Here is a 110,974-nt window from a genome sequence, read left to right on the forward strand (position 1 = left end):
AGCGTCGTCTTGCCGTGGTCAACGTGACCAATCGTGCCAATGTTGACGTGCGGTTTCGTCCGTTCAAACTTTGCCTTTGCCATGATGGCCTCCTGATCGCGGGGCATGGCGAAGACGGCCCCGAATTGACGTGCGCCGCGATGTATAAGCCGGCTTGGGAAAAATCAAGGGCGCCCGCGCGTGCTGGGCCTGGGCTGCCGGGACCGCCCTGTCCGTTGTGTGAAGGAACCATTCCGGGCACAGTTCTGTTCGAGGGCGACCGGGGTGGCCCTTGTGTCTTCACCCACCCCGCAGTGGAGGATGTATTCGATGAGCCTGATGAAAACCCTGGGCCGTGTCGCGGCCGGAGTCATTCTTGCCAAGGGCCTTGGCACCGCCATGCAGCAGCGCCAGCAGGGCCGCCCCGGCGGACAGATCCCGCAACGCCGCAGCGGCCAGGGCGGGCTTCTGGGCGATCTTTTCGGCAACAACACCGGGCCCGGCCAGGGCGGCAACCTGGGTGACATGCTGGGCCAGGTGCTGGGCGGCGGCCGGCCGGGCAGCGGGTCGCGCTATGGCGGGCCTCAGTCGCGCGGCGCGCAGGGCGGGCTTGGCGGCATTCTGGACAACCTGACCAACAAGGCCCGCACCGGCGGCAGTGCCGGCGGTTCGGGCGGCCTGGGCGACCTGCTGAACCAGCTTGGCGGCGGAAGCAAGACCCGCAGCGCCGGCGCCGGCGGGGGCTTGGGCGACCTGCTGGGCGGGCTTTTGGGGGGCGCTGCCGCGGGCGGTGTCGCAGGCAGCCTGGCGCGCAAGGATTCCCAGCCCACCAACGACGCCAGCTTCGGCGAATTGTTCAACGACGCCGTCATCAACAAAGGCGAGCCCGAGGTCGCCCCGACCCCCGAACAGAACGCGGTCGCGGGCCTGATGCTGCGCGCGATGATCCAGGCCGCCAAATCCGACGGAACCATCGACGAGGAGGAAAAGCAGCGCCTTCTGGGCAAGCTGGGCGACGAACTGGACGAGGAAGAGCGCGCGTTCATCCGCGAACAGATGGCCGCCCCCGTGGACCCCGAGGCCCTGGCCCGCGAGGTGCCCAAGGGGCTTGAATCCCAGGTCTACCTGATGTCGCTTCTGGCCATCGACCTGGATCACGAGGACGAGGCCCGCTATCTGGACCGGCTGGCCCGCGCGATGAACCTCGACCGCCCCACGGTCAACGAGATCCATGCCGAGGTCGGTGCGACCAAGCTTTACAACTGATCCGCCAAAATGGCCCCCGCGGGGGCCGTTTTCGCAAATGCGTGATCGCCCAATGGCCCGATTGATCCAGCGGATTGATTCTGCCAGTCTTTTCCTGAAGCCTTTTCACCCAAGCCAGTGCCTTTTCAGGAGCCAGCCGATGCCTGCAATCAAAGCCCTTGCCCTTGCCGCCGCCCTGTCCCTTCCAGCCCTTGCCCTTGCGCAATCCGCCGAGGAGGCAGCCGAGGACGCCGTCGAGGCCCGGCACGGCTACATGACCATGCTGGGGATCAACATGGGCCAGCTGGCCGGCATGGCCAAGGGCGAGATCGCCTATGACGAGGCCGGGGCCAGCCGCGCCGCCGCCAACATCGTGGCGCTGACCCAATATGACGGGCCGGCGCTGTTCGTCGAGGGAACGTCCTCGGCGGACATGGACGATTCCGACGCGCTGCCCGCGATCTGGGAAAACCCCGACGACTTCGGCGCCAAGTTCGCCGCCCTGACCGAAGCGGCGGCAGGCAGCCCCGAGGCCGTGGCCGGCGGGCAGGAAAGCATCGGCCCCGTGCTGCAAAAGCTGGGCGGCGCCTGCAAGGCCTGCCACGACGACTATCGCCAGGCAGACTGATGCAGGACGGCGCGGCGCGGCGCGAAAGGGTCTGGGACCCGGCGCTGCGCATCTTCCACTGGTCGCTGGCGATCCTTGTGATCGCCAACTGGCTTTTGGGCAAGCTCGGCCCCGCCGACATGACGCTGCATTTCTGGCTGGGCTACGCGGTGATCGCGCTGCTGGCCTTCCGGCTGGTCTGGGGCTTTGTCGGCCCCCCCTCGGCCCGGTTCAGCCGCTTCCTGCGCGGACCGCGCGCCGTGGCCGCCTATGTCCCCGAGATGATGCGCCGCCGTCCCAGCCGTTGGCCCGGCCACAGCCCCGTCGGCGCTTTGGCGGTGGTGGCGATGCTGGCGGTGCTGATCCTGCAGGTGACGACCGGGCTTTTCGCCGATCCCGACGATTACATCAATGTCGGCCCCCTGGCTTCGCAGGTCAGTTCCGACACCTCGCGCATGGCACTGCGGTGGCATCACCGGGGCGCCGACCTGATCCTGATCCTGGTCCTGCTGCACTGGGCCGTGATCCTGTTCTATCGCCTGTGGAAGCGCGAGGATCTGGTCCGGCCGATGATCACGGGCTGGAAGCTGGTGCGCCGCCGCTAAGGGGGAACCCTTGCCGCCGGGGCTGGTTGGACAGGGCAACCGAAAGGAACCCCATGTCCACCGACCAGCCCTTCCGCAGCGGCGCGATCGCCGATCCCAGCCTTGCCAAACCCGACTTCCCCAAGCAGGAACAGGCCTTTCCCGGCCTTGCCAGCCGGATGGATCCCCTGCCCGACCATGGCGAGACCAGCTATCGCGGCAGCGGCCGCTTGTCGGGCAAGCGCGCCCTGATCACCGGCGGCGACAGCGGCATCGGCGCCGCCGCGGCCATTGCCTTCGCCCGCGAAGGGGCCGATGTCGCGATCAACTACCTGCCGCAGGAACAGGAGGACGCCGACAAGGTCCTGGCCCTCATAAAGGCCGAGGGGCGCAAGGCCATTTCCATTCCCGGTGATCTGAGGGACGAGGATTTCTGTAAGTCCCTGGTCGGTCAGGCGGTCGAGGGTCTTGGCGGGCTGGACATCCTGGTCAACAACGCCGGCCACCAGCAGTTCTGCGAAAAGCTGGAGGATCTGACCACCGAAGCTTTCGACGCGACGATGAAGACGAATGTCTATGCGCCCTTCTGGGTCACCCGCGCGGCCCTGCCGCACCTGGAGCCGGGGGCCTCGATCATCATCACCTCGTCGGTGCAGGCCTTCTCTCCGTCGGATATTCTGTTCGACTATGCCCAGAGCAAGGCCGCCAATGTCGCCTTCGCGCAGTCCCTGGCCAAGCAGCTTGCACCGCGCGGCATCCGCGTGAACGCCGTCTGCCCCGGCCCTTATTGGACCGCCCTGCAGGTCTCGGGTGGGCAACCCACCCAGAAGGCGGCAGAGCACGGCAAAAACCAGCCCCTCTGCCGCCCCGGCCAGCCCGTCGAGATAGCGCCGATCTATGTCCTGCTGGCCTCGGACGAGGCAAGCTACATCACCGGCGAATACTTCGGGTCGGTCGGCGGCAGCGGCCTTTAAGAAAAAATTCTTGCCTCCGGCAGGGATATTTTAACCAGAACGAAAGAATTTCCGGGGCATAACCGGATCACGGTACAGGCGGGGACGCCGATGACCGTCCAGAGTGAAAGCCCCCTGCCGGGCCGCATCATGCCGGCGCAGCAGGGGGCCGCCCCATCATTCTGGTTCCAAATATCCTGGGGAGCCCTTCGCATGCGAAGGACGGGGCGAAGCCCCCGGGAAAAAAATTGCGTCGAAGGGCGGCAGCCCTTCGTCAGTTGAACTTGTTGTCCCGCGGGAAACCACGCGGAGCCATGCTTCCGGCGCTTGCGCGCTTGCCCAGCCAGGCGGTCAGGTCAGGCTCGGTGCGGGTGCGACCGCCGCTTTCCTGCCAGCGAAGCCCGTCCGCCAAGGCGATGAAGGCCGCGTCCGACAGCGTGTCATCGGCCACCAGCCCGCCGCCGCTGCGGTATTTCTGCAGCTTGACGCCCTTGCCGCGCGACATTTCGGGCAGGTCGGACAGCGGGAAGACCAGCATCTTGCGGTTCGTGCCGACCACGGCGACATGATCGCCGCTGACCGGGCGGCACAACAAGGCGTCGCCGTTCAGGACCTGCTTGCCGGTCTTGGTCTGCGCCAGGATGTCGCCCGCCCCGACGACGAACCCGTCCCCCGACCTCGATGCGACCAGGTATCGCTGGTCCTCGCGCCAGGGGAACATGGCGATCACCTCGGCCTCGTTGGGCAGGTCGATCATCAGGCGCAGCGGCTCTCCCATCCCGCGGCCGCCGGGCAGGCTGTTGGCGGGCAGCGTATAGAAGCGACCGTTCGAGGCGAAGATCATCAGCTTGTCGGTCGTCTCGGCATGGATGGCGAAACCGGGGCCGTCGCCGTCCTTGAACTTGACCTCGGCGTCCAGCGGCTGGTGGCCCTTCATGGCGCGGATCCAGCCCATCCTGGACAGGATCACCGTCAGTGGCTCGCGCTCGATCATGGACTCCATGTCCAGGGGCGCGATCTCGTGAGCCTCGGCGATCTGGGTGCGGCGCTGACCCTGGGGCTTGGACTTGCCGAACAGGTTGCGCACCTCCTTCAACTCGGCCGCGATCCGCGCCCATTGCACGCCCTCGTCGGCCAGCATGGCCTGAAGGCCCTGCCGTTCCTCTTGCAGGGCATCGCGTTCGGCGCGCAGCTCGATTTCTTCCAGCTTGCGCAAGGCGCGCAGGCGCATGTTCAGGATTGCCTCGACCTGCACCTCGGTCAGGGCGAATTCGGCAATCATCACGGCCTTGGGATCGTCCTCGTTGCGGATGATCTCGATCACGCGGTCCAGGTTCAGATAGGCGACCAGATAGCCTTCCAGCACCTCGAGCCGTGAGGCGATCTTGTCCAGCCGGAAGGTCGCGCGCCGCACCAGAACGTCGCGGCGATGGTCCAGGAACGCACGCAGCACCTCCTTGAGCGAGCAGACCTTGGGCACGCGGCCGTCGATCAGCACGTTCATGTTCATGTTGAAGCGGATTTCCAGGTCGCTCACGCGGAACAGCGCGCCCATCAGCTGTTCGGGATCGACCGTGCGGGCCTTGGGCTCCAACACGATGCGGATGTCCTCGGCGGATTCGTCGCGCACGTCGGCCAGGATCGGGATCTTGCGGGTCTGGATCAGTTCGGCAAGCCGCTCGATCAGCTTGGACTTCTGGACCTGGTAGGGGATCTCGGTCACGACGACCTGCCATTGGCCGCGGCCCAGATCCTCGACCGCCCAGCGGGCGCGGACCCGGAAGGCGCCGCGGCCGGTGCGATAGATTTCCGAAATGGTGTCGCGGTTTTCCACGATGACGCCGCCCGTCGGGAAATCTGGCCCTTGCAGGATGCCCGCCAGCGTGTCGTCGCGGGCGTCCGGCGTCTTGATCAGATGCAGGCAGGCGTCCACCACCTCGTGCAGGTTGTGGGGCGGGATGTTCGTGGCCATGCCGACGGCGATGCCCGATGCGCCATTGGCCAGCAGGTTCGGGAAGGCCGCGGGCAGCACCACCGGTTCGGTCAGGGTGCCGTCGTAGTTCGGACGGAAATCGACCGCATTCTCGGCCAGCCCGTCCATCAGGCTTTCCGATGTCGCAGCCAGCCGCGCCTCGGTATAGCGGGCGGCGGCGGGGTTGTCGCCGTCGATATTGCCGAAGTTGCCCTGCCCGTTCACCAGCGGATAGCGCATGGCGAAATCCTGGGCCAGCCGCGCCATCGCGTCATAGATCGCGGCATCCCCATGCGGGTGATAGTTGCCCATCACGTCGCCGGTGATCTTGGCCGACTTGCGGAACGCCCCGCTGGACGCCAGCCGCAATTCGCGCATCGCGTAAAGGATGCGGCGGTGCACCGGCTTCAGCCCGTCGCGCGCATCGGGCAGCGCCCGGTGCATGATGGTGGACAAGGCATAGGTCAGATACCGCTCGCCGATGGCACGGCTGAGGGGTTCGGACTGGGTGTTGTCTTCGGGGTCGACGGGGGGTTCGGGGGGCAGGCTGGACATGCCGCATCAGATAGGACGCGGCAGCCGCGCGGTCCAGCGGGAATCGCGGAACGCCTTTGCGCGGTTGGCGTTGCGCTGCATCATAGGTTAACAAGATCCGAAGGGTCGCAGGGGGGCACCGATGATCAGACTGGGCGCGCTGATTCTGGCGACCTTGGCCGCGCTGTTCGTGATCCTGTCCGCCTTGGGTGACGGAAACCTGCGCGCCGACCGCCAGCCCGCGCCGGACGAACGCATGGCCCCGCTAGGCCCGGTCCCCGAACCCGTCGCGCCCGCCGAGATCACCCCCGTCGTGGTCGAGGCCGAAAGCCAGACCCCCCAGCAGGTGCAGCGCTTCCCAGGCCCCGCCCTGCGCCCCTCGCCCGAATATGCGGGCGAAACCCCCGTGGCGACGGCGCTTCCGGACGGGCCGGTGCTTTACGTGACTGGCGACCGGGTCAACATGCGGGCCGGGCCTTCGACAGGCGACCGGGTCGTATCCTCTCTGGTGCGGGGAACGGCGGTGCAGCCACTGGGACCGACCGATGCGGAATGGGTCAATATCCGCGACGCCGATGGCCGTGTCGGCTATGTCGCCGGCCGGTTCCTGTCCCAGACGGCCCCATGAGCCGACGCGTCCTGATCACCGGCTGCTCGTCCGGCATCGGGCTGGATGCCGCGCGGCGGATGCAGTCGCTGGGCTGGCAGGTCGTCGCCACCTGCCGCAAGCCGGAAGACATCGCCGCCCGCCGCGCCGAAGGGATCGAGTGCCACCACCTCGAACTGGCCGACGAGAACAGCGTCGCGCGACTGGTCGACCAGGTGCTGGCGGGCGGTCCGCTGGACGCGCTTGTCAACAATGCGGCCTTTGCCCTGCCCGGCGCGGTCGAGGACATGCCCCGCGGCGCGCTCCGCGCGATCTTCGAGACGAACCTGTTCGGCACCCATGACCTGACCGTCCGGCTGATCCCGCATTTCCGCCAGAACGGCGGGCGGATCGTCAACATCAGCTCGGTCCTGGGGCTGATCGGCATCCGCTGGCGCGGCCCCTATGTCGCGACCAAGTTCGCGATGGAGGGCCTGACCGACGTGCTGCGCCTGGAAATGGTGGGCACGCCCATTAAGGTCATCCTGGTCGAGCCCGGCCCCATCGCCAGCCGCATCCGTGCGAATGCCATCCCGCATTTCGAACGCTGGGTGGACTGGCGGAACAGCGCCCGCGCCGACGAATACCGCGCCAGCCTGCTGAAGCGGCTTTACGAACCTGCCGCGAAGAAGGACCGCTTCGAACTCCATCCATCCGCCGTCAGCGACCGGATCGTCCATGCCCTGACATCGTCCCGCCCCCGGCCCCGCTATTACGTCACGACGCCGACCTGGATTTCGGGCACGGCCCGGCGGGTTCTGCCGACGCGCGCTCTGGACTGGTTCGCGCGCCACGGCTAGGGTCCGGGCCAATGAAAGGCGGTGGACATGACTGACGACCCCCTCTTCTACGTGATCGTGGCGGCGATGCTGGCGGTGCTGGCGATCCTGGCCACGGGCATCGGCGGCTTCGCCAAGGGCGGCGAATTCAACCGCAAGAACGGCAACCGGATGATGCGGTGGCGTCTGATCGCCCAGGCGGTGGCAGTGGCGCTGATCATGCTGTTCGTCTGGCTGGGCGGCCGCTGATGGTCGTCCTGAACCGCATCTATACCCGCACCGGCGACAAGGGCGACACCGCCCTGTCGGACGGCACGCGCGTCGCCAAGCACGACCCGCGCGTCGAGGCCTATGGCACGGTGGACGAACTGAACGCGACGCTGGGCCTTTGCCGCCTTCACGCGACCGGAGACTTGGCCGGACGCATCGGCGTGATCCAGAACGACCTGTTCGACCTGGGCGCGGATCTGGCGCGGCCGAACATGGCTGCGGACGACCAGGCCGGGTATCCGGTCCTGCGGATCATCGACGCCCAGGTGACCCGCCTTGAGGCCGAGATCGACGCGATGAACGCCCACCTGAACCCGCTGCGCAGCTTCATCCTGCCGGGGGGATCGGTCCTGTCCGCGCATCTGCACCTGTCGCGCACGGTGGCCCGCCGGGCCGAACGCCGCGCGACCGATCTTGCCACCGGCGGCGACGTGAATGCTGCGGCCGTGCGCTATCTGAACCGCCTGTCGGACTGGCTGTTCGTCGCGGCCCGCATTGCCAACAATGGCGGGGCGGACGACATCCTGTGGGTGCCGGGGGCCAGCCGCTAGGCTTGACCCGCCGCGCCGGATGCTGGCGCAAACGCTGCGTCGGGGGACGCTTTTGTGTTGTGCATCGCGGCGATCCGCCGGTAACACTGCCCCCGACAATCATGCCCAAGGGGGAGCGCAACCCATGAAGATCCTTGTGCCCGTGAAGCGGGTGATTGACTACAACGTGAAGGCCCGGGTGAAGGCCGACGGGTCGGGCGTCGACCTGGCCAATGTGAAGATGTCGATGAACCCCTTCGACGAGATCGCGGTCGAGGAAGCCATCCGGCTGAAGGAAAAGGGCGCGGCCGAGGAGGTCGTGGTTGTCTCGATCGGCGTCAAGCAGGCGGGCGAGACGCTGCGCACGGCGCTTGCGATGGGCGCGGACCGGGCGATCCTGGTCGTGGCAGCCGATGACGTGCACCAGGACATCGAACCCCTGGCAGTGGCCAAGATCCTCAAGGCCGTGGTCGATGCCGAACAGCCCCGCCTGGTGATCGCGGGCAAGCAGGCGATCGACAACGACATGAACGCGACCGGGCAGATGCTGGCGGCGCTTCTGGGCTGGGGCCAGGCCACCTTCGCCAGCAAGGTCGAGATCGAGGGCGATGCGGCCACGGTCACGCGCGAGGTGGACGGCGGCCTGCAGACGATCAGCGTGGCGCTGCCCGCGATCGTGACCGCCGACCTGCGCCTGAACGAGCCGCGCTATGCCAGCCTTCCCAACATCATGAAGGCCAAGAAAAAGCCGCTCGAGGAAAAATCCGCGGCCGATTACGGCGTTGACGTGACGCCGCGCCTCGAGGTGGTCTCGACGCGCGAACCCGAAGGCCGCAGCGCCGGCATCAAGGTCGGTTCCGTCGATGAACTGGTGGGCAAGCTGAAAGAAGCGGGGGTGATCTGATGGCTGTTCTTCTTCTGGGCGAAGTGACAAGTGGCGTGCTGAACCGTGATGCCACCGCCAAGGCCGTGAACGCGGTCGCCTCGCTGGGCGACGTGACGGTGCTTTGTGCCGGCGCAAGCGCGCGCGACGCCGCTGCCGAGGCCGCGACCATCGCTGGCGTGGCCCGCGTGCTGGTGGCCGAGGATGCCCGCTATGGCCACCGCCTTGCCGAACCGACCGCGGCGCTGCTGGCGAACTTGGCCTCCGACTATGACCACATCGCGGCACCTGCCACAACCGATGCCAAGAACGTCATGCCGCGCGTGGCCGCGCTTCTGGACGTGATGGTGATCCCCGAAGTGTCCAAGGTCGTGGATGCAGACACGTTCGAGCGCCCGGTTTATGCCGGCAACGCCATCCAGACCGTCCGGTCGCGCGACACAAAGAAGGTCATGACCATCCGCACTGCCAGCTTCGACGCGGCGGGTTCGGGCGGCAATGCCCCCGTCAGCGATGCGACCCTGGCCGATGACCCGGCGCTGTCCTCGTGGATCGGCGACGAGGTTGCGGCATCGGACCGTCCCGAACTGACTTCGGCGGGCCGTGTCGTCTCGGGCGGGCGTGGCGTGGGTTCCAAGGACAGCTTCGCCATTATCGAAGCCCTGGCCGACAAGCTGGGCGCCGCGGTGGGTGCATCGCGCGCGGCCGTCGACTCTGGCTATGCGCCGAACGATTGGCAGGTCGGCCAGACCGGCAAGGTCGTCGCCCCGGAACTCTACGTGGCCGTCGGCATCTCGGGCGCCATCCAGCATCTGGCGGGCATGAAGGACAGCAAGGTCATCGTCGCCATCAACAAGGACGAGGAAGCCCCCATCTTCCAGATCGCCGACTATGGCCTGGTGGGGGATCTGTTCACGACCGTGCCGGAACTGACCGAGAAGCTGTAAGGCTTCTTCGTTGACGAAAGCCCCCGCAGGGGGTCCGGGGGACGCCAGATCCCCCGGCGTCCAACCGCCCCCGCCCGGGGCGGTTTTGCGTTGCAGCACCGCCGCCCCCGCCCTATCGTCCCGCCAACACAAAATGCGAGGCGGCAATGACGGTTCAATCGGTTGGGATCATCGGGGCGGGTCAAATGGGCAACGGGATCGCCCATGTCTTTGCGCTTGCCGGATTCGATGTCCTGATGACCGATATCGGCCAGGAAGCCCTGGACAAGGCTCTTGCGCTGATCGACCGCAACCTTGAACGCCAGGTCAGCCGCGACAAGATCAGCGCCGAGGCCAAGAAGGCCGCCATCGGCCGGATCGGCACCACCCTGCGGCTGGCTGATCTGGGCCAGTGCGACCTGGTGATCGAGGCCGCGACCGAGCGCGAGACCGTCAAGCAGGCAATCTTCGAGGATCTGGTCCCGCATCTGAAGCCTTCGACGATCCTGACATCGAACACCTCCTCGATCTCGATCACCCGGCTGGCCTCGCGCACGGACCGGCCCGAAAAGTTCATGGGCTTCCACTTCATGAACCCGGTCCCGGTCATGCAACTGGTCGAGCTGATCCGGGGCATCGCCACCGACCAGCCGACCTATGACACCCTGCACGAGGTGGTGGAAAAGCTGGGCAAGACCGCGGCGAGCGCCGAGGATTTCCCGGCCTTCATCGTCAACCGCATCCTGATGCCGATGATCAACGAGGCGGTCTACACGCTGTACGAAGGCGTGGGCAACGTGAAGTCGATCGACGAATCCATGAAGCTGGGCGCGAACCACCCGATGGGACCGCTGGAGCTTGCCGACTTCATCGGGCTGGACACCTGCCTGGCGATCATGAACGTCCTCCACGACGGATTGGCCGACACCAAGTACCGTCCCTGCCCCCTGCTGACCAAGTATGTCGAGGCAGGCTGGCTGGGCCGCAAGACCGGGCGCGGCTTTTATGACTATCGCGGAGAGACGCCGGTTCCGACACGCTGACGCGCGACCCATGTCGCATTCAGGCGCGACGGCGGCCGGAATCCGTTCTTGATTGAACGGATAACCAAGAACCACAGCCAAGAACCACAGGAGGTAAACCATGAAGGCCCTGACCATGACGGCCGCGCTGATGCTGGCCACCACGCTGCCCGCCTTTGCGGATGATGCAGGCACCTGCGGCACGGTGCGCTATTCCGATCCGGGTTGGACCGACATCACCGCGACGAACGGCGTCGCTGCCCTCCTGCTCGAGGCGCTTGGCTATACGCCCGATATCGCCACCCTGTCGGTGCCCGTCGGATACGAAGCGCTCAAGAACGGCCAGACCGACGTGTTCCTAGGCAACTGGATGCCCGCGCAGCAGAAGTTCCGCGACGACCTGGATGCGGCCGGCACGATCCAGGAACTGGTGCAGAACCTGGAAGGCGCGAAATTCACGCTGGCCGTGAACAAGGCGGGCGCGGATGCGGGCGTGGCCGATTTCGCCGATCTGGACGCGCAGAAGGACGCTTTCGGCGGCAAGATCTATGGGATCGAGCCGGGGGCGCCCGCGAACCAGTCGATCCAGGCGATGATCGAAAACGACGACTTCGGCTTGGGCGATTGGGAACTGGTCGAATCCGGAGAACAGGCGATGCTGGCCCAGGTTACCCGCAGCGGCGATACGCCGGTCGTATTCCTGGCATGGGCGCCCCATCCCATGAACGAGGCGATCGAGATCACCTATCTGTCCGGAGGCGATGCGCAGTTCGGCCCGAATTACGGCGGCGCGACGGTTCATACGCTGGCGCGCACGGAATGGGTCGAAGCCTGCCCGAATGCGGCCAAGCTGTTCAGCCAGCTGGTCTTCGACGTGCCGATGGAAAACGTCCTGATGGGCAAGATCCTGGATGACGGCATGGACGCCAAGGAAGCCGCCCGCGAATGGCTGGCCGAAAATCCCACGGCGGCGGACAAGTGGCTGGACGGCGTGACCACGCTGGATGGCCAGCCGGGTGCGGATGCCGTCAAGGCAGCTATCGCCGGGTAAGATCTTGAAGCCGAATATCCTGATCCTGATGGTGGACCAGCTGTCGGGGGTTCTTTTCCCCGACGGCCCGGCCCCTTTCCTGCACACGCCGAACCTGCGTCGTTTGGCCGAACGGTCGACGCGCTTTGCCAACACCTATACCGGCAGCCCGCTGTGCGCGCCGGCACGGGCCAGCTTCATGTCGGGACAATTGCCGCGCCGGACTCGGGTTTATGACAATGCGGCGGAATTCGCGTCCGATATCCCCACCTATGCCCACCACCTGCGCCGGGGGGGATACCAGACCAGCCTGTCGGGCAAGATGCATTTCGTCGGCCCCGACCAGTTGCACGGGTTCGAGGAACGGCTGACCACTGACATCTATCCCGCCGATTTCGGCTGGACCCCGGATTACCGCAAACCGGGCGAGCGGATCGACTGGTGGTATCACAACCTGGGTTCCGTCACCGGCGCAGGCGTGGCCGAGATCACCAACCAGTACGAATATGACGACGAGGTCGCCTATCACGCCTGCCGCAAGCTTTACGACCTGTCGCGGGGCAAGGACGACCGGCCCTGGTGCCTGACGGTCAGCTTTACCCATCCGCACGACCCCTTCGTGGCGCGGCGAAAATACTGGGACCTTTACGATGGCGTCCCGGAACTGGAGCCGCCCTCAGCCATCCCCTATGACGACATGGACCCGCATTCGCAGCGTCTGATGGACGCCTGCGACTGGCGCGCGCTCGAGATCACGCCCGACCATGTCCGGCGTGCCAGGCAGGGATATTTCGCCAACATCACCTATGTAGACGAGAAGATCGGCGAGATCCTGGACGTGCTGGACCGCACCCGCCAGGACGCGATCGTCCTGTTTTTGTCCGATCACGGCGAAATGCTGGGCGAACGGGGCATGTGGTTCAAGATGAACTTCTTCGAAGGCTCAAGCCGCGTGCCGCTGATGATCGCGGCCCCCGGCATGGCGCCGGGGCGGGTCGACCAGCCGGTCAGCACCATCGACGTGCTGCCGACGCTCTGCGACCTGGCAGGGCTGCCGATGGACGAGATCGCGCCATGGACCGACGGGCGGTCGCTGGTGCAGGGCGCAGCGCGTGGTCCGGTGCCAATGGAGTACGCGGCCGAGGGCAGCCTGTCGCCCATGGTCGCGATCCGCGACGGACGGTGGAAATACATCGCCTGCAACACCGACCCCGAGCTGCTGTTCGACCTGGAAACCGACCCGCAGGAACGGATCAACGTCGCGGGTGATCCCGGTCATTCAGGGCCTCTGGCCCATCTTCGCGCTTTGGCGATGCAGCGATGGGATCTGGACGCCTATGATGCCGAGGTTCGGCAATCGCAGGCACGCCGCTGGATCGTCTATGAAGCGCTGCGCAACGGGGCCTATTACCCCTGGGACCACCAGCCGCTGCAGCTTGCCTCGGAACGCTACATGCGCAACCACATGGACCTGAACGTGCTGGAGGAAAGCCAGCGGTTCCCGCGCGGGCAATAAGGAAAGGGCCGGTCATCCCGGCCCTTCTTCGTCATGCGCTCTGGGAAGCCTCGGGCTTGTCGCCGCGGTTCTGCATGAACTGGTCGAACTCGGCCTTGTCCTTCGCCTCGCGCAGCTTTTGCAGGAAGTCCACGAATTCGCGGTGCTCATCCTCCAGCCGCTTCAGCGTTTCCTCGCGATAGGCGTCGAAGGCGCTGTTGCCGGTGCTGGGTGCGTAATAGCGGACGTCCGAGGCGCGGTTCTTGCAGCTGAACATGCGTTTGCTCCAGATCATATAGCCAAGAAGGGCCAGGCCCAGCGGCCAGAAGAAGACAAAGCCCAGCACCATCGCGATGATCCAGGCAGGGCGGCCGCGTGCATCCAGCCAGTCGCGGGCGCGGGTCAGCGGTCCCGCCACGCGAGAGGGCATCGGATAGGCGGGCATTCGATAGGACGCGGTCTGCATTCTGAGGGAACCTCCCATGTTAATGTTAATCACATTTACATAGATGGGCGGCGCGAAGTCCGCGTCAAGCGGTCCAGGGGAAATTATTCGCCGATCAGGCCAAGCCCGCGCAGATAGATGATCGCGCCGCTTTCCAGCATCTCGGACGGGCCGACAGGGCTGCGCCCGCCGGGCTTGCCGCGCAGGAACAGTTCCACCACGCCATGGCTGAGCGCCCAGATATGGTTTGCGACCATCCGCGCGGGCGGACGCCGTTCGGGGGGCAGGCGCTTGGCCATGATCTCGGCCGCGTCGATCAGCACCCGCTGCGCCCCTTCCGATGCGGCCAGCAGATCGGCGTTGCCCGCGATCGATAGGCCGGATTCGAACATCGCCATGTAATAGCCCGGCCGCTCGACCGCAAAATCCAGATAGGCTTGGCCCATGCGCATGAAGGCGGTCAGTGGGCGGGGCGTGCCGTTGTCGAAGGCGCGCTCCAGCCGCTCACCGAAATCGACGAATCCTTGCCGCGCCACTTCTTCCAGCAAGTCGTCGCGCCCCTTGAAGTGGCGATAGGGGGCGGCGGGGGATACGCCTGCCCGGCGCGCGGCCTCGGACAGGGTGAAGGCCAGGGGGCCGGTTTCCTGGATCAGCACGGCAGTCGCCTCGACCAGGGCCTGGCGCAGATTACCGTGGTGATAAGTCTTGCGGTCGGGCACCTACATGCCTTCGCCGAAGTAATCCGACACAAGGGCTTCAAGCGCATCGGCCAGGGCGGCGGCTTCCGGGCCGGATGTGGTCACGGTGATGCGGCTGCCCCGCGGCGCGGTCAGCATCAGCAACCCCATGATCGAGTCCCCCGACACGGACATGCCGTCCTTTTCCACCTGCGCCTGTGCGTCAAAGCGCTCGACCAGATCGACGAACTTGGCGCTGGCCCGGGCATGAAGGCCCTTTTCGTTGATGATCGCCAGGTGGCGCGTGATCTGCTCCGTCATCCGAAGCGAGAGCCCGTATCGAAGGCCGCCTCGACCGGGACGTTATACGAGTTGATGTATTTGCGCCCGGCCTCCTTGGCGAAGGCCACGGCGTCCGGCACGGGGAGGTGCCTCGATTTCGCCAGCTTGACCAGCATCGGCAGGTTGGCGCCGTAAAGGATGGTCCGGTCGCGCATGGCGCAGGCCGGCAAGGACAGGTTCGAGGGCGAGCCACCGAACAGATCCGTCACGACCACGACGCCATCGCCGTTGTCCACCGAATTGGCGGCAGCCTGGATTTCAGCCGTCTTGGCAGCCCGGTCGTGATCGTCCTCGATCGCGACGGCTGCAATGCCGCTTTGCGGACCCACCACATGTTCAACGGCCAGCAGGTATTCCCTGGCCAAGCCGCCATGCGCCACGATCACGATTCCAATCAACGCGTTCCACCACGTTCAACAGCGCGCAGCCGGCCCGTCTCCTGGAAGATGCTTTCGGCATCCCCCAGGGAAGACGGCGCCGGAATGCGACGTTCAAGTTCCCTGTGCCTTATTGACACCGGCCAGCCCGCCTTCGCAAGCGTGGCGGCCACCTTTTCAGCCAAAGTGACGGAACGATGTTGTCCGCCAGTGCATCCAAAACCGACCGCGAGATGGGATTTTCCTTCCTCGAGATGGGCGGGAAGCAGAAACAGGATCATCTCGGAGACGCGATCCAGGAACTCTGCAAAGCGCGGATCGTCCGCGACATAGTCCTGCACCGCCTGGTCCCGGCCCGTCAAAGGGCGCAGCGAGGCTTCCCAGTGCGGGTTCGCCAGGAAGCGGCAGTCGAACATCATGTCGATGCCCCGCGGCACGCCGCGCTTGTAACTGAAGGAATGCAGCGACACGCTGAGCCTGCCGTCGGGTCGGATGTCGAACCACCGCGTCAGTTCTGCCTTCAGGTCGTGGGGCGACAGTTCCGACGTGTCCACCAGCACGTCGGCCCGCACCCGGATGGGCTGCAGCAGGTCGATCTCGGCCATCACGCCCGCTGCGGGGGCAGCATCCGGCGACAAGGGGTGGCGGCGCCGGGTTTCGTTGAACCGGCGCTCCAGCACCTCGGGGGCGCAGTCGAGGAACAGAACCTCGGGGGCGTAGCGCGGATCCCGGGTCAGCTTATCGATCAGCTCGATCACGTTGCTAGCGGAAAAGTCGCGATTGCGCACGTCAAGGCCAAGCGCCAAGGGCTGCGGCCGGGCCGGGCCGTCCAGCAGGCGCGGGATCAGCGACAGGGGCAGGTTGTCGATCGCCTCGAACCCCAGATCCTCCAGCACGTTGATCGCGGTGGACCGCCCCGCGCCGGATGGCCCGGTGACCAGGACCAGCCGCTGCGCCCCTTCGGAAGGGGCGGCGTCAAGGTTGGTTGGGGTGGGATCGTCGGCCAAGGCGACCATCTTTCCTGCCTGAATGGGATGCGGATCATCCGTCATGCGACGCGGCCACCGATCAGAAGCTGCCGCAGCGCAGCATAAAGATGCGGGCGATAAGGTCCTGTGACAAGGGGCAAGGCCACGCCCAGAACATCATAGCTTCGCGACTGTGGCAGGCGTTCATCAGCCCCCGCCCCCAGGTCGACCACCTGAACGACCCGGGCGGGACCGGCGGGCTTGGCGCCAAGGATGCCGATGCCGCGCGCCTCGATCCGGGCCAGAAGCGGGGGCGGGCAACTGGCGATGATGCGGTCGCCGTCGCGCCGCAACTCTGTGCGGTCATCCGCGACAAGATCCGCCCCCACTGCCATCAACTGCAGCGCGAGGCTGGACTTCCCCGCCCCCGACGGACCCAGGATCATCAACCCGGCTTTTCCGAACGCGATCGTGGTGGCGTGAAGCTGCATTTCGAATCACCTCCTTGATCCGATCATCCGCGGATTTCGCTAACATCCGGTTGCCCTTCATGGCCCAGTCATCATGTTGGCGATAACATTACCTGTTTACGCTAACTGTTCGCGCCAACTTCTTTTTCGCCTCTTTTAGCGTGTTATAGCCCCTTCATACTGCGTCACGATCGTGTCGCAAGCCAATGACCAAGGAGCGTCGATACCATGGCCACCCGCGTAAACCCCAATTGCAAACTTGAGGATCAGGGAATCGAGGGCCTCGGCCGGGTTTACTACAACCTCCTCGAGCCGGCGCTGATGACCGAGGCGGTTGCCCGCGGCGAAGGCAAGCTGGGCCTGGGCGGGACGTTCCTGGTTTCCACCGGCGCACATACGGGGCGGTCGCCCAAGGACAAGTTCGTGGTCCGCACGCTCGAGGTCGAAGACACGATCTGGTGGGAAAACAACAAGCCCATGTCGCCGGAGGCCTTTGATCGCCTGCACGCCGACATGCTGGCCCATATGAAGGGCCGCGACTATTTCGTGCAGGATCTGTTCGGCGGCGCGGATGCCGACAACCGCCTGGACGTGCGCGTCGTGACGGAACTGGCCTGGCACGGGCTGTTTATCCGCCACCTGCTGCGCCGGCCCGATGCCAGCGAACTGGCAAGCTTCGCGCCCGAATTCACCATCATCAACTGCCCCAGCTTCAAGGCCGATCCCGAACGCCACGGCTGCCGCAGCGAAACGGTGATCGCGCTGAACTTCGCCAAGAAGCTGATCCTGATCGGCAACACCGCCTATGCGGGCGAGAACAAGAAATCGGTGTTCACGCTGCTGAACTATCTGCTGCCGGAAAAGGGCATCATGCCGATGCATTGTTCGGCCAACCACGCCATCGGCAATCCCGACGACAGCGCCGTCTTCTTCGGCCTGTCGGGCACCGGCAAGACCACGCTCTCGGCCGATCCCTCGCGCGTGCTGATCGGCGATGACGAACATGGCTGGTCGGACAAGGGCATCTTCAACTTCGAAGGCGGCTGCTACGCCAAGACCATCAACCTGTCGCCCAAGGCCGAGCCCGAGATCTATGCCACCTGCTCTCGCTTCGGCACGGTGATCGAGAACATGGTCTTCGACGCCGACACGCTGGAGCTGGATTTCGAAGACAACTCGATCACCGACAACATGCGCTGCGCCTATCCGCTGGAGGCCATCGGCAACGCGTCCCCCACCAGCCTGGGCGGACATCCGAAAAACGTGATCATGCTGACCTGCGACGCTTATGGCGTGCTGCCGCCCATCGCGCGGCTGACGCCTGCGCAGGCCATGTATCACTTCCTGTCGGGCTTCACGTCCAAGACGCCGGGAACCGAGGTCGGCGTGGTCGAGCCGGTGCCGACCTTCTCGACCTGCTTTGGCGCGCCCTTCATGCCCCGCCGTCCCGAGGTTTATGGCAAGCTCTTGCAGGACAAGATCGCCCAGCACGGCGCAAGCTGCTGGCTGGTCAATACCGGCTGGACGGGCGGTGCCTTCGGCACAGGCAAGCGGATGCCCATCGCGGCGACCCGCGCCCTGCTGGCGGCCGCGCTGGACGGCAGCCTGAACGACGTGCAGTTCCGCAAGGATCCGAACTTCGGCTTCGAGGTTCCCGTGTCGGTGCCGGGCGTCGAGGACAAGCTGCTGGATCCGCGCCAGACTTGGGCCGACCCGGCTGCCTATGACAAGCAGGCGGCCAAGCTGGTGCAGATGTTCAGCGACAACTTCGCGCAGTACCTGGGTGCCATCGACGACGAGGTTCGGGCGGCAGCCATCGGCTGAGATTGCTCATCCGAAATCCAAAGGCCGCGCAGATAGCGCGGCCTTTTTCTTTCTGGGGCGTAGGGTGCGTGCTTGCACGCACCGACTGCGCAAGGACCGTGGTGCGTTCAAGCACGCACCCTTCGGGATCACCCGATCCGGCCGCCACCCTGCTTGGTGATGGCCACGACCGACGGGCGCACCGGCATAGCATCGTCGAAATCAGGCCAGCGGGTCGACAGGTCCTCATAATAGGACGGGCGGCCGTGACCTTCCCAATCATCGCCGCCATCGGCAGGATGCTGGACGGCCACGAAGAAGGTGGTCATGTCGGCGGTGATGCAGGGACCGCAAAGCTCTCCACCGACCGGGACGCGATAGAACAGGCGCGAGGTGCCGCGGGCAGTGCCCTCGGTGTCCACCGCCCACAGCCCGTCCGTCCGGCCCGTGTCGGACATCGAGTTGCCGTCGGTCGACACCCACAGCCGCCCGTCCGTGTCGATGGCCGCGTTGTCCGGCATCCCGAACCAGCCATTCGCGGTGGTCTCGGTCGAGAAGGTGGCGCCCACTTCGGCAATGCTGGGATCGCCGCATTTCACCAGGATCTCCCAGGTGCCTTCCGTCGCGGTGAAGTCGCCGTCCTGTTCGATGATCTCGATGATGTGGCCGAAGGCGTTGTCCACGCGCGGGTTGGCGGCGTTGGCTTCCTCGCGCCGGGTGTTGTTGGTCAGCATGACATAGGCACGGCCCGTGACGGGGTTCGGCTGGATGTCCTCGGGGCGGTCCATCGGCGTCGCTTCCAGCAGGTCGGCGGCGCGGCGGGTCTCGATCAGCACGTCGGCCTGGCTGGCAAAACCGTTCTCGGCCGTCAGCGGGCCTTCGCCATGCACCAGCGGCAGCCATTCGACCCGGCCATCGTCGTGGAAGCGCGCGACATACAGCGTGCCCTCGTCCAGCAGGTCCATGTTGGCGGCGCGGTCGTCGGGGTTGTAGGTGCCCGCGGTCACGAACTTGTAGACGTAATCGAAGCGTTCATCGTCGCCCAGGTAGAAGACGACGCGGCCGTCCTTGGCCACGACGCTTTCCGCGCCTTCGTGCTTGAAGCGGCCGAGCGCCGTGCGTTTCTTGGGCGTCGAGGCCGGGTCCATCACGTCCACCTCGACGATCCAGCCAAAGCGGTTTGCCTCGTTGGGGTCTTTCGAGACATCGAAGCGGTTGTGGAAATTGCCCCAGGCATAGGTCGATTCCGGGATGCCCAGACGGTCGTAATTCGCGGCCTCGGCATGGCCTTCGGGAAGCGTGCCGGTGAAATAGCCGTGGATGTTCTCCTCGGCCATGATGTAGGTGCCCCAGGGGGTCACGCCGCCCGCGCAGTTGTTGATCGTGCCCAGGACCTGGCGCCCCGTCGGGTCGGCCACGGTCTGCAGGCGCACATGGCCCGCCGCCGGGCCGGTCAGTTCCATCGGGGTCTTGGCGGTGATGCGGCGGTTCAGCGCCCCGTCCAGCACCGGCTGCCACTTGCCGTCAACCTTGCGGATCTCGATGATCGTGCCACCATGGGCCGCCATCTCGATGTTGACGCGGGCCTCGTCGGCCTCGGACACCTCGATCTCGCCGTCCTTGATGGTGACGATGCCGGGGAACATCAGGTGTTCGTTGGTGTATTCGTGGTTCACGACCAGCAGGCCGCGATCATCGGCGCCGTCCAGCGGGATGAAGCCCACGAAGTCGTTGTTATAACCGAACTGGCGTTCCTGCGCGGCCTCGGACTGGTTCAGGGGATCGAAGTCCGGCGCGTCGGCGAAGACCTTGTCGCCCCACCGCAGCAGCACGTCCGCGTCATAGCCTTGGGCGACGTGGTGGTCGGCGTCCACGCCTGCGCTGACTTCCGGGAAGTCGAAGGCCGAGGCAGAGGTCTGCGCCTGCGCATCGGTCGCCGACAGCAGCGCGATCGGGCTGACCGTGGCCGAGATCGCCGTCACCGCCATCGAGCCCTTCAGGAAACCCCGGCGCGAGAAGCGGGCCGCGATGATCTCGCCCATGGTGCGGTTGGCAGTGGGATTAAGGCCGGGGCCGTCGGCCTCTTCCAGCTTGCTGGTGCGAAAGATGTTGCGGGTCTGCTGGTCACGCATCGCGCTCTCCTGGCTGGTCGTTGGGGCCGTTGATGGCCTGTCGGGGAGCGATTAGGGGTGCGGTGCGACAGTGATGCGTCAGCCGTGTGAAGGTTTTTCAAAACCGGCTGGAAAGGCGAAACGCCCGCCGGGGGGCGGGCGTTGGGGCCATTGGCCTAGACGCCCAGGCACCACCGCATCACGGCCTTCTGGGCATGGAGCCGGTTCTCGGCCTCGTCCCAGATGACGGAATGAGGGCCGTCCATCACCGCGCTTGTCACCTCGTCCTCGCGGTGGGCGGGCAGGCAATGCATGAACAGGCTGTCGGGCTTGGCACGCGCCATCAGCGCCTCGTTCACCTGATAGCCACGCAACTGGTTGTGGCGGCGTTCCTTGGCCGATTGCGGGTCGTGCATCGACACCCAGGTATCGGCCATGACCAGGTCCGCGCCCTCGACCGCCTGGGCGGGGTCGCGCACGATCTCGGCCCGGACGCCCTGGGCGCGGGCGAATTCCAGGGCATCGCGTTCGGGGTCGAGCGGCGGGGGGCCGCTGAAGGTGAAGTCATAGCCGAACTGGCCCGCGCCATGGATCACGCTGGCGCAGACATTGTTGCCGTCGCCGACCCAGACCACCTTGCGGCCCGCAATGGGACCGCGATGTTCCTCGAAGGTCATCACGTCGGCCATGATCTGGCAGGGATGGGTGCGGTTGGTCAGGCCGTTGATGACCGGGACGGTGGCATGTTCGGCCATTTCCAGAAGGGTCGCTTCCTCGAAGGTGCGGATCATGATGAGATCCACATAGCGCGACAGCACGCGGGCCGTGTCGGCGATGGTCTCGCCATGACCCAGTTGCATTTCGCTGCCCGACAGGACCATCGTCTGCCCGCCCATCTGGCGCACGCCCACGTCGAAGCTGACGCGCGTGCGGGTCGAGGGTTTTTCGAAGATCAGCGCGACCATGCGGCCGGCCAGCGGCTGTTCGTCGTCGGGCGTTCCCTTGGGGCGGTTGTTGCGGGCGGTCTTCATGGCGAGGGCCTGGTCGATGATCGACCGCAGGTCGGCCTTGTCGGTGGTGTGGATGTCCAGAAAATGCTTCATCTTTGTGGCTTTCGCGATTTGGGCAAGGAAGCCCGCTTGGCGTGACCGGGTCAAGAGGGGGCGCTGCCCCCACGCGCGTGCCGCGCGTTCCCCCGGGATATTTGAGCAACGAAGAAGCGGTTATCGTCGACGCGTCAGCAGGCGGCAGGGATGGTCCCCGCCGCCGGTGCCGTCTCTGGAGGTGTGGTTACGCAAGGCTCGCTGCCGCGCGGTCGAGCCGGGACACAGCCTCGGCGATCTCGTCATCGGTGATGTTCAGGGGCGGCAGCAGGCGCAGGGTGTTGTCGGCGGCGGGCACGGTCAGCAGGTGCTGGGCGTATCCCGCCTTGACCACATCCGTGGGCGCGACCTTGCATTTCAGGCCCAGCATCAGGCCCTGGCCACGCACGGCTTCGAAAACGTTCGGGTGGGCGGCGACAAGGCCTTCCAGCTTCTGGCGGAACAGGGCGGCCTTGCGGTTCACTTCGGCCAGGAAGGCGTCGGTCGCGACAATCTCCATCACCCGCGCGCCTACGGCGCAGGCCAAGGGGTTGCCGCCGTAGGTCGAGCCATGGGTGCCCGCAACCATGCCTGCGGCGGCCTTTTCGGTGGCAAGGACGGCACCCAGCGGGAAGCCGCCGCCGATGCCCTTGGCGACCATCATGATGTCGGGCGCGATCCCTGCATATTCGTGGGCGAACAGGCGGCCGGTGCGACCCATGCCGCATTGCACCTCGTCCAGAACCAGCAGCGCACCGTGCTGGTCACACAGCGCCCGGATCTCACGCAGGTCGGCGTCCGGCAGCGGGCGGATGCCGCCTTCGCCTTGCACGGGCTCCAGCATCACCGCCGCCGTCCTGTCGCTGATGGTGGCCTTCAGCGCGTCCAGATCGCCCCAGGGCAGCGTGCGGAAGCCGGGCATCAGCGGGCCGAAGCCCTTGACCATCTTCTCGGCCCCCGAGGCAGCGATGGCGCCGGTGGACCGTCCGTGGAAGGCGCCCTCGAAGGTCAGGATCTCGATCCGGTCCTGGCCTTGGTCGTGCCAGTACTTGCGGACCATCTTGATCGCCAGTTCGGCGGCCTCGGTTCCGGAATTGGTGATGAAGGCGGTGTCGGCGAAGGTATGTTCGACCAGCAGGTCGGCCAGCCGTTCCTGCTGGGGGATCTGGTACAGGTTCGAGACATGCCAGATCCTGCCTGCCTGTTCGGTCAGCGCGGCCACCAGATCCGGATTCGCGTGGCCCAGCACGTTCACCGCGATCCCTGATCCAAGGTCAAGATATCGGCTGCCGTCCGTGGCGATGGCCCAGGCCCCTTCGCCCTTTTCAAAGGCGATGGGCGCGCGGTTATAGGTCGGCAGGACGTGCGAAATCATTGGGGACTCCCCGATTGGCAGGACGGATTGTGAAGGCAGGCGGGATCGGACGGTGACTTGGCGTCAACGTCGGGGACGGGCGAAGATGGCGGTCCGCGTGATCATGGCTTCGGCCATAGCGCCGATCAGGCTCGCGCGCAATCACGCTTTCATCCGATAGCCGGATTTCAGCCAGCGCCAGGCCAGCCACAGGATCAGGCCGACGACGACGGTGCAGATCACCAGACCGCGCCAGACCGACGCGTCGCTGACGCCGGTCACGCCATAACGCGCGCCGTCGATCAGGTAGAAGACCGGGTTCCAGTGGGACAGCGTGCGGAAGGGTTCGGGCAGGGCCTGAACGGAATAGAAGGTGCCCGACAGGAAGGACAGGGGCGTGATGACGAAATTGCTGATCGCAGCCATCTGGTCGAACTTCTGCGCGAGGATCCCCGCCAGGATGCCCAGGCCGCCCAGCATCAACGCGGCCAGCAGGATGAAGGCCAGCGCCCAAAGCGGATGCGCCACCCCCTGCCCCGTGACCAGCACCATGCCGGTGCCGATCACCAGGCCCACCAATCCGGCGCGCGCGACGGAACCGGCCAGGTAACCGGTCAGCAGTTCCCCCGCCGACAAGGGCGGCATCAGCGTGTCCACGATGTTGCCCTGCACCTTGGCCGAGGTGATCGAGCTGGACGTATTGGCGAAGGCGTTCTGGATCACCGTCATCATCAGGATCCCCGGCCCCAGGAAGACCAGATAGGGCAGGCCCATCACCTGCCCCCGCCCCTGCCCCATCGCAAGGGCGAAGATCAGCACGAACAGCGCCGCCGTCATCAGCGGCGCAAAGATCGTCTGCTGCCAGACGGCCATGAAGCGCATCACTTCGCGCGTGGCAAGGGTACGCAGGCCCAGCCAGTTGACGCGGCCGAAGCGGCGGACCCCCATGGCGGGCTGTTCACCGGCAGGGCGGTGGGTGAAGATCGGCTGGCTCATCCGGCGGTCCTTGAATTTCTGCGCATCGGCGGCTAAATCTCGGCATCCCGTTTCTGACGGGGCCAATCGCAGGTTTCAAGATGGGGCGGCGCGGATCGCGCGCCCGGAAAGGCAGCCATGTCCTGGACGGATGAACGCGTCGAGACGCTGAAGCGCATGTGGGCCGAAGGCCAGTCCGCCAGTGCCATCGCCAAGGAACTGGGCGGCGTGACGCGCAATGCGGTCATCGGCAAGGTCCACCGCCTTGGCCTGTCCAATCGCAGCGACGAACCCGAGCCCGCACCGGCGCCCGCACCGGAACCCGTGGCCGAGAAGAAGGCGGATCGCAAACCCGCCCCCACCGCCCAAGCCCCGCGCCCCGAGCCGCAGCCTGAACCGGCCGCCCCCGCGCGCGAGGAGACTGCCGAGGAAGAACCCGTGTCCCAACCCGTCTTCACCCCCGTCCCGCGCCGCCCGATCGTGCCGGCGGGCCAGCCCCTGCCGCCGCAGCCCTCGGCCAACGAGATCAGCCCGGAAACCCTGGCCTCGGTCCGCGAGGTCGAAAAGCGTGCCCGCAAGCTGACCCTGATGGAGCTGACCGAGCGCACCTGCAAATGGCCGATCGGCGATCCGGCGACGGACAAGTTCTGGTTCTGCGGCCTGCCCAGCCAGCCCGGCAAGCCTTACTGCGAGGCCCATGTCAGCGTGGCCTTCCAGCCGATGAGCTCGCGCCGCGACCGGCGGCGTTAAGCGGCACGAGACAGGGTAGCGGATGATGCGCCTGGCCTGCCTGATCCTTGCCTGCGCTGCCTTGGCTGGTCCGGGGCAGGCGCAGACGACACTGACCTTGCCCCTTGGCGGCGCCACGCTGGCCGAAGTGACCTATCTCTGCGACCGGGGCGCCCTGATCGAAGTCGACTACCTGAACGCCGGGGACAACAGGCTGGCCCTGCTGCCCATCGAAGGCGAGCAGCGCATCTTCGTCAATGTCCTGGCGGCATCGGGCGCGCGCTACGTCTCGGGCGAATACGAATGGTGGTCCAAGGGCCGCAGCGCCACCCTGACGAACGCCATGGATCCCGCGGCCTCGCAATCCTGCATCCAGACCGACTAGACGCTTCCGGTCCGGCCTTCCACCCAGGCCCGCAAGATCGCCTGGGCAACGGCGCCCTTGCGCGCGGGGCGGAGGCGCGGGTGCTGCCCGGCCAGGGCCTGCCAGATTTCGGCCTTGCTGGCCCAGAGCGCGTCTTCCAGTTCCCGCGGGTCGAGCGTGATTGCAGTTGATTCGGCCCGCGCCACGCAGCCGATCATCAGCGAGGCCGGGAACGGCCAGGGCTGAGAGGTCAGGTAGCGCACTGCCCCCACCTGCACCGAGGTTTCCTCGGCCACTTCGCGGCGGACTGCTTCCTCGATCGTTTCGCCCGGCTCGACAAAGCCCGCCAGCAGCGAATACATTCCTTCGTCCCAGCCGGGTTGGCGCCCCAGCAGCACGCGGTCGCCGTCAAGGACCAGCATGATGACCACGGGATCGGTGCGCGGAAAATGGGGCCGCTTGCAGGCGGGGCAGTCGAATCGCCAGCCGGCATGGGCCATGACGTTCCTGGCCCCGCAGTTGGAACAGAAGCCGTGGCTGCGGCGCCATTCGAAGATGCCCTTGGCTGGGGCGGCAATGGCCGCGTCACGGTGATCCAGTTCGCCCAGCACCGCGCGCAGGTCGGCAAAGCCCTGCGTTGCGGGAAGGTTCAGGACCGCCGACGGATCGCCGTCGGGGGGCGCGACGGCTGAAACATCGACCGCGAAATGCGCGGCACCCGCATCGTCCAGCCCCAGGAACAGCGCGCTGTCCGTATGGCTAGCGACCATCGGATCATCCGCCTTTAGCCAGACCAGCCTGGGGCCGGCAGCCGTCCTGTCGAACAGTGGCTTGCCTTGCCAGAACGGCAGGATGCGGCTGGCAGGATCGGCCAGGAGGCGGGCCATCGCATCGGCATCGCCGCGCAGGCGATCGGCCCTGTCCAGATAGCTGCCGCCAAAGGTGATTTCGGATTCGTCGATCATGGCCGCGACGCTGCACCGCCCGGCGCGAAGGGGCAAGACCCTGCGGCCCAAGATGTCTGGGCACGGCGAAATGCTGGCCTTCCCGCGCGTGCCTAGATAGATACGGGGCCGATCAGATTCACAGGAACCGGAATGGCCCGCCACCTCATCACCTCCGCCCTGCCCTATATCAACGGCATCAAGCACCTGGGCAATCTTGTCGGGTCGCAACTGCCCGCCGATCTTTACGCCCGCTTCCTGCGCGCGCGGGGGCACGAGGTGATGTTCATCTGCGCCACCGACGAACATGGCACGCCCGCCGAACTGGCCGCCGCCAAGACGGGTGAACCCGTGGCCGAATACTGCGCGCGGATGCATGGGGTGCAGGCGGAACTGGCGCGGGGCTTCGGTCTGTCCTTCGACCATTACGGCCGGTCCTCCAGCCCGCAGAACCACGCGCTGACCCAGCATTTCGCGGGCAAGCTGGCCGAGAACGGCTATATTGCCGAAGTCAGCGAAAAGCAGGTCTATTCCGTCGATGACGGCCGCTTCCTGCCCGACCGCTATATCGAGGGCACCTGCCCCAATTGCGGTTACGACAAGGCCCGCGGCGACCAGTGCGAGAATTGCACCAAGCAGCTTGATCCGACCGACCTGATCGACCCACGCAGCGCGATCAGCGGCAGCACCAACCTTGAGGTGCGGGAAACCAAGCACCTGTATCTGCGCCAGTCGGCGTTGAAGGGGCAGATCAGCGACTGGATCGACAGCAAGACCGACTGGCCGATCCTGACGACCTCGATCGCGCGCAAATGGCTGGACGATGGCGAGGGGTTGCAGGACCGCGGCATCACCCGCGACCTGCACTGGGGCGTGCCCGTGCGACGCGGCGACCAGCCTTGGCCGGGGATGGAGGGCAAGGTCTTCTATGTCTGGTTCGACGCCCCCATCGAATACATCGCCGCCACCGCCGAATGGGCCGACGCGCATGGCATGACGGATGCCGACTGGCGCCGCTGGTGGCGCCGCGACGAAGGGGCGGATGACGTGACCTATACCCAGTTCATGGGCAAGGATAACGTCCCCTTCCATACCCTGTCCTTTCCAGCCACCCTGATCGGATCGGGCGAGCCTTGGCGGATGGTCGATTACATCAAGTCCTTCAACTACCTGACCTATGACGGCGGGCAGTTCAGCACCTCGCAGGGGCGCGGCGTCTTCATGGACCATGCGCTGGAAATCCTGCCCGCCGACTACTGGCGGTGGTGGCTTCTGTCCCATGCGCCGGAATCCGGCGACAGCGAGTTCACCTGGGAAAACTTTCAGCAATCCGTGAACAAGGATCTGGCCGACGTTCTGGGCAATTTCGTCAGCCGCATCACCAAGTTCTGCCGGTCAAAGTTCGGCGAGACGATCCCCGAGGGCGGCGAATACGGTGCCGAGGAAAACGCGCTTATCGACGCAGTGACGACCCGCGTCCGCGCCTATGAAGGGTTCATGGCCGCGATGGAGGTGCGCAAGTCCGCGTCCGAGCTGCGCGCGATCTGGGTTCTGGGCAACGAATACCTGCAAGGGGCCGCGCCCTGGACCACGCACAAGACCGATCCGGAAAAGGCCGCGATGCAGGTACGCCTTGGCCTGAACCTGATCCGGCTTTATGCCGTCCTGTCCGCGCCCTTCATTCCCTTCGCGTCCCGCGCGATGCTGGAGGCGATGGGAACCGGCGACGATACCTGGCCCGAGGACGTGGCAGCCGCGCTGTCCGCCCTGCCTGCGGGCCATGCCTTCACCGTGCCAGAGGTGCTGTTCGCCAAGATCACCGACGACCAGCGGGCCGAATGGGCCGATCGCTTCAAGGGCGTGCGGACCTGATCTGCGAGCCTGTGGCCCCAGGGTCACAGGCCGCCGCCCCGGGCGTCCGCTGGGTTGAGCATGCCCTTCTGCACGATTAACCCGACTGAATTACCCAGGAATGCAAGACGGCAAGCCCAGGCGACATCTATCCAAAGCCTGGGGTTCCCACATGACCGCTTTCCGCCTGCGCCTTCCGGCGCTGCTTTTGTCCGCCGCTGCCCTTGCCGCCCCCGCCGCCGCCCAAGACAGCACCCCCTTCGCCCTTGACGAAATCGTCGTTACCGCCTCGGGGTTCGAGCAGAACATCGCCGAGGCCCCTGCAAGCATCTCGGTCATCTCGGGCGCGGAACTGGGGCGGCGCAATGTCACCAGCTTGTCGGACGCCCTGCGTGGGGTGCAGGGCGTGGCCACCACCGGCATTGCCAACGAACAGGATATTACCATCCGCGGGTTGGGCGGCCAGTACACGCTGATCCTGGTGGACGGCAAACGCCAAGGCACGCGCGAATCGCGGACCAATGGCAGCGCCGGGATCGAGCAAAGCTGGATCCCGCCCGTCGCCGCCATCGACCGGATCGAGATCGTGCGCGGGCCGATGTCGTCGCTTTACGGGTCCGACGCGATGGGCGGCGTCATCAACGTCATCACCAAACCCGTGGCGGACCGCTGGACCGGCTCGGTCACGGCCGAGGCGACGGTGCCGCAGGACGGCGACGATGCAGGGTCGCGGCAGTTGTCCTTCTATGCCAGCGGCCCTGTCATTGCCGACCGGCTTGGCCTCCAGATCTGGGGTCGTCGCTTCGACCGGTCCGAGGCGCGCGTGGTGGACGGCCTGCGGGATCGCGATCTGGCCGACCTGTCCGCGCGGCTCAGCTGGACGCCGCACCCGGATCATGTCCTTCACCTGGAAGGCGGGCGGACCCGCATCGAGGACCTGGGCCGCGTCGGACGCAGCATCGCGCCTGTCGATTTCCGCGGCACGCCGCAGAACGACAGCCTGCAGGAAAACACCCGCGACCGGACGGCCCTGTCCTATGCCGGGCAATGGGGCAATATCGCGGCCGACCTGTCCGTCCTGCGCGAGGTCGGGCAGCGCACCACGTCGTCCGGCAATGGCGCGCTTGTGGCAGGCGACCGTGCGCCCGAGGTCACGAACACCGTTTATGACGCCAAGTTCACCGCGCCCCTGGAATGGCAGGGCAGCCATACCCTGGTCTTCGGCGGCCAGTTGAACCGCACCGGCTTGCGCGACCAGAACCCCGGCCTTGGCGACGGGCGCAGCTATTCCTTCTCGACGGCGCAGCGGGCCGTTTTCCTCGAGGATGAATGGCGCATCCGCGACGACTTTGCACTGACCCTGGGGACGCGCCTGAACGACCATGACGAATACGGCAGCAATGCCACGCCGCGCGTTTATGCCGTCTGGAACGCGACGCCGGTCCTGACGATCAAGGGCGGCCTGTCCACCGGCTTCCGCGCGCCTGACCTGCGGTCGGTCGTGCCGGGATATTTCTATACCACCGAACGCGGCGCCGGGGTCGTCGTCTCCAATCCAGGGCTGGAGCCCGAGGAAAGCACCAATTATGAACTGGCCGCGCTTTACACGGCGCCCGAATGGAAACTGGGCGCGACACTGTTCCGCACCGATTTCCGCGACAAGATCGAAAACGCCAAGACCGACCGGCAGGTGTCGGTAGGGGGCGCGACCTATAACCGGTGGGAATGGTACAATGTCGGCGAGGCGCGGTTGCAGGGCGTCGAACTGACCGGCGAATGGGATCCCATCTCCAGCCTGACGCTGCGCGCCAGCTACAGCTTCATCGACAGCGAACAGCAGACTGGCGATTTTGCGGGCCTGCCCCTGACCCGGACGCCCCGCCACCAAGCCAGCCTGACCGCAGACTGGGCGACCCCGGTCGAGGGGTTGGGCGCCTGGGGCACGGTGAGCTATCACGGCAAGGAAATCGCCGCCGGCGCGCGCATCGGCACGAATGGCCGGCCCATTGCCTTTGATGACGCAGGCACCGCTATTGCCTATGAATACGGATCCCACCTGACCGTCGATCTGGGCATGGACTACCAGGTCAACGACCGCGTCACTCTGAACGGAGCGATCTACAACATCCTGGACCGCGACATCACCATGGCCGCCAACAACACCGAAGGCGAAGGCCGCCGCCTGTGGCTGGGCCTGACCTCGGCGTTCTGACGGCAAGGCAGCCGGCGGTGGACTTTTCCCCGCCGGCTGCGTTTACCTCGGGCCTGACACTGAGTTCGAGGATTTCATGACCCATTGCATCCTGATCGGCGCGCCCGTCGACCAAGGCCAACGCCGCCCCGGCTGCCTGATGGGACCGGCCGCCTATCGCGTGGCCGGGCTGCCCGGCACCCTGATGGCCCTGGGCCACACTGTCGAGGATATCGGCGACGTCCTGCCCGGCCCCGCGCCTGACGCCACCTGCGCCAACCCCGCCGTTCACCACCTGCCCGAGATGATCGCCTGGACCCATGCGCTGCGCGAGGCCATGGCCGAAGCCCTGCCCCGCGGCCTGCCGGTCGTGATGGGCGGCGATCATGCACTGGCGCTTGGCAGCGTGGCAGGCGCCGCGATCCATGCCATGCGAGAAGGCAGGCCGCTGTTCGTGCTGTGGCTGGATGCCCATAGCGACATCCATACGGTACAGACCACCACCTCGGGGAACCTGCATGGCACGCCCATCGCCTATGCCCTGGGCCTGCCGGGCTTCGATCCCTTTCCGCCCTTCCCCCATCCTGTGCCGGGCCAGAACATCTGCATGTTCGGCATCCGCAGCGTCGATCCGGCGGAACATGCCGCGATGCTGGCCATCGACATCACCGTGAACGACATGCGCGTGCTGGACGAACAGGGCATCGTGGCCCCTCTTCGCGCCTTCCTGGATCGGGTGGCTGCGGCGGGCGGACTGCTGCATGTCTCGCTTGACGTGGATTTCCTGGACCCGTCCATCGCGCCCGCCGTCGGCACAACCGTCCCCGGCGGCACCACCTTCCGAGAGGCGCATCTGGTCATGGAACTGCTGCACGAATCGGGGCTGGTCACCTCGCTCGACCTGGTCGAGCTGAACCCGTTCCTGGACAATCGCGGCCGCACCGCCAAGCTGATGGTGGACCTGGTGGGCAGCCTGATGGGCCGCAAGGTCTTCGACCGCCCGACCCGCAGCTTCTAGGGCGCGGTCGCCGGAACCCTTGCCAACCGCCGCCCCGCCCGTTAGCCAATCACGGCGCGGGCGTGGCGGAATGGTAGACGCATGGGACTTAAACTCCCTGGGGCGCAAGCCTGTGCGGGTTCAAGTCCCGCCGCCCGCACCATCTTTCCAGACCGGGAAATGCGAACGGCCAGCCCCAAGGGACTGGCCGTTTCTGATCCAACCTGGTGCCGGTGAAGGGACTCGAACCCCCGACCCCATCATTACGAATGACGTGCTCTACCAGCTGAGCTACACCGGCATCTGGTTGTGCCGCGCCGGATAGCAGCTTCCGCGCGGGGGGAAAAGGGGGCGCGGCATTTTTTCTGCGCGCGCCCGCATCAGGGGCTTCAGGGCCTGGTCTTGCCCTCGGTCCAGTCGGCATCCTCGGGCGGCAGCACGTCGGGGCGAACCAGCACGGGCTCGGGCGTCTCGGCCCTGTCGAAGGGCCGTTCCGGGGCGGGTTTGGCCGGGGCGGGACGTTCCGACGCAGGCTTGACCGGTTCCGGTTCCTCGATCGCCATGTGCTTTACCTCGACCTTGACCGGCGCGGGGCTGGCCTCGGGCGTGGTGATGGTGCTGACCGGCTCGATCGTCACATAGTCGCTTTCGCGCGGCACCATGCCCGGCGCCACATGCGCGACCTCGCGCAGGCGCGTCTTTGGCGTGGTCGGCTTGGGCTGCGCGGCAGGGGGCGGCGTCACGTCGGAAGCCGGTGCGGGATCGGCCATCTCGGGCTGGGCCGCGGGGGCTTGCTGCTTGGGCGCACCGACCAGAAGCGGCAGCATTTCCGCACCAGGGGTGGCGGATGCGGCGGTAGACCGGGTTTCCGGTTCCCGCCAGGTCAGCGTGTCGAAACCGCCGCAACTGTCGCAGGTGGGCGACCAGGCGGCCATCACGTTGTGGCACTTGTCGCAAACCCATTGCGGCCCGCGCGACGCCGTCAGTGCCCGCGTCAGATATCCGCGCACGACGCTGTCGTCGGCCCCCTCGCCCCGCTCGATCGCGGCCATGATCGACAGGGTCCGCACGGTCGGATGCTTTTCCGCCAGATCGCCAAGGGCGCGGCGGGCGCCGGGAAAATCCTCGGCCGTCAGCAGCAGTTCGGCCCGCAGCAGGCGCGATTCCTCGTGGTCGGGGTTCTTGCCGATCAGCCTTTCGAACCGCGTCAGGCGGGCCGAGGACGATTCGTCCGGCACGATTTCGGCATAGGTTGCCGCCACATCGGGATGGGGCCGCACCGACCAGGTCTTTTCCAAGACGCGCGAAGCGTTGCGATAATCCTTTTGCGCGATATAGCTGCGCGCCGCCAGCACCGCCGCCGGGATCAGGTCGGGCGAGGCCTTGTTGGCCGAGATCGCCGCCTCGCGGGCGCTGATGGAATTGCCGTGGGCCAGAACCTCGCTGGCTTCCTGCAGGGCCAGGACGGCGTCGCGGCGCAGATGCACGTCCTTGGGCAGGTCGCCTTGCCGGCGCTTGTCCTTCAGCAACTGCCGCGCGCCCTTCCAGTCATGCTCGCGCATTTCCAGATCCAGCAGCGTGTCCTGCAACTCGCGATGCTTGGGCTTCAGCGCATAGGCCTTTTGCGCCAGCAGAAGCGCGGTCGCGGTGTCGCCCTCGTCGATCTTCTGGCGCATCAGCCCGCGGATGCCGACAAAGCGGGTGCGGTCGTCCTCTAGCAGGGTGCGATACACCGCACCCGCCCGCGCCCTGTCGCCCGCCACCTCGGCGGCCTGCGCGGACAGGAGGTTGGTGATATGCGGCATGTTCAAGTATTTCTCGGCCTTGGCGGCCTTGTCCTGCGCCAGCTTGCCTTCGCCCGACGCGACGGCCAGCATTCCCTCGCCCAGGGCGGCATAGCCCTTGCGTTCGCGGGACCGGGCGAAATAGCGGTCGATGGCGGTCTCGTCACCGGCGATGAAGCGGATGAAGGCCAGGAACAGGCCCAGGGCCTTGAAGACCAGCCAGGCCAGGACCATCAGGATCAGCAGGGCGACCACGGCCTTGACGGGCGTCAGCGCGTATTCGGTTCCGGCGTATTCGATGCGCAGCATCTGGCCGGTTTCCGAAAGCTGCACCGCGCCAAGGGCAATGACCAGGACGACCGCGAAAAAGAACAGGATTTTCAACAAGGACAGCAGCATTGCCCGGACCTCAGTTTGAAGGGGCGGACAGGTCGGACAAGGCCGCCTGAGCATCGCGATAGGCCGTGGCCCCGGCCAGCCAGTCGGCCATGGCGGGGGCGGCTTTGGCTTCTTCCGGCAGGGCCTCGATTTCCGTCAGGGCGTCGGCGATCCGGCCTTCCTCGACCGCGCCGTCCGCCCGCGACAGGATCGCATCGGGATCGGACCCTTCGCGCGCCTCGACCGAACGCGCGCCGGTCTGGGCGCGCAGGAAGTTCGTCAAAAGGTTGCCATTGCCTGCCGCGCTGTCCTGGCGCAGCGACGTGCGCAGGGCTGCCCGCGCGGCTTCGGGGAAATCGGCCTGGAGGCTGTCAAGGCTGGGAACCTCGCGCGTCAGTGCCTCGGGCGCCTGAAGCCCGGCGCCTTCCAGCGTCTGGCGGGCCTCGTCGGGGTTAACGCCCTGGTCCAGCGCCGATTGCAGCGCCGCGACGGCCGCCACGGCCTCGGCCCGGCGGGTGCTTTCGGCGGCGGCTTCCTGCAACTGCTGGGCCTCGGCCTGCGCTGCGTTGATCTGGGCCTGGGCGGCCTGGGCGGCGGTCTGGATCTGCTGTTCCAATGCCCCGGCCTGGTCGGCCAGCGTCTGGATGCGCGCAGCCATGTCGGGATCGATCTGCGGGCGGGCGGCCAATTCCTCGACCCGCGCGGCCTGCTGTTCGACCTGCTGGCGCAGGGCGGCCAGATCTTCTTGGGACGGACCGGCGGGGGCGGGCTGCTGGGCCCCCTGCTCGGCCTGCGCGGCCAACTCGGCGCGCAGGGCGTCGATCTGCTCGGCGGTCGCGCTTTGGGCAGCGGCGACGGCATCGCTGCGAATCGCGGCAACATCCACCTCGGGGGCTGCTGCGGGCGCCGCTGCGGGCGCGGGCTGTTCCGGCAGCCAGCCCGCGGGAAGGTTCGGCAGCGCCCAGATCGTCGCGGCCGAACCCAGGCCCGCCGCCACCACGCCGCCGAGGACCACGGGCCAGAAGCCGGTCTTCTGCACCGTCACCTTCTGGGCGGGCGCCGAGGACGGGGCAGATCCCGACGACGTGGACGCCATCGAAGAAGCCGATCCCGACGAAGCCGAACCCGATGACGGAACCGAAGTCGGCTTCTCGCTTGCCGGGCCTGGATTGGCATCAGCCTTTGTCCCGGCGATCTTTGCCTTTTCGACCTTGGCATCCGCCGGAACCTGATCCTGCGCCGGCTTCCGCTCGGCGGCGGGACTCTGCCCGGTCTTGTCGCCCAGCAATGTCGAATCGATGGACTTGATCTCGCCCCCAAGGGCCGCAGCCTTCTTGCCGTCACCCGACCCGATATCGGTCGCGCTGATCACGGCGGGCGCGGCGGCGTCCTTTTTCGGCATCAGGGGCGTGTCGTCCTGCGGGGTTGCGGATGTGCTGGTGTTCTTGGTCTTGTCTGGCTTTTTCACGTTTGGTCCCCGTCTCGCGGCGGCAGGGTGGCCGCGCCTTGGCCTGCAGCCTAATCAGGCAAGGGCCGCTTCTCAACCCGCCCTGCGCATCATTGTTCCGCCAGCGGCAGGCGGCGGATGGCCGCAGCCATTGCCTCGATGTCGGGCGTTGCGGCGACCGCCTGTTCTGCGAAGGGGCCGTCCCAGGCCGCTCGCGCCGCCTCGCTGATCGCCACGATCGTCATGGGCGACCGCGCGGCCCTTGCCGCTGCCGCGACCAGCCGGGCGCTGCGAGGCGAGAACAGCGGAACGACCATGGGGTTTGCGCCCGCCAGCAGGCCCTGTGCCTCGGCCGTCAGGGGCTGGGCTTGCTGGTCATAGACGACCACGCCCGGCACCGGCAGGATCTTCGCCAGATGCCGGCCATGCGGATGGACCAGCGGCACGGGCGTAGCCTTGATCAGCGGCAGCAGGCTTTCGGCAAATCCATTGCCTTCCCGAACCGCGAACCCCGCCTGCCGCGCCACCGATCCCGTATGCCCGCCCACGCAGATCGCGAGCCGTCCCCGCCCCGGCCCGGCAGAGGCCACCGCATGGGCCGAGGTGAAGACCAGCCCCGGCGCCTCCCGCAGCAGGGCCGCGTCGTGTTCCACCGCCACGATCCGCAGGATGGGCGATATCACGGCCTGCCATTCGGGCAGCAGCGCGGCAAAGCGCTGCGAATCCGCCGGGGGACGGGTCAGCAGCAGGACGGGCCGCGGGTCGGGGGACATTGGCAAATCTCGGCTCGGGTGCTAGGGCCTTCAGGCGTAAGCGCCATTCCCCCGCCCGGCAAGAGCATGGACGACACCCAGATTTTCCTTGGCATCGAGAGCAGTTGCGACGACACCGCCGCCGCGCTTGTGACGGGCGGCCGGCGGATCCTGGCCTCGGTGGTCCAGGGCCAGACGGCGCTTCATGCCGATTTCGGCGGTGTGGTGCCGGAAATTGCCGCCCGCGCCCATGCGGAACGGCTGGATCTGGTCGTCGAACAGGCGCTGTCGCAGGCGGGGGTCGCGCTGCGCGATGTCACGGCGGTCGCGGTCACGGCGGGGCCGGGCCTGATCGGCGGGGTCATGGCGGGCGTGATGTGCGCCAAGGGCATCGCCGCCGGGGCGGGCCTGCCGCTGATCGGGGTGAATCACCTGGCGGGCCACGCGCTGACGCCGCGCCTGACCGACGGAATCGGCTTTCCCTATCTGATGCTGCTGGTGTCCGGTGGGCATTGCCAGTTCCTGCGCGTTGACGGGCCGCAGGATTTCACCCGCCTCGGCGGCACCATCGACGACGCCCCGGGCGAGGCTTTCGACAAGCTGGCCAAGCTTCTGGCCCTGCCCCAGCCCGGCGGCCCCTCGGTCGAGGCCGAGGCCGCCAATGGCGATCCCGACCGCTTTGCCCTGCCCCGCCCGCTTCTGGACCGGCCGGGCTGCGACATGTCCTTCTCGGGCCTGAAGACCGCTGCCCTGCGCCTGCGCGACCAGTTGATCGCGGATCAGGGCGGGCTGCGGCAAGGCGACCGTGCCGATCTTTGCGCCGCCTTCCAGGGGGCCGTGGCCGAAGTCCTGGCCGAGAAATCCCGCCGCGCCCTGGCCGCAAGCCCCGCCCCCGTCCTGGCCGTGGCGGGCGGGGTCGCCGCCAACCGAACGATCCGCGCGGCTCTGGAACGGGTGGCCCGGGACGCAGGCGCGCGCTTCCTGGCCCCACCCCTGGCGCTGTGCACCGACAACGGCGCGATGATCGCATGGGCGGGGGCGGAACGCTTTGCCATGGGCCAGTGCGATGGCATGGACCTGGCCGCCCGGCCCCGCTGGCCGCTGGACCGCAGCGCCGCGCCGATGCTGGGCGGCGGCAAGAAGGGGGCCAAGGCATGAGCATCGCGATCCTGGGCGCGGGCGCCTTCGGCACCGCGCTGGCGGTGGCGCTGTCCGCGAATGGCCCAGTGACGCTTTGGGCGCGGGACACAAGCTGGGGCCGCGACAATCCCCGACTGCCCGGCGTGACGCTGCCCCAAGGGGTGCACGTCACCGACGACCTGCCCGCTGCGACAGCTGCCGACACGCTGTTGCTGGCCCTGCCCGCACAAGCCTTGGGCGGCTTTCTGGCTGACCATGGGGCGCTGCTGGACAGCAAGCACCTGGTCAGCACCGCCAAAGGCATCGACCTGTCCCGGCTGACCGGGCCGTCCACGCTGCTTACACAGGCTTGCCCCCGCGCCACCGTCGCCGTCCTCACCGGCCCCTCCTTCGCCGCCGATATCGCCCGCGGCCTGCCCACCGCCCTGACCCTGGCCTGCGCCGACGCAGAGGCAGGCCGCGCGCTGCAGCACGACCTCTCCACCCCCGTCCTGCGGCTATACCGGACCACCGACGTGACGGGCGCGGAACTGGGCGGCGCGCTGAAGAACGTCATCGCCATCGCGGCAGGCGTCGTCATCGGGGCGGGCCTGGGCGACAGCGCCCGCGCCGCCATCATCACCCGTGGCTTTGCCGAGATGACCCGCCTTTCCGCCCGCCTGGGCGCACGCCCGGAAACCCTTACCGGACTTTCGGGTCTGGGCGACCTGACCCTGACCTGCACGTCCCAGCAGTCGCGCAACTTCCGCTATGGCCAGGCGCTTGGCGCCCGGCAGCCCTTCGACGCCGCCACGACCGTGGAAGGCGCAGCCACCGCCCGCGCCGTCGCGGCCCTGGCCGGCAAGATCGGCTGCGACATGCCCATCGCCGCCATGGTCGCCCGCCTGGCCGAGGGCCGCATGACCGTGGACGACGCGGCCCAGCACCTGATGACTCGACCCCTGAAGGAGGAATGATGCCCCTGTTCGCCCTGATCTGCCGCGACAAGCCTGGCGCCCTTGAAACCCGCATGGCCAACCGTGAGGCTCACCTTGCCTATGTGCGCGACACAGGCGTGGTCCTGTTCGGCGGCCCGATGCTGACCGAGGGCGAGATGCGCGGCTCGCTTCTGGTGCTGGAAGCCGACAGCCTGGATGCCGCCCGGGCATGGGCCGCCCGCGACCCCTACGCCTTGGCGGGCTTGTTCGAATCGGTCGAGATCACCGAATGGAAGAAGGTCGTCGGCTGATGGCATACTGGCTGTTCAAGTCCGAACCGGACGTCTTCAGCTGGGACGACCTTGTCGCGCGCGGCGAACGGGGCGAGGAATGGGACGGAGTCCGCAATTATCAGGCCCGCAACTTCATGCGCGCGATGAAGCTGGGCGACCGGGGCCTGTTCTACCATTCCAACATCGGCAAAGAGGCCGTGGGCATCGTCGAGGTCATCGCCGAGGCCCATCCCGACAGCAAAGCCGACGATCCGAAATGGGAATGCGTCGACATCAAGGCGGTAAAACCCCTGCCCAAGGCCATCTCGCTGGACCAGGCCAAGCAGGAACCGGCGCTGAAGGACATGGTGCTGGTCAACAACTCGCGCCTGTCCGTGCAACCGGTGACCGACGCGGAATGGGACGCGATCATGCGCCTTTCCGGGGTCTAGGGGGCGGCTTCCTCATTGCCCAGACAATCAACCGACCCCGCAGCTTTGCGCGCCGCCGCGGGGCCGTGCAGGCTTCGCGGCTTTCGCTTGCCGCGCTGCCGCGCTAGGGTCCGCGCGCAAGTCAATCAGGGGAAACACCATGAGCCAACGCCTGCATCTTGTCTTCGGCGGCGAACTGACCGACCCGCAGGGCACCCAGTTCCGCAACACCGACAACATCCACATCGTCGGCATCTTCCCGAACTACCAGGCCGCCTATGACGCCTGGAAGGCCGAGGCCCAGCGGACCGTGGACAGCGCCCATACCCGCTATTTCATCGCCCACCTGCACCGCCTGCGGGACGAGGAAGCCGCCGCCGGCCCGACCGAGGAACTGCAGGTCAAGGGCTGACGGCCGGGCCGGGGCAGGCGGAACATGGCCTGGGCGGGAACCGGGATCGGACGGCTGGGCCTGTGGTGGCAGGCGCGCCGGGCGGGCGTGCCGGATGGCGCGGCCCCGCCCGATATTCCGCCGGGCGGCGGCCCGCTGCTGCTGGTCCAGGTTTCCCCCGATGCCCGCGCGGCCTTTGCCCAGGTGCAGCGCCGCCTGATGCGCAAGAGGCCCGACCTGCGGATCCTCGATGCGGGCGATCCCGGCCCCGCTGTGGCCGAGGCGCTGATGGGGGCGGATCCCGCCGCACTGCTGCTTCTGGGTTCGGACCTGCCCCCGGCGCTGATCCTGGCCGCCGCCCGCCGCAGCCTGCCGATCATCCTGGCCGAGGCCCGCTTTGCCCCTGAGGATACCGGCTGGACCCTGCGTGCAAGCGCCAGGCGCGAACTGGTGCGCCAGATCCGCGCGATCCTGGTCACCGATCCGGCCAGCCAGGCCATCGCCCTGCGCATGGGCGCGGACCGCAGGCGCGTCACCATGACCGGTCCCGTCGCCGAAATCCGCGACCCCCTGCCCTGTTCCGAAGCCGAGCGCAGCGTGATGGCCCAGCTTCTGCGCGGTCGCCATGCATGGCTTGCGGCCTCGGTGCCGCCTGACGAGGAAGAGGCCGTGCTGACGGCCCATCTGGCGGCCCTTGCCCAGTCCCACCGTGCCCTGCTGTTCCTGGCCCCTCGCGATCCCGACCGCATCGACCCCCTGGCCCATGTCATCGAGGCCAGCGGCCTGATCGTCGCCCGCCGTTCTCTGGACGAGGATCCGACCGAGGACGTGCAGGTCATGCTGACGGACGGCCCGACCGAGATGGGACTGTGGTATCGTCTGGCCCCCGTTACCTATCTGGGCGGCACCCTGGGGGGCGATGATGCCGCCGCGCGACATCCCTTCGAACCCGCGGCCCTGGGATCGGCCATCGTCCACGGCCCCCATACCGCCCGCTTTGCGACCGAGTGGCAGCAGCTTGGCGGCGCGGGCGCGGCGCGGCAGGTATCAGGCGCCGAGGAACTGGCCAATGCCATCGCGGAACTGTCCCAGCCGGACCTGATCGCGACACTTGCCAGCAACGCCTGGACCGTCAGCACCGGCGGGGCCGACGTGACTATGCGCATCTGCGCCCCCGTTCTGGACGCCATTGCAAAGGCCACGACATGAAACGCGCCCCCGCTTTCTGGTATCAGCGCCCGCCCACCCTCCGCGCGCGCCTGCTGTCGCCCCTGGGCGCGGCCTATGCCCGGGCGACCGCCCGGCGGCTGGCGCAGGGGACGCGGGCGCGGATCGGCCTGCCGGTGATCTGCGTGGGCAACCTGAACGCGGGCGGCACCGGCAAGACCCCCACGGTGATCCACCTGCAGCAGACGCTTCTGGCGCGGGGCATTGCGGCGCATGTCGTATCGCGCGGCTATGGCGGCAGCGCGACCGGGCCTCTGCGGGTCGAGGAATCGCGCCACGATGCCGCCCTGACCGGGGACGAGCCGCTGCTGATGGCGGCTTTCGGTCCCGTCTGGGTCGCCAAGGACCGGCTGGCGGGCGCGCGGGCAGCCGTGGCGGATGGCGCGCAGGCGATCATCCTGGACGACGGCTTCCAGGATCCGTCGCTGGAACATGACCTGTCGCTGGTCGTGGTCGATGCGGCCAAGGGCTTCGGCAACGGGTTCTGCATCCCTGCCGGGCCGCTGCGAGAGCCTGTGGCCATCGGCCTTGCCCGCGCGGACCTTCTGCTGTCCATTGGTCCGGCGGATGCGCAGGCTCGTTTCACCACCCCGCCCGACGCCCCGCCACATCTGCGCGGAGAGCTCCGCCCCCTCCAGATGGGCATGGACTGGCAGGGCCACCGCGTCCTGGCCTTCGCGGGCATCGGCCATCCGGAGAAATTCTTTGCGACCCTGGCCGCGCTTGGCGCCGATCTGGTGCGGGGCGAGGCCTTGGAGGATCACCAGCCCTTCACGCCCGCGCTGCTGACCCGGCTGGAAACGGAATCGCGGCTGACGGGGGCGCAGCTTGTCACCACTGAAAAGGACGCGGCCCGCCTGCCGCGATCCTTCCGGTCCAAGGTCATGACCCTGCCGGTGCGGTTGTCGATCGCGGACCCGGCGCCGCTGGATGCGGCGTTGGACCGCCTGTTTCCGCGGGCCTGATCTTTGCAATCGGGCGCGCAATCCCGATATAGGGCTGGCAGGGCCGTTCCGGCCCAAAGGGGAAAGCACGGGCATGTCGCAAAAGGCCATCCAAAGGCTCAGCTTCTATCTGCTGATTCTGGTGACGCTTTATGCCTCGTTCGGGGCGGGGTAAGGGCATGTCGAAACGCTTTGGCGGGCGCTATTCGCCCGGTCTGGGTCCGCAGGACGACAACCGCAACCCGGCGCCGACGCCGCAGATCCGCCACCGGCTGGCGGGTCGCCCGAAATACGTGACCTTCGCCGCGCTCCCCTTCCTGTTCGGCGCCTTCTTTCAGGATCCGACCGGAATGGCGGGCAGCCTGGCCGCCTTCGGCGTCATCGCCAGTGCCATGTGGATGACCGGCGAGGGGCTGGCCGCCGAGGCCGCCTATCAGGTCCGCCGCGTCGCCCGCCGCCCCGCCATCCCGCGCAAGCTGTTCGGCAGCGTGATGACGGGCCTGGGCCTGGGCCTGGGTGCCGCAGGGCCAGAAAACCTGGCCGGCGCGGGCGTGATCGGGGCGACTGGCATGGTGCTGCACTGGCTGGCTTTCGGGGCCGATCCGATGCGCGACAAGGGCATTCAGGCCGGCGGCGACTTCCAGCAGGACCGCGCCCAGAAGATGATCGACGAGGCCCAGACCAGCCTTGCCCAGATGCAGGACGCGATCCGGTCCCTGGGCGACCGCTGGCTGGAAGCGCGCGTGGACCGTTTTGCCGCCACGGTAGAGGCGCTGTTCGACCGGGTGCGCAGCAATCCGGGCGACCTGTCCGCGGCGCGGCGCTACCTGGGCGTCTACCTGACCGGCGCGCGCGATGCGACGATCAAGTTCGCGGATCTTTACCGCCAGACCCGCGACCCGTCGGTGCGAACGTCTTATGAAACCTTCCTTGATGACCTGGAAAAAGATTTCAGCGCCAAGTCCCGGCGTCTTCTGGAAGGCGACAGGACCGATCTGGACATCGAGATCTCGGTCCTGCGCGAACGCCTCGCGCGCGAGGGGGTCCGCGCATCCGAACCCCTGCCGCTGGAGCCGCCCCGGACCGAAACCGCGCGCTTCATCGATGAACTGCTGACGCCCGAACGGGACAAGGCGCGTCGCTGATCCATGCCGCGCTTTGCGTTGAAGATCGAATATGACGGCCGTCCCTTTGCCGGATGGCAGGCCCAGGCCGACCAGCCCTCGGTCCAGGGCGCGGTGGAATCCGCGCTTGGCAAGCTGGACGCAGGCTTTGCGACGGGCGCCCGGATCGCGGCGGCGGGACGGACCGACGCGGGCGTTCATGCCACGGCCCAGGTCGCCCATGCCAATCTGCACCGCGATTGGGATCCCTTCCGCCTGGCCGAGGCGCTGAACTTTCACCTCAAGCCCGCGCCCGTGGCCGTGCTGGCCGCCGCGCGGGTGCCGGACGACTTTCACGCCCGCTTTTCAGCCACCGAGCGGCGCTACCTGTTCCGCCTGCAAGCCCGCCGCGCGCCGGCGACCCACGATCGCGGGCTGGTCTGGCAGGTGCTGCACCCGCTGGATGCGGCGGCGATGCGGGAAGGCGCGGCCCATCTGCTGGGGCTGCATGACTTCACGACCTTCCGGTCCTCGATCTGCCAGGCGGCAAGCCCGGTGAAGACGCTGGACGAGATCCGCATCGACGAGGTCGAGATTCCGCATGGCCGCGAATACCGCTTTCACCTGCGGGCGCGGTCCTTCCTGCACAACCAGGTCCGGTCGATCGTCGGCACGCTGGAACGCGTGGGCGCGGGATCATGGCCGCCCGCCCGGGTGGCCGAGGTGCTGCAGGCCCGCGACCGCGCGGCCTGCGGACCGGTCTGCCCGCCGCACGGGCTTTACCTGTGCGGCGTGGGCTATCCGCAGGATCCGTTCGCGGACTAGGTCCGGCCCCGCCGCCGCGGGCGTTCGTCACGGTATCCGAACACGATCTTCAGCGTGTTCCACATGATCCACAGATCCAGCCGGATGTCGCGGTGGCGCTGATAGATCAGGTCGATCTTCAGCTTCGCGGGCAGGCAGCGGCGGTAATAGGCCATCTCGGTCGCCTCGGCGCTTGTGCAGCGGGCAAGGATGCGATCCTCGTGGCGGTGATAGATCAGGGTCGCCAGCCCGGTCACGCCCGGCCGGCTTTTTAGGACCTGCGAATAGACGGCGGGGAAACGTTCCACATATTCGCGCAGGGGCGGACGCGGACCCACAAAGCTCATGTCGCCGCGCAGGATGTTGAAAAGCTGCGGCAGCTCGTCCAGGCGGCTGCGGCGCAGGAACCGGCCCAAGGGCGTGATGCGCCAATGCTTGTGCGCTCCGGTTGCCCCCGAATCCTTGTCCTCGCCGATCATGGTGCGGAACTTCAGCTGGGTGAAGGGCTGACCCGGCGCCCGCATCCGTTCCGCGAAATAGAGGATCGGCCGGCCCTGCTGGATCAGAAGAAGGACCGCGACGATGCCCATGACGACCGACAGCGGAATCAGCAGGACAAGGGCAAGTGTCAGGTCGAACAATCGCTTGCGTCGGGGCGCCGGGTTCGCTGCCGAACCCTGCGCATCGCCTGCAAACCATGCCATCTTTGGCATGGCGACGCGTGCCGATCCGGTCCTGTCCCAGTCATGGTGGATCGTCACGATGCCTGCCCTGCAACAATTCGTTCATCAAGCCGGGTAGCACAAGGGCGGATGCAGGGAAACCGGGCAGGCGCGATTCCGGCCGAATGACTTGCGCGACCATTGCAAAGGGGCCACTGTCTGCCGGAACCGAGGCCACCCAAAGGCGGATGATGCGCAAGTTTCTTGTCATGCTGGACGACAGCCGGGAATGTCTGAACGCGATGCGTTTCGCGGCCATGCGTGCCTCCAATTCCGGGGGCGCGGTGACCGTTCTTGCGGTGATCCCCCCGGATGAAATCCAGCACGGCTTCGGCGTGGCCGAGGTGATGCGCGCCGAGGCCTATGAGCGCATCGAGGCGCATTTCGAGGTTTTCGCCAAGTGGATGAGAATGCGTCCAAAAGTCGAGCCGGAACTGGTCATCCGAGAAGGAGACCCGGCCGAGCAGCTGATGGCCTATCTGAACGAGGACCCCGAGATCGGCATCGTCGCCATGGGCATCAGCGCGGACAAGTCGGCGCAGAATCCACTGCTGTCTCGCCTGCTGCGCGATGCGGCCAGCTTGCCCTGCCCGATCACCGTTGTTCCCGCCGACATCTCGAAGGAGCGGCTTGAGGCGATCACCTGACCGCCGCCCGGCTTGACCCGGCTGCCCCCCATCGCCATATCCATTCCAAAGGAGCCTTGGCAAATGTTCATCCAGACCGAAACCACACCGAACCCTGCGACGTTGAAGTTCCTTCCCGGCGAGATCGTGCTGGACAACGGCACGGCCGACTTTCCCTCGACCGACACGGCGGCCAAGTCGCCGCTGGCCCGCCGCATCTTTGCCGTGGGCGGCGTGACGGGCGTCTTCCTGGGCCGCGACTTCGTGACCGTGACCAAGGCCGACGACCAGCCCTGGGACCATCTCAAGCCGTCGATCCTGGGTGCCATCATGGAGCATTACCAGTCGGGCGCGCCGGCCATCGAGGGCACGGCGGAGAACGCAGGCCATGCCAGTCATGACGGCCCCGATGGGGAAATCGTCACCCAGATCAAGGAACTGCTGGACACGCGCGTCCGCCCGGCGGTGGCCCAGGACGGCGGCGACATCACCTTCCACGGCTTTGACCGGGGCGTGGTCTACCTGCACATGCAGGGGGCCTGCGCGGGCTGCCCGTCCTCGACACTGACGCTGAAGATGGGGATCGAGAACCTGCTGCGCCACTATATCCCCGAGGTGGTCGAGGTCCGGCCCGTTGCCTGATCCCCTGGCCCTTGGCTTCGACACATCGGCCGCGCATTGCGCGGCCGCTTTGCTGCGGGGCGACCGCATCCTTGGCCATATCTCCGAGGAGATGACCAAGGGCCAGGCCGAACGCCTGTTTCCGCTGCTGGAAGGCTTGCTGGCCGGTGCGGGCCTGACTTGGCGCGACCTCGGCGTGATCGGCGTGGGCATCGGGCCGGGCAACTTCACCGGCATCCGCATCGCGGTCGCCGCGGCCCGCGGGCTGGCCCTGTCGCTGGGCATCCCGGCGGTCGGCGTCACCGCGACCGAGGCCGCGTCCCTGGACCTGCCCCGTCCGTGCCGCATCGTTCTGCCGCTTCGGGCGGATCAGGTCGCGTGGCAGGACTTTGGCCAGGGCGCAGGGGACCACCCCCAGCAATCTGCGGCCGATGCATTGCCGCCCGGTCCCACTCCGGCACTGCCACGGGTGCCCCCCGCCGTGGCCATCGCCCGGATCGCCCTGGCCCGGCGCGCCGATCCGGGGCCGCGCCCCGCGCCCTTCTACCTGCGCCCTGCCGATGCGGCACCGGCACGCGACGCCGCCCCGCTGATCCTGCCGTGACGACCGACGGACTTGCCGCGCTGCACGCCCGCTGCTTCAACCGCCCCCGCCCCTGGCGGGCGGCCGAATTCGCGGCCCTGCTGGACAGCCCCCGCGTCTTCCTGCTGACCCGCCCCTCGGGCTTCCTGATGGGCCGCCTTGTGGCCGACGAGGCCGAGTTGCTGACCCTTGCCGTGGACCCGGCTGCCCGCCGCCAAGGCACCGGCCGCGCCCTGCTGCGCGATTTCGCCGCAACGTCATGTCAAGGCGGCGCGGGGCGCGCTTTCCTTGAAGTGGCGGCCGACAATGCCGCCGCGCGGGCATTGTATTGCGGCGAAGGCTGGCAAGAATCGGGGCGCAGGCGGCGTTATTATGGTCCCGATCTTGACGCCATCGTCATGACCTTGGTCCTGGAACCCGGCCAAGAAGGCGGTTGACCGGCAAGGGGCGATGCGCCCTAATCGGGCCATCACGCGGGCGGCTTGAATCGCCCGCAACAACAGGATGAGGTTTCCTTATGTCCCTGACGAAATCGCTGCTTGCGGGCGTGGCGCTGACGGCACTTGCGGGCGGTGCGGCCCTGGCGGAACCGGCGCTGATTTTCGACCTTGGCGGCAAGTTCGACAAATCCTTCAACGAAGCCGCCTTCATGGGCGCGCAACGCTGGGCCGAGGAAACCGGCGGCACCTACAAGGAACTGGAAATGCAGTCCGAGGCGCAGCGCGAACAGGCGCTGCGGCGGCTTGCCGAAACCGGCGCCAATCCCATCGTCATGACCGGCTTCGCCTTTGGCGACGTGCTGAACCAGGTGGCCCCCGATTACCCCGACACCCAGTTCGCCATCATCGACATGGTGGTGGAACAGCCCAACGTGCAATCCATCGTCTTCACCGAGGAACAGGGCAGCTATCTGGCCGGGATTATGGCCGCGCAGGCCTCTCAGTCCGGCACCGTGGGCTTCATCGGCGGCATGGACATTCCACTGATCCACAAGTTCGAATGCGGCTTCGCGCAGGGCTTCAAGGCCGCCAAGCCCGACGGCACGGTGCTGATCAACTATACCGGCACGACGCCTGCCGCCTGGAACGACCCGGTCAAGGGCGGCGAACTGGCCCGCGCCCAGATCAGCCAGGGGGCCGACGTGATCTATGCCGCGGCCGGCGGCACGGGCATCGGCGTGCTGCAAACGGCGGCGGACGAAGGCATCCTGTCCATCGGCGTGGACAGCAACCAGAACCACCTGCATCCGGGCAAGGTCCTGACCTCGATGGTCAAGCGCGTCGACAACGCGGTCTATGACGCCTTCAAGAACGGCGTGGAGCCGGGCGTCAAGGTTCTGGATCTGCAGGCCGAGGGCGTGGATGTCGCCATCGACGAAAACAACCAGCAGCTGGTCACGCCGGAAATGCAGGCCGCCGTCGATGACGCCCGCGCCAAGATCGCCAGCGGAGAAATCGCGGTCCACGACTACATGACCGACAACACCTGCCCGGTCCAGTAATGGCATCCGACATGCAGACAGGGGGGCGGCTGGCAACGGCCGCCCCTGCGGCGATTGAACTGCGCGGCATCTCGAAGTCCTTCGGGCCGGTGCAGGCCAACCGCGACATCCACCTGCGCGTGGAAAGGGGCACGATCCACGGCATCATCGGTGAAAACGGCGCCGGCAAGTCCACGCTGATGTCGATCCTCTATGGCTTCTACAAGCCCGACAGCGGCGAGGTTCTGGTCAACGGCCGGCCCCTGACCATCACCGACAGCCAGACCGCGATCCGCGCGGGCATCGGCATGGTCTTCCAGCATTTCAAGCTGGTCCAGAACTTCACCGTTCTGGAAAACATCATCCTTGGGGCCGAGGAAGGCCGCCTGCTGCGCCCGTCCCTGTCCAAGGCGCGCGGCGTGCTGAAGCGGCTGGCCCAGGAATATGAACTGAACGTCGACCCCGATACCCGGATCGAAGACCTTTCGGTCGGCCACCAGCAGCGGGTCGAGATCCTCAAGGCGCTGTATCGCCAGGCCGACATCCTGATCCTGGACGAGCCGACCGGCGTGCTGACCCCGGCCGAGGCCGACCACCTGTTCCGGATCTTGGAGGGCCTGCGGGCCGAGGGCAAGACGATCATCCTGATCACCCACAAGCTGCGCGAGATCATGGAGATCACCGACACGGTATCGGTCATGCGGCGCGGTGAGATGGTGGCATCGGTCCGGACCGGGGAAACCAGCCCCGAGGAACTGGCCGAGTTGATGGTCGGCCGCAAGGTGCTGCTGAACGTGCAAAAGGCCCCGGCCCGGCCCGCGCAGCCGGTTCTGGAAATCCGCAACCTGCGCATGGTGGACGATGCGGGCGTGGAACGCCTGCGCGGCATAGACCTGGACATCCGCGCGGGCGAGATCCTGGGGATTGCGGGCGTTTCGGGCAATGGCCAGACGCAGCTTCTGGAAATCCTGGGCGGCTATCCCCCGAAAGGCAGCACCGTATCGGGCGAGGTTCGCGTGAACGGCGGACCCCTGCCCTTGGCTGGCGCTGCCTGCAATGCCGCAGAACGCCGTCGCCAGGGGCTGGGCCATATCCCCGAGGATCGGCAGGCCGAAGGTCTGATCATGGATTTCGCCGCCTGGGAGAACGTGGCCTTCGGATACCACGACGCACCGGAATACGGGCGCGGCCCGCTGATGGACCGCGACGCGATCCGCCGCGATGCCGAGGGCAAGATCGCCCGCTTCGACGTCCGCCCGCCCAGTTGCGACCTGGCCGCGCGCGACTTTTCCGGCGGCAACCAGCAGAAGATCGTCGTGGCCCGAGAGATCGAGCGGAATCCCGACCTGCTTCTGATCGGCCAGCCCACGCGCGGCGTTGACATCGGCGCGATCGAGTTCATCCACAAGCGCATCGTGGAACTGCGCGACGCGGGCAAGGCGATCCTGCTGGTTTCCGTGGAACTGGACGAGATCATGTCGCTGTCGGACCGCATCGCGGTGATGTTCGACGGCCGCATCATGGGCGAGCGCCTGCCCAATGAGGCGACCACCGGCGACCTGGGCCTGCTGATGGCAGGGGTGGATCCAGCGACTGCGCCGCCCGACACCATGCCGCCCGCCCACGAACACGTCGAAGACCTGCCCCGAGAAGCTTGAATGATCCCGACACGACTGGCCTGCCTTCTTCCCGCCCTGCTGCTGTCCGCCGCCTGCAGCAGCGTGCCCATGCCCCGGATGCCCAAGATGGACGTCTGGCCCGACGGCGACGCGCCCGATCGCTTGGTCATGGCCGCCGAGGCCCGCGCCCAGACCCGTGCCCGCAACCCGGACGGAAGCTGGGCCGTGGACGACCCGATCGCCGGGTCCGACTATGAGACCGAGTTCCCGGGCAACTGCGTCACGGCCGCCCAAGGCACCGCCTGCGCCGACCACGCCCCGGTCGAGGCACCCGCCGCCGAGGGCACCGCGCCCCAGGTCACCGGCCGCGTGGCCATCGCCTTCGCGGCCCTGTCAGACGGCAGCCGCTGCACCGGCGAGGCCCGCCAGGGCCAGACCCGGTCCGAGGAGAACCTTCTGGCCGTGCGCGGCTATCCTGGCGCGGGCGGCAATGTCCCTCGCGCCAGCAGCCTTGGCCGCATGGCGGGCAATGGCGATGCGATCACCTGGGACCAGATCGCCGATCCGCGCGCCTTCCTGGCGCTGTGTTCCGGCATGAAAGGCTGAGCGGATGGAAAAGATGCCGAAATGGGCTGATGTGCTGCTGACGCCGCTGATCTCGCTGGTGTTGGCGATGGCGATTTCGGCGCTTGTGATCCTGGCCATCGGCGAAAGCCCGGTCGAGGCGCTGACGACGATGATAGACGGCGCCCTGGGCTCCAGCTACGGCTGGGGCTTCACGCTGTATTACGCGACGAACTTCATCTTCACCGGCCTTGCCGTGATGGTCGCCTATCACGCGAGCCTGTTCAATATCGGCGGTGAAGGCCAAGCGGCGATGGGGGGATTGGGCGTGGCCCTGGTGCTGCTCTCGGTGCCGCTGCCGCATTGGGCGCTTGCGCTGCCTGCCGGGATGGCCGGGGCGGCCCTGTTCGGCGCGGCCTGGGCGCTGATCCCCGCCTGGCTTCAGGCCAAGCGCGGCAGCCATATCGTGATCACCACGATCATGTTCAACTTCATCGCCGCCGCCGCGCTGAACTATATCCTGGTCAACCTGATGCGCCCGGTGGGCAGCATGGACCCGGCCTCGGCCCGTTTTCCCGAAGCGACGCACCTGCCCAAGCTGTCGGACATGGCGCTGGCATTCGGCATCGAATGGGGCAAGAACACGCCCGTCAACATCAGCTTCTTCGTGGCCATCGCGGCCTGCCTGCTGGTCTGGCTGCTGATCTGGCGCAGCCGCCTGGGCTTCGAGATCCGGGCCTTCGGCAAGTCCGAACCCGCCGCCCTTTATGCGGGCATCAACCCCGTGCGCATCACCGTGATCGCCATGCTGATTTCCGGCGGGCTGGCCGGCATGATGGCCATCAACAACGTCATGGGCGAGGCCGAGCGGCTGGTCCTGAACGCGGTAGAAGGCGCGGGCTTCATCGGCATCGCCGTGGCTCTGATGGGCCGAAACCATCCGCTGGGCGTGTTCCTGGCCGCGCTGCTGTTCGGCTTCCTGTATCAAGGGGGCGGTGAACTGGCGCTCTGGACCTCGATCCCGCGCGAGCTGATCATCGTGATCCAGGCGCTTGTGATCCTGTTTACCGGGGCGCTGGACAACATGGTGCGGATGCCGCTGGAACGGATGTTCCTGGCCATTCGCAAAAGGGGCGCGTGATGGATCTGAACACCGTCCTGCAAATCCTGGACAGCGCCGTGCGGCTGATGACGCCCTTGCTGCTGGCCTGCCTCGCCGGGCTTTATTCCGAACGCGCCGGGGTCTTCGACATCGGGCTGGAAGGCAAGATGCTGATGGCGGCCTTTTCCGCCGCCACGGTGGCCGCGCTGACCGGCAATGTCTGGCTGGGCCTTTGCGCGGGGCTGCTGGGGGCGCTGATGCTGTCGGCGATCCACGGCATCGCCTCGATCACCTTCCGGGGCAACCAGCTGATCTCGGGCGTGGCGATCAACTTCCTGGCCTCGGGGCTGACAGTGCTTCTGGGCCAGAAGATCTTCGGCCTGGGCGGACGCACGCCCAACCTGACCCCAGGGGCCGAGCTTGAGGCGCAGGTCACCCCCTTCCGCACCTGGCTGACCGACGTGGCAGGGGCCGACTTGGCCACCTGGCTGACCGCCACCCCGCGCCTGTCCGGCATCACCCTGCCCTTTGCCGAAAGCCTGCGCCCCGTCCCCGTCCTGGGTCCGCTTTATGCCGAGGTCGTCTCGGGCCACACGATCCTGGTTTATGTGGCTTTCCTGATGGTGCCGCTGACCTGGTGGATCCTGTATCGCACCCGCTTCGGCCTGCGGCTGCGGGCCGTGGGCGAAAACCCGGCTTCGGTCGATACGGCAGGCGTGTCGGTCACGCGGCTGCGCTTTGCCGCCGTCGCCATCGCGGGCCTGCTTTGCGGCCTGGCAGGCGCCTATCTGGCGACCGGCCTTTCGGCGGGCTTCGTCAAGGAGATGACCGCCGGGCGGGGCTTCATCGCCCTGGCCGCGCTGATCTTCGCCAAGTGGCGTCCTTGGGGGGCGCTTGGCGCCACCTTCCTGTTCGGCCTTCTGGAGGCAATCGCCAACCGCTATCCGAACCTGGACCTGGGCATCGTCACCGTGCCGTCGATGTTCATGAACGCGCTGCCCTATATCCTGACCGTCATCATCCTGGCGGGCTTCGTCGGCCGCGCCATCCCGCCCCGCGCCGGAGGAGAGCCCTATGTCAAAGAGCGTTGAGCTTGCCCGCCTGATCCGCGACCGCGCGGGGGACCAGCCGCCGGAATACGGGCTGATCCTGGGTTCGGGCCTGGGGCATCTGGCGGGGACGGTCGATGGTGTGGCGATCCCCTATGACGACTTGCCGGGCTTTCCCCATGCGGGCGTTTCGGGCCATGTGCCGCAACTGGTGATCGGCCAGCTAGAAGGCCGTCGCGTGGCCGTCTTCGGCGGCCGGTCGCATTACTACGAATCGGGCCGCGCCGACGCGATGCGGCTGCCGCTGGAAACCTTGGCCGCGCTTGGCACGACCCGGCTGATCCTGACCAACGCGGCCGGGTCGCTGCGCCACGACATCCCGCCCGGCGAACTGATGCTGCTGGACGACCACATCGCGTTTGCCGGAACCAATCCCCTGATCGGTGAACCGACCGACGCCCGCTTCGTGCCCCTGACCGATGCCCATGACACCGACATGCGCGCCGCCCTCGCCGAATGTGCGCGGGCCGAGGGGATCGACCTGGCCTCCGGCGTCTATTGCTGGTTTTCCGGCCCCAGCTTCGAAACCCCTGCCGAAATCCGCGCCGCCAGGATCCTCGGTGCCGATGCCGTGGGCATGTCCACCGTCCCCGAAATCATCCTGGCCCGCTTCCTGGGGCTGCGCTGCGCCGCCATCTCGGTCATCACGAACATGGGCGCGGGGCTTTCCGACGAATCGATCAGCCATGACCACACCAAGGCGATGGCTCCTCTTGGCGCGGCCAAACTGGAACGCATCCTGCGCCGCTTCCTGCGCGACGGCTGAGCTTCTTCTTTATCCAAATATCCCCGCCGGAGGCTCCTGCCCCCGGCACCCGCGCCGCAGGTTCAGGACAGGCGCGACAGGGCCGCCTCGACCCTGGCCGCCGCCGCGTCCAGATCGCGAAGATCGTCCAGGGCCACCACCGCGCGTTCACGCTCGGCATATCGCAGCCGATGCTTCAGATAGCGGAGATCATAATGGTCGCGTAGCAGCCCCTCGGCCAGTCCGCGCCAGTCGCCCGCCGCCACGGCTGCCCGCCACCCACCGATCCGGTCGCCGGGATGCAACGGCGACAGCGCGTCAACGATTGCCCTCACCCGTGCGGGATCATCCACCATGTCGGCATAGCCGGCGGCGGTATAGGCCGCACGCGCGCCCACCGGCACCTCCAGCCGCAGCCGGGGCGCGGCGCAGATCGCCTGCCACATCGTCTTCGGGACGGTGAGAGCGCCGATGCGGCTGCTTTCGGCCTCGACCAGCACGGGGCGGGCGGGATCCAGGGCTTCCAGGGCCAGGGCCAGCCGGCTTTCGAACAGCTTCTGGCTGGGCTGGCCGCCGGCCCGGCCCCCGAACAGGCTGCCGCGATGATTAGCCAAGCCCTCCAGGTCGATCACCTGCCAGCCACGCCGGGCCAGCCGCGCCAGAATCGCCGTCTTGGCGCTGCCGGTATTGCCGTCCAGAACGATGACCGGGGCGGGAACGGGCCGGTTCTGCACCCGGTCCACCACAAGCCCCCGCCAGGCCTTGTAGCCGCCGTCGACGCGGTCCACGCGCCAGCCGATCTGCGCCAGGATGGTGGCAAAGCTGCCCGAGCGCTGCCCGCCGCGCCAGCAATAGACCAGCCCGCGCCAGCTTCCGTCCCGGTCGGCCAGCGGCCCGGCAATGTGGCGGGCGGCATTCGCCGCAACCAGGGCGCCGCCGATCTTGCGGGCGTCAAAGGGGGAAACCTGCTTGTAGATCGTGCCCACCCGCGCCCGTTCGGCATCGTTCAGCACGGGCAGGTTGATCGCGCCGGGCAGGTGATCCTCGGCATATTCGGCCGGGGATCGCACGTCTATGATGTCATCGAACCCCGCAAGCGCGGGATCCGACAGGCCCGTCAGCGTCAGCGCCAACTCAATAGACGTAGACCGGCGTCCCGACGGGCACCTGGTCATACAGCGCCATCACCGCCTCGTTGCGCATCCGCAGGCAGCCGTTCGACACGGCCCGCCCGATGGACCCCGGCTCGGTCGTGCCGTGGATGCGGATCGCGGTGTCCTGGCCCTTGTCGTTGTACAGATACAGCGCCCGCGCCCCCAGCGGGTTCTGCGGGCCGCCGGGCATCCCGTTCGCCCATTTGGCATATTGCTGCGGCTTGCGCTTGATCATGTCCTGCGTGGGCGTCCAGGACGGCCATTCGACCTTCCGACCTACGGTGGCGCGGCCCTTCCAGACCAATTCCGCCGTGCCCACGGCCACGCCATAGCGGATGGCGCGGCCCGGGGCGATCACGTGGTAAAGGAAGAAGTCCTTGCTGACGACGACGATGCTGCCGACCTCGAAATCGTCGCGGATCGCGACTTCGGTCGGGGCATAGGGGTCGCGCGCTGCTTCCTGCGAGAAGGCCAGCGAGGGGGCGAAATAGGCGGCGGCCATCAAGGGCACGGCCAGCGACATCAGCTCACGGCGGTTCATGGTGATCCTGTCAATCTCGTGTTCTTCTGCTTTGATCCCGCCCATAACAAGGGACGGCCCTCTGTTGCAACTCACGAGGACGTATCGCGTTCAGTTTGGCCTTGACCAAGGGATGCGCAGGCCACATCTGCAGGACATGGATCGCGCCCTGTCCCCCTGCTGCCAGGATGCCCGCCGCGCACTGCGGCGTCCGGCGCATCTGTGCCGCGGCCGGGGCGACCGCGCCTGCCGCTGCCACCAGGACGCCCGTCCGGCGGCGGCCCGTCCGATCCGCGCCCTGCGGATCGACCCCCGCGCCCTGATCACGGCGCAACTGCCCCGGCAGGCCCCCCTGCGTCCTCAGGCGCCGCCCCGTTTCCTGAACCCGTCCTGCACCCCTTGCACGATTTCAGGAAGCCATCATGACCGCCTCATCCACTGACCTGCCCCGATCGGGCCATGCGCCCGATCTGATCACCACCCGCCTGTCCATCGAAGGCATGAGCTGCGCCGCCTGCTCGGGCCGCGTTGGCCGGATGCTGTCGGCCCGGCCCGGCGTCGCGGACGCACAGGTGAACCTGCTGGCTGGTTCCGCGAGCATCCGCCACGATCCGTCCCTGTCGCCCGCCGATCTGGCTGCGGCGGTGACCAAGCTGGGATACCCCGCAACCGTCCCCCAGGATGCCGCCCCGCACGCCCATCAGGACGAAACCCTTGGCCTCAGGCGCGACTTCCTTCTGGCCCTTGCCCTGACCCTGCCCGTCTTCGTGGCGGAAATGGGGGGGCACCTGATCCCCTCTTTCCACCACTGGCTGCACGGCGCCCTGGGCCCGGGGCCATTGAACTGGGCGCAGATGATCCTGACAGCGCTTGTCCTGGCGTTGCCCGGGCGGCGCTTCTTTGCCACCGGCATCCCGGCCCTTCTGCGCGGCGGACCCGAGATGAACAGCCTTGTCGCGCTTGGATCAGGGGCGGCGTTCCTTTACTCGGCCGTCGTGGTGCTGCTGCCCGACCTGATCCCGCCCGCCTCGCGCCATGTCTATTTCGAGGCCGCCGCGGTTATCGTCGCGCTGATCCTGATGGGCCGCTGGCTGGAAGCGCGGGCCAAGGGCCAGGCAGGCGCGGCGATCCGCGCGCTGATCGAATTGGCGCCGGACCAAGCGACTGTCCTGCGCGACGGCAGACAAGTCCGAACACCGGTCGCGGATCTGCATCCCGGCGACCTGGTCCTGCTGGTGCCGGGTGAACGCGTGGCGGTCGACGGCACCGTGACCGAGGGCCAGGGGCATGTCGACGAATCCATGCTGACGGGCGAGCCGGTCCCCGCCCCCAAGGCGCCCGGCGATCCGGTGACCGGCGGCACCGTCAACGGCACCACCGCCCTGACCTATCGCGTCACCGCCACCGGATCCGACACGACCCTGTCGCGGATCGTGCGGATGGTGGAAGGCGCGCAGAACGCCCGCCTGCCTGTGCAGGCCCTGGTCGACCGCATCACCCGCGTCTTCGTGCCGGTGGTGATCGGGCTTGCCCTGCTGGCCTTCCTGATCTGGCTGGCCTTCGGTCCCGACCTGGCCCACGCCGTCGTGGCCGGGGTTGCGGTGCTGATCATCGCCTGCCCCTGCGCAATGGGCCTTGCGGTCCCGGTGTCGATCATGGTGGGCACGGGCAGGGGCGCGCAGCTTGGCGTCCTGTTCCGCCGGGGCGAGGCCTTGCAGCGCCTGTCCAAGGCACGGCTGGTGGGCTTTGACAAGACCGGCACCCTGACGCGCGGTCGCCCCGAACTGACCGCGATCCAGACCGACGGGATGCCAAAGGACGAGGCCCTGCGCCTTGCCGCTGCCGCCGAGGCGCGGTCCGAACATCCCCTGGGCGCAGCCATCGTCGCCGGAGCGGCGGCGCGCGGCCTGAACCTGCCCCCGGCTGCCGAGGTGCAGGCCACCGCCGGGCGCGGCCTGACAGCCGTTGTCGAAGGGCATCGCCTTCTGATCGGCAACCGTGCTGCATTGACCGAGGCCGGGATCCAGCCTGCACCCACGCTTGAACAAGCCGCCGCTGCCATGGCGGACGGGGGCGCCACGCCCGTCCACCTGGCCCTGGACGGCCGCCATGCCGCCACCTTCGCGCTCGAGGATCGGATCCGTGACGAGGCAGCCCCCACCGTCGACGCCCTGCACCGGATGGGCCTGGTGACGGTGATGTTGTCGGGCGATGTTCCCGCGACTGCACGGGCCGTGGGCCAGCGACTGGGTATCGACGATGTGCGCGCAGGCCTGATGCCCGGCGACAAGCTGACAGCCATCGGCGCGATGGGACCGGGATCGGTCTTTGTGGGCGACGGGATCAATGATGCGCCAGCGCTAGCTGCGGCGGAAACCGGCATCGCGATCGGCACGGGCACCAGCATCGCCATCGAAGCGGCTGACCTGGTGCTCATGTCGGGCGACCTGTCGGGGGTGGCGCGCGCCATTCGGCTGTCGCGCGCGGTGATGCGCAACATCCGCCAGAACCTGTTCTGGGCCTTCGCCTATAACACTGCGCTGATCCCCGTCGCGATGGGCGTGCTGGTGCCCTTCGGCGGCCCGCAGCTATCGCCCATGCTGGGGGCCGGGGCGATGGCGCTGTCCTCGGTCTGCGTTGTGGGCAATGCCTTGCGGCTGCGGACAGTCAGGTAAGCGGAACGCCGCGGGCGTCAGCCGATGCCCGCGGCCTTCGCGTCAGTGGCCCATGTGGCTGTGCGGTTCGTCAGGCGCGCGGTCGTTGTCGACCGTGGCCTCGACCGGCAGGGTGCCGCAATCGCCGAAGTCCAGCGTCAGCGCGACGGTGTCGCCATCCGCCAGCGGCGACTGCAACCCCATCAGCATCACATGGTCGCCACCACGTACGAGGCCATGTTCGCCCCCCGCCGGCACAGCGATGCCGCCTTCGATCCTGGACATCTTCATCACGCCGGCTTCCTCGGCATGGGTATGCAGTTCCGCCCGCTCGGCCGCCTCGGTCGAGGCGGCGGTCAGGATGCATTCGGTGGTGCCCCGGTTCTCGATCACCATGAAAACGGCCCCCGCCTTGGGATTGGCGCTGCGGGCATAGGCATCGCGGACCGCCAACCCGTCCTGGGCAAGGGCTGCTGCGGGAAAAAGGGCCGCGACGGCGGCCAGGGTCATGCGGATCATCGGTATTGTCCTTCGTGTCAAACAGGTTTCGCTTCGGAAATCTGTCGGAACGGAGGATCGCGCGCCGCAGGAAGAGGCGCCTGCCGACCCGGCGCGTGACGGGCCAAGACAGGCCAGACCAACGCAACAGGATCGCGCGACAGCGACGGGCTAACCAAGGGGACTTGCAAGGCAGCCAGCAAGGACAGCGCCATGTCGGGACAGACTTGCGTCCGTGGCGGACCATCCGGATGATCGACAACCACCACGCCATGCCCCGTGCACAGCACCACCTGGCCGGCACGCGCTATCGTGCCGCGTGCCGCGCCCAGACCAATTCCGGTCAGGACAAGGCACAGGATTAGCGCAAGATGGCCCGGGCGTCGCATGACGCGACCATCACCGAAGCGGGTCATGAAGGCAACCTGCATGCAAAAGCCCCGCCGTAAGGAACGACGGGGCAAATTGCCGCAGAAGGCAGAACCGATCAGGCCTGGGCTTCGGCCTTGGCCAGTTCGCGCTTGATCTTCAGGGCGCGGTCTGACAGTTCGGCATCCTTGGCTTTCGCCAGGAAGGCGTCCAAGCCGCCGCGGTGGTCGACCGAACGCAGTGCCGCGGCCGAGATGCGCAGCGAATAGCCGCGGTTCAGCTTTTCCGACAGCAGCGTGACCTCGTTCAGGTTCGGCAGGAACCGGCGACGGGTCTTGTTGTTGGCGTGGCTGACATTGTTGCCGGTCATCGGGCCTTTGCCGGTCAGTTCGCAGACGCGCGACATGGTGTTGATCCTTCGTCTTTGCTATGCGGGCGGTCCCGGCGGGGGTTCCGACCCAAAGTGAAAGGGCGCCGCGAGGCAGCGCCCGGAATTCCGTTTGCGCGTCCCTAATGGAAGCGGAACGGCTCGTCAACCGGGAATCACTAGCACCCTTCTTCATCTTGGCCTGAAATATCCCACAGGGGGTCCGGGGGACGTGAAGTCCCCCGGCCGTCGCGGGATGCAGATCACATGTAGCGCCGCTCGGCCGCGATCAGCTTCTCCTTGCGCCACAGTCCCCCTGCATAGCCGGTCAGGGTGCCGTCTGCACCGATCACCCGGTGGCAGGGCACCACCAGGGCGATGCGGTTCGTGGCATTGGCCCGTGCCACCGCCCGCATCGCGGTGGGTCGCCCGATGGCGGCTGCCAACTGGGCATAGCTCCGGGTCTGCCCGGCAGGGATGTCCTGCAAGGCGCGCCAGACGATCTGTTGGAAGGGCGTGCCATGCAAGACCACCGGCACGTCCAACCGTGGCCCCTGACCGGCGAAATAGGCGGCCAGTTGCGCTTCCGTCAGATCATGAACCGCCGTGCGACCCAGCCCCACCCGGCCGCCGACATGGGCCGACAACCGCCGCAGCCCCTGGGGAAGGGCCTTGCGGTCGATGAATTCCAGCAGGTGCAGCGCGCGGTCATCCGCAATGGCGATCATGCCGCCCAGCGGCGTGTCGATCCAGTCGGCCAGCAGGTCCGTGCCCTGCCGCAGGACGTGCGGCGCATGGCCGAACAGCCGCGCAAAGGCCGCCCGGAAGCCCGAGGCCGAATCGAATCCCGCGTCCAGTTGCGCCTCGATCATCTGCGATCCTTTCGCCAGGCTGGCCAAGGCCCCGCGCATCCGCGCCGCGCGGGCCATGTCCAGGAAGCTTTGCCCGAAATGCCGCTTGAAGGCCCGCCGCACGGTCGATGGATCGTGCCCGAGCGCCAGAAGATCAGCCTCGGACCAACGATGATCGGGGCGTTCCTCCAGCCGCGCCAACAGGTCGCGGACCAGCGGATCGCCCTCGGCCGTCGCGCCCAAGGGATGGCAGCGGCGGCAGGGGCGAAAGCCCGCAGCCTGGGCGGCATCGGCCGAGGCGAACCAGCGGCAATTTCCCGGCAGGGGCTTTCTGGCCGGGCAGGTCAGCCGGCAGAAGATGCCGGTGGTCGTCACGCCCACCAGGGCGCGGCCTTCCCAGGCAGGATCGCGCGCCAGCAGGGCTGCATAAAGTGTGTCGTCGTCGGGCAGATCAAGCATGTCACTCACCTTGTCCATGCCACCAACCCTAGCCGATTCGCGCGCCCTGCGGGCCGCAAAATCGGGCGTCTAATCCTGCCGCGCCAGCCAGTCCAGCATGTCGCGCGCGGCCTCGGCCGGGGCTAGGACGCCCCGGGCCACGGCATCGCCAAGCCCGGCCAGCCGGTCGCGGGCGGCGGACGTTTCCAGCCGCGCCAGCAGGCCCGCGCGCACGTCGGCCAGGAACCAGTGCCGCGCCTGTTCGGCCCGGTTGGCCGCGAAATGACCCTGTTCGCGCCGCCAGGTTGTCAGAGCCTGCATCTCGTCCCACGCATTTTTCAGGCCGTCGCCGGTCACGGCGGATACCGGCAGAGCCTTGGGGAATCCCTGCGGATCCTGCGGGCGCTTGCGCAGCAGCCGCAGCGCGCCCGCGTAATCGGCCACCGTGCGCCGGGCGGTGCCCAGCAACTCGCCATCGGCCTTGTTGACCAGGATCAGGTCGGCCATCTCCATGATGCCGCGCTTGACGCCCTGCAATTCGTCGCCGCCTGCCGGGGCCAGCAGCAGGACGAACAGGTCGCACATCTCGGCGACAAGGGTTTCGGACTGGCCGACGCCGACCGTCTCGATCAGCACCACGTCGTAACCCGCCGCCTCGCAAAGCCGGATCGCCTCGCGCGTGCGGCGCGCCACGCCGCCAAGCTGGGCGTTCGAGGGCGTGGGGCGTATGAAGGCCATGGGGTTGCGCGACAGCGTCTCCATCCGCGTCTTGTCGCCCAGGATCGACCCGCCCGACCGGGTCGAGGACGGATCGACCGCCAGCACAGCAACGCGCAACCCCTGGTCTGTCAGCATCGTCCCGAAGGCCTCGATGAAGGTGGACTTGCCGACGCCGGGCGTGCCGGACAGCCCGATCCGTAGCGCCTGGCCGTCGGGCAGGTCCGCCAAAAGCGCCACCGCACGGGCGCGGTGATCGGGACGCGTCGATTCGATCAGCGTGATCGCCCGCGACAGGGCGCGCCGGTCCTTGGCGACCAGGGGTTCCAGAAGCTCGTCCATGGTCAAGGGATAGGGGGCGGAGATGCGATTGCCAAGCCACCGCCGCCACCCGATAATGCCGCCATGATCCGTTTCCTTGCCATCCTTGCCCTGATGACGCTGCCCGCCGCCGCCGACCCCCTGCGCCTGCTGATGGTCGAGAAGGTCGGCTGCGTCTATTGCGAGGCCTGGGACCGCAATATCGGGCCGGGCTATGCCGCATCCGATGCCGGTCGCGCCGCCCCGCTGATGCGGGTGGACATCCATGGCCCCTATCCCGACGGGCTGGCCTTGGCGCGGCGCCCCTTTGTCACACCGACCTTCATCCTGCTGGACGGCGGGTCCGAGGTGGGGCGGCTGGAAGGTCACATGACCGCCGCGCAGTTCTGGCCTGCCCTGAACGCCCTGCTGGACCAGGCCCGCTGACCGGGCTTTCCCAAGCCCACCGCATCGGCTAGTCACCGGGCAACTGTTCCAGTCCAGGTGACGACCATGCATGACATCCGTGCCATCCGGGAAAACCCCGCAGCCTTTGACGCCGCCCTGTCGCGCCGCGGTCTTGCCGCCATGTCAGACCGCATCCTGTCGCTGGACGCCAACCGCCGCGCCCGCATCGTCGCGGCGGAAACCGCCCAGGCAGACCAGAACCGCGCCAGCAAGGACGTGGGCGCCGCCAAGGCGCGCGGCGACGATGCCGAGTTCGAGCGGCTGCGCACCATGATCGCCGAGAAGAAGGCCGACGTGACCAAGATGCAGGCCGAGGCATCCTTGCTTGACGGTCGGCTGCGCGAATTGCTGATGGAGATCCCGAACCTGCCGCTGGACAGCGTCCCGGAAGGCCGCGACGAAAGCGACAACGTCGAATTGCGCCGCTGGGGAAGCCCGCGTGCCTTCGACTTCGCCCCGGTCGAGCATTACGAGATCGCGGGCGTCAAGCCGGGCATGGACTTCGAGACCGCGGCCAAGCTGTCGGGCAGCCGCTTCGTCGTGCTGAAGGGCGGGGTGGCGCGCATCCACCGGGCCCTGGCGCAGTTCATGCTGGACCTGCATGTCACCAAGCACGACCTTCAGGAAACCTGGGCCCCGGTCCTGGTGCTGGAGGAGATGATGGTCGGCACCGGCCAGTTGCCCAAGTTCGGCGAGGACAGCTATCTGACGCGAGAGGGTTACTGGCTGATCCCCACGTCCGAGGTGACGCTGACCAATACCGTGAACGGCGATCTGGTCGATCATGCAAGCCTGCCCCGCCGCATGGTCGCGCATTCGCAGTGCTTCCGGTCCGAAGCCGGCAGCGCGGGCCGCGACACCACCGGGATGCTGCGCCAGCACCAGTTCGAGAAGGTCGAGATGGTCTCCATCACCGACGCCGACACGGGCGTGGCCGAACACGACCGCATGACCCGCTGCGCCGAGGCCGTGCTGGAAGCCCTTGATCTGCCCTACCGCACCATCGTGCTTTGCACCGGCGACATGGGCTTCGGGGCGCGGATCACCCATGACCTGGAGGTCTGGCTGCCCGGCCAGGACAAGTATCGAGAGATCAGCAGCGTCAGCTATTGCGGCGATTTCCAGGCGCGGCGGATGAACGCGCGCTATCGGTCGGACAAGACCGGCAAGCCGGAATTCGTCCACACGCTGAACGGATCGGGCCTGGCCGTGGGACGGACGCTGATCGCGGTGCTGGAAAACGGGCAACAGGCCGACGGTTCGGTGCTGCTTCCGCAGGCATTGCACCCCTATCTGGGCGGCGCGACGGTGCTGGGGGCGGACGGCCGGCTGGGCTGAGGCGAAAACCTGTCCGCATTGCGGCATCTTTGCCGAAACTGCGGCGCCGACAGAGGCGTTGGCAGTCATGGCGCGCGCGGCGGACATCCTTTATCTTGGATCGGTGACGATCTTCATCGCCAGCAGCCTGACGCTGGCGACGCTGGGGCGGCCTGCCGTCCAGATCGTCGCCGCAGATTTCTCGCAGGGGCCCAGCCGGGACGCCTTCGGGATCGGCGGAACGGTTCCCGTCGCCACATTGCCGCAGCTTTACATCCAGCCGCAGAACCCGCTGATGTGGGCGCTGCTTCTGACGCTTTGGGCGCTGCTGCTTCTGGACGGGATCGGCCAGTACCTCGAGCCTTCGGATGAAGGGCCATATCCAGCCTGGCGCCCGCTTAGCCTGGCCCTGCTGGGCGGCGCGATCTGGCCCTGGCTGGTAGGCGTGCACAAGCCGCTGGCCACGCTGGGGGCGCTGCTGATGCTGACGGCGGCGCTGTCGGGCGCGATCCGCGCGCGGGGTCAGCGCAGGCCCGCGCCGGCCTTCCTTGCCGGCTGGGGAGTGGCGCTTGGCACGGGAACGGTGGCGACCCTGATCGGCGCCCCCTTGTTGCTGACGACCCCGCAGACCGCGATCCTGGCGATCCTGCCTGGGTCGGTGATCGGGATGATCGCCCAGGAACGGCTGCAACGGTCCCTGGCATTCTCCATCGCGATCATCTGGGCCTTCTGCGCTGTCGCAATCACCACCATGGCCAGCAGCCCGGGCGTCGCCCTGGCCGCGATCATCGGCATCTCGGGCATGGGGGTCGTGCTGGTGCGGGCCGCGACTTAGCTGCCCTTGGGCTTTTGCCGGTTCTTGTGCTTGGACAGCGCGCCCGATTGGCTGATCTTGTTGGCCTTTTCCTTGAAGGGGTTGTCGGCCCCCTGGTCGCGGAAGAACAGCCGGATCGGCGTGCCGGGCATGTCGAAGTCCTGACGAAGCCCGTTCACCAGATAGCGCTGATAGCTGTCGGGCAGCTTGTCGGTATGGGTCGCCTTGACCACGAAGGCCGGCGGCCGGGTCTTGACCTGCGTCATGTAGCGCAGCCGGATCCGTCGCCCGCCCGGCGCGGGGGGCGGGTGGCTTTCGGTCATCGCGCCCAGCCACTGGTTCAGCCGCGCGGTGGAAATGCGGCGGTTCCAGACCTCGTGCGCCTTCAGGATGGCGGCATGCAGCCGGTCCAGCCCCTTGCCGGTACGCGCGGACACGGTAACCAGCGGCGCACCCTTCAACTGCGGCAGCAGCTTTTCAAAGTTCGCACGCAGCTCGTTCAGCTTGTGCGGCTTGTCGTCTTCCAGATCCCACTTGTTCGCAGCCACCACGACGGCGCGGCCTTCGGTTTCCGCGAAATCGGCAATGCGCAGATCCTGCTGCTCGAACGGGATGGCCACGTCCAGCAGGACCACCACCACCTCGGCAAAGCGGACGGCGCGCAGGCCGTCGGCCACGGAAAGTTTTTCCACCTTGTCCGTCACCTTGGCGCGCTTGCGCATTCCCGCCGTGTCGAAGATGCGCATGGGCGTGCCCATGAAGGTCGTCGCCACGCTGATCGAATCGCGGGTGATGCCGGCCTCGGGTCCGGTCAGCAACCGGTCCTCGCCGATGATCTTGTTGATCAACGTGGACTTGCCCGCATTGGGCCGCCCGATCACGGCCAGTTGCAAGGGACGCGCGGCAGACGGACGCCAATCCTCGGCCCCTGCCCCGCTTTCGGCATCCTCGTCCGAGATGTCGATGTCGGTTTCCGCCGCCACGGGCGACGGGCGCTCGGCCTCGATCCGGTCGGACAGCGGGACCAGGGCGCGATACAGGTCGTCCATCCCTTCGCCATGTTCGGCGCTGATGCGCAAGGGTTCGCCCAGGCCCAGGCCATAGGCTTCCATCGCGCCGGCCTCGCCCGCGCGGCCCTCGGCCTTGTTGGCGGCGACAATCACGTGTTTCGCGCGCTTGCGCAGGATGTCGGCAAAGTATTCGTCGGCGGCCGTGACGCCCACGCGGGCGTCGATCACGAACAGGCAGATGTCGGCCTCGTCCACGGCCCGTTCGGTCAGGCGGCGCATCCGGCCCTGCAGACTGTCATCCTCGGCCATTTCCAGGCCGGCGCTGTCGATCACGACGAAGCGCAGGTCGCCCAGACGGGCCGCACCTTCGCGCAGGTCGCGGGTGACGCCCGGCTGGTCGTCGACCAGGGCCAGCTTCTTGCCGACGAGGCGGTTGAACAGGGTCGATTTGCCGACATTGGGCCGACCGACGATGGCGAGTGTGAATGTCATCTGAATGCGTGCAACTGGCCGTTGCGCGAGACGACGTAGATCGTCTGGCCGGCAACGGCGGGGGCGGTGGCGGCACCACCGGGGATTTGGGCCTGGCCCACAAGGGCGCCGGAATTGGGGTCGAACACCCGCATCACCCCGTCCGAGGAGACGACGAACAGGCGTCCGCCCGCCAGCACCGGGCCGAAATGCGCGTGGATGCGGTCCTGCCTGCGGACACGCTGGGTTGTGTAATAGGGAAGCTGGACACGCCAGATCGAACCGCCGGTCGCGGCGTCCAGGCGGATCAGTTCGGCTTGGTCATTGACGGCGAAGACCGACCCGCCCGCCACGACGACAGGGCTGTTGGCCCCGTCACGCGCAGACCAGGCCTCGATCCCGCTGTCCAGTTCGACCGCGTTGATGCGCCCCGACGATGTGCCGCCATAGACGGTATTGCCCGCAATCACCGGATCGCCGGTCACGTCGCGAATATTGGCGATGGCGCGGCCGATCCGCATCCCGCCGATCTGCGCCGTCCACAAGGTCGCGCCGGTTTCCCGGTCCGCCGCCAGAAGCTGCCCGGATGCGAAGGGGAAGATCACCGTGTTGCCTTGGATCGCCGGGACCGAGACGCCCATCACCCCCGCGGTCGAGGGCGTGCCCGAGGTCTGCCACAGCACCTTGCCGTCTGCGGCGCGCACCGCCCAGCCGATGTCGTTGCGGCCCAGGACATAGACCACGCCGTTCTGCACGGCAGGTCCGCCGCCGATCGGCGCGTCGACCCGCTGCCGCCACAGCACCCGGCCGGATGCCGCATCAAGCGCGACCAACTCGCCAAAGCCGCTGGTCGCATAAACCCGCCCGGCTTCATAAGCGAGGCCGCCGCCCGACACGCTGTCGCGCGTTTCAAGCGCGGGCGCGATGTCGCTGGTCCAGGCGGTGGCGCCGCCGGTGGTGGTGGCCGTCACACGCGTGCGGCTGTCCAGCGTGAAGACCAGACCGCCGCCCACCACCGGATCGGCGCTGATGCGGTGGCGCTTGCCGCTGCCATCGCCGATATTCGCCGTCCAGATGCGGGTCGTGCCCTGCCCCAGGGCCAGATGGCCCGGCTGGTGGGCTGCATTGCCCGCGCGGTGGGTCCATTCGGCATTCGTCACCGGCGCGGCAAGCCGCAGCGCGGTCGAGGTGACGGGAGCGGGGCCTTCGATCGCCGGACCGTCGGGCGAGGTCACGGCCAGCGGGTCCAGCCGCTGCCCCGGCAGGATCGTGTCCCGCTCGCCGCAGGCTTGCAGGCCAAGCGTGGCCGCCAGGGCCAGGGTCAGTCGCAGCGTGGCGGTCATTCCTCGCCTCTCCCTCGTGTGTCTGTCATTGGCCGGCGGTCAGCCGGCGGGCATGTTTTCGGACGGTTCCGGCTCGACGCCAAGCGCGATCATCATCTCGGACAGGCGCAGGCGCAAGGCCTGGGACAGGCCGTCCTTTTCCTGAATCTGGCGGATCAGGTTCACCGCGTCATCGGTCCGACCGGCCCCGATCAGGGCGATGGCCTTCTGTTCCAGGGCCAGCAGTTCGAACGGCGCGCCTGCGCGGGACAGGCGCGACAGGATCTCGTCGCGCTGCGCGGGATCCATCGTTTCGCCCTGCAGCATCACCAGCTTCAGTTCGGCCAGGTCGTGCAGCACCGTGCCCGCGGCCTGGTCGCCTGCAACGTCACGCAGCGCTTGGGCCGCGGCCTCGTCACCGTCCGCCTCGGACCACTCCGAGGCTGCCAGCAGCGCGCCCAGGATGCGCCGGGATTCGGCGCCCTGCGGATCGACGTCCATGATCGCCTGGGGATCGCCCGTGGCTTCCGCCGCCAGGATCGCATCGCCCCAGGCACGGGCCTGCGCCTGGTCGCGCGCCTGGCTGTATTCGCGCCAGATGACGCCCGCGACAATGCCCAGGATGACCAGCCCCGCGACCCAGCCCCAGCGGCGGAACAGCCGGAACAGCCGCTCGCGGCGCAGATCGTCGAAAACCTCGTCGATGAAATTGTCGTTCTGGTTGGCCATGCCTGCCTTCCGCCCCGCCTTCCGCAGTCTCTTGCGCCCTGTCTTATACCGTGGCGGACCGGAAAGCCAATGCCGCGCTTGGCCGCAACAAGAAAGGCCCGGCGCGATGGCCGGGCCCTGTGCCTGCTGGCGACGGGATCACATGCGCGAGGCGACGTTTTCCCAGTTCACGAGGTTGTTGAGGAAGTTCTCCAGGTATTTCGGACGCGCGTTGCGGAAGTCGATGTAATAGCTGTGTTCCCACACGTCGCAGCCCAGCAGCGCGGTCTGGCCGTGGCACAGCGGGTTCACGCCGTTTTCGGTCTTGGTGACTTCCAGCCCGCCTTCGGCATTCTTGACCAGCCAGACCCAGCCCGAGCCGAACTGGCCCACGCCGCCTTCGGTGAACTTCTTCTTGAAGTCGTCGACCGAGCCGAAGGAGTCAGTGATCGCCCGTTCCAGTTCCGACGGCATGGCGCCCGGATTGGGTGCCATCATCTCCCAGAACTGGGCATGGTTCCAATGCTGGCTGGCATTGTTGAAGATGCCGTTCTGCGCGACCGCGCCCTTCTGGTAGGTTCCCTTGACGATATCCTCCAGCGACTTGCCGTCCCATTCGGTGCCCGCGACCAGCTCGTTCAGCTTGTCGACATAGGCCTTGTGGTGCTTGTCGTGGTGGTATTCCAGCGTCTCCTTGGACATGCCGCCTTCGGCCAGTGCGTCATGCGCGTAGGGAAGATCGGGAAGCGTGAAGGCCATTTTTCTGTCCTTTCAGAAGGGATTGAACATCGGTCGGACGCACAGTCCGGGATTCGCCCGACCAACGCAAGGGGGGCGGGCAGGTTCCTGCTGCCAAGGCAGGGGCGGAATGACAAAGGCCGGGGGCGGATGCCCCCGGACCTTGCCGGTTCTGCGGCACGTCAGGCGTGCAAGCGGGTCCCGATCAGTTCGCCGGGGCCGGAGTGGCCGGAGCCGGGGGCGTGCCCGGATCGGCAGGCTCGGCCGGCTCGACCTCGACCGCATCGTCGACGGCGGGATCGGCAGGCGCAGTCGTGCCCGCGGGTGCGGTGGTTGTCGCCGAGGTATCCGTGGTGGCGTCGGTCGCCGTGTCGTCCCCCGACATGAAGAAGAACAGCAGCGCCACCACAACGACGATGGCACCGATAATGATATACATGCGATTGCTGTTGGGCTCGGCCATTCTCGTCCCTTTCGGTTCAACATTCCATACCCGGACAATGAAGGCGGATGCCTTCCGGTTCCCGCCCATCCCGCGATGTCGGCGGCGCGTCGTCGATGCGACACACCCGCCCTGTCCACCGGCAGGGGCGCTTGCGACAGGCTGACGCTTTCCGCGCGCACCAAATCCCCCTAGAAGGTGGGGCGAACAAAGGGGGTCGAATGTTCTGGATCATCTGCGCCGCACTGACGGCTGCCGTGGGCCTGGCCATCATGGCCCCGCTGATGCGCGCCCGCGCAACTGCCGCCCAGCCTGCCGCGGCCTTCGACCTGCGCGTTTACCGCGACCAGTTGCGCGAGGTCGATCGCGATCTTGAACGCGGCGTGATCTCGGCCGAGGACGCGGCCCGGCTGCGGACCGAGATCGGCCGCAAGGTGCTCGAGGCGGATCGCCGCCTGTCCCAGGCCGCGCCCGAGGGAAAGGACGGGCGCGGCCTTCTGGCCCTTGGCGTGCTGGCCCTGCTGTTCATGGCGGCGGTGACGCTTTACCTGCGCGAAGGCCAGCCCGGCCGGGGCGACCTGCCCATCGCGCAGCGCATCGCCCAGTCCGAACAGGCCTATGCCAGCCGCCCCAGCCAGGCCGAGGCCGAGGCAAGGGCCCCGGCCCCCGCCCCTGCCGAGATCCCGGATGATTTCGCGGCCCTGATCCAGCAATTGCGCGAGGCCGTGGCCCGCAATCCCGACGATCCGCAAGGGCTGGCGCTTCTGGCCCAGAACGAACTGCGCGTCGGCAACCCCGCCGCCGCCCGCGAGGCCCAGCAGCGCCTGGTGGACCTGCGCGGCGAGGACGCCCCGCCCGAGGATCTGGTGCGCCTTTCGGCCCTGATGGTCGAGGCTGCAGGCGGCCTCATCACCCGCGAGGCCGAGGAGGTCCTGGCCCGCGCGCTTGGCAAAGATCCCTCCAACCCCCAGGCCCGCTACATGCTGGGCTTGCTGCAGTTGCAGAACGATCGCCCCGACCGCGCCTTCCCGATCTGGCGCCGCCTGCTTGAGGAAGGGCCCGAGGACGCGCCCTGGATCCCGCCGATCCGCAACGCCATCAGCGACCTGGCCTGGCTGGCGGGTCAACCCGACTACGTTCCCCCGGCCCCCATGCCCGGTCCGGACGCCGATGCCCTTGCCGCCGCCGAAGACCTGACGCCCCAGCAGCGGCAAGAAATGATTGCCGCAATGGTGGCGCAACTGGAAGGCAGGCTGGCCCAGCAGGGCGGCACGCCAGAGGAATGGGCAAGGCTCATCTCGTCCCTTGTGGTGATCGGCAACGCGGACCACGCCCGCGACATCTGGGCCGAGGCGCAGACCCGCTTCGCCGCCCAGCCCGAGGCCCTGGAAACCGTGCGCCGCGCCGCGGCCGAATCGGGATTGGCAGAATGATCCATCCAGAGATTGCGGATTTCGCTGCGGACCTGCCGCCCTTTGGGGCCATTGCCGGACTGGACTTGGGCACCAAGACCATCGGCGTCGCAGTCAGCGACGGGATGCGGCAGGTGGCCTCTCCGCTGACGGTGATCCGGCGGCAGAAGTTCACCCTGGACGCGGCCGACCTGCTGGCGATCGTCAGGGACCGTGCCCTGGTCGGCCTGGTGATGGGCCTGCCGCGCAACATGGACGGCAGCGAAGGCCCGCGGGCCCAGTCCACCCGCGCCTTCGCCCGCAACCTGGAACGGCTGACCCCCCTGCCCATCACCTTCTGGGACGAACGCCTGTCCACGGTGGCAGCCGAACGCGCGCTGCTGGAAGCCGACACTTCCCGCAAGCGGAGGGCCGAGGTGATCGACCAGGTCGCGGCGGGCTATATCCTGCAAGGCGCGCTCGACCGGCTGCGGTATCTGCGGGGATGATCGAAAGCCCCTGCATCAAGGTCTGCGTGATCGACCCCGCCAGCCGGCTCTGCACCGGCTGCTGGCGGACCCTGGACGAGATCGCCGCCTGGTCCAGCCTGTCGACCGAGGCCCGGCGGCGGATCATGGCCGACCTGCCCGCACGCAAGCCCCGGCAGCCCTGACGTCTTCTGTGTCCCACTATCCCCGGGGGAGGCGCGGAACGCGCGGGGGGGCCAGGCGGCCCCTGCCCGCTTGCCGCCCGAACGGCCATCTGCGATAGAAACGCGACCCCGATCAAAAGGCCGCACATGAGTTTTCGCGCCCGCCACCTGCTTGGCATCGACCACCTGTCCCCGCCCGAGATCGTCACGCTTCTGGACCTGGCCGAGGATTACGTCGCCCTGAACCGCCGCACGGTCAAGCATTCCGATGCCCTGGCGGGGATGACCCAGATCAACATGTTCTTCGAGAACTCGACCCGCACCCAGGCCAGCTTCGAACTGGCGGGCAAGCGGTTGGGGGCGGATGTGATGAACATGTCGGTGGCCCAGTCGTCCGTGAAGAAGGGCGAGACGCTGATCGACACGGCGCTGACCCTGAACGCGATGCAGCCCGACCTGCTGGTGGTGCGGCACCCGAACAGCGGCGCGGTCAACCTGCTGGCCGAAAAGGTGAACTGCGCCGTCATCAACGCGGGCGACGGGCGGCACGAACACCCCACCCAGGCGCTGCTGGACGCGCTGACCATCCGCCGCGCCAAGGGGCGCCTGCACCGCCTGACCATCGCGATCTGCGGCGACATCGCCAACAGCCGCGTGGCCCGGTCGAACCTGCTTCTGCTGGGCAAGATGGAAAACCGCCTGCGCCTGATCGGCCCTGCGACCCTGATGCCCGCCGGGGCCGGAGAGATGGGCGTGGAACTCTTCGAAGACATGCGCGAGGGACTGCGCGGCGCCGATGTGGTGATGATGCTGCGGCTTCAGAAGGAACGCATGGATGGCGGCTTCATCCCGTCGGAACGCGAATACTTCCACCGCTTCGGCCTGGATGCCGACAAACTCGCCTGCGCCGCGCCAGACGCCATCGTCATGCATCCCGGCCCGATGAACCGCGGGGTCGAGATCGACGGCACCATCGCCGACGACATCAACCGATCCGTGATCCAGGACCAGGTGGAAATGGGCGTGGCGGTGCGCATGGCCGCGCTTGACCTGCTGGCGCGGAACCTTCGCGCCGAACGGGGCCGCGCTGCGGCGGGGGTGATGGTATGACCGCGATCTTGTTCACCAACGCCCGCCTGATCGACCCCGAGGCGCAGACGGACGCCCCCGGCAGCCTGCTGGTCCGCGACGGCGTGATCGAAGGCATCGACGCGGACGCCCCTGAAGGCGCCGCCGTCATCGACTGCAACGGCCGCGCGCTTGCCCCCGGCATCATCGACTGGGGCGTCAAGATCGGCGAGCCGGGCGAGCGTCACAAGGAATCCTTTCGCAGCGCGGGCCTTGCGGCGGCGGCGGGGGGCGTCACCACCATTGTCGCGCGTCCCGACACGATGCCGCCCATCGACACGCCGGAATCCTTGGAATTCGTCACCCGCCGCGCGGCGGACGCGCCGGTCAACATCCGCCACATGGCCAGCCTGACCAAGGCCCGCGACGGGCGCGAGATGGTCGAGATCGGCTTTCTGACCGATGCCGGCGCGGTGGCCTTCAGCGACGGCGTGCGGCAGGTCGCGGACACGCGGCTGCTGTCGCGCTGCATGACCTATGCCCGCGGCCTTGGGGCGCTGATCGTGGGCCATCCGCAGGACGCGGGCCTGTCGCGCGGGGCTGCGGCCACGGGCGGCAAGTTCGCCTCGATCTACGGCCTCCCCGCCGTGTCGCCCATGGCCGAGGTGATCGGGCTGGACCGAGACCTTGCCCTGGTTCAGATGACCGGCTGCCGATGGCACGCAGACCAGATCACCACGGCGCGAGCCCTGCCCTCGCTGCAGCGCGCGCGGGATGCGGGGCTGGATGTGACGGCCGGGATCTCGATCCACCACCTGACGCTGAACGAATACGATGTGGGCGATTACCGCACCTTCTTCCGCTTCACCCCGCCCCTGCGGTCCGAGGACGACCGTCTGGCCATGGTCGAGGCCGTGGCCGAAGGCGTGATCGACGTGATCGCCAGCTTCCACACGCCGCAGGACGAGGAATCCAAGCGCCTGCCTTTCGAGGCCGCGGCCCCTGGCGCGGTGGGCCTGCAGACGCTGCTGCCGGCTGCGATGCGACTGTATCACCAGGGCGGGCTGAGCCTGCCGCAGTTGTGGCGGGCGATGTCGCTGAACCCGGCGCGTCGGCTGGGCCTGCCGGGCGGGCGGCTGTCGCCGGGCGCGCCTGCCGATCTGGTCCTGTTCGATCCCGACGCGCCTTTCGTGCTGGACCGGTTCACCCTGCTGTCGAAATCGAAGAACACCCCCTTCGACGGCGCCCGGATGGAGGGCCGCGTCCTTGGCACCTGGGTCGCCGGACGCCGCGTTTTCGGAGGCAAGGCATGACCCTGATCCTGTGGACCATCTTCGGTTATCTTCTGGGGTCGATCCCCTTTGGTCTGGTGATCGCCCGCGCCCTGGGCCTGGGCGACCTGCGCAAGATCGGGTCGGGCAATATCGGCGCGACCAACGTCCTGCGCACCGGCAACAAGCCCGCCGCCCTTGCGACGCTGCTGCTGGATTCCGGCAAGGGCGCCATCGCCGTGCTGGTCGCGCGGCATTTCGGCGGGGACGCTGCGGCGGTGCTGGCGGGGGGCGCGGCCTTCCTGGGTCATTGCTTCCCGGTCTGGCTGGGCTTCAAGGGCGGCAAGGGCGTCGCGACCTTCCTGGGCACGTTGATCGCGCTGCATTGGCCGCTGGGCCTGATCGCCTGCGCGATCTGGCTGCTGACGGCCGCCGTCAGCCGGATCAGCAGCCTGTCCGCCCTTCTTGCGGCGGCGCTGTCGCCGGTCTTTGCCTGGGGCCTGGGCCGGGGCGACCTGATCGCCGTCAGCCTGTTCATGGCAGTCCTTATCTTCATCCGCCACAGCGCCAATATCACCCGCCTGATGGACGGGTCCGAGCCGCGGATTGGCCGAAAGACCTAGCGTTCGGCAACCAGCGTCCGGCCAGCGGGGCGGGACGGACGGGCGGGTGCGGGTTCCGGCTGTGGTTGCGGCTCGGCCGCGACCTCGCGCAGGGGCGAAGGGGTGAACACCCGCGCCGGCGCGGCCAGGGGCGAGACTCCGCCTTGGCCCACGATGCGGCGCAGCGCCTCGGCCCCGCGCCGGGCCGATATGGCGACCGAGACAAGCGCCAGGCAGCAACCCGACAGCAGGATCAGCAGCACGATTCCCAGCAGCCCCAGGAAAACCGGCAGCGGGGGGATACCCTCGGCCTGGCCGACCTGGGTAACGATCGCCCCCACCAGGGCCAGGACGCCGATCACAAAGACCGCGCCGACGATCCGCTGCACCCACACCATCACATCTGCCTTCATGGCCTGCCCCTTCTTGTTTTCCCTGCCCTGCCACCGGCTGCCGCGTGGATCAAGCCCGACCGGCTTCATTTTGTCGTGCGCCGCGCGGATCCCCTTGGCGCAATCGATTTTTATTAAAATAAAACAAAACCGTCGCAGAAGCGTTAACCTTTCTGGGGACTGTCTGCGGGCAGCGCGCCGGTCGGCGTCGCGGCGATCTCGGTGTAACGATCAGGAACACGTTCATGAAGATGCAACTTGCCGCCCTTGCGGCCCTTTCGGCATTCGCCCTGTCCCCCGCGGCCCATGCCGCCACCACCTGGAACACCCTGACCGGCGAGGCGCCGATCGTGGTCGCCCATCGCGGCGCCAGCGGCTATCTGCCCGAGGAAACGCTGGGCAGCTATGAACTCGCCATCAAGATGGGCGCGGATTACATCGAACCCGATGTCCAGATGACCAAGGACGGCCACCTGGTGGCCATGCACGACACCACGCTGAACCGCACCACCAATGTGGCAACCCTGTTCGCGCCCCGCAACGGCCGTTACAATGTCGGCGACTTCACCCTGGCGGAAATCAAGCAACTGACCGTCAAGCCGACCGGCGCGCTGTCGCAGCCCGATTCGACCTATCTGGGCTTTACCCCCACCATGCCCGATCCCTACAAGGTTCCCACGCTGGACGAGGTGCTGGGCTTCCTGAAGAACTACAACACCGCAAACGGAACATCGGTCGGCATCTATCCCGAGGCCAAGGCTCCCTTCGATTCCGTGAAGGAACAGAAGATCATCGCCTCGTTGAAGGACAACGGCTTCACCACGGCGGCGGACAAGGTGATCCTGCAATCCTTCGCCTATCAGTCGGTGGCGAACCTGACCGATCTTCTGGACATGAACGACATGGAGGCCGAGGTTGCGCAGCTGGGTTCGGTCCGCCTGCAGAACGGTGTCTATGGCGTGAACGGCAGCGACGGCTTCTGGTCGCTGGACCAGATTGCAAGCGTGGCGACGGGCGTGGGCGTCAGCTATACCGGCATCACCGAGGACTTCATCAAGGCCGCCCATAACCTGGGCCTCAAGGTGCACGCCTATACCTTCCGCCCGCTGAAGGAAGACGAGGCTTTTGCGATGATCCAGCCGATGCTGGATTGGGGCCTGGACGGCTTCTTCACCGACTATACCGACCTGGGCCGCACCGTGGTCGATGCCAATGCGCCCGCACCCGTGCCGCTGCCCGCTGCCGCGCCGCTGTTGCTGGCGGGCATCGGTGGCCTGGCCCTGCTGCGTCGCCGCCGGAAAGCCGCCTGACCTGAATGGGGCGCTGCCACGGCGGCGCCCCTTGCCTGCCTTGGCCAAGGCACCGGTGATCTATTATCTTTTGTTTATTCCTTGCGACATGGTGCACACTGGGGCGCAGATGGTTTCCAGCCCCGGTGATTCGTCATGTGCCTGGCCTGCTATGAACCCGATCCCCAGACCGGCAGGATTCATTTCTGCCACTGCGGCAGCCCCCAGACCCTTGCGATCATGCGGCGGATCGAGGCGGACATTTCCCGCCGCCAGATGATGGGCGGCATGGCCGCCGTGATGGGCATGTTCTCAGGCTTCGGCCTTGCGCCCCACCCGACACGGGCACAGATCCCTGCCCGGCCCGTGCTGCTGACCAACCTGCGCCTTTTCGACGGCGAGACGCTGTCCCTGCGCCAGGGCGTAGAAGTCCTGGTGGACGGGGATCGCATCGCAGGGCTGCCCGTGCCGGGCCAGGGGCCGGCCGAGGCGCAGCGCATCGATTGCGGCGGGCGCACCGTGATCCCGGGCCTGATCGACACCCATTGGCACACGACGTTGGCATCCGTCAGCCAGATTGTCGCCATGACGCAGGATCCCGGCCTTCTGCACCTGATCGCGGGGCAGGAAGCCGGCGCGACCCTGATGCGCGGTTTCACCACAGTGCGCGACGTGGGCGGCCCGGCCTTCGGGCTGAAGGCCGCCATCGACCGGTCGGTCGTGACGGGGCCGCGCATCTTCCCGGCCGGGGCGATCATTTCCCAGACTTCGGGGCATGGCGATTTCCGCTTCCAGAACAGCCTGCCCATGATGCCCGGCGATCCGGCCGATCATGCAAGCCGGCAAGGCATGTCGGCGCTTGCCGATGGCGTGCCGGAGGTTCTGCGCCGCACCCGCGAGCAGTTGATGAAGGGCGCCAGCCAGATCAAGATCACCGCGGGCGGCGGGGTCGCGTCGCAATACGACCCGCTGGAGTCGCTGCAGTTCACCGAAGCCGAGATGCGCGCGGCGGTCGATGCCGCCACCGACTGGGGCACCTATGTCTGCGCCCATGTCTACACGCCGCCGGGCATCCGGCGTTGCATCGCGGCCGGGGTCAAGTCCATCGAGCATGGGCAGCTTGCCGACGAGGACACTGTTCGCATGATGGCCGACACCGACACATGGTGGTCGATCCAGCCGTTCCTGGCGGACGAGGACGCGAACCAGTATGCCGACCCCAAGGCCGTCGCCGCCCAGCGGCAGGTGGCCGAAGGCACGGCCCGCGCCTTTGAATGGGCCGACAAGCACCGGGTCAACTGGGCCTTCGGCAGCGACATCCTTTACCGCGGGGGCGAAAGCCAGGGGCGGCAACTTGCCAAGCTGGCGCGCTTCATGTCGCCACTTTCGGCGCTGCACCGCGCCACCGGCGCGGCAGGCAGGCTGCTGGCGCTGTCGGGTGCGCGGGCGCCCTATGACGGGCGGCTTGGGGTGATCGCCGAAGGTGCGCTGGCGGATCTTCTGGTGATCGACGGCGATCCCGAACAGCGGCTTGACTGGCTGGACGACAGGGCAAGCCTGCGGCTGATCATGAAGGGCGGCAGGATCTTCAAGAACGAACTGTCGGAGGATGCGATATGACCAAGGCCCTTGCCGTCCTAGCCGCTGTCCTGGCCTGCACCGCCCCACCCCCTGCCCCGGCCCAGGAATGGCGCGCCCAGGTGACGCCCTATGTCTGGGCCACGGGGCTGGGCGGCGACATCACGCCTTTCACCGGCGCGCCCACATTGTCCTTCGAGAAAAGCTTTTCCGACGTGCTGGAGGATCTGGACGCGGCCTTCTTCCTGTCGGCCTATGCCCGCAGGGACCGCTTCGTCCTTCTGGGGGATCTCAGCTATGCGGCCAGTTCGAAGTCGGGGCTGGTCCCGCGCGGCCTGCCCGCCGAGGCTGAATTGCGCCAGCGTTCCCTGACCGTCGCGGCGGGCTGGCGGGCCATCGACAGCGGCGGCCTTGCCCTCGACGTCCTGGGCGGCCTGCGCGCCTGGACCATCAAGGCCGAGATATCGGTCGCGGGGGGCGCGATCAGCCGGTCGGGGGACAAGGATTTCGTCGACCCGGTCGTGGCGCTGCGGGCCAATTACGCGCTTGCCCCCAGATGGTCCGCTATCGCCTATATCGACCATGGCGTCACCGGGATCGGCTCCGACAAGACCACGCAGGTCCTGGCGACCGTCAATTACCAGATGGCGGAACGGGCCTATCTTTCCTTGGGCTACCGGCGGCTGGACGTGGACTACCGCAGCGGCGGGACGCGGGTGGATGCCACGATGGCAGGCCCGCTTCTGGGCCTGACCTGGCGGTTCTGATCGTGCCTAGTAGGAATATTCGCGATAGATCGGCGTCAGATCGCCGCCCCATTCGCCGTGGTATTTTTCAAGCAGTTCGTCTGCCAGGACGGTCCCGCTGTCCACGCTTTCCTTCAGCGCGTTGAGGAAGTGCGTCTCGTCCGGGACAAGGCCGCCCGCGCCGGGACGGGCGCGGTTGTTCAGACCCTGTTCGGCGATCGCCAGAACCTCACGCGCCAGATCCTGCATGTGGACGCCGTTCACGCTGGCCTGCAGGCCGCGGAGCCCGGCGTCGCGGCGCAGGCCTTCGCGGGTCTCGTCGTCCCAGTCCTTGACCAGATCCCAGGCGGCATCAAGCGCGCCTTGGTCATAGATCAGCCCCACCCACAGCGCGGGCAGTGCGCAAAGCCTGCGCCAGGGTCCGCCATCGGCGCCGCGCATCTCGATGTATTTCTTGACCCGTGCTTCCGGGAAGACGGTGGTCATGTGGTCGGCCCAGTCCGACAGGGTAGGCACCTCGCCCGGAAGGGCCGGCAGGCGGCCGTCCAGGAAGTCGCGGAACGACTGGCCCAAGGCGTCGATATACTTGCCGTCGCGATACACGAAATACATCGGCACGTTCAGGACGTAATCCACCCAGGCATCATAGCCGAAGCCGTCCTTGAAGACGAAGGGCAGCATCCCGGTGCGGGCATTGTCCAGGTTCTGCCAGATATGGGCACGCCAGCTTTTCCAGCCATTGGGCTTGCCATCGAGGAAGGGCGAATTGGCAAACAGCGCGTTCGCGACCGGCTGCAATGACAGCGCGACCCGCATCTTCTGGACCATGTCGGCTTCGCTGCCGAAGTCCAGGTTCACCTGCACGGTGCAAGTGCGATACATCATCTGCTTGCCCAGGGTGCCTACCCGGTCCATGTAGTCGGTCATCAGCCGATAGCGCCCCTTGGGCATCATCGGCATGTCGTCCTGTCCCCAGATCGGGGCCGCACCTAGGCCGATGAAGCCCGCGCCAATGCGGTCGGCGATTTCCTTCACCTCGGCCAGGTGCTGGTTCACCTCGTCGCAGGTCTGGTGGATGGTTTCCAGGGGCGCGCCCGACAATTCAAGCTGCCCGCCCGGTTCAAGGCTGATATTGGCGCCGTCGCGTTCCAGGCCGATCAGCTTGTCCTGCTCCATCACCGGGTTCCAGCCGAAGCGTTCCTGCAGGCCCGACAGCATGGCGTGGACGGAACAGGCGCCCTCGTATGGCAAGGGCATCAGGCTGTTCTTGTCATAGCCGAACTTCTCGTGCTCGGTCCCGATGCGCCAGGCGTCGCGCGGCTTTTCCCCGCTGGCGATATAGGCGGCCAACTGGTCACGGCTTTCGATCGGGCCTCCGCCCTGTTGTGGTATCGACATGAGGAGAGGCCTTTCGAGCGTGTTTGCCGGTCACAGGTGGCAAGCGGCGATGCCCAAGTCAACCCGCCTCAACCCGGTCTCCGCCAAACGGTGCGCACTGCGTCATGCTGGTCAGCGACATGGGCCAAGGCGGCCGAGACCGCGCCCATGTCGAGGCCCGGCAGAGCCGTGAAGGCATGGGCCAGGGCGTCGGAGCCGGCCGCATCGACGGGCACCAGCAAAGCCTCGCCCGTTGCACTGCGCAAGCGCCAGTGGCCCTGGCCCTTCAGGCGCAACAGCCGGATCTCGACCAGGTCGCGCAATGCGATCTCTCCGCCCAGGACGGCGGCGCCGTAATAGCGGACGGCGCCCTCATCGACCTCGACCACGCCGGGGGCGGCGATGCCGCGGCGGAAGGGCAGCCTGCGGATCGCGCCGATCAGCAGCGACAGGCCGACCAGAAGCACAAGCGCCCCGACTGCGGCGAAGAACCAGCCGCCGCGCAGGGCCAGCCAGAGGCCTCCCAGCAGGATCAGGGTTGCGACGATGGCCTCGGACCGTCGGGCGGCCCAGGCGCGCAGGTCGGGCCGGATCATGGGTGGGGGGCCGCGCATGGGCATTCGGTCAGCAAAGAAGCTACCATCGCGACAACGCATCTTCGTCGCTGGCCTTGGCATCGACCCAGCGGGCCGCACCGTCACGGCCTATCTCGCGCTTCCAGAAGGGGGCGCGGGATTTCAGCCAGTCCATCAGGTAATCGGCAGCCTGGAAGGCTGCATGGCGGTGGCGGGCGGCCGTGGCGACCATCATGATCGGTTCACCCACCGGCAGCCGCCCGTGGCGGTGGACGATGCGCCAGTCGGTCAAGGCGAAGCGTTCGGCGGCCTGCCTGCCGTAATCGGACAGGGCCCGTTCCGTCATGCCGGGGTAATGCTCGATCTCCAACGCGGCCATGGCGCCCGTGTCGTCGCGCACGATGCCCGTGAAGGTGACGATGGCCCCCGCGCCCGCGCCAAAGCCCGCCAGTTCGGCTGCCAGGTCGAAGGGGGCGGAATGGACGCGGGCCGACACGGGATCAGCCGCCGGTCATGGGCGGGAAGAAGGCGACCTCTCGGGCATCCGCGATGGGGCTGTCCAGATCGGCAAGCTGCTGGTCCACGGCGCAGCGCACGGCGGCAAGGTCGGCGAAGGCCGCCGCGTGCCAGTCGTCCCGCGCGGCCAGATCGGCAATCAGGTCCCGGACGGTCGTTGCCGCGGTCTCGATCCGCTCGCGCGGCTGGCCGATGCGTTCGCGCAGCCAGGCGAAATACAGCACGTCAAGCGTCATGGCCCGGTTCCCGCAGGTAAGGGCGCGACTTCACGAAGTAATCCCAGCCGGTCCAGGCGGTCAGGATCGCCGCGATCCAGATCAGCAGCAAGCCCATCTGCGTCGCCAGATCCGCCCAGGAGGACGAGAAGGGCAGCCGCGATTCCCCCACCAGCGGCGGGCGGCCATGTTCGACATAGGCCAGCCCCGTGCCCAGGAACAGGACCGAGATGGCCACCATCTGCGTGGTCGTCTTCCATTTCGCCAGCTTCGTGACCTTCAGAAGACGGGCATTGGCGCCCAGGAATTCTCGCAGGCCGGACACGAAGACCTCGCGGAACAGGATCAGCGTGGCGGGCAGGATCAGCCAGGGGTTCATGCCGGAATAGCCGGTGATGACGACGATCGCGATCACCACCATGGCCTTGTCGGCGATGGGGTCCATGGCCGTGCCGAAGCGGCTTTCCTGCTGCCAGCTTCGCGCCAGATAGCCGTCGAACCAGTCGGTCACGGCCGCCAGAAGAAACAGCGACAGCGCCGCCCAGTCCGCGAAGGGCCGGCTGAAATAAAGGAACATCAACGGCACGGCGGGCGCCGCGATCAGCCGAAGCAGGGTCAGGATATTGGGGATGGTCCAACGCATAAGGGCAAGCTAGTCCGTGGCGCGGGACTTTGAAAGGGGCGGCGCACCGAAATGCGCCGCGCCCCGGATTGCGACGCCGCTCAGCCGATCGCGCCCTCGAACAGGGGATAGGCGCGGCCCGCGATGGTCAGGTGGACGGCCTTGATGCGCTGTTCGCCAAAGCGGCGGGTGCGATGGCCGATGACGCGGATCGGATCGCCGGGCATGGCGACGGCCTTGGTCAGGCCAAGGGCGGCATTGCGGGCGCGGCCGGCCAGTTCCACCGTCCAGTTGCGGCCTTCCGCGTCGCTGACGCACAGCACCGGATCGCTGCCGTTGCTGTAGTTGTCGGTCACGGTCCCGGTCAGTTCCATCAGATGCGGCTTGAATTCATCCCCCCGAGCAGCTTTGGGCAGGCCGGCAGGCATGAACCGCGGGACAACGATGCCGGGTTCGGGCAAACGGGTCATGAGAGCCTCTTTCCTCAGGTTGAGAGAGGCAACCATAGCGCGATCACGGCACGACCTTGCGGTGCGGTTTTACCACATCTCGCAGTTGTTAAACCCAGGGTTTGGCTGCAAGGGCGGCAAGCTATTGAACCGGCAGGAATTTCAGCTCCTGGGTCATCCAGCTGGGGATGGATCTTCCACCAGGGTGGCGCAGTTTAGGAAGGGCTTCCGTAGCCGCCGCCCCGGTCAGCCCCTGGCGTTGAAATGGTCATAGACCTTTTGCGCCATGGCGGCCGAAATCCCCTCGACCGCCTGCAAATCCGCCAGCCCGGCGCGGCTGACGGCCTTGGCGCTGCCGAAATGGGCCAGCAGCGCACGCTTGCGCGAGGCGCCGATGCCCGCGATCTCGTCCAGCGGATTGGCCATCACCGACTTGGCGCGTTTGGCGCGATGGGTGCCGATCGCCCAGCGATGCGCCTCGTCCCGCAGACGCTGGATGAAATACAGGACCGGGTCGTTCATCCGCAGCGCAAAGGGTGCGCGGCCGGGGCGGTAGAATTCTTCCTTGCCCTGGTCACGGTCGATGCCCTTGGCGACGCCGACAATGGGAATGTCCTCGACCCCCAGGTCGGCCAGAATACCATCCACCACCGACACCTGCCCCGCACCGCCGTCGATCAGAAGCAGATCGGGCCAGGATTCGGTCTGGCGGTCGGGGTCTTCCTTCAGCAGCCGCACGAAGCGACGCGACAGCACCTCTTTCATCATGCCGAAGTCGTCGCCCGGCGTGATCTCGGTCCCCTTGATGTTGAACTTGCGGTATTGGCTTTTGATATAGCCTTCGGGCCCGGCCACGATCATGCCGCCCACGGCATTGGTGCCCATGATGTGGCTGTTGTCGTAGACCTCGATCCTGCGGGGGGCTGCGGGCAGGTCGAAGGCCTCGCCCACCCCTTCCAGCAGGCGCAGTTGCGTGGCGCTTTCGGACATGCGGCGGGCCAGGCTTTCACGGGCATTGCGCAGCGCGTTTTCCACCAGCTCGAACTTCTCGCCCCGCTGCGGGACGCCGATGACGACCCGGCGGGCGGCGCGTTCCGACAGCACGGCTTGCGTCAGATCAGGCTCGTCCGGTGCATGCGAGAGCAGGATCATCCGGGGCGGCGGCTTGTCGTCGTAGAATTGCAGAAGGAAGGCCTGCATCACCTCGGCAGGCGACTCCACCCCGCCAAGTCGAGGATAGAAGTCGCGGTTGCCCCAGCTCTGGTTGCCGCGGATGAAGAAGACCTGCACGCAGGCCTGTCCGCCTTCCATGTGCAGCGCGACGATGTCGGCCTCGGCCACGCGCTTGGGGTTGATGGCCTGGACGGATTGCACGGCGGTCAGCGCCTTGATGCGGTCGCGAAGGGCGGCCGCGCGTTCGTATTCCATGTTCTCGGCCGCCTCGGCCATGTCGCGGGCAAGGTTCGCCTGGATGACGGTGGTCTTGCCCTGCAGGAATCGTTCGGCGTCGGCCACAAGCGCGCCATAATCCTGTTCGGAAATCCGGCCCACGCAGGGCGCACTGCACCGCTTGATCTGGAAAAGCAGGCAAGGACGCGTGCGCGATTCGAAGGTGGCGTCCGTGCAGTTGCGCAGCAGGAACACCCGCTGCAACTGCGTCAGCGTGCGGTTCACCGCCCCCGCACTGGCGAAGGGACCGTAATAGTCGCCCTTTTCCGACTTGGCCCCGCGATGCTTCTTGATCTGCGGATAGGCGTGGGACTTGGCCACCAGGATGTTCGGGAAGGACTTGTCGTCGCGCAGCAGCACGTTGTAGCGCGGCTTCAACTGCTTGATCAGGTTCTGTTCCAGCAGCAGCGCCTCGGTTTCGGTGCGCGTGGTCAGGAACATCATGCTGGCGGTTTCGCGGATCATCCGCGCGATCCGGGCCGAATGTCCCGACGGCCGGGCATAATTCGACACCCGCGCCTTCAGGTCGCGCGCCTTGCCGACATACAGAACCGCCCCCTGCGCATCCAGCATCCGATAGACGCCGGGACTGCGGTCAAGCTGGCGCAGATAGTCCTGGATCAGCGCATGGCCGGTCTTGGTGGCTGGCTGGGGGGCGGTTTCCTGGGTCATGATCTTCTAGAAAGTGATTCCCGTGCCGGGCTGCAAGTTGCTAGGCGCGATGGCAAGTGCAAAGCTGTCCACCGCCTTTGTGGATAACTCTGTGAGAGTCCTGTGAGGCAGGCCCCTCCAATCCAGCAATCGTTACAAAACCGTGACTTTGCCTATAAATTGTGCAGCTTTCCAGCCTATTGATTTTACTGGGAAAATATTTATCCCGCTGCCCGACTTGTGAAAGCTGCGCAGTTTCAGTCAGTTGCTTCGCGAATCTGTCCTGCGCGGGGACAAACGGGCGTCCTAGCCGCGCGGCTTGCGCCGGGACGGCGGGATCCCCAGCACGCGCCGGACTGCCCTGCGAAAGGCCGGCCCGCGCAGCAGCGCCATCGCCACCATCACCAGCAGGAACAGGATGACGATCCGGACGCTCATCCCCCCGCACCAAAACGGGCGAAGGCGGCGCGTTCCTGGGCCGCGTCAAAGACGGTGCCGGCGGAAAGCCCCAGCCTGCGGAACAGCGACTGACGCGGGGCATGGACGACAAAGCGTGTCTTGTCGCCGAACAGCGCCTTCATGCGGGGCACCAGATGGCCGATGCCGTCGGCAAGGCCCAATTCGACGGACTGGCGGCCCGCCCAGAACTCGCCGGTGAACAGGTCGCGATCCGGGACCAGCCGGGATCCGCGACGGGCGGTGACATGGTCCTTGAAGGCCTGATGGATCGGCTCCAGCACATTGTGCAGACGCTCGACATCCTCGGGGCGTTCGGGGCGGAAGGAATCAAGCGTGGATTTCGACCGGCCCGCCGTATGCACCCGCCGTTCGATCCCCCAGCGGGCGATCAGATCCTGGAACCCGAACCCGGCCGAGATCACGCCGATCGACCCAAGGATCGAACTGTCATCCGCCCAGATCTGATCGCCCGCACAGGCCAGCCAATAGCCGCCTGACGCCGCGACGTCCTCGACAAAGGCATGGACGGGGATCTTCGTCTCGTCCGCCAGGCGACGGATGCGGGCGGCGATCAGCGACGACTGGACGGGCGATCCGCCGGGCGAGTTGATGGACAGCGCCACCGCCACCGGCTTGCCCTTGCGAAAGGCGCGTTCGATCACGGGGGCAAGGGCGGCATCGGACAGCGCGCCGCCGCGCCCGGCCATGCCGATGGCACCGTGCAGGCGCACCACCGACACGCGGGGGCCCTTGCTCATCAGACGGTCAACATAAGGAATACGCATGACCGCAGACTTAGTCATGCGCCCACCTTGCCACAAGCGTCATGCATGACGGATCGTGTCACCCGGCAGAAAGGTGGGCGTCAGCGCGACGATCCGGTCTTCGGGGATGATGTCCTTGCCCGCCACCAGCCGCGCCGCGCGCCGCCCGATGTCGACGCGGCGCGCATCTGTCGTGGCCAGCCGCACCGGCAGCCCGTCCAGCAGGTCGACGCCGTTGAAGCCGGCAAGCCCGATGCGGCCAGGGATGTCATAGCCCTTGTCCAGGCAATGAAGCAGCCCCCCTGCCCCGATCATGTCGTTCGAGAAATAGAGGAAATCCAGGTCCGGTGCGCGGGTCAGGATCCGCTCGGTCAATTCGCGACCCTTCAGCAGGGACGACCCGCCCTGATAGTATTCGCGCGCCTCCAGCGGCACGCCAGCCTCGGACAGGCCTTCCTCGAAGCCTGCCAGGCGCTTCCGGGCGCGGTGATCCTCGGGCATGTGTGTGCCGACGAAGCCGATGCGGCGATAGCCGGCAGCAAGGATCCGCGCGGCCATCTCGCGCCCAGCGCGGCGGTGCGAGATGCCGACGATCGTGTCGATCCCGGGTCCGTCCACGTCCATGATCTCGACCACCGGAATGCCCGAGTTTTCCAGCATCGCGCGGGACGCCTTGCTGTGCTCAAGCCCGGCCAGGATCACCCCCGACGGGCGCCAGGACAGCATGTCGTAAAGCACCATCTCCTCGCGCGCGGGGGAATAATTGGTGACGCCGATCACGGGTTGCAGGCCGGTGTCGTCCAGTTCCGCCGAGACCCCGCCCAGCACGTCGGGAAAGACCAGGTTCGACAGCGACGGGATCACGACCGCGACCAGGTTCACCCGCTGGCTTGCCAGCCCGCCGGCGATCTTGTTGGGCACATAGCCCAGCATCTTCGCCGCCGTCAGCACCTTCTCGCGCGTCGCGGCCGATACGTCCCCCCGGTTTCGCAGGACCCGGCTGACCGTCATCTCGGATACGCCGGATGCTTCGGAAACATCCCGCAGGGTCAACGGGCGGCGGGGTCTTGGGACGTTCATCATGCACCGGCATTCAGGTCTTTGCCCGATGTTAGCGCCCGCCCGGCCCCGCGGCAACCTTGCCAAATCGTCCGGCAGCAGTCAAAAGGACTGTGGCGGCCCCGTGGCTCAACTGGATAGAGCAGCCCCCTCCTAAGGGGCAGGTTACAGGTTCAAGTCCTGTCGGGGTCACCAAAGATCCTAGCATTTGCGGCGTCTTGCCAACCCACGGGGCCAGCATGATCAGGCAGCGTGCAGAAATTTACGCGAACAAACCGGCTCGTTCCGCAAGGCTTCCGTTCAAATCCCGCACAGGATGTTTCCGAACTGTTCTGCAGAAGAAGGGCGAGGTAAATCGGTGCCGACCCCAAAGAACTGCCTTTTAGACAGAAGCCATGACAGCAATTAGCATCAGGAAAATGACGCGAGAAGCCTCACCGCGGGCCAGTCCATCCGAGATATTATGGGAAAGAGCCTAAAGGCCGCCCTCTGCCGGGTCCGCGAAAGGATCTGGCTCGATGTGGGTGCGCGCGCTGATCGCGTCGATCATCTGACCGATCCAGTTAAACCAGCCTTGGACAACGATGACGACGCCAGCCAAACCGCCGCCCACTTCCTTGATGAATTCAGCGAGGTCCATCAGGTGGCGCCTCATGAATAATCAGCCGATCATTTATCATGTCGGTCCTATCGAACTGTTACGGAATGTCTTTCGTCCGTCGATTGCGAAATCATCGGCAGTTTCACCGAGACTTACGGCGGCGTGAGCTACAAATATCCGCTCATCAGCGCAGGACGCGTTGATTCGCCACGGTAGTTGCAGGGGTTTTTATGAGTATCAGGGTGTTGATGGCTGCGGCTACCGTGGCAGTAGGGGTTGGGCAAGCAGAGGCGGCGACGGTTCTCGACGTCGAATTTACTATCACTAAAGCGGTTATCGAGTATTCCCCATCCGAAGGTCCGGATGAAGGCTTTGATGATATTCATCTTGACGAATTTTGGGGTGTAAAGGTCGGCGAGACCGTCAATGCTGTCTTCACATACACAGAGGAATGGGTCGGCGAACGCAAATCCCTGAACGCGTCGTTTTCAATTGCCGATCAACTGCTCTTTAGAGGCACTCTGTCGCAGGGAATGCCGTGGCAAATGGCTTGGTTCGGGATCTCGGGACATACTCCTAGCCCAGAATTTTTCGCTCTTGAGTGGGACGGCAAAGGCTTGGGAAGCTTGGAATATACTCATGATTTCAGACCTTGGTTTCCGACTGTAGAAGCCACCTGGTCTGTTGCTAGCCCCGCTCCCGTTCCGCTTCCCGCGACTGCCGCGCTTCTTCCCCTCGGGCTCGGCGCCCTGGCGATGATGAGACGGCGCCGGAAATCCACCTAAGCTTCGCAATCCTAAAGTCAGTTATCTTGAAAGGCATTGCAATGATTCGGCAGCATTTTCTAGCAGGCGTTGTGGGGCTGAAGGTGGCGGTGGCTGCGGCTGTTCTGATGGTCGGCGTGGGCCAGGCAGAGGCGGCGACGGGCAAATGCGATTACTCAGGTCACTACGATCCGCCAGTTTACGGCACAAAGGTGACGTATAACTTCGATGTGTTCGTCAAGCAGGGCTTCACGGACAGAGAAGACAACCCGATTGATGCCTATGGACCGTATTCTAAGGACATTGGCGTCCCGATGCAGGCCAAGATCACTTACCTGCCCGAAGACTACTGCGCCGACATAACATTGTCTTCGCAAGGACAGGCTTGGGAAACGGATTACTCATCTTGGATGTTTGGCTTCTTTGCATCAGGTTGGGCCTCTGATGGCGCACGTTTTGCGTTTTCTTTGGATTACTTTGAGCCGGATGACTTCTTGGACCTAGAATGGAGAACGGGCGACAGCTATGCATGGCTCCTGCTCAGCATCGAGAATGTTCGCGTAGCCCCTGTTCCCCTTCCAGCCACCGCTGCGCTGCTTCCGGTCGGCCTTGGAGCCCTCGCCATGATAAGGAGGCGCCGCCGCCTCGGCTAACTATCTGCTTCTTTCCAGCCGATAGCCGATGCCATGAACGGTCACGACAGTTTCGTCGGGCGGCATCGCCTGGCGAAGCTTGGCGATCGCACCAGCAAGGTTGCTGCGGCTTGGCGGGCTGGTTGGATCAAACGCTATGGCCTGCGCCAGAGCATCGAAGGTCAGGACGCGCCCGGCGGCACGCTAAAGGGCAAGGTAGGCCTTGGCTGGGCCAGGCTGTACGCCGAGGCGATCGACTGCCGCCACCAGGTCCTCGGGCGTGCCGATCGTCACACCCGTGCAAACTTATGCCGCTTATGGGCACAGATATGCTCCGAATCGAAATTTGGACATCGGCAACCTAATGAATAGAAAAGATAATTCATAGAGATCTTCAATAAATTACTTTCTGATGTGCAAACTTATGCCTCGTTTTCACATATCCATCTGCGGTTCCTGCTGGTCTGACGGCAGGAATGCGGCTGCGGCAGACGCTTAGCGCCCCAGTTTCGGGGCGCGGAAGATGCGGGTCTTGGCGAAGACGTCCTCAAGCCGGTTCAAGCGATCCTGGACCTGATCGGCGCAATGGCCCTGGACCCGGCCCAGAAGAGCCTCGACCAGCAGCAGGATCGTGACAGTGGAATCCCAGGCGGCGGGCATGTCGATCCGGCATGGCAGCGTGTGGTGCGCGTGCCCGGCCGCGGGCGACAGCCAATGATCGGTCACCAGCACCACCTGCGCGCCCTGCTGCGCCGCCAGTTCGGCCATGTGCACGGCATTGGCTTCATAGCGGCGAATGTCGAAGATCACCACCACGTCGCCCGCCCGCAGGTCCAGCAGCGCCTGCTGCCAGTCGGTCAAGTGGTCCGAGACATAGGTGACGCCCGGACGGATCACCCGCAGCAGGGTCGCCATGTAATCCGCATGGGCATGGGTCAGCCGCCCGCCCATGACCGCGACATGACGCGCCGGATCGGCCAGCAGCGCCGCCGCCGCGTCGAACTCTCCTGTCGCGATCTGGTCCAGCGTGGCGTGGATGTTCGCGATCGCCTGTGCGGCAAAGGACTGCATGGGGTGGAGGCGCGGTTCGTGGTCGGGCAGCACCAGGGGCGCGGCCAGCAGGCGCCCGACCTCGGTCCGCAGGGCGGCCTGGTATTCGGCATAGCCCTTGAAGCCCAGCTTTTGCACCAGCCGCACGATGGTCGGCGCCGAGACCTCGGCCGCGCTTGCCAGCATGGTGATCGACCCCAAGGCCGACATCGGGAAATGCGACAGGATATGGGTCGCCGCCTGCCGTTCGGCGCGGGTCAGCGACGCAAGGCTGGCGCGCATCCGCTGTTCGATGGTCACGACGCCCCTCCTCGTTCTGGAATGATCCTATCAGAAGCAAACGAAAAGAAAAATTCTTGACAGAATGCAAGGACCGGGAGGACGCTGAACCAAAAACAGGGAGAAGAATCGTGGCCTTGCCGCCATTTCAGCGCGTTTCCGCGCCCGATGACCTGTTGCCGCAAGGGGGCTGCTGATGTCGCCCCTGGCGCTTGGCTTCGTGCGCGTGGTCGAGGGGGTCAACCGCCGCGTCGGGCGCATGGCGCTTTATCTGCTGTTCGTGCTGGCGGGCGTTCTGGCCTGGTCGGTCATTGCCAAGGCCTTCTTCCGGCCCGCCTTGTGGACGCAGGAAATGGCGCAGTTCACGATGATCGCCTATGTCGTCCTTGGCGGGGCCTATTCGCTGATGGGGGGCGCCCATGTGCGCATGGACCTGCTCTATTCCCGCTGGTCCGCCCGGACGCGCGCGGCGGTGGATTGCGTGACGGTCTTTGCCCTGATCGTGTTTCTTGGTGTGATCCTGTGGGGCGGGATCGAAAGCACGATCTATGCCCTTGAGATCGGCGAACGGTCGCGCACCGTCTGGCGGCCCTATATGGCGCCGATCAAGATCGTGATCTGCCTGGGCACCTTCCTGATGCTGCTGCAATCGCTGGCCTTCCTGATCCGCGACATCGCCACCCTGCGCGGCACCCCAATCCCCGAGGCGCAGAGCTGATGTCATACGAGCTGATCGCGATCTCGATGTTCCTGGGCATGATGGCCCTGCTGATGACCGGCCAAAGGGTCTTTGCCGGCATCGGCTTCATAGCCGTCATTGCAGCCATCGCGCTGTGGGGGGACCGGGGCGGGCACGACCTGGCCTTCACCAGTGCCATCAAGCTGATGAACTGGTTTCCGATGCTGACGCTGCCGATGTTCGTCTGGATGGGCTTCGTCATGTCGGAAACGCGCATGGCGGACGACCTTTACCGGATGTTCCATGTCTGGTTCGGCCCTGTGCCGGGCGGCCTTGCCGTGGGAACCATCCTGCTGATGGTGCTGGTGTCTGCCATGAACGGGCTGTCGGTCGCGGGCCTGGCCATCGGCGCGACCATCGCCCTGCCGGAAATGCTGCGGCGCGGTTATGACAAGGTAATGGTCACGGGCATCATCCAGGGCGGATCGTCCCTGGGCATCCTGGTGCCCCCGTCAATCGTGCTGGTGCTTTACGCGATGATCGCGCGCCAGCCGGTCGGGCACCTGTGGCTGGCCGGCGTCTTTCCCGGCCTGCTGATGGCGGGGCTGTTCATCGTCTATGTCCTGATCCGCTGCGGGATGAACCCGCGCCTTGCCCCGCGCCTGTCGTCCGACGAATTGGCCCAGATCACCTGGGGCGAAAGGCTGCGCCTGCTGCGCGCAGGCATCACACCGCTGGTCATCTTCGGCGCGATGATGGGGCCGTTTGTCACCGGCTATGTCAGCCTTGTCGAATCCTCAGTCATCGGGGCGGTCATTGCCTCGCTGGTGGCGGTCATCAAGGGGCGGTGGACGCGGACCATCTGGGAAACCTGCCTGCGCGGCACGCTGAACGTGACCTGCATGTTCATGTGGATCCTGCTGGCGGCGCTTGCCTTCGGCGCGGTCTTCGACGGGCTTGGCGCGGTCCGCGCGATCGAGGCATTCTTCCTCGAGGATCTGGGCCTGACGCGGTGGCAGGTCATCATCCTGATGCAGGTGTCCTTCCTGCTGCTGGGAATGTTCCTAGACGACACCGCCATGCTGGTGATCGTCGCGCCCTTGTATATCCCGCTGGTGCGCGCGCTTGAGTTCGACCTGATCTGGTACGGCATCCTCTACACGATCACCTGCCAGATCGCCTATATCACGCCGCCCTTCGGCTATAACCTGTTCCTGATGCGGGCGCTTGCCCCGGACCAAGTGACGCTGGGCGACATCTACCGATCCATCGTGCCCATCGTCGCCATCATGATCCTGACGCTGGCGATCATCATGGCCTTCCCGCAGATCGCGCTGTGGCTGCCGGGGCAGGTCTACGGACAATGACAGAGGGCGGTGAACCGCCCCGTTTCCCAACACACCGGAGGTTCAGATGACGACAAGACGCAAGTTTCTGACGACCGCCCCGCTGGCCGCGGGGGCCGCCGCCCTTGCCGCGCCCGCCGTCCATGCGCAGGGCGCGCCGATCCGCTGGCGGATGCAGACCTATGCAGGGGCCGCCCTGGGCGAACATGTGGTCAAGCCGGCTATTGACCGCTTCAACGCCATCGCCGACGGCCAGATGCAGATCGAGCTGTTCTATGCCGACCAGCTTGTTCCCACGTCGGAACTGTTCCGCGCCATGCAGAACGGCACCATCGACGCGGTGCAATCGGACGACGATTCCATGCAGTCGCCGACCGAGGTGACGGTCTTCGGCGGCTATTTCCCCTTTGCCAGCCGCTACAGCCTGGATGTGCCGGTGCTGTTCAACCAGTATGGCCTGAAGGAAATCTGGGACCAGGAATACGCGGCGGTGGGCGTCAAGCACATCTCGGCCGGGGCTTGGGATCCGTGCCATTTCGCCACCAAGGAGCCGATCAACAGCCTGGCCGACCTGGAAGGCAAGCGGGTCTTCACCTTCCCGACTGCGGGCCGCTTCCTGGCGCAGTTTGGCGTCGTGCCCATGCAGCTTCCGTGGGAGGATATCCAGGTGGCCCTGCAGACAGGCGAGTTGGACGGCATCGCCTGGTCCGGCATCACCGAGGATTACACCGTCGGCTGGGCGGACGTGACCAACTACTTCCTGACCAACAATATCTCGGGCGCCTGGATCGGGCATTTCTTCGCCAATGCGGACCGCTGGGCCGAGGTGCCCGACCGGCTGAAGATGCTGATGGAGGTCTGCTTCGAGCAGTCCCATTACTATCGCCAGTGGTGGTATTGGGGCGGCGAGGCGGACCTGCGCGTGAACGGGCCCAAGCTGCAACTGACCTCGATCCCCGACGAGGAATGGGCCACGGTCGAGGAACGCGCCCGCGCCTTCTGGGACGAGATCGCCGCCGAATCCGAGACCAAGGCCCGCGTGGTCGAGATCTTCAAAAGGTACAACGACGTGATGGCCAAGGCGGGCCGGCCCTATCGCTATAGCTGACGCCGCCTGCCGCCGGGCGCCCATGCCCGGCGGCGTGATCCCTGGGATTGGACGATCATGCCTGCAAACCTGACACTCGACAGTCTGAAGACGGCCTTCGACGCCGGAGAGATCGACACCGTCCTGGTGGTCTTTCCCGACATGCAGGGCCGCCTGATGGGCAAGCGTTTCCACGCCGGCTTCTTCCTGGACGGGGGCCACAAGGAAACCCATTGCTGCAACTATCTGCTGGCCCTGGACATGGAGATGAACACGGTGCCCGGCTATCGCAGCGCGGGATGGGATCAGGGCTATGGCGATTACGTCATGCGCCCGGATCTTTCGACGCTGCGCCGCCTGCCCTGGCTGCCGGGCACCGCCATGGTCATCTGCGACCTACTGGACCACCACACGCATGACGAGGTCGCGGTGTCCCCCCGCGCCATCCTGAAGCGCCAGATCACCCGCGCCCGCGACATGGGCTTCGAGCCGATGATGGCGACCGAGCTTGAGTTCTACCTGTTCGACAACAGCTATGAAAGCCTGCGCGGCGGCATCGCCGGGCTGGTTCCGTCCTCGGGCTACAACGAGGATTACCACATCTTCCAGACCACCCGAGAGGAAGACGTGATGCGCGCCGTGCGCAACCACCTGTATGGCGCGGGCATCCCCATCGAGAGCACCAAGGGCGAGGCCGACGCGGGCCAGATCGAGGTGAACTATCGCTATTCAGACGCGCTCGACACGGCCGACAACCACACGATCATCAAGCAGGGCGTCAAGGAGATCGCCTGGTCGCGCGGCAAGTCCGTGACTTTCATGGCGAAGTACGACACGGCCAAGGCCGGGTCGGCCGCCCATGTGCATCAGTCGCTGTTCCGGGGCGGCCAGTCCGCCTTCCACGACCCGGAAGGCGATCACGGCATGTCGGCCGCGATGAAGCATTTCCTGGCGGGTCAATTGGCCGGGGCCGACCAGATGATGGTCTTCCTGGCACCCTATGTGAACAGCTACAAGCGGTTCTGCGCGGGGCTGTTCGCGCCCACCAAGGCCGTCTGGTCCTGCGACAACCGCACTGCCGCCTTCCGCGTCTGCGGCGAGGGTACGGGGGGCGTCCGCGTCGAATGCCGCATCCCCGGCGCCGACGCCAACCCCTATCTGGCCTGTGCCGCGCTGCTGGCCGCAGGCCTTGACGGGATCGAGCGCAAGCTGGAGCTTGGCCCCGAGATGCGTGGGGACCTTTATCAGGCGCAGGATGTGCGCGAGGTTCCCAAAACCCTGCGCGAGGCCGCCGAACGGCTGAAGACATCGGATCTTTACAGGCGCGCCTTTGGGGATGATGTGGTCGATCACTATCACCACGCCGCGGAATGGGAGATCGCCGAGACCGACCGCGTCGTCACCGACCACGACCTGCGCCGATTGCTGGAACGCGCCTGACAGGACCGACCATGAAAGACATCAACCTGATTTCCCCCATCGACGGATCGGTGCTGGTCCGGCGCACACCGCTGGACCGTGACGCCGCCCAGGCCACTGTTGCCCGCGCGCGTGCCGCCCAGGCCGAATGGGCCGCCCGCCCGCTGGACGACCGCATCGCCTTGGTCAAGGCGGGCGTGGCCGCCCTGACCGCGGTGAAGGACGACATCGCCACCGAACTCGCCCGGCAGATGGGCCGCCCCGTCCGCTTCGGCGCGGGCGAGATGGGCGGCGTGAACGCCCGCACCGACTACATGGCCCAGATCGCCGCCGAGACGCTGGCCCCGAAGGTGATCGAGGACAGCGACAGCTTCCGCCGCGTCCTGGCGCGCGAACCGCTGGGCGTGGTCTTCGTGATCGCGCCCTGGAACTATCCCTATCTGACGGCGATCAACACGGTCGTCCCGGCCCTGATCGCGGGCAATGCCGTGGTCCTGAAGCACGCAAGCCAGACCCTGCTGGCGGGCGAAAGGCTGGCCCAAGCCTTCCACGCGGGTGGCGTGCCGCAGGATGTGTTCCAGAATGTCGTCCTGGATCATGCGACCACCGAAAGCCTGATCGCCGCGCGGGCCTTCGACTTCGTGAACTTCACCGGTTCGGTCGCCGGGGGTCGCGCCATTGAGCGGGCGGCGGCGGGCACCTTTACCTCGCTGGGGCTGGAGCTGGGCGGTAAGGATCCGGGCTATGTCCGCGCCGATGCCGATCTGGACGCGGCGGTCGAGGGGCTGATGGACGGTGCGATGTTCAATTCCGGCCAGTGCTGCTGCGGGATCGAGCGGATCTATGTCCATGACAGCCTGTATGATGCCTTCGTCGAAAAAGCGGTGACGTGGACGAAGGCCTTGACGCTGGGCGATCCGCTGGACCCTGCTACCACGCTTGGCCCCATGGCCCATGCCCGCTTCGCGCAGACCGTCCGCGACCAGGTGGCCGAGGCGGTGGCGCAGGGCGCCCGCGCGCTGATCGACCCCTCGGCCTTCCCACAGGACGACGGTGGCGCCTATCTGGCCCCCCAAGTGCTGGTGGATGTCGATCATTCCATGCGCGTGATGGTCGAGGAAAGCTTCGGCCCGGTCGTGGGCATCATGCGCGTGTCCGGCGACGACCAGGCGGTGCGGCTGATGAACGACAGCCCCTATGGCCTGACCGCCAGCATCTGGACGCGCGACGACGATGCCGCAGCCGCCGTCGGCGCGCGGATCCAGACGGGCACCGTCTTCATGAACCGCGCCGACTACCTTGACCCGGCGCTCTGCTGGACCGGATGCAAGGACACCGGGCGCGGCGGCAGCCTGTCCTATCTGGGTTACCTTGCCGTGACCCGGCCGAAATCCTATCACCTGAAAAGGGCGTGACATGAGCCTTGATGTCCCCAACCGCAACTGGTCCTATCCGACCGCCATCAAGTTCGGCGCGGGCCGGATCGCCGAACTGGCCGACCATGCCAGGGCGGCGGGCATCACCCGTCCGCTGCTTGTCACCGACAAGGCCTTGGCCTCGCTGCCCATCACCGCAGGCGCCCTGGATGTCCTGGATCGTGCCGGGCTTGGCCGGGCGGTCTTTTCCGACGTTGACCCAAACCCGACCGAGGCGAACATGCTGGCAGGCATTGCCGCATACAAGGCGGGCGGGCATGACGGGGTGATCTGCTTCGGCGGCGGCTCGGCGCTGGACCTGGGCAAGATGATCGCGCTGATGGCCGGGCAGCGCCCCGGCCTGTCCGTCTGGGATCTGGAGGACGTGGACGACTGGTACACCCGCGCCGATGCGGGTGCCATTGCCCCCGTCGTGGCCGTGCCGACCACGGCGGGCACGGGCAGCGAGGTGGGCCGGGCGGGCGTGCTGACCAATTCCGAAACCCATCGCAAGAAGATCATCTTCCATCCCCGGCTGATGCCCACGGTCACGATATGCGATCCCGAACTGACGGTCGGGATGCCCGCCTTCGTCACCGCCGGGACCGGCATGGACGCCCTGGCCCATTGCCTTGAGGCCTATTCGTCGCCCCATTACCACCCGATGAGCCAGGGCATCGCGCTGGAAGGAATGCGGCTGGTCTTCGAAAACCTGCCGATGGTCTATCGCGACCCCGGCAACCTGACGGCCCGCGCCCAAATGATGAGCGCGGCATTGATGGGCGCGGTGGCCTTCCAGAAGGGGCTGGGTGCAATCCATTCGCTGTCCCACCCGGTCGGCGCCGTCTATGGCACCCATCACGGCACCACCAATGCCGTGGTGATGCCCGCCGTGCTGGATTTCAACCGCCCGGCTATCGAGGATCGGATCAAGGCCGCAGCCGCCTATGTGGGCATTGCCGGCGGCTTTGACGGCTTCCGCCAACGGATCGTGGCGCTGTCTTCGGAACTGGGCATCCCAAGCGGCCTTGCCGCAATGGGGGTTCAGGCCGACCGGTTGGATGAACTGACCGTCATGGCCCTGGAAGACCCCTCATGCGGCGGCAACCCGGTCGCCATGACGCCCCAGAACACCCGCGCCCTGTTCGAGGCTGCAATGTGACCTTTGGGGCCAGTTGCGGCGATCACTGACGCTCGCGGCTGCCACCGGCAGCCGCACAAGCGATGTTTCGATCCTTCGGAAAACCGGCAAAGTCCATCAGACGAAAGTCGTATGATTCCTTGCTGGCCCAGTCGCGGCCGGAGGATCGCGCCGACTGATATGCCTCCCTATGGACAAGCCAATGAAGGGGACTTGGCCGAAAGGGACGGGCGGCAGGGCATGGCCCTGCCCATTCGTCTGATGGCTGCCCCTCGCGGATGATTGCCGGGGCGGCGTGACCTCTGACACCTTTTCTTCGAGACGCGGATTGCAAGGGTCCGGCCCTGATGGCCGATGGCCCCGGGGCTGCAGACAGGACGCAAATCCCTTGTCTGTCCCCTGCGCGTTTCGTGGAGGGGGCTATGACGAACCCAGACAAAAGGCTGCCGACGACGGTTCTGTCCGGGTTCCTTGGGGCGGGCAAGACGACGCTTGTCAACCGCATCCTCCGCAACCGCCAGAACCTGCGCGTGGCCGTTCTGGTGAACGACCTGGCCGAGGTCAACATCGACGCCGACCTGATCCGGGCGGGGCGCGCGAAGCTGAACCAGACGCAGGAAACGCTGGTGGAACTGTCGAACGGCTGCATCTGCTGCACGCTTCGCGCCGACCTGCTGGTCGAGGTCCGGCGCCTGGCGGAAGCGGGCCGCTTCGACTATCTGCTGATCGAGGCGACCGGCATTTCCGAGCCCCTTCCGGTGGCGGCGACATTCGAGTTCTGCAACGACCAGGGCAGCCTCGCCGAAGTCGCTCGCTTGGACGCGATGATAACCGTCGTCGATGCGGCAAGCCTTCTGGCTGATTTCGACAGCCGCGACTTCCTGCGCGACCGCGGCGAGTTCCGCGACGAAAACGACGCGCGCACCCTGGTCGAACTGCTTGTCGACCAGATCGAGTTCGCAGATCTGATCGTCCTGAACAAGATCGACCTTGCGGGACCGCGCCAGACGGCGGCCGCGCGACGCATCATCCGGGCGCTGAACCCCGAGGCCCGGCTGATCGAGACCAGCTTCGCCGATGTCGATCCGGCCCGTGTTCTGGACACCGGCCTGTTCAGCCCGGCACGCGCGCGCAGCCACCCGATGTGGTTCAAGGAGCTGAACGGTTTCCAGGACCATGTCCCGGAAACGGAAGAATACGGGATCACCTCGTTCTGCTATCGCGCCCGCGTTCCCTTCGACTGGGGCCGCATCAGCCAGGCCCTTTGCGGACCGTCCGGCCTTCTGGGGGGCGTCATGCGCGCCAAGGGGCATTTCTGGACCGCCAACGCGCCCGAGGCGGTGCGGACCTTCAGCCTGGCCGGCCGCCTGAGCGAGATCGGGCATGGGGGACGCTGGTGGGCCGCCACGCCCCGCAGGCACTGGCCGACCGACCCCGCTGCCGTTGCGCGGATCGCCAGGCATTGGCAGGCGCCCTTCGGCGACCGCCGGCAAGAGCTTGTCTTCATCGGCACGCAAGCCATGAACCGCGAGGCGATCACCCGCGCCCTGGATGAATGTCAGGCCAAGGGCGGCCCGGTCCTTCGGCGGCGGATGATAAACCCCTCGGCCCACCCGGCCGCAGGGCTGTTTGCGGCCCCGTGAACGTCATGGGGACGCGGCACCAGATGTGGAGGATGCCTTCGTGGCCGACAATGTGATTGTCCTCGAGAACCAGCGGACCGACGGGGTCATGTCCCAGTCCTATTGGGACGTTCCGCATTCAAAGCAGATCGAGGGCTTCGCGACCCAGATCAGCGTCAATGTCGGGGATACGGTCGATTTCAAGATCAACGTCAACGGCAATGCCGGAAGCGACTACAATGTCGAGATCTTCCGGCTTGGCTATTACGGCGGCGAAGGCGCCCGGAAGGTATCCGGATGGACCAATGACAGCGCGACCGTCCAGCCGGAAGCCGACTATGACCCGACGCTTGGCCTGGTCGACGCCGGCAACTGGAGCGTCACGGACAGCTGGGACGTTCCCGAGGACGCCGTATCGGGCGTCTATCTGGCCCGGTTGCAGCGCCTGGACGCAGACGGCAACCCGATCGAAGGCGCGGTGAACCAGATCCCCTTCATCATCCGCGACGATGACCGGGAAGCCGATATCGTCCTGCAGACATCGGACACGACATGGCACGCCTATAACGGCTGGTTCGGCAACAACGGCAAGATCGGGGCGAACCTTTACGGCGATGCCAGCGGCACGATCGACCACCCGGACATTCCCGGGGAACGGACAGGCGGGTTCGAGGACCGGGCCTATGCCGTCAGCTACAACCGCCCCTTCATCACCCGCGGCATCGAAGGCGAACAGGGCGGACCCTTGTCCGGTGCCCAGGACTATCTGTTCGGGGCCGACTATGCCGCGATCCACTGGCTGGAAAAGAACGGCTACGACATCTCCTACATCTCGGGCGTGGATACCGACCGGATGGGGGCGGATTACCTGACCAAGTACCAGGCCTTCATCTCGGTCGGGCATGACGAATACTGGTCGGGCGGACAGCGCGAGAATGTCGAGGCGGCCCGGGAAGCCGGGGTGAACCTGCTGTTCTGGGGCGGCAACGACATCTACTGGAAGACCCGCTGGGAAACCTCCGAGGTGGACGGGGTCGAGTATCGGACCCTGGTCTGCTACAAGGAAACCTGGGCCAATACCAATCCCAATGCCGGTCCCGCCGACTACGTCAACCTGGACCCGGCCGACATTTGGACGGGCACCTGGCGCGACATCCGGTTCCAGGCCAATCCGCTTGCGGGTTATCCAGCGCCGAATGACGGAATCTCGGGCCAGCCCCATACCTGCAACTGCGCCGAGAACGCGCTGTCCGGGCAGCTTTTCGGTCCCGACGGAACCGGCGAGTTCGGCGGCGCCCTGGATGTTCCTGCGCAATTCGCGCCCTTGCGCGTGTGGCGCGACACAAGCATCGCCGACGGGGGCGCCCTCGGCATCGCGCCGGGCCTTATCGGCTATGAATGGAATACCTCGCCCGACGATCCGCGGCGGCCTGCGGGGCTTATCCATCTTTCGGAAAGCACGATCGACTGGAACGGCATCCTCGTGGACCAGGGAAACGCCACCGCGCCGGGCACCGCCACGCATAACCTGTCGTTGTATCGTGCCGAAAGCGGTGCCTTGGTGTTCGGTGCGGGGACGGTCTTCTGGACCTGGGCGCTGAGCGACAAGCACGACGGCTCGCCCTATGACGCGTCGATCGAAAACGCGGATCTTCAGCAATTCGTCATCAACCTGTTCGCCGATATGGGGATCCAGCCGGGTGTCGCGGACCTGGTGCTGGCCTCGCAGGGACTGGTCCGCGCGGCGGCCTCGGAAGATGAGGTTGCGGCCACGGCAACGATCAACGACCTGCCCGACACGGTTCCGGAATTCGGCATCGTCACCATTTCGGGGACGGCAACCGACAATGACGGAAACGCGGCCACGGACGACGGCGTGGTGGCCCTGGTCGAATTGTCCTTCGACGGCGGCAAGACCTGGAACGTCGCCACGGGAACGACGAACTGGACCTACAGTTGGCTGGCGACGGGCCAGCAGACCTATGACATCCGCGTCCGCGCCATCGATGACAGCCTGAACCTGCCCACTGCCTCGACCCTGGATCGCCAGATCGTCGAGGTCGTCGAGCCGGAAACCCCCGACAGCATCAGCCTGTTCATTCCCTGGACGACGCCCAATAGCCAGTTCTACCAGGAAAGCGGGACGATCCACCTGGGCACGCGCTTCTCGGCTACCCAGGCGGGGCAGATCACCGAATTGCGCTATTGGCGCGATCCGCTGGACTCAGGCGATACCGACATCCGGACGGGCCGGCTGTGGAACGCGGACGGCACGCTTCTGGGGGTGGTCCAGTTTACGTCGGCCCCCGGCGAAAGCGGATGGCAGGTTGCGGAACTTAGCATCCCGGTCAACCTGATCGCCGGACTGGAATACATCGTCTCGTACGAAACCCAGAACAACTATGTCGCCACCCAGGGCTTTTTCACCAACCCGCATGACGGCCCCTTCGGCTATCTGATGGCTGCCGGGGGTGCGAACGGAGTCTTCGGCTATGGCGCGGGCAATATCATGCCCACGCGCAGCTACCTTTCGTCGAACTACTGGGTGGATGTGGGCTTCAGCCCGACCACCCCGACCGGAGGCGCGCCGGTGTTCAGCGGCCCTGCCTCGTTCAGCATCGCGGAAAACACGCTTCTTGCGGCGATGATCGCGGCGACCGACCCCGACGCAGATACGGTCACCTATTCGATCGGGGGCGGCAAGGACGCGAACAGGTTCTCGATCAATGCCGCGACCGGCGCGCTGATCTTCGACTTTGCGCCCGATTACGACAACCCGGCCGATTTCGATGGCGACAATGTCTACGAGGTCATCATCCGGGCCCATGACGGCAACAGCGGACCTGTGACCCAGGCCATCACAATCGCGGTCACCGACGAAACGACCGAGATCCCGCACTCGACCCTGTTCGGTGCGGGCGAGGCGCCGACCTATGTCGAGACGGGTGACAGCACCAGCTATGAACTGGGCACGATCCTGCAGGCAAGGCAGTGGGGTCAGGTCGCTGCCTTGCGATACTGGCGCGGAACGGCGGATGCGGGTGATACCGATGCCCGGACGCTGAACCTGTGGACTGCGGGGGGCGTGCTTCTGGCCTCGGCCACAGTGGTCTCGGCGGCGGGCGACGACGGCTGGCAAACGGCGATCCTCGATGCGCCGGTGACGCTGGATCCCAGGGATCGCTATGTCGTCTCTTATGGCACCACGCAGAACTATGCCGCAACGCCGAACTATTTCTCATCGGCCCAGACGGGCCCGGACGGGGTGCTCTCCTCTCCGGTGAATGGCGGGGTGTTCGGGCATGGCCGGACCGGCATCTTCCCGACGGTCAGTTGGCAGGGGACGAACTATTGGGTGGATGCCGTCTTCGTGCCCATGCCCCAGTCCAACGAGGCGCCCACTTTCGTGACGGTAGATACGTCGTTCTCGATCACCGAGAACCGGCTGGACGTGGCGACCTTCTCTGCCTTCGATCCGGACGGCGATACCCTGGTCTTTGCCATCAGCGGCGGCGAGGACGCAGGACTGCTGCGCATGAACGCCACAACCGGCGCCCTGACCTTTGCCGATCTGCCGGATTTCGAGAACCCCTTGGACGCGGATGGCGACGGGATCTATGAACTGCAGATCTCGGTGTCGGACGGGACCAGCCCGGCGATCCTTCGGGACATCACGGTCACCGTCACCGACCAGGATCCGGAAACCGTCGCCTTTTCGCTGTTCAACGCCTCGCAGAGCCCTGACCAGATCGTCACCAACGATCCGACCGCATATGAACTGGGCGTCAGGTTCATTTCCAGCATAGGCGGCGACCTGACCGAGCTTCGCTACTGGCGCGGCAATGCCGACGCTTTCGACACCGACATCCGCACGCTGAACCTGTGGGACCAGAACGGAGTGCTTTTGACAAGCGTGACTGTGCAATCGAACCCGGGTGCAACGGGATGGCAATCCGGCATTCTTGATTCCGCGGTCGAATTGACACCCGGCGCGCTTTATGTGGCATCCTATGGGACCACCCAGAATTACGCATTCACGTCGAATTACTTTGCCGATGATCGGACGGATTCCAGTGGAATGCTGACCGCGCCGTCTGCCGGCGGAAACGGTGTTTTCCGCGCAGGATCGACAGGCCTGTTTCCAAATGCAACCTATAATGCTTCAAACTATTGGGTCGATATTGTCATAGAACCGACTTTCGATATCTAAATGTAATGGAAAAGCGGCCAATTCTCTGCTGAAAGTTATTCTGCAATAAAACTACGAAGCAAATTATTCCGCAGGCTGGGCTGCATTCCGTAAAACACGGGCGGGATTTCCCGCGACCACCGCGCCGGGGGCCACATCGCGCACGACGACCGAGCCCATGCCCACCACCGCACCCTCGCCGATGCTGACGCCATCGCGGATGCAGGCGCCGCTGCCGATATAGCAGTCCGGCCCGACGGTCACGCCGCCTGCCATGATGACGCCCGCGCCGACTATCGAGTAGTCGCCGATGCGGACGTCGTGGTGGATGATCGCACGGGGCATCACCAGGACATGGTGCCCCAGCAAGGCATTCGACGTCAGCAGCGCACCATCATAGAGGACGACCCCCTGCCCCAGCTCCGCCATTGCCGAAACCTTGGCGGACTGGTGGATGAAGCGGGCGAATCGCTTTTGCGGCAGACCCGTCCTCTTGATGATGTCCTTGCGCGCCCTGATGCTGCGCACCGACCCCACCAGGCAGAGAAAGCTGGCGCCCGGATATTTTCTCGCTCCGGTAAAATCGACAATTCGGATTCCCCTGAAAAGTGTGCCTTTCAACTGCGGGCCTTCATCCAGAATGGCGGGCACTACCGCAACGGCAGTCAGGGCTTCAAAGATCTCTACCAGATTGCCGCTCAGGCCTATTGGGATGATTGACGGGCGCATGGTTAAACTCCGTATGTCTATATAATTTCGGACCAGATCTTATCCGCCGTCAACGCAAGCCGTTAACTTTTCCGCGATCCTGAGTTTGTCCGATTGTCCATTATGCCGTGGCCGATCGCCAAAGTTTCCCAATCCTTCCGGGATTTGGGAATCCTGATCGCCTGCAGGGCGGTTAAACATCGGACGTGTGAGTGGTGAAAGTTTTTCATGGGAGACTATCGTGGCCAACACGCTGACGAGGGCTTTTGACAATACCGCCAAGGGCGGTCCTGCGACCGCCGCCCTGAAGATCGCGCCTGCCCCTGGCTGGACGATCAGCATGATCTCGCAACATGCCATCGAACTCGAGATGCTGTCGTCGCTGCTTGGCAGCGTTTTCGCCGATGCGGAAATCCGCAGCTATCAATCGCCCGAGGAATGGCGAAGGGCAGTCCATGATCCTTACGGCAACGAGACCGTGATCTACCACATCGGCGATGGCCGTCTGGCCGACAAGGCGGTCAAGGACGCGCTGCGTGCCTTCATCGCGCAGGCGGGAGACAGGCGCGTTGTCGTGATGTCCCGCGACAGCGACCTGATGGCGACCTGCGATGCGGTGGAATGCGGTGCATCGGGCTATATCCCGCCAAGCGTGGGCGTGGACGAACTGATCGCCGCTCTGCGTGGATCGTCCTCGAAAAGCGTGGTCCTGCCCCGCAAGAGCGTCGAGGCCCTCTGCGCGGCGCTGAGCGAGGCGCTGCAACAGCGGCCCGGGCTTGAAACCTATTTCACCGAGCGCCAGCTTTGCGTGGCCAAGGCCCTGCGGAAGGGTTCGGCAAACAAGATCATCGCGCATGAACTTGGCCTGTGCGAAAGCACCGTCAAGGTTCACATCCGCAGCATCATGCGCAAGCTGAACGCGACCAACCGGACCCAGGCGGCCGCCCGGCTGAACGACCTGGCGAACGGTGTCGGAGAACTGGAGCTGCATCCCGATCATTGACTGGCCCCGGCGGTCACGCACGAAGACCTCGTGGCTGCCGGCGCAGACGCGCGACCAACCGCATCACCTCGGTCGACAGGGGGCTTTGCATCGCAACCACGGCGGCGGCCCAGCAAGGCAAGGTCGCCAGCCCCGCCGCGACAAGGCCAAACAGAGTGGGACCTGTCGTTGCAAGCATCAGCAGGCTTGGCGCCATGGCCGCGATGGACAGGACGGCACTGCGGCCCATGCCCTGCAGAAGCGCGGCCCAGTCGAACTCCAGCCGGCGGCGGACGACCCAGAGCGTCATGACGGCCTGCATCGGGTTCAGCAGAAGCAGGCTAAGCGCCACTGCCGTCATGCCGTTCAGCGCAGCCACGCCGATGATCCCGACGGTCAAGGGAAAAAGGACAAGCTGAAGCACCGCATTGTCACGGACGGCCCCGGTCGCCACAAGGGCGGGAAAGGTCATGGGCACCGGGAACAGCGCCATCCCCGCAATGGCCACGATCCTCAGAAGCGGGATCACGTCCAGCCACTGCGGCCCAAGCAGCAGATGCACCAGCGGATCGGCCAGCAGCGCCAGGCAGGCCAGCAACGGCCATTGCACGGACGAGATCATCTCGAGCGCGGTGAGATATCCCTTGGCCAGCGGCGTGGACTGCCGCGCCTGGCGGGAAAACTCGGCGAAGATGACCGGCTGCACCGCGCCGATGATCATCCGGTCGGGCAATTGCGTCAGGGCAAGCGCCCGATAGAAATGCCCAAGCGCATCAAGCCCCATCAGCCGTCCCAGCAACAGCCGCGGCACCTGTTCCGACATCAGGCCGACAAGGGTGACCATGCTGGTCCAGCCCCCGAAGGCCAGGATCTGACGCCAATGTGCCAGCGATGGACGGAAGCTGTCCCATTGCGGCCGTACCAGCATGGCCCCGCCCGCACTGACACAGGCCGCAGCGACGGATCCCCAGCTGAGCGACTGCGGCCCCAGCCCCCCCGCCGCCAGGGCAACCGTGACAACGGCCCCGGCGCTGCCGGACGCGATCCCGATGGCTGCAAGCTGCCCGAAGGCCATGTCCCGGCGCAGCAGGGCGATGCGGATCGCGCTGACCGGGGCAAAGACAAAGCCCAGCGACGCGATCCGTATCAGCGGCGCCAGGTCCGGGGTGCCGTAAAGCCTTGCCGCAGGCTCGGCCAGCACCCACAATCCCGTGCCAAGCAAGGCGGACAGCATCGTAACAAGCGTAAAGGCGCCGCGCAGGAAATCGGGCGTCAGCCGGTGTTCCCGGACAATGCAGCTTGTGACCCCGAAATCGCGGAAGGTTTCGACAAGGATCACGCCCGCGCTTGCCACAAGGAAAAGGCCCACCTCGGCCGGCGTCAGCAGGCGCGAGACAAGCACCATCAGCAGCACCGCAAGCAGCGCGGCATAACCTTTCTCAAAGAACGCGAAGACCAGGGAACGGCGCAATCACAACACCCACATTGGCGGAATCAAGGTCGCGATTCGTGGCGCGTTCGACTGCCATGAATCCGTAGGGCCATGCGCCGTGCCAGCCGGCGCCCGGAGGGGGGCAGCAGCTTGCGCCCCAATGCATCGCGAAGCGCGATCAGATAGCCAAAGCCCGGCGCGGGCGGCAGGCGCGGGCGCAGAGTGCCCACCGGCATGATCCGCAACAGCCGGTCCAAAGCCACCAGGGACCGCTGCCCGACCCTGACCGGATGCCGCCCGGAACCTTCGCCGCGCCGGGCCATGAATGCGGCGAGCTCCCGGTCGATGGCCTGGGTCATCGCGGGGGTGGTCGGATGGATGCTGCCCGATCCGATGCTTGCACCGACGACGGCCCGGTCGTCGTCGCTTGCCACCTGGTCAAGGACGCCCTTGACGCGGGCCAGACCGGCATGGCCTGCGGAAGGATAGCGATACCGCAGGGCAATGGCCTCGGCCTCTCGCCCGGATGCCATCAGCGCAAGAAGGCACAGCGCCCATTCCGCCGGGTCCGGCCGCGACGCACCATATTCGGTGATCGTCACGCGGATCAGGGCCGAAAGCCTGCGGAATGCCTCGTCGGGCCGGTTCTCGGCAAGATCGCAAAGCGCCAGGCCAAGCTTCGCCTCGGGAAGATAGGGCACATAGGCCAGGGCGGCCTCGAACTGCTGGCGGGCACGGGCAAGTTCGTTCTTCGCCAGGTGACCATGCGCCTTCTGCAGGGCCAGCCGGTCAAGGCCCGTTGCGGGCAGATGCCCATGATGGCGCGCCGATGCGACCGCAACCGCCTTCAACGGCGCAAAGGGCCCCGGCTGGACGATCCGCTGCCCGGATCCAAGCGTCTGGTGCAGGTCGAACCAGTCGCGGATCTGGCGGCGGTGATGCAGGGTATGGCGACCGGCGACCAGCGTATGACCGGCGCGGGTGATCCGCAGCATCCGCTCGGGATCGGCCATCAGCGCGTCGATCTTTTCGACCACGTCCGAAGGCGTCGCGAAGACGCAGTTCTCGCCGTCGCGGAAGCCCGCCGCCTCCAGCACGGGGGTGCGTTCGGTCACCAGAAGGCAGCCCGCCCCCGGGATCTCAAGGTGCTTGCGGACAAGCTCGTGGCCCATCGTGCCGCAACTGGGCGATACCCAGCTTGCACTCAGCGCATCGGCATAGGCCTGCCCCGCCAGCAGGCGCCGCGCCCCGGCGTCCTCGTAGCGGAAGGCCGGGGTGATCAGGCTGGGATAATGCTGCGCCAGCGTCTGGTAAACGGCGCTGCGCCAGGGATAGAGCGGTCCGCTTTGCCCCGTCAGCATGACGGGAATGACCTTTGCCTGGCCGCGAAACCGGAACATGTCGGGGTCGATGAAATTGGGCCAGACGAAGATCCGGTCGGCCTGATCGGGCATATAGGCCGGGGTGGCGGTGCCGATCGCGAAGGCCGTCTCGACCCCCCAGTCGTCCATGTCCGCCCAGAACCCCGCGCGGCGGTCGCACCACGGATCGCCATTATGCAGGCCCAGCCGGGGAATCCCGGGATGGGCCCTGGTATTGTCGATGCGGATGCGCCGCGAGCCGTGGCTGCGATAGCCTGCCTCGAACAGAACCAGATCCGGCTGATGGCGGTCGCAAACCTGGTCGAAGTCGCAGTCGTGCGAAATCACGGTCACGTCGAAGAACTGCGCCAGGCACTTGACATGCAGGTTCATCTGCAAGGTCAGAAAGCCCGAGGCCGCCTTGTTCGGGGCATGGTCCCACTGGAAGAACAGCAGGCGGGGCCTGGGCGAAAGGCTGTTCATGGCAGGCCGAACTGTCCAAGGCCGTTGACGTGATCGCCTGCGGGAACAGGCGTTGCCGCAGCGGCCGGAACGATGATCGCCTCCTTTGGCCGTGGCTCCGCGACCTGCCGATCCCTGCCGCGGGACAGCAGGTTCTCGAAATAGGCGATTGTATGCGAGAGGCCCTCCCGCAGCTGGATCCGGGGCGTCCAGCCCAGATACTGGGTGGCCCTGGAGATGTCGGGCTTGCGCTGGACAGGATCATCCGTCGGCAAGGGCCGATGGTCGATCCGCGACGGCGATCCGGTCAGTTCGATCACCAGATCGGCCAGTTCGCGAATGGTGAATTCGGCCGGGTTGCCCAGGTTCATCGGCATGGGCGCATCGCTTGGCGCGTTCATCAGCAGCCGGAAGCCTGCGATCAGGTCATCGACATAGCAGAAGGAACGGGTCTGGGTTCCGGCGCCATAGATCGTGATCGGCTCGCCCCTCAGGGCCTGCACGATGAAATTGGACACCACCCGCCCGTCATGGCTGCTCATCCTGGGGCCATAGGTGTTGAAGATGCGGGCCATCCGGATGTCCAGGCCAAGATGCCGCTTGTAGTCGAAGAACAGCGTTTCGGCGCAACGCTTGCCTTCGTCATAGCAGGAACGGGGACCGATGGTGTTGACATTGCCCCAATAGGATTCGGGCTGGGGATGGACCAGCGGGTCGCCATAGATTTCGCTGGTCGAGGCCTGGAAGATGCGCGACTTGGTCCGCCGCGCCAGCCCCAGCATGTGGATGGCGCCCAGGACATTGGTCTTCACCGTCTTGACCGGATCGGTCTGATAGTGGATCGGCGAGGCTGGCGAAGCCAGGTTCCAGATTTCGTCCACCTCGACATAAAGCGGGACCGTCACGTCGTGGCGCATGACCTCGAAGCGCGGATTGTCCTGGAGATGCAGGATGTTCCGGCGCGATCCGGTCTGGAAGTTGTCGACGCATAGAACGTCGTGCCCGTCGTTCAGCAAGCTTTCGCACAGGAACGATCCCAGGAACCCCGAGCCTCCGGTGACCAATATGCGTTTGGATGCAGGCATCTTTATCCTCGGCTCTTGTTGTGGTCGGTGATGATCGGCGGCCGGGCAAGGCCTAGAAGGCCCCGCCCCGCCCAAGCACGGCGCTGAAGGTTCGCAGGAAGATCGACAGGTCGCCCCAAAGGCTGCGGCCCGAGATGTAGAAGTCGTCCAGTTGCTGCTGCACGCCCAGGTCCGCGTCCCCGCGTTCCGATATCTGCCACAGCCCGGTCAGGCCGGGGGTGACCGTGGCCCTTCTGGCGCGGAAATCGGCAGGCATCGCGGACAGATGGTAATCGGGAAAGGGCCGCGGTCCGACCAGGCTCATCTCGCCGCGAAGGATGTTCAGCAGTTGCGGCAATTCGTCGAGGCTGCTGGTGCGAAGGAACGGCCCGATGACCGGCAGAACCCGGGGATCGTGGCGCAGCTTGAAGTGGGTTTCCCATTCCTCGCGGATCGCGGGATCCGTCTCGATCAGGCGGGCCAGCATCCGGTCGGCGTCAAGATACATGGTCCGCAGCTTCAGCATCGCGAAGGGGCGTCCGTCACGCCCGTCGCGGTGCTGGACATGGAAGGCTGGTCCGGGATCGACCATCCGGACCGCCAGGGCGGCCAGGGCCACGATGGGCAGCGCCACGATGCCGACGGGAATGACGACGGCCAGGTCGATCCCGCGCTTGATCCATCGCGATATTCCGTCCCGACGGGCCAGCGTGATCTGGGTGCCGATCGCGCCGTCCTGCCAGGCAGGATGGATGCCTGTCATTGTCGTGCGCGGCAGATCATGGACCAGGACGACCTGGGAATAGGTCCGGGCAAGCCGTTCAAGCTGTTCCGGGCTTGGTGCCGCCGCATCGGCCCACAGGACCTTGACGGCCCGGCTGTCGGGATCAGGGTCAAGGCCCGTGTCGGGATTGGCGTGAAGCCAGCTTCGCAAGCCCGCGACCCTTGCCGGATCGCCGGCAAGGTGAACCGCCTCGCCCCAGTGGCCCGACCGCCGGAGGATCGTCCGAAGGATGCGACCGCAGACGGCTTGGGCGATGGCAAGGGCAAGAAAGGCCAGAACAAAGCGCGTGATCTCGTCCGTGTGAGGGTCGGCAAGGACCAGGGCGCTGATCAGGGCGATGCAAAGGCTGGCAAACCAGGCCTGGACCGCCTTGCGCAGCCGCGCTTCGGGGTGAAGGCCGAAGCCGGGCAGCGACCCGAAGGCCCAAAGGCAGGCCAGGAACGCGCCGCCAGCCAACAGGATCATCCGGCCCTCGGTGCCTGCCCCCGCTGCAAATGCGGAAGCGGCTGCGCCGCTGGTCAGCGCGACGATGCAGAGTGAGCGCGCAACCGCACTGCGGTCGCGGCGGGTTCGGTGAACGCGCATGTCGTGGAACACGGCGTTCGACATGGTCTTGACATCTGGCAGGGCTGTCATCGGATGGGGTGCCTGACTGGAAACGGATACGGGCAACAGGAAACTTGTGAAAGACAGGGCGCGGGTCGGACCGGCATCTGCCTATGCCCACCGTGGCGGGAGGTCCGTTCTCTGCAAAGCTGGCTTTATGGTCGTCCAAATCGCAAAAGGAGTACGAGAAGCGCGCGTCCAGGCTGATTCCAACCACCGTTAGGTCAGGGTCAGATCGCCGTTGCGACAATGCAGGCCGGTTCCGGCACCGGATGCCGCAAGGCCGCATGGCGGCACGAGATGCTGATGACCGAGGCCGAATAAAGCAGCCACAACAGGTCGTTCTGCTTCAGGAAGATGCTTTCCGACAGGTTGAGGATCAGCGAAATGCAGACGATCAGCACCGGCAGGATCCAGCCTTCGCCCGGGGCCATGCTGCACAGGGTGACGCCCTGGGCAACGGCACGGAAGGTCAGCGCGATCAACAGCAGCAGTCCGACCGAGCCAAGGCCCAGCATGGTTTCCCGATAGCCGTTATGGGCATTGGGCGCCTGCCAGCCCTGCGATTCCCAGATGCTCCAGACCGCCGGATTGCCCTCGGTCCAGAAGACACCATAGCCATGCCCCAGAAGCGGGTGGCGCGAAATCTCGGCGTCGATCATGCTCCACAGCGGCACCCTGCCCGTCAGGGTCGGATCCTTCCCAAGCGCCTCGAGCAGGGGACCGAATCCGACCGCCAGCAAAAGGGCAAGAAGCGGGATCAGCAGGATCAGCCCCAGCACCACGGCCAGCCGCGTCCTGCCCTGCAACCGGGCCACCAGAAGCACTACGCGGGACACGACCACCGCGGCGAAGGCGGCAAACAGGCTGGTGACCGAGGTCGACAACAGCAGGGCGGCCAGGCCCGCGACCAGCAGCAAAAGCCCCGTCCTGCGCATCCGGGCCGAGACATCAAGCCGCGCCGCAATCCCAAGAACCACCGTCAGGCAGGCCACCCAGCCCAGCACGTTCTTGTGCAGGAAAACGCCGCGCAGCGCCCCGTCCTCGGGCATCAGCGCCCGGCCCGGCAGAACAGCCATCGCAACCAGGCTGAGAAAGGTCGCCCCGCCCAGGACCCAGGCCAGGACGACAAGCTGCTGCCGGGGGGTGAAGCGCGTGGCAAAGACAAAGGCCACCGCCATCGACAGGGTCAGCGCCACGGCACGGCGAAGGGTGATCGATGGACCGATGGACCAAAGGATCGAGGCCAGCGGCAGCAGGATCAGGGTCATCAGCAGGACATTGTGCTGCACGCCCCGCAGGACCGCAGCGGGGCGCAGGGCCACCAGCCCCAGGCCGATGACATAGCTGGGCGCCGCGATCATGCGCAGCTTGGCGCGGGCAGCCTCGGTCAGGCTGCCGTCGGCTTGCGACAGCAAAAGGGGAAACACCGCACCGGACAAAAGCAGCATGGCCACGAAGATGCCAAGCAGTTCGATGCGACGCAGAAGCCGGGCATAGGATTTGGTTTGGGGCACCGTCAGGCCCTCGTGCAGCCACCACGCCATTCCACACGGTTGCCCGCCCGACGGAAACGCAGCCTTTTGACGAACCCGATACCCTTCCGGGGAAGAAGACGGGATCGGTCTCGCCGGATGGACCATGCAAGGCGGCCCGCTTGTGCGAAAGGATCCGTTCCGCCGCCCCGCCTCTCGCCCGATCCTTACCCCATGGGTCCAACGCAGGAGCGATGTGGTGCGGAGCTTTTCTGGATCGGCGGGGACAAGGCGGACATACCGCGCCGCGCTGTTCGCGCTGTGCCTGGGATGTTGCCCGATGGCGGCTATGGCCCAGGTTCAGCCGGGCGACACCCTGCGCGTCGAGGTCTTCGACGCCCCCGAGTTTTCGCGCGAAGGCATGGTGGGGCAGGATGGGGCCATCGCCCTGCCCCTGGTGGGGCGGATCGCGGTGGCGGGCATGGACCTCGAGGCTGCGGGCCGGGCAATCGAGGGGGCGCTGAAATCCCAAGGGTTGCTGACCACGCCCCGGCTGATCGTCGAGATTGCGGTGCATCGCCCCGTCTATGTTGGCGGCAGCGTCCGCGAACCCGGGATGATCGCCTTTGTCCCCGGCCTGACGGCGCGGCAGGCGATCATCGCGGCCGGCGGGATGGGCACGCCGGGCGATACCGATGCCGAGAAGGCCCTGTCCTCGGTCGCGCGTCGGGAAGCCGTGGTCTTCGAACTGTCGCAGCTTACCGAACGCATTGCCCGGCTAGAAGCCGAGATTGGCGACGGCACCGGCAATGCACAGGACATCGGGGCGGAGGCCGCCTTTCTGCAGGACCGGCTGGATCGCCGGGAACAGCGCGAACTGCATACCAACCAGCTGCTGACCCTGATCAAGTTCGAAATCGACACGCTGGATCGCCAGTCGGTGCTTCACGAGGCAGAAGCCGCCCTGCAGCAATCCGACATCGAAGATGCCCGGTCCCTGGTCCAGCGCGGCCTGGCGCCCAGGACCCGGCTTCAGGAACTGCTTCGCCAGATGTCCGAACTGAACCGCGACCAGCTTGAAAACCGGGCCTATCACGCCCGCGCCCAGCAGGGTGCCGAGACCGCCCGCTATGCGCTTGCCGATGCCATCGCAGCCGAGCGCGAGGCGGCGCGGACCGACCTGGCGGCCGCCAAGGCCTCGCGCGCCTATCTTCTGGCGGAATTGAAGGAACTGGACCTGCAGATCCTGCCCCTGCGCATGAACCTGCAAGGATCCCGCGCGGCCAGCCCCCAGGCCCGGATCCAGGTTCACAGATCCTCGGGCGGCGAGACCCGGATGATCGAGCCTTCGCTGGATGCCCCGCTGGAGCCGGGCGATGTCCTGGAGGTCAGCCTGGTCCTTTCCGATCCCATGACCATCGAGCCCGGCCAATGACGGTTCATCCGCAGATCAGCGTTGTCATCAACAACTACAACTACGGCCGCTACCTGCCCGACGCCATCGATTCAGCCCTTGCCCAACGCGATGTGCAGGCCGAAGTCGTTGTTGTCGACGACGGCTCTACCGACGATTCCCGGCATGTCATCAGCGCCTATGGCGACCGGATCCGTGCGGTGTTCCAGAAGAATGGCGGGCAGGCTGCCGCCCTGAACGCCGGCGTCGCGACGGCCACCGCCCCGCTGCTGGCCTTTCTGGA

General features: G+C 66.5%; 114 protein-coding genes and 3 tRNA genes (1 of these 117 cut by a window edge). 68 read left to right on the top strand and 49 right to left on the bottom strand.

Annotation, left to right across the window (positions count from 1 at the left end):
* A partial coding sequence (locus IE224_RS05945) for a GTP-binding protein (RefSeq protein ID WP_229849287.1) occupies positions 1-83 on the bottom strand: 83 nt, incomplete at its 3' end.
* Between the two features lie 226 nt (positions 84-309).
* Between IE224_RS05945 and IE224_RS05950 the strand changes: the two genes are divergently transcribed.
* The 4 genes from IE224_RS05950 to IE224_RS05965 all read left to right on the top strand — a co-directional run bounded on the left by IE224_RS05950 (position 310) and on the right by IE224_RS05965 (position 3,389).
* Positions 310-1,245 (top strand): DUF533 domain-containing protein, encoded by a 936-nt coding sequence (locus IE224_RS05950; protein ID WP_191308758.1) that lies wholly within the window; start codon positions 310-312, stop codon positions 1,243-1,245.
* A 139-nt stretch (positions 1,246-1,384) separates the two neighbouring features.
* Positions 1,385-1,852, top strand: a complete 468-nt coding sequence (locus IE224_RS05955) for a c-type cytochrome (protein WP_167622776.1) — start codon at positions 1,385-1,387, stop codon at positions 1,850-1,852.
* The gene (locus IE224_RS05960) at positions 1,852-2,436 is read left to right on the top strand and encodes a cytochrome b/b6 domain-containing protein (protein WP_191308760.1); all 585 of its coding nucleotides are present in this window, start codon (positions 1,852-1,854) and stop codon (positions 2,434-2,436) included. Before IE224_RS05955 ends, IE224_RS05960 begins: the two co-directional genes overlap by 1 nt.
* A gap of 53 nt (positions 2,437-2,489) precedes the next feature.
* A complete protein-coding gene (locus IE224_RS05965) occupies positions 2,490-3,389 on the top strand; it encodes an SDR family oxidoreductase (RefSeq protein ID WP_191308762.1) in 900 nt (299 codons plus the stop codon).
* Positions 3,390-3,642: 253 nt separating this feature from the next.
* Here the strand turns inward: IE224_RS05965 and parC are convergent, their stop codons facing one another.
* The gene (gene parC, locus IE224_RS05970; RefSeq protein WP_191308763.1) at positions 3,643-5,895 is read right to left on the bottom strand and encodes a DNA topoisomerase IV subunit A; all 2,253 of its coding nucleotides are present in this window, start codon (positions 5,893-5,895) and stop codon (positions 3,643-3,645) included.
* A gap of 121 nt (positions 5,896-6,016) precedes the next feature.
* Here parC and IE224_RS05975 point away from each other — a divergent pair, with 121 nt between their 5' ends.
* From IE224_RS05975 to betC, 9 genes are all read left to right on the top strand, one after another.
* On the top strand, positions 6,017-6,502 hold the full coding sequence (locus IE224_RS05975) for an SH3 domain-containing protein (protein ID WP_191308765.1): 486 nt from the start codon (positions 6,017-6,019) through the stop codon (positions 6,500-6,502).
* Positions 6,499-7,320, top strand: coding sequence for an SDR family NAD(P)-dependent oxidoreductase (locus tag IE224_RS05980; protein WP_191308767.1), 822 nt, complete (start codon positions 6,499-6,501; stop codon positions 7,318-7,320). The genes IE224_RS05975 and IE224_RS05980 overlap by 4 nt, the downstream gene beginning before the upstream one ends.
* Positions 7,321-7,347: 27 nt before the next feature.
* Positions 7,348-7,548, top strand: coding sequence for a twin transmembrane helix small protein (locus tag IE224_RS05985; protein ID WP_167622787.1), 201 nt, complete (start codon positions 7,348-7,350; stop codon positions 7,546-7,548).
* Positions 7,548-8,120 (top strand): cob(I)yrinic acid a,c-diamide adenosyltransferase, encoded by a 573-nt coding sequence (locus IE224_RS05990; protein WP_167622789.1) that lies wholly within the window; start codon positions 7,548-7,550, stop codon positions 8,118-8,120. The genes IE224_RS05985 and IE224_RS05990 overlap by 1 nt, the downstream gene beginning before the upstream one ends.
* Before the next feature lie 124 nt (positions 8,121-8,244).
* Positions 8,245-9,003, top strand: a complete 759-nt coding sequence (locus IE224_RS05995; protein ID WP_191308768.1) for an electron transfer flavoprotein subunit beta/FixA family protein — start codon at positions 8,245-8,247, stop codon at positions 9,001-9,003.
* Entirely contained in the window at positions 9,003-9,929 is a 927-nt protein-coding gene (locus tag IE224_RS06000) for an electron transfer flavoprotein subunit alpha/FixB family protein (protein ID WP_167622792.1), read from the top strand. The genes IE224_RS05995 and IE224_RS06000 overlap by 1 nt, the downstream gene beginning before the upstream one ends.
* 146 nt (positions 9,930-10,075) lie before the next feature.
* The gene (locus tag IE224_RS06005; protein WP_167622793.1) at positions 10,076-10,951 is read left to right on the top strand and encodes a 3-hydroxybutyryl-CoA dehydrogenase; all 876 of its coding nucleotides are present in this window, start codon (positions 10,076-10,078) and stop codon (positions 10,949-10,951) included.
* A gap of 100 nt (positions 10,952-11,051) precedes the next feature.
* A complete protein-coding gene (choX, locus tag IE224_RS06010; protein ID WP_167622795.1) occupies positions 11,052-11,981 on the top strand; it encodes a choline ABC transporter substrate-binding protein in 930 nt (309 codons plus the stop codon).
* A 1-nt stretch (position 11,982) separates the two neighbouring features.
* On the top strand, positions 11,983-13,476 hold the full coding sequence (gene betC, locus IE224_RS06015; RefSeq protein WP_191309161.1) for a choline-sulfatase: 1,494 nt from the start codon (positions 11,983-11,985) through the stop codon (positions 13,474-13,476).
* A 31-nt stretch (positions 13,477-13,507) separates the two neighbouring features.
* Here betC and IE224_RS06020 read toward each other — a convergent pair whose 3' ends face one another.
* The 6 genes from IE224_RS06020 to IE224_RS06045 form a co-directional block, all read right to left on the bottom strand.
* Positions 13,508-13,921: a DUF2852 domain-containing protein gene (locus tag IE224_RS06020; RefSeq protein ID WP_373305516.1), complete on the bottom strand. Its 414-nt coding sequence runs from the start codon at positions 13,919-13,921 to the stop codon at positions 13,508-13,510.
* Positions 13,922-14,004: 83 nt separating this feature from the next.
* On the bottom strand, positions 14,005-14,619 hold the full coding sequence (locus IE224_RS06025) for a TetR/AcrR family transcriptional regulator (protein ID WP_191308770.1): 615 nt from the start codon (positions 14,617-14,619) through the stop codon (positions 14,005-14,007).
* Positions 14,620-14,898: an HPr family phosphocarrier protein gene (locus IE224_RS06030; RefSeq protein ID WP_191308772.1), complete on the bottom strand. Its 279-nt coding sequence runs from the start codon at positions 14,896-14,898 to the stop codon at positions 14,620-14,622.
* The gene (locus IE224_RS06035; RefSeq protein WP_167622802.1) at positions 14,895-15,317 is read right to left on the bottom strand and encodes a PTS sugar transporter subunit IIA; all 423 of its coding nucleotides are present in this window, start codon (positions 15,315-15,317) and stop codon (positions 14,895-14,897) included. The genes IE224_RS06030 and IE224_RS06035 overlap by 4 nt, the downstream gene beginning before the upstream one ends.
* The gene (rapZ, locus tag IE224_RS06040) at positions 15,314-16,312 is read right to left on the bottom strand and encodes an RNase adapter RapZ (RefSeq protein WP_191309166.1); all 999 of its coding nucleotides are present in this window, start codon (positions 16,310-16,312) and stop codon (positions 15,314-15,316) included. The genes IE224_RS06035 and rapZ overlap by 4 nt, the downstream gene beginning before the upstream one ends.
* Before the next feature lie 32 nt (positions 16,313-16,344).
* Positions 16,345-16,755: an HPr kinase/phosphorylase gene (locus IE224_RS06045; protein WP_191308773.1), complete on the bottom strand. Its 411-nt coding sequence runs from the start codon at positions 16,753-16,755 to the stop codon at positions 16,345-16,347.
* A gap of 207 nt (positions 16,756-16,962) precedes the next feature.
* On the opposite strand from IE224_RS06045, the gene IE224_RS06050 reads away from it, so the two are divergent.
* Positions 16,963-18,558 carry a phosphoenolpyruvate carboxykinase gene (locus IE224_RS06050; protein WP_191308775.1) on the top strand — a complete coding sequence of 532 codons (1,596 nt, stop codon included), beginning with the start codon at positions 16,963-16,965 and terminating at the stop codon, positions 18,556-18,558.
* A gap of 128 nt (positions 18,559-18,686) precedes the next feature.
* Here IE224_RS06050 and IE224_RS06055 read toward each other — a convergent pair whose 3' ends face one another.
* The 4 genes from IE224_RS06055 to IE224_RS06070 form a co-directional block, all read right to left on the bottom strand.
* Entirely contained in the window at positions 18,687-20,669 is a 1,983-nt protein-coding gene (locus IE224_RS06055; RefSeq protein ID WP_191308777.1) for a PhoX family protein, read from the bottom strand.
* Positions 20,670-20,824: 155 nt separating this feature from the next.
* A complete protein-coding gene (gene argF / locus IE224_RS06060; RefSeq protein ID WP_191308778.1) occupies positions 20,825-21,751 on the bottom strand; it encodes an ornithine carbamoyltransferase in 927 nt (308 codons plus the stop codon).
* Positions 21,752-21,938: 187 nt separating this feature from the next.
* A complete protein-coding gene (locus tag IE224_RS06065) occupies positions 21,939-23,105 on the bottom strand; it encodes an aspartate aminotransferase family protein (protein ID WP_191308780.1) in 1,167 nt (388 codons plus the stop codon).
* 141 nt (positions 23,106-23,246) lie between these two features.
* Positions 23,247-24,080 carry an ABC transporter permease gene (locus IE224_RS06070; RefSeq protein ID WP_229849264.1) on the bottom strand — a complete coding sequence of 278 codons (834 nt, stop codon included), beginning with the start codon at positions 24,078-24,080 and terminating at the stop codon, positions 23,247-23,249.
* 117 nt (positions 24,081-24,197) lie between these two features.
* Between IE224_RS06070 and IE224_RS06075 the strand changes: the two genes are divergently transcribed.
* Together IE224_RS06075 and IE224_RS06080 are read left to right on the top strand one after the other, a co-directional pair.
* Positions 24,198-24,809 (top strand): GcrA family cell cycle regulator, encoded by a 612-nt coding sequence (locus tag IE224_RS06075; RefSeq protein ID WP_191308782.1) that lies wholly within the window; start codon positions 24,198-24,200, stop codon positions 24,807-24,809.
* Positions 24,810-24,831: 22 nt separating this feature from the next.
* Positions 24,832-25,173, top strand: a complete 342-nt coding sequence (locus IE224_RS06080; protein WP_167622814.1) for an MliC family protein — start codon at positions 24,832-24,834, stop codon at positions 25,171-25,173.
* Here the strand turns inward: IE224_RS06080 and nudC are convergent.
* On the bottom strand, positions 25,170-26,117 hold the full coding sequence (gene nudC, locus IE224_RS06085; RefSeq protein ID WP_191308783.1) for an NAD(+) diphosphatase: 948 nt from the start codon (positions 26,115-26,117) through the stop codon (positions 25,170-25,172). The genes IE224_RS06080 and nudC overlap by 4 nt on opposite strands.
* A 132-nt stretch (positions 26,118-26,249) precedes the next feature.
* Here nudC and metG point away from each other — a divergent pair, with 132 nt between their 5' ends.
* The 4 genes from metG to IE224_RS06105 all read left to right on the top strand — a co-directional run bounded on the left by metG (position 26,250) and on the right by IE224_RS06105 (position 31,298).
* The gene (gene metG / locus IE224_RS06090; RefSeq protein WP_191308785.1) at positions 26,250-27,968 is read left to right on the top strand and encodes a methionine--tRNA ligase; all 1,719 of its coding nucleotides are present in this window, start codon (positions 26,250-26,252) and stop codon (positions 27,966-27,968) included.
* Between the two features lie 151 nt (positions 27,969-28,119).
* On the top strand, positions 28,120-30,159 hold the full coding sequence (locus tag IE224_RS06095; protein WP_191308786.1) for a TonB-dependent receptor domain-containing protein: 2,040 nt from the start codon (positions 28,120-28,122) through the stop codon (positions 30,157-30,159).
* A 76-nt stretch (positions 30,160-30,235) separates the two neighbouring features.
* Complete coding sequence (gene rocF / locus IE224_RS06100; protein ID WP_191308788.1) at positions 30,236-31,156, top strand: arginase; 921 nt, start codon at positions 30,236-30,238, stop codon at positions 31,154-31,156.
* A gap of 56 nt (positions 31,157-31,212) precedes the next feature.
* A tRNA-Leu gene (locus IE224_RS06105) sits at positions 31,213-31,298 on the top strand.
* 62 nt (positions 31,299-31,360) lie between these two features.
* On the opposite strand, the gene IE224_RS06110 is transcribed toward IE224_RS06105, so the two are convergent.
* From IE224_RS06110 to IE224_RS06125, 4 genes are all read right to left on the bottom strand, one after another.
* Positions 31,361-31,436 (bottom strand) — tRNA-Thr (locus IE224_RS06110).
* 88 nt (positions 31,437-31,524) lie between these two features.
* Entirely contained in the window at positions 31,525-33,318 is a 1,794-nt protein-coding gene (locus IE224_RS06115; RefSeq protein WP_191308789.1) for a heme biosynthesis HemY N-terminal domain-containing protein, read from the bottom strand.
* 10 nt (positions 33,319-33,328) lie between these two features.
* The gene (locus tag IE224_RS06120) at positions 33,329-34,765 is read right to left on the bottom strand and encodes a COG4223 family protein (RefSeq protein WP_191308791.1); all 1,437 of its coding nucleotides are present in this window, start codon (positions 34,763-34,765) and stop codon (positions 33,329-33,331) included.
* A gap of 89 nt (positions 34,766-34,854) precedes the next feature.
* Positions 34,855-35,517, bottom strand: coding sequence for a uroporphyrinogen-III synthase (locus IE224_RS06125; protein ID WP_191308793.1), 663 nt, complete (start codon positions 35,515-35,517; stop codon positions 34,855-34,857).
* A 66-nt stretch (positions 35,518-35,583) separates the two neighbouring features.
* On the opposite strand from IE224_RS06125, the gene tsaD reads away from it, so the two are divergent.
* The 9 genes from tsaD (at position 35,584) to truA (ending at position 42,746) form a co-directional block, all read left to right on the top strand.
* Positions 35,584-36,654 carry a tRNA (adenosine(37)-N6)-threonylcarbamoyltransferase complex transferase subunit TsaD gene (tsaD, locus tag IE224_RS06130; RefSeq protein WP_191308795.1) on the top strand — a complete coding sequence of 357 codons (1,071 nt, stop codon included), beginning with the start codon at positions 35,584-35,586 and terminating at the stop codon, positions 36,652-36,654.
* On the top strand, positions 36,651-37,592 hold the full coding sequence (locus tag IE224_RS06135) for an NAD(P)H-dependent glycerol-3-phosphate dehydrogenase (protein WP_191308797.1): 942 nt from the start codon (positions 36,651-36,653) through the stop codon (positions 37,590-37,592). The genes tsaD and IE224_RS06135 overlap by 4 nt, the downstream gene beginning before the upstream one ends.
* Positions 37,589-37,864 (top strand): YciI family protein, encoded by a 276-nt coding sequence (locus tag IE224_RS06140; RefSeq protein WP_191308799.1) that lies wholly within the window; start codon positions 37,589-37,591, stop codon positions 37,862-37,864. Before IE224_RS06135 ends, IE224_RS06140 begins: the two co-directional genes overlap by 4 nt.
* Positions 37,864-38,277 (top strand): EVE domain-containing protein, encoded by a 414-nt coding sequence (locus IE224_RS06145; protein ID WP_167623487.1) that lies wholly within the window; start codon positions 37,864-37,866, stop codon positions 38,275-38,277. The genes IE224_RS06140 and IE224_RS06145 overlap by 1 nt, the downstream gene beginning before the upstream one ends.
* Positions 38,278-38,416: 139 nt before the next feature.
* The gene (locus IE224_RS06150) at positions 38,417-38,668 is read left to right on the top strand and encodes a DUF4170 domain-containing protein (protein WP_191308800.1); all 252 of its coding nucleotides are present in this window, start codon (positions 38,417-38,419) and stop codon (positions 38,666-38,668) included.
* A gap of 24 nt (positions 38,669-38,692) precedes the next feature.
* Entirely contained in the window at positions 38,693-39,856 is a 1,164-nt protein-coding gene (locus IE224_RS06155) for a 3-deoxy-D-manno-octulosonic acid transferase (RefSeq protein WP_167622836.1), read from the top strand.
* On the top strand, positions 39,853-40,839 hold the full coding sequence (lpxK, locus tag IE224_RS06160) for a tetraacyldisaccharide 4'-kinase (RefSeq protein WP_191308802.1): 987 nt from the start codon (positions 39,853-39,855) through the stop codon (positions 40,837-40,839). Before IE224_RS06155 ends, lpxK begins: the two co-directional genes overlap by 4 nt.
* Before the next feature lie 158 nt (positions 40,840-40,997).
* Positions 40,998-41,963, top strand: a complete 966-nt coding sequence (locus IE224_RS06165; RefSeq protein ID WP_191308804.1) for a 5-bromo-4-chloroindolyl phosphate hydrolysis family protein — start codon at positions 40,998-41,000, stop codon at positions 41,961-41,963.
* Between the two features lie 3 nt (positions 41,964-41,966).
* On the top strand, positions 41,967-42,746 hold the full coding sequence (truA, locus tag IE224_RS06170; protein ID WP_191308805.1) for a tRNA pseudouridine(38-40) synthase TruA: 780 nt from the start codon (positions 41,967-41,969) through the stop codon (positions 42,744-42,746).
* Here truA and IE224_RS06175 read toward each other — a convergent pair.
* On the bottom strand, positions 42,743-43,486 hold the full coding sequence (locus tag IE224_RS06175) for a sugar transferase (RefSeq protein ID WP_229849265.1): 744 nt from the start codon (positions 43,484-43,486) through the stop codon (positions 42,743-42,745). The two genes, truA and IE224_RS06175, sit on opposite strands and share 4 nt — an antisense overlap.
* A gap of 152 nt (positions 43,487-43,638) precedes the next feature.
* Between IE224_RS06175 and IE224_RS06180 the strand changes: the two genes are divergently transcribed.
* The 10 genes from IE224_RS06180 to IE224_RS06225 all read left to right on the top strand — a co-directional run bounded on the left by IE224_RS06180 (position 43,639) and on the right by IE224_RS06225 (position 51,917).
* Positions 43,639-44,094, top strand: a complete 456-nt coding sequence (locus IE224_RS06180; RefSeq protein WP_167623488.1) for a universal stress protein — start codon at positions 43,639-43,641, stop codon at positions 44,092-44,094.
* Between the two features lie 63 nt (positions 44,095-44,157).
* Positions 44,158-44,715, top strand: a complete 558-nt coding sequence (locus IE224_RS06185) for a NifU family protein (RefSeq protein ID WP_167622845.1) — start codon at positions 44,158-44,160, stop codon at positions 44,713-44,715.
* The gene (gene tsaB / locus IE224_RS06190) at positions 44,708-45,298 is read left to right on the top strand and encodes a tRNA (adenosine(37)-N6)-threonylcarbamoyltransferase complex dimerization subunit type 1 TsaB (RefSeq protein ID WP_191308807.1); all 591 of its coding nucleotides are present in this window, start codon (positions 44,708-44,710) and stop codon (positions 45,296-45,298) included. Before IE224_RS06185 ends, tsaB begins: the two co-directional genes overlap by 8 nt.
* Positions 45,295-45,714 (top strand): GNAT family N-acetyltransferase, encoded by a 420-nt coding sequence (locus IE224_RS06195; RefSeq protein WP_191308808.1) that lies wholly within the window; start codon positions 45,295-45,297, stop codon positions 45,712-45,714. Before tsaB ends, IE224_RS06195 begins: the two co-directional genes overlap by 4 nt.
* Positions 45,715-45,794: 80 nt before the next feature.
* Complete coding sequence (locus IE224_RS06200) at positions 45,795-46,778, top strand: BMP family lipoprotein (protein WP_167622849.1); 984 nt, start codon at positions 45,795-45,797, stop codon at positions 46,776-46,778.
* The gene (locus tag IE224_RS06205) at positions 46,778-48,415 is read left to right on the top strand and encodes an ABC transporter ATP-binding protein (protein ID WP_191308810.1); all 1,638 of its coding nucleotides are present in this window, start codon (positions 46,778-46,780) and stop codon (positions 48,413-48,415) included. Before IE224_RS06200 ends, IE224_RS06205 begins: the two co-directional genes overlap by 1 nt.
* Positions 48,416-48,982 (top strand): hypothetical protein, encoded by a 567-nt coding sequence (locus tag IE224_RS06210; protein ID WP_191308812.1) that lies wholly within the window; start codon positions 48,416-48,418, stop codon positions 48,980-48,982.
* Positions 48,983-48,986: 4 nt separating this feature from the next.
* Positions 48,987-50,081: an ABC transporter permease gene (locus IE224_RS06215; RefSeq protein WP_191308813.1), complete on the top strand. Its 1,095-nt coding sequence runs from the start codon at positions 48,987-48,989 to the stop codon at positions 50,079-50,081.
* Positions 50,081-51,133 (top strand): ABC transporter permease, encoded by a 1,053-nt coding sequence (locus IE224_RS06220; protein ID WP_167622856.1) that lies wholly within the window; start codon positions 50,081-50,083, stop codon positions 51,131-51,133. Before IE224_RS06215 ends, IE224_RS06220 begins: the two co-directional genes overlap by 1 nt.
* A complete protein-coding gene (locus IE224_RS06225) occupies positions 51,117-51,917 on the top strand; it encodes a purine-nucleoside phosphorylase (RefSeq protein WP_191308815.1) in 801 nt (266 codons plus the stop codon). Before IE224_RS06220 ends, IE224_RS06225 begins: the two co-directional genes overlap by 17 nt.
* 62 nt (positions 51,918-51,979) lie before the next feature.
* On the opposite strand, the gene mnmH is transcribed toward IE224_RS06225, so the two are convergent.
* On the bottom strand, positions 51,980-53,029 hold the full coding sequence (mnmH, locus tag IE224_RS06230; RefSeq protein WP_229849267.1) for a tRNA 2-selenouridine(34) synthase MnmH: 1,050 nt from the start codon (positions 53,027-53,029) through the stop codon (positions 51,980-51,982).
* Position 53,030: 1 nt separating this feature from the next.
* On the bottom strand, positions 53,031-53,591 hold the full coding sequence (locus tag IE224_RS06235; RefSeq protein ID WP_167622873.1) for a L,D-transpeptidase: 561 nt from the start codon (positions 53,589-53,591) through the stop codon (positions 53,031-53,033).
* 136 nt (positions 53,592-53,727) lie between these two features.
* On the opposite strand from IE224_RS06235, the gene IE224_RS06240 reads away from it, so the two are divergent.
* Both IE224_RS06240 and IE224_RS06245 read left to right on the top strand, forming a co-directional pair.
* A complete protein-coding gene (locus tag IE224_RS06240) occupies positions 53,728-54,012 on the top strand; it encodes a hypothetical protein (protein WP_191308818.1) in 285 nt (94 codons plus the stop codon).
* Positions 53,993-56,245, top strand: a complete 2,253-nt coding sequence (locus IE224_RS06245; protein ID WP_229849268.1) for a heavy metal translocating P-type ATPase — start codon at positions 53,993-53,995, stop codon at positions 56,243-56,245. Before IE224_RS06240 ends, IE224_RS06245 begins: the two co-directional genes overlap by 20 nt.
* 42 nt (positions 56,246-56,287) lie before the next feature.
* Here the strand turns inward: IE224_RS06245 and IE224_RS06250 are convergent, their stop codons facing one another.
* The 5 genes from IE224_RS06250 to meaB all read right to left on the bottom strand — a co-directional run bounded on the left by IE224_RS06250 (position 56,288) and on the right by meaB (position 59,806).
* Complete coding sequence (locus IE224_RS06250) at positions 56,288-56,743, bottom strand: copper chaperone PCu(A)C (RefSeq protein WP_191308820.1); 456 nt, start codon at positions 56,741-56,743, stop codon at positions 56,288-56,290.
* A 17-nt stretch (positions 56,744-56,760) separates the two neighbouring features.
* Positions 56,761-57,138 carry a hypothetical protein gene (locus IE224_RS06255; RefSeq protein ID WP_191308821.1) on the bottom strand — a complete coding sequence of 126 codons (378 nt, stop codon included), beginning with the start codon at positions 57,136-57,138 and terminating at the stop codon, positions 56,761-56,763.
* A gap of 71 nt (positions 57,139-57,209) precedes the next feature.
* Positions 57,210-57,497, bottom strand: a complete 288-nt coding sequence (rpmB, locus tag IE224_RS06260) for a 50S ribosomal protein L28 (RefSeq protein ID WP_167622880.1) — start codon at positions 57,495-57,497, stop codon at positions 57,210-57,212.
* A 224-nt stretch (positions 57,498-57,721) separates the two neighbouring features.
* Positions 57,722-58,768: a bifunctional transcriptional activator/DNA repair enzyme AdaA gene (locus IE224_RS06265; RefSeq protein WP_167622882.1), complete on the bottom strand. Its 1,047-nt coding sequence runs from the start codon at positions 58,766-58,768 to the stop codon at positions 57,722-57,724.
* Positions 58,769-58,837: 69 nt separating this feature from the next.
* Positions 58,838-59,806, bottom strand: coding sequence for a methylmalonyl Co-A mutase-associated GTPase MeaB (gene meaB, locus IE224_RS06270; RefSeq protein WP_191308823.1), 969 nt, complete (start codon positions 59,804-59,806; stop codon positions 58,838-58,840).
* A 63-nt stretch (positions 59,807-59,869) separates the two neighbouring features.
* Between meaB and IE224_RS06275 the strand changes: the two genes are divergently transcribed.
* From IE224_RS06275 to IE224_RS06285, 3 genes are all read left to right on the top strand, one after another.
* On the top strand, positions 59,870-60,211 hold the full coding sequence (locus IE224_RS06275; RefSeq protein WP_191308824.1) for a thioredoxin domain-containing protein: 342 nt from the start codon (positions 59,870-59,872) through the stop codon (positions 60,209-60,211).
* A 66-nt stretch (positions 60,212-60,277) separates the two neighbouring features.
* Complete coding sequence (gene serS / locus IE224_RS06280) at positions 60,278-61,570, top strand: serine--tRNA ligase (protein ID WP_191308826.1); 1,293 nt, start codon at positions 60,278-60,280, stop codon at positions 61,568-61,570.
* A 67-nt stretch (positions 61,571-61,637) separates the two neighbouring features.
* The gene (locus tag IE224_RS06285) at positions 61,638-62,384 is read left to right on the top strand and encodes a hypothetical protein (RefSeq protein ID WP_167622888.1); all 747 of its coding nucleotides are present in this window, start codon (positions 61,638-61,640) and stop codon (positions 62,382-62,384) included.
* Here the strand turns inward: IE224_RS06285 and der are convergent.
* The 5 genes from der to IE224_RS06310 all read right to left on the bottom strand — a co-directional run bounded on the left by der (position 62,381) and on the right by IE224_RS06310 (position 67,075).
* On the bottom strand, positions 62,381-63,865 hold the full coding sequence (gene der / locus IE224_RS06290) for a ribosome biogenesis GTPase Der (protein WP_191308830.1): 1,485 nt from the start codon (positions 63,863-63,865) through the stop codon (positions 62,381-62,383). The genes IE224_RS06285 and der overlap by 4 nt on opposite strands.
* Entirely contained in the window at positions 63,862-65,187 is a 1,326-nt protein-coding gene (locus tag IE224_RS06295) for an outer membrane protein assembly factor BamB family protein (RefSeq protein ID WP_191308832.1), read from the bottom strand. The genes der and IE224_RS06295 overlap by 4 nt, the downstream gene beginning before the upstream one ends.
* Positions 65,188-65,226: 39 nt before the next feature.
* The gene (locus IE224_RS06300) at positions 65,227-65,895 is read right to left on the bottom strand and encodes a tetratricopeptide repeat protein (protein ID WP_167622893.1); all 669 of its coding nucleotides are present in this window, start codon (positions 65,893-65,895) and stop codon (positions 65,227-65,229) included.
* 138 nt (positions 65,896-66,033) lie between these two features.
* The gene (locus tag IE224_RS06305; RefSeq protein ID WP_191308834.1) at positions 66,034-66,633 is read right to left on the bottom strand and encodes a superoxide dismutase; all 600 of its coding nucleotides are present in this window, start codon (positions 66,631-66,633) and stop codon (positions 66,034-66,036) included.
* Positions 66,634-66,817: 184 nt separating this feature from the next.
* The gene (locus IE224_RS06310; RefSeq protein ID WP_167622895.1) at positions 66,818-67,075 is read right to left on the bottom strand and encodes a hypothetical protein; all 258 of its coding nucleotides are present in this window, start codon (positions 67,073-67,075) and stop codon (positions 66,818-66,820) included.
* Positions 67,076-67,275: 200 nt separating this feature from the next.
* Between IE224_RS06310 and ccmI the strand changes: the two genes are divergently transcribed.
* From ccmI to plsY, 6 genes are all read left to right on the top strand, one after another.
* Positions 67,276-68,487 (top strand): c-type cytochrome biogenesis protein CcmI, encoded by a 1,212-nt coding sequence (gene ccmI, locus IE224_RS06315; RefSeq protein WP_167622896.1) that lies wholly within the window; start codon positions 67,276-67,278, stop codon positions 68,485-68,487.
* Positions 68,484-68,954: a Holliday junction resolvase RuvX gene (ruvX, locus tag IE224_RS06320; protein ID WP_191308836.1), complete on the top strand. Its 471-nt coding sequence runs from the start codon at positions 68,484-68,486 to the stop codon at positions 68,952-68,954. Before ccmI ends, ruvX begins: the two co-directional genes overlap by 4 nt.
* Entirely contained in the window at positions 68,951-69,118 is a 168-nt protein-coding gene (locus IE224_RS06325) for a DUF1289 domain-containing protein (protein ID WP_167622898.1), read from the top strand. Before ruvX ends, IE224_RS06325 begins: the two co-directional genes overlap by 4 nt.
* 126 nt (positions 69,119-69,244) lie before the next feature.
* A complete protein-coding gene (locus tag IE224_RS06330; protein WP_191308838.1) occupies positions 69,245-70,207 on the top strand; it encodes an aspartate carbamoyltransferase catalytic subunit in 963 nt (320 codons plus the stop codon).
* Positions 70,204-71,478: a dihydroorotase gene (gene pyrC / locus IE224_RS06335; RefSeq protein ID WP_191308840.1), complete on the top strand. Its 1,275-nt coding sequence runs from the start codon at positions 70,204-70,206 to the stop codon at positions 71,476-71,478. Before IE224_RS06330 ends, pyrC begins: the two co-directional genes overlap by 4 nt.
* Positions 71,475-72,059: a glycerol-3-phosphate 1-O-acyltransferase PlsY gene (gene plsY / locus IE224_RS06340; RefSeq protein ID WP_191308841.1), complete on the top strand. Its 585-nt coding sequence runs from the start codon at positions 71,475-71,477 to the stop codon at positions 72,057-72,059. The genes pyrC and plsY overlap by 4 nt, the downstream gene beginning before the upstream one ends.
* Here the strand turns inward: plsY and IE224_RS06345 are convergent.
* A complete protein-coding gene (locus IE224_RS06345) occupies positions 72,056-72,451 on the bottom strand; it encodes a hypothetical protein (protein WP_191308843.1) in 396 nt (131 codons plus the stop codon). The two genes, plsY and IE224_RS06345, sit on opposite strands and share 4 nt — an antisense overlap.
* A gap of 224 nt (positions 72,452-72,675) precedes the next feature.
* Here IE224_RS06345 and IE224_RS06350 point away from each other — a divergent pair, with 224 nt between their 5' ends.
* The 3 genes from IE224_RS06350 to IE224_RS06360 all read left to right on the top strand — a co-directional run bounded on the left by IE224_RS06350 (position 72,676) and on the right by IE224_RS06360 (position 76,064).
* Complete coding sequence (locus IE224_RS06350; RefSeq protein WP_191309174.1) at positions 72,676-73,740, top strand: glycerophosphodiester phosphodiesterase family protein; 1,065 nt, start codon at positions 72,676-72,678, stop codon at positions 73,738-73,740.
* 135 nt (positions 73,741-73,875) lie between these two features.
* Positions 73,876-75,339: a metal-dependent hydrolase family protein gene (locus IE224_RS06355; RefSeq protein ID WP_191308845.1), complete on the top strand. Its 1,464-nt coding sequence runs from the start codon at positions 73,876-73,878 to the stop codon at positions 75,337-75,339.
* Complete coding sequence (locus IE224_RS06360) at positions 75,336-76,064, top strand: hypothetical protein (protein WP_191308846.1); 729 nt, start codon at positions 75,336-75,338, stop codon at positions 76,062-76,064. Before IE224_RS06355 ends, IE224_RS06360 begins: the two co-directional genes overlap by 4 nt.
* 6 nt (positions 76,065-76,070) lie before the next feature.
* Here IE224_RS06360 and IE224_RS06365 read toward each other — a convergent pair whose 3' ends face one another.
* From IE224_RS06365 to IE224_RS06405, 10 genes are all read right to left on the bottom strand, one after another.
* Complete coding sequence (locus IE224_RS06365; protein ID WP_191308848.1) at positions 76,071-77,441, bottom strand: glutamate--cysteine ligase; 1,371 nt, start codon at positions 77,439-77,441, stop codon at positions 76,071-76,073.
* A 68-nt stretch (positions 77,442-77,509) separates the two neighbouring features.
* On the bottom strand, positions 77,510-78,016 hold the full coding sequence (locus IE224_RS06370; RefSeq protein ID WP_167622906.1) for a hypothetical protein: 507 nt from the start codon (positions 78,014-78,016) through the stop codon (positions 77,510-77,512).
* Positions 78,017-78,056: 40 nt separating this feature from the next.
* Positions 78,057-78,491 carry a molybdenum cofactor biosynthesis protein MoaE gene (locus IE224_RS06375; protein WP_191308849.1) on the bottom strand — a complete coding sequence of 145 codons (435 nt, stop codon included), beginning with the start codon at positions 78,489-78,491 and terminating at the stop codon, positions 78,057-78,059.
* A 4-nt stretch (positions 78,492-78,495) separates the two neighbouring features.
* Entirely contained in the window at positions 78,496-78,747 is a 252-nt protein-coding gene (gene moaD, locus IE224_RS06380; protein ID WP_191308851.1) for a molybdopterin converting factor subunit 1, read from the bottom strand.
* Positions 78,737-79,369 carry a CDP-diacylglycerol--glycerol-3-phosphate 3-phosphatidyltransferase gene (gene pgsA / locus IE224_RS06385; RefSeq protein WP_167622909.1) on the bottom strand — a complete coding sequence of 211 codons (633 nt, stop codon included), beginning with the start codon at positions 79,367-79,369 and terminating at the stop codon, positions 78,737-78,739. The genes moaD and pgsA overlap by 11 nt, the downstream gene beginning before the upstream one ends.
* Before the next feature lie 80 nt (positions 79,370-79,449).
* Positions 79,450-79,818 (bottom strand): hypothetical protein, encoded by a 369-nt coding sequence (locus IE224_RS06390; RefSeq protein WP_167622910.1) that lies wholly within the window; start codon positions 79,816-79,818, stop codon positions 79,450-79,452.
* 225 nt (positions 79,819-80,043) lie between these two features.
* Positions 80,044-81,918, bottom strand: coding sequence for an excinuclease ABC subunit UvrC (gene uvrC, locus IE224_RS06395; protein ID WP_191308853.1), 1,875 nt, complete (start codon positions 81,916-81,918; stop codon positions 80,044-80,046).
* A gap of 285 nt (positions 81,919-82,203) precedes the next feature.
* Positions 82,204-82,335: a hypothetical protein gene (locus IE224_RS21270; protein WP_255432226.1), complete on the bottom strand. Its 132-nt coding sequence runs from the start codon at positions 82,333-82,335 to the stop codon at positions 82,204-82,206.
* Positions 82,332-83,114 carry a S49 family peptidase gene (locus IE224_RS06400; RefSeq protein WP_229849269.1) on the bottom strand — a complete coding sequence of 261 codons (783 nt, stop codon included), beginning with the start codon at positions 83,112-83,114 and terminating at the stop codon, positions 82,332-82,334. Before IE224_RS06400 ends, IE224_RS21270 begins: the two co-directional genes overlap by 4 nt.
* Positions 83,115-83,180: 66 nt before the next feature.
* Positions 83,181-84,200, bottom strand: coding sequence for a LacI family DNA-binding transcriptional regulator (locus tag IE224_RS06405; protein WP_167623491.1), 1,020 nt, complete (start codon positions 84,198-84,200; stop codon positions 83,181-83,183).
* A gap of 97 nt (positions 84,201-84,297) precedes the next feature.
* Here IE224_RS06405 and IE224_RS06410 point away from each other — a divergent pair.
* Positions 84,298-84,374 (top strand) — tRNA-Arg (locus IE224_RS06410).
* Positions 84,375-84,654: 280 nt separating this feature from the next.
* Here IE224_RS06410 and IE224_RS06415 read toward each other — a convergent pair.
* The gene (locus tag IE224_RS06415; RefSeq protein ID WP_191308854.1) at positions 84,655-84,834 is read right to left on the bottom strand and encodes a hypothetical protein; all 180 of its coding nucleotides are present in this window, start codon (positions 84,832-84,834) and stop codon (positions 84,655-84,657) included.
* Between the two features lie 176 nt (positions 84,835-85,010).
* Between IE224_RS06415 and IE224_RS06420 the strand changes: the two genes are divergently transcribed.
* The 3 genes from IE224_RS06420 to IE224_RS06430 are packed head-to-tail and all read left to right on the top strand — an operon-like array spanning position 85,011 to position 86,548.
* Positions 85,011-85,565: a VPLPA-CTERM sorting domain-containing protein gene (locus IE224_RS06420; RefSeq protein WP_191308856.1), complete on the top strand. Its 555-nt coding sequence runs from the start codon at positions 85,011-85,013 to the stop codon at positions 85,563-85,565.
* Positions 85,566-85,606: 41 nt separating this feature from the next.
* The gene (locus IE224_RS06425) at positions 85,607-86,197 is read left to right on the top strand and encodes a VPLPA-CTERM sorting domain-containing protein (RefSeq protein WP_191308858.1); all 591 of its coding nucleotides are present in this window, start codon (positions 85,607-85,609) and stop codon (positions 86,195-86,197) included.
* A 33-nt stretch (positions 86,198-86,230) separates the two neighbouring features.
* Positions 86,231-86,548, top strand: a complete 318-nt coding sequence (locus IE224_RS06430) for a hypothetical protein (protein WP_191308860.1) — start codon at positions 86,231-86,233, stop codon at positions 86,546-86,548.
* A 123-nt stretch (positions 86,549-86,671) separates the two neighbouring features.
* On the opposite strand, the gene IE224_RS06435 is transcribed toward IE224_RS06430, so the two are convergent.
* A complete protein-coding gene (locus tag IE224_RS06435) occupies positions 86,672-87,526 on the bottom strand; it encodes a MurR/RpiR family transcriptional regulator (protein ID WP_229849270.1) in 855 nt (284 codons plus the stop codon).
* A 175-nt stretch (positions 87,527-87,701) separates the two neighbouring features.
* On the opposite strand from IE224_RS06435, the gene IE224_RS06440 reads away from it, so the two are divergent.
* The 8 genes from IE224_RS06440 to IE224_RS06475 all read left to right on the top strand — a co-directional run bounded on the left by IE224_RS06440 (position 87,702) and on the right by IE224_RS06475 (position 100,424).
* Positions 87,702-88,223, top strand: a complete 522-nt coding sequence (locus IE224_RS06440) for a TRAP transporter small permease subunit (RefSeq protein WP_191308862.1) — start codon at positions 87,702-87,704, stop codon at positions 88,221-88,223.
* Positions 88,223-89,551, top strand: a complete 1,329-nt coding sequence (locus IE224_RS06445) for a TRAP transporter large permease (RefSeq protein WP_191308864.1) — start codon at positions 88,223-88,225, stop codon at positions 89,549-89,551. Before IE224_RS06440 ends, IE224_RS06445 begins: the two co-directional genes overlap by 1 nt.
* A 46-nt stretch (positions 89,552-89,597) precedes the next feature.
* Complete coding sequence (locus IE224_RS06450; protein ID WP_191308866.1) at positions 89,598-90,638, top strand: TRAP transporter substrate-binding protein; 1,041 nt, start codon at positions 89,598-89,600, stop codon at positions 90,636-90,638.
* A 57-nt stretch (positions 90,639-90,695) separates the two neighbouring features.
* Positions 90,696-92,057 carry a glutamine synthetase family protein gene (locus IE224_RS06455; protein WP_191308868.1) on the top strand — a complete coding sequence of 454 codons (1,362 nt, stop codon included), beginning with the start codon at positions 90,696-90,698 and terminating at the stop codon, positions 92,055-92,057.
* 11 nt (positions 92,058-92,068) lie between these two features.
* The gene (locus tag IE224_RS06460; RefSeq protein WP_191308870.1) at positions 92,069-93,451 is read left to right on the top strand and encodes an aldehyde dehydrogenase family protein; all 1,383 of its coding nucleotides are present in this window, start codon (positions 92,069-92,071) and stop codon (positions 93,449-93,451) included.
* Between the two features lies 1 nt (position 93,452).
* Positions 93,453-94,613 carry an iron-containing alcohol dehydrogenase gene (locus IE224_RS06465; RefSeq protein WP_191308871.1) on the top strand — a complete coding sequence of 387 codons (1,161 nt, stop codon included), beginning with the start codon at positions 93,453-93,455 and terminating at the stop codon, positions 94,611-94,613.
* Positions 94,614-95,014: 401 nt separating this feature from the next.
* Complete coding sequence (locus tag IE224_RS06470; protein ID WP_191308873.1) at positions 95,015-96,235, top strand: GTP-binding protein; 1,221 nt, start codon at positions 95,015-95,017, stop codon at positions 96,233-96,235.
* A 40-nt stretch (positions 96,236-96,275) separates the two neighbouring features.
* On the top strand, positions 96,276-100,424 hold the full coding sequence (locus tag IE224_RS06475; RefSeq protein WP_191308875.1) for a DUF4082 domain-containing protein: 4,149 nt from the start codon (positions 96,276-96,278) through the stop codon (positions 100,422-100,424).
* Positions 100,425-100,487: 63 nt separating this feature from the next.
* On the opposite strand, the gene IE224_RS06480 is transcribed toward IE224_RS06475, so the two are convergent.
* Positions 100,488-101,132, bottom strand: coding sequence for an acetyltransferase (locus IE224_RS06480; protein ID WP_191308877.1), 645 nt, complete (start codon positions 101,130-101,132; stop codon positions 100,488-100,490).
* Between the two features lie 220 nt (positions 101,133-101,352).
* On the opposite strand from IE224_RS06480, the gene IE224_RS06485 reads away from it, so the two are divergent.
* Entirely contained in the window at positions 101,353-102,114 is a 762-nt protein-coding gene (locus IE224_RS06485; RefSeq protein WP_229849271.1) for a response regulator transcription factor, read from the top strand.
* A 13-nt stretch (positions 102,115-102,127) separates the two neighbouring features.
* Here IE224_RS06485 and IE224_RS06490 read toward each other — a convergent pair whose 3' ends face one another.
* From IE224_RS06490 to IE224_RS06510, 5 genes are all read right to left on the bottom strand, one after another.
* Positions 102,128-103,564 carry an oligosaccharide flippase family protein gene (locus tag IE224_RS06490; protein ID WP_191308879.1) on the bottom strand — a complete coding sequence of 479 codons (1,437 nt, stop codon included), beginning with the start codon at positions 103,562-103,564 and terminating at the stop codon, positions 102,128-102,130.
* 23 nt (positions 103,565-103,587) lie between these two features.
* Positions 103,588-105,369: a glycosyltransferase gene (locus IE224_RS06495; protein ID WP_191308881.1), complete on the bottom strand. Its 1,782-nt coding sequence runs from the start codon at positions 105,367-105,369 to the stop codon at positions 103,588-103,590.
* On the bottom strand, positions 105,366-106,433 hold the full coding sequence (locus IE224_RS06500) for a UDP-glucuronic acid decarboxylase family protein (protein ID WP_167622924.1): 1,068 nt from the start codon (positions 106,431-106,433) through the stop codon (positions 105,366-105,368). The genes IE224_RS06495 and IE224_RS06500 overlap by 4 nt, the downstream gene beginning before the upstream one ends.
* Positions 106,434-106,485: 52 nt before the next feature.
* Entirely contained in the window at positions 106,486-107,832 is a 1,347-nt protein-coding gene (locus tag IE224_RS06505) for a sugar transferase (RefSeq protein WP_191308883.1), read from the bottom strand.
* A 200-nt stretch (positions 107,833-108,032) separates the two neighbouring features.
* On the bottom strand, positions 108,033-109,319 hold the full coding sequence (locus IE224_RS06510; RefSeq protein WP_191308885.1) for an O-antigen ligase family protein: 1,287 nt from the start codon (positions 109,317-109,319) through the stop codon (positions 108,033-108,035).
* 217 nt (positions 109,320-109,536) lie between these two features.
* On the opposite strand from IE224_RS06510, the gene IE224_RS06515 reads away from it, so the two are divergent.
* Together IE224_RS06515 and IE224_RS06520 are read left to right on the top strand one after the other, a co-directional pair.
* On the top strand, positions 109,537-110,712 hold the full coding sequence (locus tag IE224_RS06515; RefSeq protein WP_191308887.1) for a polysaccharide biosynthesis/export family protein: 1,176 nt from the start codon (positions 109,537-109,539) through the stop codon (positions 110,710-110,712).
* Positions 110,709-110,974, top strand: partial view of a glycosyltransferase family 2 protein gene (locus tag IE224_RS06520; RefSeq protein ID WP_191308889.1) — the 5' end (the start) only. Its footprint extends 682 nt past the window's final position; only the first 266 of its 948 coding nucleotides appear in the window; the start codon lies at positions 110,709-110,711; its stop codon lies off the right edge, out of view. Before IE224_RS06515 ends, IE224_RS06520 begins: the two co-directional genes overlap by 4 nt.

It is taken from the genome of Paracoccus aerius (assembly GCF_014656455.1).
GTDB classification, from domain to species: Bacteria; Pseudomonadota; Alphaproteobacteria; order Rhodobacterales; family Rhodobacteraceae; genus Paracoccus; species Paracoccus aerius.

Excerpts from the sequence above, each read along its gene's own strand:
- IE224_RS05950 (WP_191308758.1), top strand. The coding sequence starts at position 310 with ATGAGCCTGATGAAAACCCTGGGCCGTGTCGCGGCCGGAGTCATTCTT.
- IE224_RS05955 (WP_167622776.1), top strand. The coding sequence starts at position 1,385 with ATGCCTGCAATCAAAGCCCTTGCCCTTGCCGCCGCCCTGTCCCTTCCA.
- IE224_RS05960 (WP_191308760.1), top strand. The coding sequence starts at position 1,852 with ATGCAGGACGGCGCGGCGCGGCGCGAAAGGGTCTGGGACCCGGCGCTG.
- IE224_RS05965 (WP_191308762.1), top strand. The coding sequence starts at position 2,490 with ATGTCCACCGACCAGCCCTTCCGCAGCGGCGCGATCGCCGATCCCAGC.
- parC (WP_191308763.1), bottom strand. The coding sequence starts at position 5,895 with ATGTCCAGCCTGCCCCCCGAACCCCCCGTCGACCCCGAAGACAACACC.
- IE224_RS05975 (WP_191308765.1), top strand. The coding sequence starts at position 6,017 with ATGATCAGACTGGGCGCGCTGATTCTGGCGACCTTGGCCGCGCTGTTC.
- IE224_RS05980 (WP_191308767.1), top strand. The coding sequence starts at position 6,499 with ATGAGCCGACGCGTCCTGATCACCGGCTGCTCGTCCGGCATCGGGCTG.
- IE224_RS05985 (WP_167622787.1), top strand. The coding sequence starts at position 7,348 with ATGACTGACGACCCCCTCTTCTACGTGATCGTGGCGGCGATGCTGGCG.
- IE224_RS05990 (WP_167622789.1), top strand. The coding sequence starts at position 7,548 with ATGGTCGTCCTGAACCGCATCTATACCCGCACCGGCGACAAGGGCGAC.
- IE224_RS05995 (WP_191308768.1), top strand. The coding sequence starts at position 8,245 with ATGAAGATCCTTGTGCCCGTGAAGCGGGTGATTGACTACAACGTGAAG.
- IE224_RS06000 (WP_167622792.1), top strand. The coding sequence starts at position 9,003 with ATGGCTGTTCTTCTTCTGGGCGAAGTGACAAGTGGCGTGCTGAACCGT.
- IE224_RS06005 (WP_167622793.1), top strand. The coding sequence starts at position 10,076 with ATGACGGTTCAATCGGTTGGGATCATCGGGGCGGGTCAAATGGGCAAC.
- choX (WP_167622795.1), top strand. The coding sequence starts at position 11,052 with ATGAAGGCCCTGACCATGACGGCCGCGCTGATGCTGGCCACCACGCTG.
- IE224_RS06020 (WP_373305516.1), bottom strand. The coding sequence starts at position 13,921 with ATGCAGACCGCGTCCTATCGAATGCCCGCCTATCCGATGCCCTCTCGC.
- IE224_RS06030 (WP_191308772.1), bottom strand. The coding sequence starts at position 14,898 with ATGACGGAGCAGATCACGCGCCACCTGGCGATCATCAACGAAAAGGGC.
- rapZ (WP_191309166.1), bottom strand. The coding sequence starts at position 16,312 with ATGGTCGCCTTGGCCGACGATCCCACCCCAACCAACCTTGACGCCGCC.
- IE224_RS06045 (WP_191308773.1), bottom strand. The coding sequence starts at position 16,755 with ATGCAGCTTCACGCCACCACGATCGCGTTCGGAAAAGCCGGGTTGATG.
- IE224_RS06050 (WP_191308775.1), top strand. The coding sequence starts at position 16,963 with ATGGCCACCCGCGTAAACCCCAATTGCAAACTTGAGGATCAGGGAATC.
- IE224_RS06055 (WP_191308777.1), bottom strand. The coding sequence starts at position 20,669 with ATGCGTGACCAGCAGACCCGCAACATCTTTCGCACCAGCAAGCTGGAA.
- argF (WP_191308778.1), bottom strand. The coding sequence starts at position 21,751 with ATGAAGCATTTTCTGGACATCCACACCACCGACAAGGCCGACCTGCGG.
- IE224_RS06065 (WP_191308780.1), bottom strand. The coding sequence starts at position 23,105 with ATGATTTCGCACGTCCTGCCGACCTATAACCGCGCGCCCATCGCCTTT.
- IE224_RS06070 (WP_229849264.1), bottom strand. The coding sequence starts at position 24,080 with ATGAGCCAGCCGATCTTCACCCACCGCCCTGCCGGTGAACAGCCCGCC.
- IE224_RS06075 (WP_191308782.1), top strand. The coding sequence starts at position 24,198 with ATGTCCTGGACGGATGAACGCGTCGAGACGCTGAAGCGCATGTGGGCC.
- IE224_RS06080 (WP_167622814.1), top strand. The coding sequence starts at position 24,832 with ATGATGCGCCTGGCCTGCCTGATCCTTGCCTGCGCTGCCTTGGCTGGT.
- nudC (WP_191308783.1), bottom strand. The coding sequence starts at position 26,117 with ATGATCGACGAATCCGAAATCACCTTTGGCGGCAGCTATCTGGACAGG.
- metG (WP_191308785.1), top strand. The coding sequence starts at position 26,250 with ATGGCCCGCCACCTCATCACCTCCGCCCTGCCCTATATCAACGGCATC.
- IE224_RS06095 (WP_191308786.1), top strand. The coding sequence starts at position 28,120 with ATGACCGCTTTCCGCCTGCGCCTTCCGGCGCTGCTTTTGTCCGCCGCT.
- rocF (WP_191308788.1), top strand. The coding sequence starts at position 30,236 with ATGACCCATTGCATCCTGATCGGCGCGCCCGTCGACCAAGGCCAACGC.
- IE224_RS06115 (WP_191308789.1), bottom strand. The coding sequence starts at position 33,318 with ATGCTGCTGTCCTTGTTGAAAATCCTGTTCTTTTTCGCGGTCGTCCTG.
- IE224_RS06125 (WP_191308793.1), bottom strand. The coding sequence starts at position 35,517 with ATGTCCCCCGACCCGCGGCCCGTCCTGCTGCTGACCCGTCCCCCGGCG.
- tsaD (WP_191308795.1), top strand. The coding sequence starts at position 35,584 with ATGGACGACACCCAGATTTTCCTTGGCATCGAGAGCAGTTGCGACGAC.
- IE224_RS06135 (WP_191308797.1), top strand. The coding sequence starts at position 36,651 with ATGAGCATCGCGATCCTGGGCGCGGGCGCCTTCGGCACCGCGCTGGCG.
- IE224_RS06140 (WP_191308799.1), top strand. The coding sequence starts at position 37,589 with ATGATGCCCCTGTTCGCCCTGATCTGCCGCGACAAGCCTGGCGCCCTT.
- IE224_RS06145 (WP_167623487.1), top strand. The coding sequence starts at position 37,864 with ATGGCATACTGGCTGTTCAAGTCCGAACCGGACGTCTTCAGCTGGGAC.
- IE224_RS06150 (WP_191308800.1), top strand. The coding sequence starts at position 38,417 with ATGAGCCAACGCCTGCATCTTGTCTTCGGCGGCGAACTGACCGACCCG.
- IE224_RS06155 (WP_167622836.1), top strand. The coding sequence starts at position 38,693 with ATGGCCTGGGCGGGAACCGGGATCGGACGGCTGGGCCTGTGGTGGCAG.
- lpxK (WP_191308802.1), top strand. The coding sequence starts at position 39,853 with ATGAAACGCGCCCCCGCTTTCTGGTATCAGCGCCCGCCCACCCTCCGC.
- IE224_RS06165 (WP_191308804.1), top strand. The coding sequence starts at position 40,998 with ATGTCGAAACGCTTTGGCGGGCGCTATTCGCCCGGTCTGGGTCCGCAG.
- truA (WP_191308805.1), top strand. The coding sequence starts at position 41,967 with ATGCCGCGCTTTGCGTTGAAGATCGAATATGACGGCCGTCCCTTTGCC.
- IE224_RS06180 (WP_167623488.1), top strand. The coding sequence starts at position 43,639 with ATGCGCAAGTTTCTTGTCATGCTGGACGACAGCCGGGAATGTCTGAAC.
- IE224_RS06185 (WP_167622845.1), top strand. The coding sequence starts at position 44,158 with ATGTTCATCCAGACCGAAACCACACCGAACCCTGCGACGTTGAAGTTC.
- IE224_RS06200 (WP_167622849.1), top strand. The coding sequence starts at position 45,795 with ATGTCCCTGACGAAATCGCTGCTTGCGGGCGTGGCGCTGACGGCACTT.
- IE224_RS06205 (WP_191308810.1), top strand. The coding sequence starts at position 46,778 with ATGGCATCCGACATGCAGACAGGGGGGCGGCTGGCAACGGCCGCCCCT.
- IE224_RS06210 (WP_191308812.1), top strand. The coding sequence starts at position 48,416 with ATGATCCCGACACGACTGGCCTGCCTTCTTCCCGCCCTGCTGCTGTCC.
- IE224_RS06215 (WP_191308813.1), top strand. The coding sequence starts at position 48,987 with ATGGAAAAGATGCCGAAATGGGCTGATGTGCTGCTGACGCCGCTGATC.
- IE224_RS06220 (WP_167622856.1), top strand. The coding sequence starts at position 50,081 with ATGGATCTGAACACCGTCCTGCAAATCCTGGACAGCGCCGTGCGGCTG.
- IE224_RS06225 (WP_191308815.1), top strand. The coding sequence starts at position 51,117 with ATGTCAAAGAGCGTTGAGCTTGCCCGCCTGATCCGCGACCGCGCGGGG.
- IE224_RS06235 (WP_167622873.1), bottom strand. The coding sequence starts at position 53,591 with ATGAACCGCCGTGAGCTGATGTCGCTGGCCGTGCCCTTGATGGCCGCC.
- IE224_RS06240 (WP_191308818.1), top strand. The coding sequence starts at position 53,728 with ATGGATCGCGCCCTGTCCCCCTGCTGCCAGGATGCCCGCCGCGCACTG.
- IE224_RS06245 (WP_229849268.1), top strand. The coding sequence starts at position 53,993 with ATGACCGCCTCATCCACTGACCTGCCCCGATCGGGCCATGCGCCCGAT.
- IE224_RS06250 (WP_191308820.1), bottom strand. The coding sequence starts at position 56,743 with ATGATCCGCATGACCCTGGCCGCCGTCGCGGCCCTTTTTCCCGCAGCA.
- IE224_RS06255 (WP_191308821.1), bottom strand. The coding sequence starts at position 57,138 with ATGACCCGCTTCGGTGATGGTCGCGTCATGCGACGCCCGGGCCATCTT.
- rpmB (WP_167622880.1), bottom strand. The coding sequence starts at position 57,497 with ATGTCGCGCGTCTGCGAACTGACCGGCAAAGGCCCGATGACCGGCAAC.
- IE224_RS06265 (WP_167622882.1), bottom strand. The coding sequence starts at position 58,768 with ATGCTTGATCTGCCCGACGACGACACACTTTATGCAGCCCTGCTGGCG.
- meaB (WP_191308823.1), bottom strand. The coding sequence starts at position 59,806 with ATGGACGAGCTTCTGGAACCCCTGGTCGCCAAGGACCGGCGCGCCCTG.
- IE224_RS06275 (WP_191308824.1), top strand. The coding sequence starts at position 59,870 with ATGATCCGTTTCCTTGCCATCCTTGCCCTGATGACGCTGCCCGCCGCC.
- serS (WP_191308826.1), top strand. The coding sequence starts at position 60,278 with ATGCATGACATCCGTGCCATCCGGGAAAACCCCGCAGCCTTTGACGCC.
- IE224_RS06285 (WP_167622888.1), top strand. The coding sequence starts at position 61,638 with ATGGCGCGCGCGGCGGACATCCTTTATCTTGGATCGGTGACGATCTTC.
- der (WP_191308830.1), bottom strand. The coding sequence starts at position 63,865 with ATGACATTCACACTCGCCATCGTCGGTCGGCCCAATGTCGGCAAATCG.
- IE224_RS06295 (WP_191308832.1), bottom strand. The coding sequence starts at position 65,187 with ATGACCGCCACGCTGCGACTGACCCTGGCCCTGGCGGCCACGCTTGGC.
- IE224_RS06300 (WP_167622893.1), bottom strand. The coding sequence starts at position 65,895 with ATGGCCAACCAGAACGACAATTTCATCGACGAGGTTTTCGACGATCTG.
- IE224_RS06305 (WP_191308834.1), bottom strand. The coding sequence starts at position 66,633 with ATGGCCTTCACGCTTCCCGATCTTCCCTACGCGCATGACGCACTGGCC.
- IE224_RS06310 (WP_167622895.1), bottom strand. The coding sequence starts at position 67,075 with ATGGCCGAGCCCAACAGCAATCGCATGTATATCATTATCGGTGCCATC.
- ccmI (WP_167622896.1), top strand. The coding sequence starts at position 67,276 with ATGTTCTGGATCATCTGCGCCGCACTGACGGCTGCCGTGGGCCTGGCC.
- ruvX (WP_191308836.1), top strand. The coding sequence starts at position 68,484 with ATGATCCATCCAGAGATTGCGGATTTCGCTGCGGACCTGCCGCCCTTT.
- IE224_RS06325 (WP_167622898.1), top strand. The coding sequence starts at position 68,951 with ATGATCGAAAGCCCCTGCATCAAGGTCTGCGTGATCGACCCCGCCAGC.
- IE224_RS06330 (WP_191308838.1), top strand. The coding sequence starts at position 69,245 with ATGAGTTTTCGCGCCCGCCACCTGCTTGGCATCGACCACCTGTCCCCG.
- pyrC (WP_191308840.1), top strand. The coding sequence starts at position 70,204 with ATGACCGCGATCTTGTTCACCAACGCCCGCCTGATCGACCCCGAGGCG.
- plsY (WP_191308841.1), top strand. The coding sequence starts at position 71,475 with ATGACCCTGATCCTGTGGACCATCTTCGGTTATCTTCTGGGGTCGATC.
- IE224_RS06345 (WP_191308843.1), bottom strand. The coding sequence starts at position 72,451 with ATGAAGGCAGATGTGATGGTGTGGGTGCAGCGGATCGTCGGCGCGGTC.
- IE224_RS06350 (WP_191309174.1), top strand. The coding sequence starts at position 72,676 with ATGAAGATGCAACTTGCCGCCCTTGCGGCCCTTTCGGCATTCGCCCTG.
- IE224_RS06355 (WP_191308845.1), top strand. The coding sequence starts at position 73,876 with ATGTGCCTGGCCTGCTATGAACCCGATCCCCAGACCGGCAGGATTCAT.
- IE224_RS06360 (WP_191308846.1), top strand. The coding sequence starts at position 75,336 with ATGACCAAGGCCCTTGCCGTCCTAGCCGCTGTCCTGGCCTGCACCGCC.
- IE224_RS06365 (WP_191308848.1), bottom strand. The coding sequence starts at position 77,441 with ATGTCGATACCACAACAGGGCGGAGGCCCGATCGAAAGCCGTGACCAG.
- IE224_RS06370 (WP_167622906.1), bottom strand. The coding sequence starts at position 78,016 with ATGATCCGGCCCGACCTGCGCGCCTGGGCCGCCCGACGGTCCGAGGCC.
- moaD (WP_191308851.1), bottom strand. The coding sequence starts at position 78,747 with ATGACGCTTGACGTGCTGTATTTCGCCTGGCTGCGCGAACGCATCGGC.
- pgsA (WP_167622909.1), bottom strand. The coding sequence starts at position 79,369 with ATGCGTTGGACCATCCCCAATATCCTGACCCTGCTTCGGCTGATCGCG.
- IE224_RS06390 (WP_167622910.1), bottom strand. The coding sequence starts at position 79,818 with ATGACCCGTTTGCCCGAACCCGGCATCGTTGTCCCGCGGTTCATGCCT.
- uvrC (WP_191308853.1), bottom strand. The coding sequence starts at position 81,918 with ATGACCCAGGAAACCGCCCCCCAGCCAGCCACCAAGACCGGCCATGCG.
- IE224_RS21270 (WP_255432226.1), bottom strand. The coding sequence starts at position 82,335 with ATGAGCGTCCGGATCGTCATCCTGTTCCTGCTGGTGATGGTGGCGATG.
- IE224_RS06400 (WP_229849269.1), bottom strand. The coding sequence starts at position 83,114 with ATGAGCAAGGGCCCCCGCGTGTCGGTGGTGCGCCTGCACGGTGCCATC.
- IE224_RS06405 (WP_167623491.1), bottom strand. The coding sequence starts at position 84,200 with ATGAACGTCCCAAGACCCCGCCGCCCGTTGACCCTGCGGGATGTTTCC.
- IE224_RS06415 (WP_191308854.1), bottom strand. The coding sequence starts at position 84,834 with ATGAGGCGCCACCTGATGGACCTCGCTGAATTCATCAAGGAAGTGGGC.
- IE224_RS06420 (WP_191308856.1), top strand. The coding sequence starts at position 85,011 with ATGAGTATCAGGGTGTTGATGGCTGCGGCTACCGTGGCAGTAGGGGTT.
- IE224_RS06425 (WP_191308858.1), top strand. The coding sequence starts at position 85,607 with ATGATTCGGCAGCATTTTCTAGCAGGCGTTGTGGGGCTGAAGGTGGCG.
- IE224_RS06430 (WP_191308860.1), top strand. The coding sequence starts at position 86,231 with ATGAACGGTCACGACAGTTTCGTCGGGCGGCATCGCCTGGCGAAGCTT.
- IE224_RS06440 (WP_191308862.1), top strand. The coding sequence starts at position 87,702 with ATGTCGCCCCTGGCGCTTGGCTTCGTGCGCGTGGTCGAGGGGGTCAAC.
- IE224_RS06445 (WP_191308864.1), top strand. The coding sequence starts at position 88,223 with ATGTCATACGAGCTGATCGCGATCTCGATGTTCCTGGGCATGATGGCC.
- IE224_RS06450 (WP_191308866.1), top strand. The coding sequence starts at position 89,598 with ATGACGACAAGACGCAAGTTTCTGACGACCGCCCCGCTGGCCGCGGGG.
- IE224_RS06455 (WP_191308868.1), top strand. The coding sequence starts at position 90,696 with ATGCCTGCAAACCTGACACTCGACAGTCTGAAGACGGCCTTCGACGCC.
- IE224_RS06460 (WP_191308870.1), top strand. The coding sequence starts at position 92,069 with ATGAAAGACATCAACCTGATTTCCCCCATCGACGGATCGGTGCTGGTC.
- IE224_RS06465 (WP_191308871.1), top strand. The coding sequence starts at position 93,453 with ATGAGCCTTGATGTCCCCAACCGCAACTGGTCCTATCCGACCGCCATC.
- IE224_RS06470 (WP_191308873.1), top strand. The coding sequence starts at position 95,015 with ATGACGAACCCAGACAAAAGGCTGCCGACGACGGTTCTGTCCGGGTTC.
- IE224_RS06480 (WP_191308877.1), bottom strand. The coding sequence starts at position 101,132 with ATGCGCCCGTCAATCATCCCAATAGGCCTGAGCGGCAATCTGGTAGAG.
- IE224_RS06495 (WP_191308881.1), bottom strand. The coding sequence starts at position 105,369 with ATGAACAGCCTTTCGCCCAGGCCCCGCCTGCTGTTCTTCCAGTGGGAC.
- IE224_RS06500 (WP_167622924.1), bottom strand. The coding sequence starts at position 106,433 with ATGCCTGCATCCAAACGCATATTGGTCACCGGAGGCTCGGGGTTCCTG.
- IE224_RS06505 (WP_191308883.1), bottom strand. The coding sequence starts at position 107,832 with ATGACAGCCCTGCCAGATGTCAAGACCATGTCGAACGCCGTGTTCCAC.